103 protein-coding genes, 1 tRNA gene and 1 pseudogene (2 of these 105 only partly in view) are annotated in these 113,561 nt (G+C 72.5%); 36 read left to right on the plus strand and 69 right to left on the minus strand.

All coding sequences use genetic code 11. The features are described from left to right. Nucleotides 1–1,754: the start of an ATP-binding protein gene (locus DZA62_RS16490; RefSeq protein WP_116950002.1), read on the minus strand. Its footprint begins 3,829 nt before the window's first position; only the first 1,754 of its 5,583 coding nucleotides appear in the window; the start codon lies at nt 1,752–1,754; its stop codon lies beyond the left edge, outside the window. 165 nt (nt 1,755–1,919) lie between these two features. On the opposite strand from DZA62_RS16490, the gene DZA62_RS16495 reads away from it, so the two are divergent. Then, on the plus strand, nt 1,920–2,372 hold the full coding sequence (locus tag DZA62_RS16495; protein WP_116950003.1) for a YdeI/OmpD-associated family protein: 453 nt from the start codon (nt 1,920–1,922) through the stop codon (nt 2,370–2,372). A 153-nt stretch (nt 2,373–2,525) separates the two neighbouring features. Here DZA62_RS16495 and DZA62_RS16500 read toward each other — a convergent pair whose 3' ends face one another. From DZA62_RS16500 to DZA62_RS16510, 3 genes are read right to left on the minus strand one after another with little or no spacing between them, the layout of a single operon-like run. Then, nucleotides 2,526–3,956 (minus strand): dihydrolipoyl dehydrogenase family protein, encoded by a 1,431-nt coding sequence (locus DZA62_RS16500; protein ID WP_116950004.1) that lies wholly within the window; start codon nt 3,954–3,956, stop codon nt 2,526–2,528. Continuing rightward, nucleotides 3,953–4,549 (minus strand): hypothetical protein, encoded by a 597-nt coding sequence (locus DZA62_RS16505; RefSeq protein WP_116950005.1) that lies wholly within the window; start codon nt 4,547–4,549, stop codon nt 3,953–3,955. The genes DZA62_RS16500 and DZA62_RS16505 overlap by 4 nt, the downstream gene beginning before the upstream one ends. Nucleotides 4,550–4,557: 8 nt before the next feature. Further along, nucleotides 4,558–5,013 (minus strand): organic hydroperoxide resistance protein, encoded by a 456-nt coding sequence (locus DZA62_RS16510; protein WP_116950006.1) that lies wholly within the window; start codon nt 5,011–5,013, stop codon nt 4,558–4,560. Nucleotides 5,014–5,123: 110 nt separating this feature from the next. On the opposite strand from DZA62_RS16510, the gene DZA62_RS16515 reads away from it, so the two are divergent. After that, nucleotides 5,124–5,756 (plus strand): TetR/AcrR family transcriptional regulator, encoded by a 633-nt coding sequence (locus DZA62_RS16515; protein ID WP_116950007.1) that lies wholly within the window; start codon nt 5,124–5,126, stop codon nt 5,754–5,756. Between the two features lie 6 nt (nt 5,757–5,762). On the opposite strand, the gene DZA62_RS16520 is transcribed toward DZA62_RS16515, so the two are convergent. The 6 genes from DZA62_RS16520 to DZA62_RS16545 all read right to left on the minus strand — a co-directional run bounded on the left by DZA62_RS16520 (nt 5,763) and on the right by DZA62_RS16545 (nt 10,476). Continuing rightward, nucleotides 5,763–5,836, minus strand: a tRNA-Leu gene (locus DZA62_RS16520). A gap of 103 nt (nt 5,837–5,939) precedes the next feature. Next, a complete protein-coding gene (locus DZA62_RS16525) occupies nt 5,940–6,485 on the minus strand; it encodes a peptide deformylase (RefSeq protein ID WP_116950008.1) in 546 nt (181 codons plus the stop codon). Continuing rightward, the gene (locus DZA62_RS16530) at nt 6,482–7,003 is read right to left on the minus strand and encodes a glycine cleavage system protein R (protein ID WP_116950009.1); all 522 of its coding nucleotides are present in this window, start codon (nt 7,001–7,003) and stop codon (nt 6,482–6,484) included. The genes DZA62_RS16525 and DZA62_RS16530 overlap by 4 nt, the downstream gene beginning before the upstream one ends. Next, nucleotides 7,000–8,292, minus strand: a complete 1,293-nt coding sequence (locus DZA62_RS16535) for an SAM-dependent methyltransferase (RefSeq protein WP_116950010.1) — start codon at nt 8,290–8,292, stop codon at nt 7,000–7,002. Before DZA62_RS16535 ends, DZA62_RS16530 begins: the two co-directional genes overlap by 4 nt. Nucleotides 8,293–8,400: 108 nt before the next feature. Then, a complete protein-coding gene (locus DZA62_RS16540) occupies nt 8,401–9,816 on the minus strand; it encodes an NAD(P)/FAD-dependent oxidoreductase (protein ID WP_116950011.1) in 1,416 nt (471 codons plus the stop codon). 30 nt (nt 9,817–9,846) lie between these two features. Beyond that, nucleotides 9,847–10,476, minus strand: a complete 630-nt coding sequence (locus tag DZA62_RS16545; RefSeq protein ID WP_198663853.1) for a flavin reductase family protein — start codon at nt 10,474–10,476, stop codon at nt 9,847–9,849. A 58-nt stretch (nt 10,477–10,534) separates the two neighbouring features. Between DZA62_RS16545 and DZA62_RS16550 the strand changes: the two genes are divergently transcribed. Both DZA62_RS16550 and DZA62_RS16555 read left to right on the plus strand, forming a co-directional pair. Then, nucleotides 10,535–11,332, plus strand: a complete 798-nt coding sequence (locus DZA62_RS16550) for a winged helix-turn-helix domain-containing protein (protein WP_198663869.1) — start codon at nt 10,535–10,537, stop codon at nt 11,330–11,332. A gap of 283 nt (nt 11,333–11,615) precedes the next feature. Then, a complete protein-coding gene (locus DZA62_RS16555; RefSeq protein ID WP_116950013.1) occupies nt 11,616–11,942 on the plus strand; it encodes a YciI family protein in 327 nt (108 codons plus the stop codon). 2 nt (nt 11,943–11,944) lie between these two features. Here DZA62_RS16555 and DZA62_RS16560 read toward each other — a convergent pair whose 3' ends face one another. Continuing rightward, entirely contained in the window at nt 11,945–12,784 is an 840-nt protein-coding gene (locus tag DZA62_RS16560; RefSeq protein ID WP_116950014.1) for a uracil-DNA glycosylase, read from the minus strand. 31 nt (nt 12,785–12,815) lie between these two features. Continuing rightward, on the minus strand, nt 12,816–13,952 hold the full coding sequence (locus tag DZA62_RS16565; protein WP_116950015.1) for a hypothetical protein: 1,137 nt from the start codon (nt 13,950–13,952) through the stop codon (nt 12,816–12,818). A 125-nt stretch (nt 13,953–14,077) separates the two neighbouring features. Here DZA62_RS16565 and DZA62_RS16570 point away from each other — a divergent pair, with 125 nt between their 5' ends. After that, nucleotides 14,078–14,512: an SRPBCC family protein gene (locus DZA62_RS16570; RefSeq protein WP_116950016.1), complete on the plus strand. Its 435-nt coding sequence runs from the start codon at nt 14,078–14,080 to the stop codon at nt 14,510–14,512. On the opposite strand, the gene rpmF is transcribed toward DZA62_RS16570, so the two are convergent. The 5 genes from rpmF to eno form a co-directional block, all read right to left on the minus strand. After that, nucleotides 14,470–14,811 (minus strand): 50S ribosomal protein L32, encoded by a 342-nt coding sequence (gene rpmF, locus DZA62_RS37595; protein WP_116950133.1) that lies wholly within the window; start codon nt 14,809–14,811, stop codon nt 14,470–14,472. The two genes, DZA62_RS16570 and rpmF, sit on opposite strands and share 43 nt — an antisense overlap. A gap of 202 nt (nt 14,812–15,013) precedes the next feature. Further along, nucleotides 15,014–15,940, minus strand: a complete 927-nt coding sequence (locus DZA62_RS16580) for a Ppx/GppA phosphatase family protein (RefSeq protein WP_116950134.1) — start codon at nt 15,938–15,940, stop codon at nt 15,014–15,016. Further along, the gene (locus DZA62_RS16585; protein ID WP_116950017.1) at nt 15,937–16,440 is read right to left on the minus strand and encodes a DUF501 domain-containing protein; all 504 of its coding nucleotides are present in this window, start codon (nt 16,438–16,440) and stop codon (nt 15,937–15,939) included. Before DZA62_RS16585 ends, DZA62_RS16580 begins: the two co-directional genes overlap by 4 nt. Then, entirely contained in the window at nt 16,437–17,066 is a 630-nt protein-coding gene (locus tag DZA62_RS16590) for an FtsB family cell division protein (protein ID WP_116950018.1), read from the minus strand. Before DZA62_RS16590 ends, DZA62_RS16585 begins: the two co-directional genes overlap by 4 nt. A 9-nt stretch (nt 17,067–17,075) precedes the next feature. Then, on the minus strand, nt 17,076–18,356 hold the full coding sequence (gene eno, locus DZA62_RS16595) for a phosphopyruvate hydratase (RefSeq protein WP_116950019.1): 1,281 nt from the start codon (nt 18,354–18,356) through the stop codon (nt 17,076–17,078). Between the two features lie 259 nt (nt 18,357–18,615). On the opposite strand from eno, the gene DZA62_RS16600 reads away from it, so the two are divergent. Further along, nucleotides 18,616–18,972 carry a VOC family protein gene (locus DZA62_RS16600; RefSeq protein ID WP_116950020.1) on the plus strand — a complete coding sequence of 119 codons (357 nt, stop codon included), beginning with the start codon at nt 18,616–18,618 and terminating at the stop codon, nt 18,970–18,972. A 125-nt stretch (nt 18,973–19,097) separates the two neighbouring features. On the opposite strand, the gene DZA62_RS16605 is transcribed toward DZA62_RS16600, so the two are convergent. From DZA62_RS16605 to DZA62_RS16625, 5 genes are all read right to left on the minus strand, one after another. Continuing rightward, on the minus strand, nt 19,098–20,948 hold the full coding sequence (locus DZA62_RS16605) for a GH39 family glycosyl hydrolase (RefSeq protein ID WP_116950021.1): 1,851 nt from the start codon (nt 20,946–20,948) through the stop codon (nt 19,098–19,100). 21 nt (nt 20,949–20,969) lie between these two features. Next, entirely contained in the window at nt 20,970–21,731 is a 762-nt protein-coding gene (locus DZA62_RS16610) for a carbohydrate ABC transporter permease (protein WP_408618992.1), read from the minus strand. A 148-nt stretch (nt 21,732–21,879) separates the two neighbouring features. Then, nucleotides 21,880–22,830 (minus strand): carbohydrate ABC transporter permease, encoded by a 951-nt coding sequence (locus DZA62_RS16615; RefSeq protein ID WP_116950023.1) that lies wholly within the window; start codon nt 22,828–22,830, stop codon nt 21,880–21,882. A gap of 3 nt (nt 22,831–22,833) precedes the next feature. Beyond that, on the minus strand, nt 22,834–24,114 hold the full coding sequence (locus tag DZA62_RS16620; protein ID WP_116950024.1) for a sugar ABC transporter substrate-binding protein: 1,281 nt from the start codon (nt 24,112–24,114) through the stop codon (nt 22,834–22,836). Then, nucleotides 24,111–25,160, minus strand: coding sequence for a LacI family DNA-binding transcriptional regulator (locus DZA62_RS16625; protein ID WP_198663854.1), 1,050 nt, complete (start codon nt 25,158–25,160; stop codon nt 24,111–24,113). Before DZA62_RS16625 ends, DZA62_RS16620 begins: the two co-directional genes overlap by 4 nt. Nucleotides 25,161–25,222: 62 nt before the next feature. On the opposite strand from DZA62_RS16625, the pseudogene DZA62_RS37600 reads away from it, so the two are divergent. Further along, a pseudogene (locus DZA62_RS37600) lies at nt 25,223–25,789 on the plus strand (glycoside hydrolase family 15 protein); the annotation flags it as partial. Nucleotides 25,790–26,388: 599 nt separating this feature from the next. Here DZA62_RS37600 and DZA62_RS37605 read toward each other — a convergent pair. The 7 genes from DZA62_RS37605 to DZA62_RS16665 all read right to left on the minus strand — a co-directional run bounded on the left by DZA62_RS37605 (nt 26,389) and on the right by DZA62_RS16665 (nt 33,410). Beyond that, complete coding sequence (locus DZA62_RS37605; protein ID WP_116950026.1) at nt 26,389–27,027, minus strand: AAA family ATPase; 639 nt, start codon at nt 27,025–27,027, stop codon at nt 26,389–26,391. Between the two features lie 9 nt (nt 27,028–27,036). Then, nucleotides 27,037–27,423, minus strand: a complete 387-nt coding sequence (locus tag DZA62_RS16640) for a TFIIB-type zinc ribbon-containing protein (RefSeq protein WP_332871885.1) — start codon at nt 27,421–27,423, stop codon at nt 27,037–27,039. A 116-nt stretch (nt 27,424–27,539) separates the two neighbouring features. After that, on the minus strand, nt 27,540–29,393 hold the full coding sequence (locus DZA62_RS16645) for an efflux RND transporter periplasmic adaptor subunit (protein ID WP_198663856.1): 1,854 nt from the start codon (nt 29,391–29,393) through the stop codon (nt 27,540–27,542). Then, a complete protein-coding gene (locus DZA62_RS16650) occupies nt 29,386–30,249 on the minus strand; it encodes a hypothetical protein (RefSeq protein ID WP_116950029.1) in 864 nt (287 codons plus the stop codon). The genes DZA62_RS16645 and DZA62_RS16650 overlap by 8 nt, the downstream gene beginning before the upstream one ends. A gap of 25 nt (nt 30,250–30,274) precedes the next feature. Beyond that, the gene (locus tag DZA62_RS16655) at nt 30,275–31,501 is read right to left on the minus strand and encodes an ABC transporter permease (RefSeq protein WP_116950030.1); all 1,227 of its coding nucleotides are present in this window, start codon (nt 31,499–31,501) and stop codon (nt 30,275–30,277) included. Then, nucleotides 31,498–32,187, minus strand: a complete 690-nt coding sequence (locus tag DZA62_RS16660) for an ABC transporter ATP-binding protein (RefSeq protein WP_116950031.1) — start codon at nt 32,185–32,187, stop codon at nt 31,498–31,500. Before DZA62_RS16660 ends, DZA62_RS16655 begins: the two co-directional genes overlap by 4 nt. After that, a complete protein-coding gene (locus DZA62_RS16665; protein WP_116950032.1) occupies nt 32,184–33,410 on the minus strand; it encodes an efflux RND transporter periplasmic adaptor subunit in 1,227 nt (408 codons plus the stop codon). Before DZA62_RS16665 ends, DZA62_RS16660 begins: the two co-directional genes overlap by 4 nt. Before the next feature lie 177 nt (nt 33,411–33,587). Between DZA62_RS16665 and DZA62_RS16670 the strand changes: the two genes are divergently transcribed. Both DZA62_RS16670 and DZA62_RS16675 read left to right on the plus strand, forming a co-directional pair. Continuing rightward, nucleotides 33,588–34,301 carry a response regulator transcription factor gene (locus DZA62_RS16670; protein ID WP_116950033.1) on the plus strand — a complete coding sequence of 238 codons (714 nt, stop codon included), beginning with the start codon at nt 33,588–33,590 and terminating at the stop codon, nt 34,299–34,301. Then, nucleotides 34,298–35,830 (plus strand): sensor histidine kinase, encoded by a 1,533-nt coding sequence (locus DZA62_RS16675; RefSeq protein ID WP_116950034.1) that lies wholly within the window; start codon nt 34,298–34,300, stop codon nt 35,828–35,830. Before DZA62_RS16670 ends, DZA62_RS16675 begins: the two co-directional genes overlap by 4 nt. 4 nt (nt 35,831–35,834) lie before the next feature. Here the strand turns inward: DZA62_RS16675 and DZA62_RS16680 are convergent, their stop codons facing one another. Genes DZA62_RS16680 through mfd form a run of 3 tightly spaced genes read right to left on the minus strand, consistent with a single transcriptional unit; the run spans nt 35,835 to nt 41,012 of the window. Continuing rightward, nucleotides 35,835–36,737, minus strand: a complete 903-nt coding sequence (locus DZA62_RS16680) for a MazG family protein (RefSeq protein WP_116950035.1) — start codon at nt 36,735–36,737, stop codon at nt 35,835–35,837. Further along, complete coding sequence (locus DZA62_RS16685) at nt 36,734–37,312, minus strand: SurA N-terminal domain-containing protein (RefSeq protein WP_157987722.1); 579 nt, start codon at nt 37,310–37,312, stop codon at nt 36,734–36,736. The genes DZA62_RS16680 and DZA62_RS16685 overlap by 4 nt, the downstream gene beginning before the upstream one ends. A gap of 55 nt (nt 37,313–37,367) precedes the next feature. Then, on the minus strand, nt 37,368–41,012 hold the full coding sequence (mfd, locus tag DZA62_RS16690; RefSeq protein WP_116950037.1) for a transcription-repair coupling factor: 3,645 nt from the start codon (nt 41,010–41,012) through the stop codon (nt 37,368–37,370). A gap of 518 nt (nt 41,013–41,530) precedes the next feature. Between mfd and DZA62_RS16695 the strand changes: the two genes are divergently transcribed. Beyond that, nucleotides 41,531–42,013, plus strand: a complete 483-nt coding sequence (locus tag DZA62_RS16695; protein ID WP_157987723.1) for an NUDIX domain-containing protein — start codon at nt 41,531–41,533, stop codon at nt 42,011–42,013. A gap of 326 nt (nt 42,014–42,339) precedes the next feature. Here DZA62_RS16695 and DZA62_RS16700 read toward each other — a convergent pair whose 3' ends face one another. The 4 genes from DZA62_RS16700 to DZA62_RS16715 all read right to left on the minus strand — a co-directional run bounded on the left by DZA62_RS16700 (nt 42,340) and on the right by DZA62_RS16715 (nt 47,176). Then, the gene (locus DZA62_RS16700; RefSeq protein ID WP_456298828.1) at nt 42,340–44,493 is read right to left on the minus strand and encodes an MMPL family transporter; all 2,154 of its coding nucleotides are present in this window, start codon (nt 44,491–44,493) and stop codon (nt 42,340–42,342) included. 207 nt (nt 44,494–44,700) lie between these two features. Beyond that, nucleotides 44,701–45,816, minus strand: a complete 1,116-nt coding sequence (gene menC / locus DZA62_RS16705) for an o-succinylbenzoate synthase (RefSeq protein ID WP_116950040.1) — start codon at nt 45,814–45,816, stop codon at nt 44,701–44,703. A gap of 2 nt (nt 45,817–45,818) precedes the next feature. Continuing rightward, nucleotides 45,819–46,451 (minus strand): SIS domain-containing protein, encoded by a 633-nt coding sequence (locus tag DZA62_RS16710; RefSeq protein ID WP_116950041.1) that lies wholly within the window; start codon nt 46,449–46,451, stop codon nt 45,819–45,821. Then, nucleotides 46,448–47,176: a GNAT family N-acetyltransferase gene (locus DZA62_RS16715; RefSeq protein WP_116950042.1), complete on the minus strand. Its 729-nt coding sequence runs from the start codon at nt 47,174–47,176 to the stop codon at nt 46,448–46,450. Before DZA62_RS16715 ends, DZA62_RS16710 begins: the two co-directional genes overlap by 4 nt. A gap of 92 nt (nt 47,177–47,268) precedes the next feature. Between DZA62_RS16715 and DZA62_RS16720 the strand changes: the two genes are divergently transcribed. Further along, the gene (locus tag DZA62_RS16720) at nt 47,269–48,411 is read left to right on the plus strand and encodes a M20/M25/M40 family metallo-hydrolase (RefSeq protein ID WP_116950043.1); all 1,143 of its coding nucleotides are present in this window, start codon (nt 47,269–47,271) and stop codon (nt 48,409–48,411) included. Nucleotide 48,412: 1 nt separating this feature from the next. Here the strand turns inward: DZA62_RS16720 and DZA62_RS16725 are convergent, their stop codons facing one another. Further along, entirely contained in the window at nt 48,413–48,790 is a 378-nt protein-coding gene (locus DZA62_RS16725) for an iron chaperone (protein WP_116950136.1), read from the minus strand. 222 nt (nt 48,791–49,012) lie between these two features. On the opposite strand from DZA62_RS16725, the gene DZA62_RS16730 reads away from it, so the two are divergent. Next, nucleotides 49,013–51,208, plus strand: a complete 2,196-nt coding sequence (locus DZA62_RS16730) for an MMPL family transporter (protein WP_116950044.1) — start codon at nt 49,013–49,015, stop codon at nt 51,206–51,208. Here the strand turns inward: DZA62_RS16730 and DZA62_RS16735 are convergent. Further along, entirely contained in the window at nt 51,166–51,675 is a 510-nt protein-coding gene (locus tag DZA62_RS16735) for a pyridoxamine 5'-phosphate oxidase family protein (RefSeq protein WP_116950045.1), read from the minus strand. The two genes, DZA62_RS16730 and DZA62_RS16735, sit on opposite strands and share 43 nt — an antisense overlap. 85 nt (nt 51,676–51,760) lie before the next feature. Between DZA62_RS16735 and DZA62_RS16740 the strand changes: the two genes are divergently transcribed. Continuing rightward, on the plus strand, nt 51,761–52,216 hold the full coding sequence (locus tag DZA62_RS16740) for a winged helix-turn-helix transcriptional regulator (protein ID WP_116950046.1): 456 nt from the start codon (nt 51,761–51,763) through the stop codon (nt 52,214–52,216). Between the two features lie 725 nt (nt 52,217–52,941). Here the strand turns inward: DZA62_RS16740 and DZA62_RS16745 are convergent. Both DZA62_RS16745 and tdh read right to left on the minus strand, forming a co-directional pair. After that, nucleotides 52,942–54,123 (minus strand): glycine C-acetyltransferase, encoded by a 1,182-nt coding sequence (locus DZA62_RS16745; protein WP_116950047.1) that lies wholly within the window; start codon nt 54,121–54,123, stop codon nt 52,942–52,944. Between the two features lie 14 nt (nt 54,124–54,137). After that, complete coding sequence (gene tdh / locus DZA62_RS16750) at nt 54,138–55,169, minus strand: L-threonine 3-dehydrogenase (protein WP_116950048.1); 1,032 nt, start codon at nt 55,167–55,169, stop codon at nt 54,138–54,140. A gap of 275 nt (nt 55,170–55,444) precedes the next feature. Here tdh and DZA62_RS16755 point away from each other — a divergent pair, with 275 nt between their 5' ends. The 5 genes from DZA62_RS16755 to DZA62_RS16775 all read left to right on the plus strand — a co-directional run bounded on the left by DZA62_RS16755 (nt 55,445) and on the right by DZA62_RS16775 (nt 60,219). Continuing rightward, nucleotides 55,445–56,101: an NAD(P)H-binding protein gene (locus DZA62_RS16755; RefSeq protein ID WP_116950049.1), complete on the plus strand. Its 657-nt coding sequence runs from the start codon at nt 55,445–55,447 to the stop codon at nt 56,099–56,101. 44 nt (nt 56,102–56,145) lie between these two features. Beyond that, a complete protein-coding gene (gene cysC / locus DZA62_RS16760) occupies nt 56,146–57,438 on the plus strand; it encodes an adenylyl-sulfate kinase (RefSeq protein ID WP_232827515.1) in 1,293 nt (430 codons plus the stop codon). Between the two features lie 95 nt (nt 57,439–57,533). Then, a complete protein-coding gene (locus tag DZA62_RS16765; RefSeq protein WP_116950051.1) occupies nt 57,534–58,496 on the plus strand; it encodes a hypothetical protein in 963 nt (320 codons plus the stop codon). A gap of 219 nt (nt 58,497–58,715) precedes the next feature. After that, entirely contained in the window at nt 58,716–59,945 is a 1,230-nt protein-coding gene (fdhA, locus tag DZA62_RS16770; protein ID WP_116950052.1) for a formaldehyde dehydrogenase, glutathione-independent, read from the plus strand. 73 nt (nt 59,946–60,018) lie between these two features. Next, nucleotides 60,019–60,219 (plus strand): hypothetical protein, encoded by a 201-nt coding sequence (locus tag DZA62_RS16775; RefSeq protein WP_116950053.1) that lies wholly within the window; start codon nt 60,019–60,021, stop codon nt 60,217–60,219. Here DZA62_RS16775 and DZA62_RS16780 read toward each other — a convergent pair. Then, complete coding sequence (locus DZA62_RS16780; RefSeq protein WP_116950054.1) at nt 60,209–60,976, minus strand: TetR/AcrR family transcriptional regulator; 768 nt, start codon at nt 60,974–60,976, stop codon at nt 60,209–60,211. The two genes, DZA62_RS16775 and DZA62_RS16780, sit on opposite strands and share 11 nt — an antisense overlap. Before the next feature lie 86 nt (nt 60,977–61,062). Here DZA62_RS16780 and DZA62_RS16785 point away from each other — a divergent pair, with 86 nt between their 5' ends. The 6 genes from DZA62_RS16785 to DZA62_RS16810 all read left to right on the plus strand — a co-directional run bounded on the left by DZA62_RS16785 (nt 61,063) and on the right by DZA62_RS16810 (nt 67,884). After that, the gene (locus DZA62_RS16785) at nt 61,063–62,052 is read left to right on the plus strand and encodes an ATP-binding cassette domain-containing protein (RefSeq protein WP_116950055.1); all 990 of its coding nucleotides are present in this window, start codon (nt 61,063–61,065) and stop codon (nt 62,050–62,052) included. Further along, nucleotides 62,049–62,879: an ABC transporter permease gene (locus tag DZA62_RS16790; RefSeq protein ID WP_116950056.1), complete on the plus strand. Its 831-nt coding sequence runs from the start codon at nt 62,049–62,051 to the stop codon at nt 62,877–62,879. The genes DZA62_RS16785 and DZA62_RS16790 overlap by 4 nt, the downstream gene beginning before the upstream one ends. 103 nt (nt 62,880–62,982) lie before the next feature. Then, nucleotides 62,983–65,379, plus strand: coding sequence for a M14 family zinc carboxypeptidase (locus DZA62_RS16795; protein WP_116950057.1), 2,397 nt, complete (start codon nt 62,983–62,985; stop codon nt 65,377–65,379). A 167-nt stretch (nt 65,380–65,546) separates the two neighbouring features. Continuing rightward, nucleotides 65,547–66,077: an arsenate reductase/protein-tyrosine-phosphatase family protein gene (locus tag DZA62_RS16800; RefSeq protein ID WP_269813894.1), complete on the plus strand. Its 531-nt coding sequence runs from the start codon at nt 65,547–65,549 to the stop codon at nt 66,075–66,077. Nucleotides 66,078–66,119: 42 nt separating this feature from the next. After that, nucleotides 66,120–67,085, plus strand: coding sequence for a glycosyltransferase family 61 protein (locus tag DZA62_RS16805; RefSeq protein WP_116950059.1), 966 nt, complete (start codon nt 66,120–66,122; stop codon nt 67,083–67,085). Between the two features lie 469 nt (nt 67,086–67,554). Next, a complete protein-coding gene (locus DZA62_RS16810; protein ID WP_198663859.1) occupies nt 67,555–67,884 on the plus strand; it encodes a hypothetical protein in 330 nt (109 codons plus the stop codon). A 4-nt stretch (nt 67,885–67,888) separates the two neighbouring features. On the opposite strand, the gene DZA62_RS16815 is transcribed toward DZA62_RS16810, so the two are convergent. The 6 genes from DZA62_RS16815 to DZA62_RS16840 form a co-directional block, all read right to left on the minus strand. After that, nucleotides 67,889–68,884, minus strand: a complete 996-nt coding sequence (locus tag DZA62_RS16815) for a Gfo/Idh/MocA family protein (protein WP_116950060.1) — start codon at nt 68,882–68,884, stop codon at nt 67,889–67,891. Then, nucleotides 68,881–69,885: a Gfo/Idh/MocA family protein gene (locus DZA62_RS16820; RefSeq protein ID WP_116950061.1), complete on the minus strand. Its 1,005-nt coding sequence runs from the start codon at nt 69,883–69,885 to the stop codon at nt 68,881–68,883. Before DZA62_RS16820 ends, DZA62_RS16815 begins: the two co-directional genes overlap by 4 nt. Continuing rightward, nucleotides 69,882–70,766 (minus strand): carbohydrate ABC transporter permease, encoded by an 885-nt coding sequence (locus DZA62_RS16825; RefSeq protein ID WP_116950062.1) that lies wholly within the window; start codon nt 70,764–70,766, stop codon nt 69,882–69,884. The genes DZA62_RS16820 and DZA62_RS16825 overlap by 4 nt, the downstream gene beginning before the upstream one ends. 10 nt (nt 70,767–70,776) lie before the next feature. Then, entirely contained in the window at nt 70,777–71,748 is a 972-nt protein-coding gene (locus DZA62_RS16830; protein ID WP_116950063.1) for a carbohydrate ABC transporter permease, read from the minus strand. Nucleotides 71,749–71,812: 64 nt separating this feature from the next. Further along, complete coding sequence (locus tag DZA62_RS16835; RefSeq protein WP_116950064.1) at nt 71,813–73,129, minus strand: ABC transporter substrate-binding protein; 1,317 nt, start codon at nt 73,127–73,129, stop codon at nt 71,813–71,815. A gap of 94 nt (nt 73,130–73,223) precedes the next feature. Then, a complete protein-coding gene (locus tag DZA62_RS16840) occupies nt 73,224–77,762 on the minus strand; it encodes a family 16 glycoside hydrolase (protein ID WP_198663860.1) in 4,539 nt (1,512 codons plus the stop codon). A gap of 345 nt (nt 77,763–78,107) precedes the next feature. Between DZA62_RS16840 and DZA62_RS16845 the strand changes: the two genes are divergently transcribed. The 3 genes from DZA62_RS16845 (at nt 78,108) to trxA (ending at nt 80,030) form a co-directional block, all read left to right on the plus strand. Further along, nucleotides 78,108–79,271, plus strand: a complete 1,164-nt coding sequence (locus tag DZA62_RS16845; RefSeq protein ID WP_116950065.1) for an ROK family transcriptional regulator — start codon at nt 78,108–78,110, stop codon at nt 79,269–79,271. A 67-nt stretch (nt 79,272–79,338) separates the two neighbouring features. Beyond that, nucleotides 79,339–79,710 carry a MerR family transcriptional regulator gene (locus DZA62_RS16850; RefSeq protein ID WP_116950066.1) on the plus strand — a complete coding sequence of 124 codons (372 nt, stop codon included), beginning with the start codon at nt 79,339–79,341 and terminating at the stop codon, nt 79,708–79,710. Further along, complete coding sequence (gene trxA / locus DZA62_RS16855) at nt 79,707–80,030, plus strand: thioredoxin (protein ID WP_116950067.1); 324 nt, start codon at nt 79,707–79,709, stop codon at nt 80,028–80,030. Before DZA62_RS16850 ends, trxA begins: the two co-directional genes overlap by 4 nt. Here trxA and DZA62_RS16860 read toward each other — a convergent pair. Next, nucleotides 80,020–80,811 carry a class I SAM-dependent methyltransferase gene (locus DZA62_RS16860; RefSeq protein ID WP_116950068.1) on the minus strand — a complete coding sequence of 264 codons (792 nt, stop codon included), beginning with the start codon at nt 80,809–80,811 and terminating at the stop codon, nt 80,020–80,022. The two genes, trxA and DZA62_RS16860, sit on opposite strands and share 11 nt — an antisense overlap. A gap of 68 nt (nt 80,812–80,879) precedes the next feature. On the opposite strand from DZA62_RS16860, the gene DZA62_RS16865 reads away from it, so the two are divergent. Beyond that, nucleotides 80,880–81,569 carry a GH25 family lysozyme gene (locus DZA62_RS16865; RefSeq protein ID WP_116950069.1) on the plus strand — a complete coding sequence of 230 codons (690 nt, stop codon included), beginning with the start codon at nt 80,880–80,882 and terminating at the stop codon, nt 81,567–81,569. Nucleotides 81,570–81,904: 335 nt separating this feature from the next. Here the strand turns inward: DZA62_RS16865 and DZA62_RS16870 are convergent, their stop codons facing one another. Beyond that, a complete protein-coding gene (locus DZA62_RS16870; protein WP_116950070.1) occupies nt 81,905–82,438 on the minus strand; it encodes a pyridoxamine 5'-phosphate oxidase family protein in 534 nt (177 codons plus the stop codon). 144 nt (nt 82,439–82,582) lie between these two features. Between DZA62_RS16870 and DZA62_RS16875 the strand changes: the two genes are divergently transcribed. Next, nucleotides 82,583–82,990, plus strand: coding sequence for a hypothetical protein (locus tag DZA62_RS16875; RefSeq protein ID WP_116950071.1), 408 nt, complete (start codon nt 82,583–82,585; stop codon nt 82,988–82,990). Here the strand turns inward: DZA62_RS16875 and DZA62_RS16880 are convergent. Both DZA62_RS16880 and DZA62_RS16885 read right to left on the minus strand, forming a co-directional pair. Next, on the minus strand, nt 82,975–83,589 hold the full coding sequence (locus DZA62_RS16880; protein ID WP_116950072.1) for a hypothetical protein: 615 nt from the start codon (nt 83,587–83,589) through the stop codon (nt 82,975–82,977). The genes DZA62_RS16875 and DZA62_RS16880 overlap by 16 nt on opposite strands. Then, on the minus strand, nt 83,586–84,200 hold the full coding sequence (locus DZA62_RS16885; protein WP_116950073.1) for an acyltransferase: 615 nt from the start codon (nt 84,198–84,200) through the stop codon (nt 83,586–83,588). Before DZA62_RS16885 ends, DZA62_RS16880 begins: the two co-directional genes overlap by 4 nt. Before the next feature lie 188 nt (nt 84,201–84,388). Between DZA62_RS16885 and DZA62_RS16890 the strand changes: the two genes are divergently transcribed. The 5 genes from DZA62_RS16890 (at nt 84,389) to DZA62_RS16910 (ending at nt 90,060) form a co-directional block, all read left to right on the plus strand. Then, nucleotides 84,389–85,063, plus strand: a complete 675-nt coding sequence (locus DZA62_RS16890) for a hypothetical protein (protein ID WP_116950074.1) — start codon at nt 84,389–84,391, stop codon at nt 85,061–85,063. Between the two features lie 3 nt (nt 85,064–85,066). After that, complete coding sequence (locus tag DZA62_RS16895; protein ID WP_116950075.1) at nt 85,067–86,380, plus strand: MFS transporter; 1,314 nt, start codon at nt 85,067–85,069, stop codon at nt 86,378–86,380. Continuing rightward, complete coding sequence (locus tag DZA62_RS16900; protein ID WP_116950076.1) at nt 86,377–87,396, plus strand: TolB family protein; 1,020 nt, start codon at nt 86,377–86,379, stop codon at nt 87,394–87,396. Before DZA62_RS16895 ends, DZA62_RS16900 begins: the two co-directional genes overlap by 4 nt. Before the next feature lie 88 nt (nt 87,397–87,484). Further along, nucleotides 87,485–88,294 carry a hypothetical protein gene (locus DZA62_RS16905; RefSeq protein ID WP_116950077.1) on the plus strand — a complete coding sequence of 270 codons (810 nt, stop codon included), beginning with the start codon at nt 87,485–87,487 and terminating at the stop codon, nt 88,292–88,294. 233 nt (nt 88,295–88,527) lie between these two features. Beyond that, entirely contained in the window at nt 88,528–90,060 is a 1,533-nt protein-coding gene (locus DZA62_RS16910; RefSeq protein WP_157987724.1) for a DUF4082 domain-containing protein, read from the plus strand. Between the two features lie 159 nt (nt 90,061–90,219). Here DZA62_RS16910 and DZA62_RS16915 read toward each other — a convergent pair whose 3' ends face one another. From DZA62_RS16915 to DZA62_RS16925, 3 genes are read right to left on the minus strand one after another with little or no spacing between them, the layout of a single operon-like run. Beyond that, nucleotides 90,220–91,128: a glycosyltransferase family 2 protein gene (locus DZA62_RS16915; RefSeq protein WP_116950079.1), complete on the minus strand. Its 909-nt coding sequence runs from the start codon at nt 91,126–91,128 to the stop codon at nt 90,220–90,222. Further along, entirely contained in the window at nt 91,125–92,432 is a 1,308-nt protein-coding gene (locus DZA62_RS16920) for an O-antigen ligase family protein (protein ID WP_116950080.1), read from the minus strand. The genes DZA62_RS16915 and DZA62_RS16920 overlap by 4 nt, the downstream gene beginning before the upstream one ends. Further along, nucleotides 92,429–93,157, minus strand: coding sequence for a hypothetical protein (locus DZA62_RS16925; protein WP_116950081.1), 729 nt, complete (start codon nt 93,155–93,157; stop codon nt 92,429–92,431). The genes DZA62_RS16920 and DZA62_RS16925 overlap by 4 nt, the downstream gene beginning before the upstream one ends. Nucleotides 93,158–93,468: 311 nt before the next feature. Here DZA62_RS16925 and DZA62_RS16930 point away from each other — a divergent pair, with 311 nt between their 5' ends. After that, nucleotides 93,469–94,137 (plus strand): hypothetical protein, encoded by a 669-nt coding sequence (locus DZA62_RS16930; RefSeq protein WP_116950082.1) that lies wholly within the window; start codon nt 93,469–93,471, stop codon nt 94,135–94,137. On the opposite strand, the gene DZA62_RS16935 is transcribed toward DZA62_RS16930, so the two are convergent. Continuing rightward, nucleotides 94,121–94,774, minus strand: coding sequence for a polysaccharide deacetylase family protein (locus tag DZA62_RS16935; RefSeq protein ID WP_198663862.1), 654 nt, complete (start codon nt 94,772–94,774; stop codon nt 94,121–94,123). The two genes, DZA62_RS16930 and DZA62_RS16935, sit on opposite strands and share 17 nt — an antisense overlap. Then, nucleotides 94,771–95,640, minus strand: coding sequence for a glycosyltransferase (locus tag DZA62_RS16940; protein WP_116950083.1), 870 nt, complete (start codon nt 95,638–95,640; stop codon nt 94,771–94,773). The genes DZA62_RS16935 and DZA62_RS16940 overlap by 4 nt, the downstream gene beginning before the upstream one ends. 41 nt (nt 95,641–95,681) lie before the next feature. Between DZA62_RS16940 and DZA62_RS16945 the strand changes: the two genes are divergently transcribed. Beyond that, a complete protein-coding gene (locus DZA62_RS16945; protein WP_198663863.1) occupies nt 95,682–96,548 on the plus strand; it encodes a hypothetical protein in 867 nt (288 codons plus the stop codon). A 4-nt stretch (nt 96,549–96,552) separates the two neighbouring features. Here DZA62_RS16945 and DZA62_RS16950 read toward each other — a convergent pair whose 3' ends face one another. The 13 genes in view from DZA62_RS16950 to DZA62_RS17010 are tightly spaced (at most 33 nt apart) and all read right to left on the minus strand, a layout consistent with a single transcriptional unit that may run on beyond the window. Beyond that, on the minus strand, nt 96,553–96,810 hold the full coding sequence (locus tag DZA62_RS16950) for an acyl carrier protein (protein ID WP_116950084.1): 258 nt from the start codon (nt 96,808–96,810) through the stop codon (nt 96,553–96,555). Between the two features lie 32 nt (nt 96,811–96,842). Next, nucleotides 96,843–98,069 (minus strand): pyridoxal-dependent decarboxylase, exosortase A system-associated, encoded by a 1,227-nt coding sequence (locus tag DZA62_RS16955; protein ID WP_116950085.1) that lies wholly within the window; start codon nt 98,067–98,069, stop codon nt 96,843–96,845. Then, the gene (locus DZA62_RS16960; protein WP_116950086.1) at nt 98,066–99,625 is read right to left on the minus strand and encodes an acyl-CoA ligase (AMP-forming), exosortase A system-associated; all 1,560 of its coding nucleotides are present in this window, start codon (nt 99,623–99,625) and stop codon (nt 98,066–98,068) included. The genes DZA62_RS16955 and DZA62_RS16960 overlap by 4 nt, the downstream gene beginning before the upstream one ends. Nucleotides 99,626–99,627: 2 nt before the next feature. Further along, the gene (locus DZA62_RS16965; protein WP_116950087.1) at nt 99,628–100,953 is read right to left on the minus strand and encodes a glycosyltransferase family 4 protein; all 1,326 of its coding nucleotides are present in this window, start codon (nt 100,951–100,953) and stop codon (nt 99,628–99,630) included. Beyond that, nucleotides 100,950–102,524, minus strand: coding sequence for a lipopolysaccharide biosynthesis protein (locus DZA62_RS16970; protein ID WP_116950088.1), 1,575 nt, complete (start codon nt 102,522–102,524; stop codon nt 100,950–100,952). Before DZA62_RS16970 ends, DZA62_RS16965 begins: the two co-directional genes overlap by 4 nt. A gap of 33 nt (nt 102,525–102,557) precedes the next feature. Next, entirely contained in the window at nt 102,558–103,787 is a 1,230-nt protein-coding gene (locus tag DZA62_RS16975; protein WP_116950089.1) for a rhamnosyltransferase WsaF family glycosyltransferase, read from the minus strand. Beyond that, nucleotides 103,784–105,046, minus strand: coding sequence for a glycosyltransferase family protein (locus DZA62_RS16980; protein WP_116950090.1), 1,263 nt, complete (start codon nt 105,044–105,046; stop codon nt 103,784–103,786). Before DZA62_RS16980 ends, DZA62_RS16975 begins: the two co-directional genes overlap by 4 nt. Continuing rightward, nucleotides 105,043–106,155 carry a DegT/DnrJ/EryC1/StrS family aminotransferase gene (locus DZA62_RS16985; protein ID WP_116950091.1) on the minus strand — a complete coding sequence of 371 codons (1,113 nt, stop codon included), beginning with the start codon at nt 106,153–106,155 and terminating at the stop codon, nt 105,043–105,045. The genes DZA62_RS16980 and DZA62_RS16985 overlap by 4 nt, the downstream gene beginning before the upstream one ends. After that, entirely contained in the window at nt 106,152–106,808 is a 657-nt protein-coding gene (locus DZA62_RS16990) for an LbetaH domain-containing protein (RefSeq protein WP_116950092.1), read from the minus strand. Before DZA62_RS16990 ends, DZA62_RS16985 begins: the two co-directional genes overlap by 4 nt. Next, the gene (locus tag DZA62_RS16995) at nt 106,805–107,935 is read right to left on the minus strand and encodes a DegT/DnrJ/EryC1/StrS family aminotransferase (protein ID WP_116950093.1); all 1,131 of its coding nucleotides are present in this window, start codon (nt 107,933–107,935) and stop codon (nt 106,805–106,807) included. The genes DZA62_RS16990 and DZA62_RS16995 overlap by 4 nt, the downstream gene beginning before the upstream one ends. Beyond that, the gene (locus tag DZA62_RS17000; protein ID WP_116950094.1) at nt 107,932–108,930 is read right to left on the minus strand and encodes an NAD-dependent epimerase/dehydratase family protein; all 999 of its coding nucleotides are present in this window, start codon (nt 108,928–108,930) and stop codon (nt 107,932–107,934) included. The genes DZA62_RS16995 and DZA62_RS17000 overlap by 4 nt, the downstream gene beginning before the upstream one ends. Further along, nucleotides 108,927–110,003: a Gfo/Idh/MocA family protein gene (locus DZA62_RS17005; protein ID WP_116950095.1), complete on the minus strand. Its 1,077-nt coding sequence runs from the start codon at nt 110,001–110,003 to the stop codon at nt 108,927–108,929. Before DZA62_RS17005 ends, DZA62_RS17000 begins: the two co-directional genes overlap by 4 nt. Before the next feature lie 30 nt (nt 110,004–110,033). After that, a protein-coding gene (locus DZA62_RS17010) for a DUF4082 domain-containing protein (protein ID WP_198663865.1) crosses the window boundary here: on the minus strand, nt 110,034–113,561 show its 3' portion. Its footprint extends 936 nt past the window's final position; only the last 3,528 of its 4,464 coding nucleotides appear in the window; its start codon lies off the right edge, out of view; its stop codon occupies nt 110,034–110,036.

The following is a 113,561-nucleotide window of genomic DNA, read 5'->3' on the forward strand; positions in this document are numbered from 1 at the left end:
ACCAGCCGGAACGTGTGGTCACCGATGTGCAGCCGGCTGTGCACCTCGTCCAGCCGGTCCAGCCGCGCCTCGACCAGCTGCTCGACGCCGGCCGCGTCGACCAGCCCGACCTGGTAGGCGCCGGCCGCGCTCTGCCGCACCGTCATCGTCGACGTCACGCCGCGCAGTTCGAGCTCGATCACCTGGCCGGGCTCGTGCTGGGTCTGCGGCCGGCCGCCGCGGGCGGTCTCCAGGAAGCGCGCGACCTCGACCCGCTCGGACTCCTCGTAAGCCTCGATCGCGGCCGCGACCAGCGCCACCCCGGCGTGCCGCCGGGACACCAGCCGGCCCTCGGCCCGGACCCGGTCGATCCACCCGGTGTCCGCGCACAGCACGCCCTGAGTGCCCAGAACCCGGCCGTCCTCGTCGAACGGGCCGACGACCTCGGGCTGGTCCAGCAGCTCCAGCGCGAAGCTCTTGTTGGTGGCGCCGCCCTCGATCACCACGGTGGTCTCGGTCAGCGCGCGGCGCAGCCGGGCCAGCGCCTCGGCGCGGTCGGAGCCGTACGCGATGATCTTGGCGATCATCGAGTCGAAGTCGGCCGGGATCGTGTCGCCCTCGGTGACGCCGGTGTCGACGCGGATCCCGGGCCCGGTCGGGAACTCGAGCCGGCTGATGCGGCCCGGTGCGGGGGCGAAGTCCCGGTCGGGGTCCTCCGCGTTCAGCCGCGCCTCGACGGCGTGGCCGCGCTCGGCCGGGCGCTCACCCGTCAGCGGCATACCGGAGGCGATCCGGATCTGCAGCATCACGAGGTCCAGGCCGGCCACCGCCTCGGTGATCGGGTGCTCGACCTGCAGACGAGTGTTGACCTCCAGAAAGGCGAACGACCGCTCCCCCGGGTGGTACAGGAACTCGACGGTGCCCGCCCCGGCGTACCCGACGGCGATCGCCAGCCGCTCGGCGGCGGCCTTCACCTCGGCGACGCCGTCCGGCGGCAGCAGCGGCGACGCGGACTCCTCGATCACCTTCTGGTTGCGCCGCTGGATGGAGCAGTCGCGGACGCCGACCGCCCACGCCGTCCCCTGCCCGTCGGCGATGACCTGCACCTCGACGTGCCGGGCGCCGGTGACCAGCCGTTCCAGGAAGACGACACCGCTGCCGAAAGCGCGCTCGGCCTCGTCCCTGGTGCGCTGGTACGCGTCGGTGAGCTCGGCCGGCGACTCGATCTTGCGAATGCCGCGTCCGCCGCCGCCCGCGCTCGCCTTCAGCATCAGCGGGTAGCCGATGCGCTCGGCCGCCGCCAGCGCGACCTCGAGCGTGTCGACGCCGCCGCGGCTCCACGGCGCGACCGGGACCCCGACCTCCTCGGCGATCAGCTTGGAACCGATCTTGTCGCCGAGCCGGCGCATCGCCTCGGCGCTCGGCCCGATGAACGTGATGCCGAGCTTCTCGCACAGGTCGGCGAAGCTCGGATCCTCGGCGACGAACCCCCACCCGACCCAGACCGCGTCCGCGCGGACCTCCGTCAGCGCCCGCTCCAGCCTGGCCAGATCGAGGTACGGCCGCTGAGCGGCCGGGCCCAGCAGATACGCCTCGTCGGCCTCCCGGACGAACGCCGCCGTCGCGTCGACGTCCGTGTGCAGCGCGATCGTCCGGATCCTGCCGGCCCGGTCCCCGGGACCCGACCTGGCGTTGAGATCTCGGACGGCGTGGATGAGCCGCATGGCGGCCTCGCCCCGGTTGACGATCGCGATACGGGAGATGTCTGGCACCATTCGACCCTGTCAGGCGAATGCCGACACGTGCGTGGATCCTGGGGAACAAGGTCTGGGCCTGCGGCTTGTCCGATCCCCACAACCGGCGCTCCCCGGCCGGCACGACGCGGTGCTGTAGCGTCCGGTATCAGCCGAGGGCGCCGAGGAGTCGATCATGGTAGGACGATGAGATTCGCCGCCGAGCTGCGCCTCAACGCGACGACGGCGACGGGCGTTCCCGTCCCTGATCACATCGTCGACGGCTTGGGCGGAGGACGCCGGCCGCGGGTCGACGTCACGCTCAACGGCTACGCCTTTCAGACCAGCCTGGGCACCATGTCGGGCCAGGTCATGATCCCGGTCAGCGCCGCGGTCCGGAGCGCTGCGGGCGTCGCGGCCGGCGACCGCCTCGACGTCGAGATCGAGCTCGCGACCGAACCGGCGCCCGTCGCCGTGCCCGACGACCTGCGAGCGGCTCTTTCCGACGCGCCCGAAGCGCAGGCCTTCTTCGCCGGGCTCACGTCGAGCCAGCAGCGGGGTTACACCGAGTGGATCGAGCAGGCCAAGAAGAGCGAGACCCGGCAGCGCCGGCTGGAGCAGGCCGTCGAGGCGCTGGGTCAACGCCGCACGCGGCGTTGACCGGATACGTGCCCTCACGACACGTCCCCCTCGTGAGCGAACCGGATCCAGCGGCGCTGTTGTTGCTGCTCTGCCGATACGAACAGCGCCATGATCATGGTTCCGGGCCCGATTCGGCGTCGGCGACGCGCCCCTGGCGGCCACCGAACACGATCACCGACGCCGGGTCGGCCGGCCGTAGGTCTCGAGGAGCCGCAGCCAGATCTCGCTGACGGTGGGGTAGGCGGGGACGGCGTGCCAGAGCCGGTCGATCGGGACCTCGCCGACGATCGCGATGGTCGCCGAGTGCAGGAGCTCGGCGACGTCCTGGCCGACGAAGGTCGCACCGACGATCACGCTCCGGCCCTCGTCGACGACGAGCTTGGCACGGCCGGTGTAGCCGTCGGCGTGGAGCTTGGCCCCGGCGACCCGGCCGAGGTCGTACTCGACGGCCCGGACGTCGAGCCCCTGGGCGCGAGCCCTCGACTCGGTGAGCCCGACACTGGCGACTTCCGGGTCGGAGAAGACCACGCGGGGCACGGCCAGGTGATCGGCCGAGGCCGCGTGGTCGCCCCACAGCTCGTCGCTGACGGGCGATCCCTGTAGTCGCGCCGCGATCGCCTCGCCCGCCGCGCGTGCCTGGTACTTGCCCTGGTGGGTCAGCAGAGCGCGCCCGTTGACGTCTCCGACGGCATAGAGCCAGTCGGTGCCGTCGACGAGCATCGTCTCGTCCACCCGCAGTCCCGGCCTTGCGTCGAGCCCGATCGTCTCGAGGCCGAGGTGCTCGGTGTTCGGGCGACGCCCGGTGGCGACCAGGAGCTCCTCGGCCCGGAGCTCGGTGCCGTCCGCCAGGACGACGCTGACGATTCCGTCGTCCCCACGGTCGACTCGCGCAGGCGTGACGCCCAGCCGCAGGTCGACACCCTCGTCGGCCAGGGCGTCGGCGAGGTGCTCGCCGACGAAGGGCTCCTCGTGGCTCAACAGGCCGTCGCGGGACAGCAGGGTGACTCGCGAGCCGAGGGACGTGAACGCGACGGCGAGCTCCGTGCCGGCGACCCCGCCGCCGATGACGAGGAGCCGAGGGGGGACGCGGTCGGTGGCGGTCGCATCGCGTGTGGTCCAGGGCGAAGCGGCGGCGAGGCCGGGGATCTCGGGCAGGACCGGGACGGAGCCCGTCGCCAGGGCGACCGCCCCCGCTGAGTAGACACGATCATCGACCCGCACCTCGCCCGGCCCGGCGATGCGGCCGCGGCCGCGAATCAGGTCGATGCCCGCGGAGTCGAGCCAGGAGACCTGGCCGTCGTCCTTCCACTGATCGGTGAACGACGACCGCCGGGCCAGCACCGCGGAGGCGTCGATGACACCCTCGACCGCTTCGCGGGCTCCGGCGAGCCGTCGGGCCGCCCGGATCGCGTGTCCGCTGCGCAGGAGAGCCTTGGAGGGCATGCACGCCCAGTAGGAGCATTCGCCTCCGACGAGTTCGGCCTCGACGATCGCCACGCGCAGGCCGCGCTTGGTCGCGTAGTCGCCCACGTTCTCTCCGGCTGGGCCGGCGCCGACGACGATCAGGTCGTAGTCGGTTCGACGTCCCTCGGCGCCCGTCACGCTGCCCCCCGCGGCTGCGAGCCCAGGCGGATGGCGGAGATCAGGAAGAAGATCCCGCCGAGGACGGCGTAGCCGCCCACTCCGGAGATGCTGTCCGGGTCCTGGAACGACTGTGCCAGGAAGGCGAGCCCGGCCACGATCGAGATGGCACCGCTCAGGATCTGCGGCACCTGGCCACCGGCACTCCGGCGCAGCACCGCGGTGACGAGCTGGGCGATCCCGGAGGCCGTGGCCCACACGCCCCAGACCCCGAGGGCGGCGGCGATGGATCCGGTCGACACCCAGCCGAGCGCGATGGCGACGACGACGCTCACCACCACGTTGATCCTCTCCGCCACCCGCGGACCGGGCGCGCGGTGCTCGGATCGGAGCTGCCAGACGACGGCGGCCGCGTCGGCCAGCGGGTAGGCGACCAGGAGGACGGTCAGCAGCGGTCCGGTATCGGCCGAGGTCAGGAACAGGAGCAGTGCCCAGGCGACGGCGAAGGCGAAGCGGACCAGGTACAGGCGGCGAAGCGTCGCGCTGAACGGCGGCGGGGAATCCGGGAGCGCCGCGGTGAACGTGGACGGGGAGGTCGAGTCGGAGGTGGTCACGATGTTCCTCATTCGTGGGGGTGGGTGACGGGCTGGGCGACGGTGGTGGTGACGGTGACGGGCACGTTGCCGCGAGTGGCGACCGAGTAGGGGCACACCTCATGCGCCGCGGCGGCGAGGCTCTCGGCGACCTCCGGGGCGATCCCCGCGCCGACGTGCACGCGCAGCGCGGCGGTCAGCGCGTAGCCGCCGGCCGCGGCCGGGACGATCGAGACCTCGGCGACGACGGCGGAGTCCACCAACGACACCTTGCGCCGCGAAGCCACGAGCTTGAGGGCCGAGTGGAAGCACGACGACCAGCCCGCCGCGAACAGCTGCTCCGGGTTGGTCGCCCCGCCCGGGCCGCCCATGTCCTTCGGGACGGCGAGCGTCACGTCGAGCAGGCCGTCGTCGGTCACCGCGCGGCCTCCGGCCCGGCCGTCGCCCGTCGAGGTCGCGATGGCGGTGTACAGGGGTGCGGGCATCAGGTCCTCCTTGCTTGTCGGGATGTAGAGTTACTAGTACGTCTACATGGCCGACTCTAGACTGTTCACAGCGCCGGCGCAATCGGCCTCGGCCAGGAGGGGAGCACGACATGCACGCCGACACCACCGAACCGGCGATGCGCACCCCGTCGAGGTCTGCCACCAGAGGGCGCATCCTCACCGCCGCGAACGAGCTGTTCTACGCACACGGCATCCGCGCCACGAGCGCCGACCGCATCATCGAGCAGGTCGGCATCACGAAGGTCACCTTCTACCGCCACTTCCGCACCAAGAGCGAGCTCGTGGTCGCCTACCTGGAGGAGCAGGCGGCCGCCGAGCGGGCATGGATGCAGAGCGTGCGCCGCAAGGGCGACCCCGTGGGGTCGCTGCGCGCACTCGCCGCCGGCATCGGCTCCGCGAGCTGCCGGCCGGGATTCCGGGGCTGCGCGTTCATCAACGCGGCGGCGGAGTTCCCCGATCCCGACGACCCGGTCCGGGGCGCCGTCGACGCGCACCGCCGCTGGATGCTCGACGAGTTCGCCGGCATCGCCGCGGAGGCCGACGTGGCTGACGTCGACTCCACGGCGAGGCAGCTGATGATCCTCCGGGACGGCGCGATGGTGACCGGCTACCTCGACGAGCCGTCGTCGGTGGCCGACTCCCTCGGCGCCGCGTTCGCCTCGATCGTCACGACGGGCGCATCGGCCCTCCGCGAGACGACCGGCGACCCGAAGCGTCCGTGATACGCGTGCCCCCGGTCGGACTCGAACCGACACTGTTCAGCTTTTAAGGCTGATGCCTCTGCCGATTGGGCTACGGGGGCCGCCCTCAGTATCGCGCCCGGCAGGTCGCCTGTCTCCTGGCGAAACCTCCCATTCCGGACACGATCGGATCACGTATGACCGGGCGTGGGCGGCCGGCGCCGGCTACAGGTAGGTCTGCCGCGGGAAGACGGCGTGAGCGCCGGCCACGCGGTCGAGGAACAGGAAGCCCGCACAGTGGTCGATCTCGTGCTGCAGCGCCCTGGCCTCGAACGCGTCGGTCTCGACGACTAACTCCTCGCCGCTGCCGGGCAGCTGTCCGCGGACCGTCAGCCGGGTGGCGCGCTTGACGTCGCCGGTGAGGTCGGGGACGGACATGCAGCCCTCGCGGCCCTTCTCCTTGCGCGTCGCCTCGACCACCTCGGCGTTGCAGAGCACGAACGTGCCGTGGGCGGTGCGGGTCTTCGGGTGCTGGCTGACGTCGACGGCGAAGAGGTGGGCGGCGACGCCGACCTGACAGGCGGCCAGGCCGACGCAGCCGGGCGAGACGCGCATCGTCGCGACGAGGTCGGCGGCGAGCTGCACGATCGCGGGGTCGGCGGGGTCGGCCGGCGGCGACGGCGCGGCCAGGACCGGCTCGGGGGCGCGGACGACGGTCAGGACGCGGCCGGGCACCCCGAGGTCGGCCTCGGTCCAGTCGGCGATGCTCACAGGACGTCGGTCTCCTGCGGCCGCAGCGTGACGCCCACGCCCAGCTCGGCGCCGGCGTCGCGCAACGACATGCCGACGGCGTCGGCGTCGGCGTCGGCGGGCAGGTCGACCTCGGCGACGGCGACGTAGAGGGTGCCGGTGAGCCGGGTCGTGAGGTCGGTGATGTTGCCGCCGGCAGCGGCCAGCACGCCGGTGACGGCGGACACGATGCCGGGGCGGTCGCCGCCGTGCACCGTCAGCACGTACGGGCGCCGCGAGCGGTCGCCGGAGCCGTCCTCGTCGGGCACGGCGGCGGCGGACACCTTGAGCCGCCCGTCGGCGGTCAGCGGGGCCAGCGCCTCCTGGACGTCCGCCGGCGACCGGTCGCCGGAGCAGATCAGCATCATGGCGAAGTGACCACGCAGGAGGGTCATGGTGGAGTCTTCGAGGTTCAGGCCGAGGGCGGCGAGGCCGGCGGTGGCGTCGGCGATGATACCGGGGCGGTCGTGTCCGATGACGGTGACGGCGATGAGGCTCACAGGCTCCATCCAACCGGACGCACCATGGGCAGGTCACTTCGGCCGTCGCCATGTGGGCGAACGGCCAGCACCTGGTCGACCCCGATGCGGGCGGCGTAGAACGAGACGGCCGACGCCGCCATGTAGAGGCGCCAGACCCGGGCCCGCCCCTCACCGGCGAGGTCGACGGCGCGATGCCAGCCGCGTTCCAGGTTGACGACCCACGCGCGCAGCGTCCGCGCGTAGTGCTCGCGCAGCGCCTGCACGTCGCGCACCTCGAACCCGCCCGCCTCCAGCCCGTTCACGACGTCGCCGACCGGGATCAGCTCGCCGTCGGGAAACACGTAGGCGTCGATGAACGTGCGCCGCGGGCGGGCCAGCCCACCCGCGCGCGGCCGCCCGGACCGCACGATCTGGTGGTTGAGCAACCGGCCGCCGGGCCGCAGCAGGCCGTACAGGCGGGCGGCGTACTCCGGCCACCTGGCCGACCCCAGGTGCTCGGCCATGCCGACGCTGGCGACGGCGTCGTACGGGCCGTCGGCGACGTCGCGCCAGTCCTGCACGCGGATCTCGACGGCGTCGGCCAGCCCGGCGTCGGCCACCCGCTGCTTCGCGTACTCGGCCTGCGGCACGGACAGCGTCACGCCGACGGCCTCGACGCCGTGCTGCTCGGCGGCGTGCAGCGCGAGCGATCCCCAGCCGGAGCCGACGTCGAGCAGCCGCATGCCGGACCGCAACCCGAGCTTCTGGCAGATCAGCTCGTTCTTGGCCCGCTGGGCGTCCTCGAGCGTGGCGTCGTCGCCGGTCCAGTAGGCGCACGAATAGACCATGGACGGGCCGAGCACCAGCTCGTAGAAGTCGTTGCCGACGTCGTAGTGGTGGCTGATGGCGGCCTGGTCGCGGCCCTTGGAGTGGCGGTCGCCGGCGAGTACGACCTCCTCGGGCGGCGGCTTCAGCGGCGGGCCGACGGCGCCGAGCACGACGGCCAGCCGGATGACCTCGGCGCGGTCGGCGGCGGTGAACCGGCCGCGGTCGCCCAGCTCGCGCAGGGCGTCGTCAAGCCTGGTCAGGGCGTCGTCGAGGTCGCCCTCGACGTCGAGCTCACCGGCCACCCAGCCACGGGCGAGGCCGATCTCGTCGGGTTGCCACAGCAGCCGGCGCAGCGCGCGGCGGGACCGGATGACCAGCACGGGGCCGTCCGTCGGACCGGCGTGCGCGCCGTCCCAGGTGCGGATGCCCAGCGGCAGCGGCCGTCCGAGCAGCCGCTCGAGTAGTCCTGCGATGCGTCCCGCCGCTCCCCCAGTGGACATGGCGACCTCCCCGTCCGTACCCTCCCGCCACGCTAGCGAGACGAGAGAGTCGCTGCCACGCCTTTCGGCCGGGGCTGCCCACGGCGGGCGGGGCGTCCGCGCGGTGGCTCAGCCGCGCGGCAGCCGGCCGCCCGCCGTGGTGGCGGTCTCCGACGGACGCTCGCCGGCCGACGGCCCGGGCCTGGAGGCCCGCGGCTCGACCGGCTGCGCGGCACGGCGGAAGTCCTCGCGTGGCATCCGCATGCGGCCGAGCGTGACGACCTCGCGCTTGAACAGCAGCGCCAGGGTCCAGTCGACGACCACGCGGGCCTTACGGTTGAACGTCGGCATCTTGCTCATGTGGTAAGTGCGGTGCATGAACCAGGCCGCGAAGCCGCGCACCTTGATGCCGTAGGTGTGCGCGACACCCTTGTACAGGCCGAGGCTGGCGACCGAGCCGATGTACTTGTGCTTGTACGGCTTCGGCACCTGGCCCTCGAGCGTGGCGACGATGTTCTTCGCCAGCAACTTCGCCTGCCGCACCGCGTGCTGGGCGTTGGGCGCCGTGTAGATGCCCGGCTGCCCGGCGGTGAGGTCCGGGATGGCGGCGTTGTCGCCGGCCGCCCAGGCGTCCTCGATGCCGTCGACGCGCATCTCCGGCAGGCAGCGCAGCCGGCCCTTCTCGTCGAGGGGCAGGTCGGTGTTCGCGAGGACGGGGTTGGCCTTGACGCCCGCGGTCCACACGATGGTGTCGGCGTCGAACGGCCGGCCCTTGGACAGCACGACGTGGCCGTCGACGCACGACTCCAGCAGCGTCTCGAGACGGATCTCGATGTCGCGCTTGCTCAGCTCGACGACGGTGTACTCGCCCATCTCGGGACCGACCTCGGGCAGGATGCGCCCGGCCGCCTCGACCAGCACCCAGCGCATGTCACTGGGCTTCAGCTGCGGGTAGTAACGCAGCGCGTAGCGCGCCATGTCCTCCAGCTCGCCGAGCGCCTCGACGCCGGCGAACCCGCCGCCGACGAACACGAACGTCAGCGCTCGCTTGCGCAGCTCCGGATCGGTGGTGGACGCCGCGACGTCGAGGCGGTCGAGGACGTGGTTGCGCAGTGCGATGGCCTCTTCGATCTGCTTGAAGCCGATGCCCACCTCGGCGAGACCGGGGATCGGCAGCGTGCGCGAGATGGACCCGAGCGCGACGACGAGGATGTCGTAGCCCAGGTCGTACTCCTCGCCGATCTCCGGCTTCACGGTGACCGTCTTGGCGGCGTGGCTGATGGCGGTGACCTCGCCGGTGATGACGTTGCTGCGCTTCAGCACCCGCCGGAGGGGCACGACGACGTGCCGCGGCTCCAGGGACCCGGCCGCCGCCTCGGGCAGGAACGGCTGATAGGTCATGTACGAGCGCGGGTCGATGACGGTGATGCGCGCCTGGCTGCGCTTGAGAGAGCGCTGCAGACCGAGCGCGGTGTACATGCCGACGTACCCGCCGCCGACGATGAGGATGTGCGGGGTTCCGGTGCGTCCGACTCTCCCGTTCATGTCTCCAAGAGTAGGGGCTTGTGAATGCGTTCACAAGCCCTTTGACGGTGCGCTCGGCCACATCGTCGGCGTCTCGGACCGGAAGCTGTGTCCTCGCTCCTCGCCGAGGCCGAAATAATGCCGGAAGTTGTAGATCAACGGGCTCCACCGGGCCGGGTCGACGTGCTGCGTGCCCGGCACGACGATGTCCGGATCGGCATGCACGCGCAGCACCCGGGCCTCGACGATGACGAACTCCTCCGCCGCGTCGTGCCGGACCACCACGGCCCTCGCCTCCAGCTGCAACGGGCACTCGGCCACCACCGGCGGGCCGACGAGATCGGCCGGCGCGGGACTGAGGCCGGCGGCGGCGTACTTCTCCGGCTCGTACCGGAACCGCGGCTTGCTCGCGGGTACCGGATCGCGGCCGGTGAGCGGGGCCAGCCGCTCGACCGCGCGCCATTGGTCCGGCGCCGGGAAGTTGATCGTGAGGTCCGGCCGGGCGGCGAGGTTGGCCGCCGTCTGCCCCTCCGGGCCCAGCCCGAGCACCACGACCTGGCCGAGCGCCCAGGCCGACGACATCGGCGCCAGGTTGGCCGTGCCGTCCGGGTTCTCGGTCGCCAGCAGCGCCACCGGCGTGCCGACGTACAGGATGCTGGGGGCGATCGTCACGTGTTCCACGCCTGCCGACGCTAGGTGCGTGACGGTTCGGCGCCGGCCGAACCGTCCCGGGGCGATGATGGTGGGCATGACCGACACGGCAACGGCGGGAACGGCCCTGGCCGGCCTGGCCGGGCTCCTCGCCGACCGTACCCGCGCGACGTTCTGCCTGGCGCTGATGGACGGCCGGGCGTGGACCGCCGCCGAACTGGCCTCGACCGCCCGAGTGGCGCGGTCGACGGCCACCGAGCAGCTCAACCTGCTGGTGTCCGGCGGCCTGCTCGCCGAGGTGCGGCAGGGCCGGCACCGCTACCTGCGACTGTCCGACGACGCTGCCGAACTGGTCGAGCACTTGGCGGCGGCCGCCCCACCCGGTGCCGCCTCGCCCGGCGCAGCCTCGCCCGGCGCCGCCTCGCCGGTGCGCTCGCTGACGACCGCGCATCGTCAACGCGCGCTGGCCGTCGCCCGCACCTGCTACGACCACCTCGCCGGCACGCTCGGCGTCGCGGTGACGGACGCGATGACGGCGCGCGGCCTGCTCTCGTGGGAACGCGGCCTCACCCTCACCGACGACGGCGACCGCTGGCTGGCCGCCTTGGTCGAGGGCTGGCCACCGGCGGCGCGGCGTCCGCTGGTGCGGTCCTGCCTGGACTGGACCGAGCGCCGGCCGCACCTCGGCGGTGCCACAGGGGCGGCGCTCTGCTCCCACGCCGTCGATGCCGGCTGGGTGGTGCGGTCGCGGCGGTCCCGCGCGCTGCGACTCACCGACGTCGGCCGGGCGGCGCTGCGCGAACAGCTGGGACTGGAGCTGCCGGACGGCGTCCCGTCTGGCGCGGTGGACGTCGCGGCCCGGACGGCCGGCGCCGCCAGGGAGTGAGCGCAGCTGGGCGGCCGAAGCTGCCGGTGCTGTCGGCGCCCGCCCTTAGGGTGGGAGACCCTCCCAACCGGGCGGGGACTACCCACGGACCAGCGGCCCAGCCGACCTCCCATCAGGCGAGCCCAGCCCGGCGGCACAGCGGACCTCCCACCAGGCGAGCCCAGCCCAGCAGCACAGCCGACCTCCCGGCTGGGCGGCGGCCAGGAGATCTTTCACGGCATCTGTCGATTTCGCCGGCCGTCGTGTGACGGATCGGGTGACAGCACACGAGAAGGGACTCCTCATGTCGCACTATCTGATCCTGATCCACCCGCCCGTCCAGGCAGACGACGCCGCCGACCGCGCCGCGCACGACCAGCACGCCGACGAGCTGGCGGCGGACGGCACGATCGTCGCGGCGTACGCGCTGCAGCCCGGCGCGCGAACGGTGCGCGCCGGCGGCGTCACCGACGGCCCGTTCCTGGAGACGAAGGAGATCGTCGCGGGCATCTACGTCGTCCAGGCACCCGACTTCGACGCGGCCGTCGCGATCGCCGGGCGGAACCCGGTCGTACGAGAGGGCTGCGGCGTCGAGGTCCGTGAGATCGAGAGCGGCACCGTCCCGGGCTGACGTCAGCGCGCGGCCGCTGCCCGGCCGAACACGTCGTCGAGCATCGGCTCGGTGAGCCTGCCGGTGAAGGTGTTCTGCTGGCTCGGGTGGTAGCTGCCGATCAGCCGCACCGGCGTGGTCGCCGCCGACCCGTCCGACGGGTACAGCGTCACCTCGGCGCCGTGTCCGAACGCCGGCCGCGGCCGGGGCACCGTCAGCCCGGCCCGGCCGAGCGTCCGCAGTGCGGCGGCCCACGCGAACGACCCCAGCGCGACCGCCGCACGCACCGTCGGCAGCACCAGCTCGACCTCGCGGTCCAGCCACGGCGCGCAGGCGTCGCGCTCCCCCGGCGTCGGCTTGTTGTCCGGCGGCGCGCAGCGGACGGCGGCGACGATGCGCGCGCCGATCAGCTCCAGGCCGTCGCCCGAGTGCGTCGCCGTCGGCTGGTTGGCCAGCCCGGCACGGTGCAGGGCGGCGTAGAGCCAGTCGCCGCTGCGGTCGCCGGTGAACACCCGCCCGGTGCGGTTGCCGCCGTTGGCCGCCGGCGCCAGTCCGAACACCAGCACCCGCGGCCGCGGGTCGCCCCAGCCCGGCGTCGGCCGGCCCCAGTACGGCTGGTCCGCGAACGACTTGCGCTTCTCCCTGGCGACGTCCTCGCGCCAGGTCACGAGCCGCGGGCAGGCCCGGCACACCGAGGACCGCGCGACCACCTCGGTCAGCGACGCGCCGGCCGCCAGCCGGGCGACATCGTCGGCCGACGCCGCCACCGGGGTGTCAGCGGTGGCGACGTCGCCGGGCCACCCGGTCCCCGGCGGGACGGGGCTGGGGAACGGGTCGCCGGTGAGCGGGTGTGGGAGCAGCACCCGCCCATTCTGCCGGGCCCCGCCCCCATGATCACGGGGCGAGGGTGCCGGTGAGGCGGTCGTAGCGCAGCACCCGGGACTCGCTGTCGGCCGGATCGGCCAGGCCGGTGACCTCGATCGCGGTGACGCCGAGGCGGACCCGGTCGATCGTGGCGACCCGCAGCCACGGCGAGCCGTCGCGCAGCACCGTGACCTCGTCGAGCAGCGTGCCGTCGCGGCCGGCGGCGATGGCGTACGTCGGCCCGGTGGGCGCGGCGATGTCGATGCCGCCGTCCCCGCGCAGCGTCATCGTGCAGGTGAGGTTGCCGCGGCCGCCGTTCGCCGTCCCGATGAAGTCGTACAGCGGGGCCGGCTCACCGACGTAGTAGCGCAGCCGGCCCAGCCCGGTGACGTCCATGCCGTTGTAATAGTTGCGGCCCTCGCGGTCCAGCCACAGGTGCGGGTTGTGCGTCTTGGCGCTGAAGTCCGGGCCGGAGTTGTAGGAGATGTGCCAGTGCGGCGGGTTGTCGGCGTGCAGCGTGTTGTTGGTCTCGAAGCCCATCAGCACCCACCGGTGCCCCTTCGCCGCCGCTGTCGCGACCAGGCCCGACGCGTGGCAGATGTAGTTGGCGGCGACCAACTGGTGCACGACCGAGCGGACCTGGCCGGCCGGCCACGGCACCGTCGTCCACGGCCCGGCGACGCGGTCCGGGTCGTTGTGCTCGATCCGCCAGTTCATCCCGGGCACGTTCTCCGGGATGCTCCACACCTGCAGCGTCGGCTGGTTCGCGTCGGCGGACGTCAGCCGCACCGGGAGCGTGAACGTGAACCGGTCACTGTCGGCGGGGTCGGGGCGCACCGCCAGGCGGGTGTCCTGGTGCACGACGGCCGCGACGGCGACGCCCGGCCAGCGCACCGAGATCTCCACGCCGTCGTCGTCGCGGGGCCCGACGACGAACGTGTAGTACTCCGCCCGGCTGGCGACGGAGTAGCGCTCGCCGGCCAGGATCGCGTAGCCGGCCGGCAGCGTGATCTCCGGGACGCCGGGGGTGTCCGGGCGGGTGCGGACCAGGCGGAACGCGGCGTACGCGGTGGGCTCGGCGGCGGTGGCGGTGGGCGGGACGGTCAGGGCGAGACCCGCCGCGGAGGCACCCGCGATGAGTGTGCGCCGGCTCAGTGCTGCGGACATGTGAAGGCCTTTCTCTCGTGGAGTCGATGACCGTGTCACGTCCGAATCGTCAGGGTATGCCGTGAACCGGCACAGGGCGATGAGCTGAACGGCAGTTGAAGACCGGCGCTGCTACGGTTCACCGCATGACCGGTGCGCGGCATCACCTGTCCGGCGGCCTGCACGTCGCCCTGCCGCCGGCCGATGCGTTCGCGCTGTTCACGCCGCGCGGCGAGGTCGTCTGGGCGCCCGGCTGGGAGCCACGGTTCCCGGTCCCCACGGACGACGACGCCGCGCCCGGCATCGTCTTCGAGACCGAGGCGCGCGGCGCACGCACCAGCTGGATCGTGCTGCACCGCGACCCCGGCCGGAGCATCTCGTACGCCCGGGTGACGCCCGGATCGCGAGCGGGCACCGTGCGGGTCGAGCTGCGACCCGACGGCGCCGGCGGCAGCGACGTCACAGTCACCTACGAGCTGACGGCGCTGTCGGAGCCCGCGGAGGCGGAGCTGGACCGGTTCGCCGCCGGGTTCGCCGACTACCTGCGGTCGTGGGAGACGGCGATCGCCGCGCTGCCCTGAGGCCGCCCGCGGTACCGGCCGCAGGACGGGCAGGCCGTGTGCGCCGGCGTGAGCTCGCCGCAGGCCGGGTTCGGGCAGCTCACCAGCCGCGGCACGGCGATGGCCCTGCGCCACTGCGCCCGGTGGTGCCGGACGTTCGAGCGGGACTTCCTGCGGAACAAGGAACTGGACCTGGGTCTCCTCTGGGTCTGGTCTGAGCCGGTGGGTCGGATCCGCCGGACGGGGCGGGTCGCGACCGACCTCGGGCTCGACCCCAGGGCCCACGCCTTCGAGCGACGCGGGTGTGGGACGGCAGCCATGGGTGACGGCACGCACGGGGAGTCCTCGAGGTGGAACGAGCAGGACACGCTGAGGCAGCCCTGCACGGTGTTCACCGGCAGGGCTGGGGCGGGGTCGCTAGGACGCCCAGGGCGTGTCGGACTGCTCGCAGACCATGGGCAGACGGTGACAACGGCGGCGACGCGGGCCAACCGGTTTTCGCGGCGGCCGGCCGGGCTCGGCTCAGCCGGAGACGACGCTCCAGGCGATGCCGTCGAGGATGTCGTGCTCGCTGACCAGGACCTCGTCGACACCCGCACGGTCGACCACGCAACGCAGCACCAGCGCGCCGGCGCCGATGACGTCGGCCCGGCCGGGGTGCATCGGGCCGATGGCCAGCCGCTCGGCCTGGGTCAGCGTCAGCAGGTGGTCGCTGATCGCCCGGACCTGATCGGCCGGGATGCGGCTGTGGTGGATGGCAGCGGAGTCGTACTCGGCCAGTCCCAGGTGGATCGCGGCGACGGTGGTGACCGAACCGGCCAGCCCGATCAGGGTCCGCGCGTCGCCGATGGGCACGACGCCGGCCGCCTCGTCGAGCGCGGCCTCGATGTCGGCCCGGGCCGCGGCGACCTGATCGGGCGTGGGCGGGTCGGACGGGAACCGCCGCTCCGTCAACCTGACGCAGCCGACGTCGACGCTGCGGGCGGCGGTGACGCCGCCGGTGCCGAGCGCCAACTCCGTAGAGCCGCCACCGATGTCGACGACGAGGTACGGCGCGCCGCCGTCGGCGGGCAGCCCGCGCACGGCGCCGACGAACGAGAGCCCGGCCTCGGCCGCGCCGGACACGACCTCCGGCTCGACTCCGAGCACACTGACGACGCCGGCGACGAACTCGTCGCGGTTGGCGGCGTCGCGGGTGGCGCTGGTGGCGACCATGCGGACGTGGTCGGCGCCGAGCTCCTCGATGACGGCGGCGTACTCGCTCAGTGCCTCGAACGTGCGCGACAGCGCCTCGGTGGCGAGCACGCCGGTGCGGTCGACGTCCTTGCCGAGCCGGACGATGCGCAGCCGGCGGTCGAGGTCGTGCTGGGTGTCGCCCGCCGGGTCGAGGTCGGTGACGAGGAGCCGGATGGAGTTGGTGCCGCAGTCGATGGCGGCGACGCGGGTCATGCGGGGCTCCAGTCGCAGGTCGCCGGAGTCCACGTGTCCTTCATCGACTCCAGCGCGCGGTCGCCGAACGGGTTGACGCCCGGGCCGGCGGCGAGGCTGTGTGCGACGAGGACGTGCAGGCACTTGACGCGGTCGGGCATGCCGCCCGCCGTGACGCCGGCGATCTCGGCGACGTGGCCGATCCCCTCACGGCGAGCCAGGTACGACTCGTGCGCGGCGCGGTAGGCGGCGGTCAGCTCGGGGTCGCCGGCCAGCTCGTCGGTCCACTCGCGCATGAGGCCGACGGACTCCAGTGTCGACGTCGCGGCGACGGCTCGCGGGCAGGTCAGGTAGTAGAGCGTCGGGAACGGCGTGCCGTCGGGCAGCCGCGGCTCGGTCTCGACGACGGACGGGTGTCCGCCGGCGCACCGTGCGGCGACGGCCCGGACGCCGCGGACCGGGCGCCCCAGCTGCTGGGTGACGGTGTCGAGGTCGGTGGGGGCGGGCGGGGTGGCGGTCACTCGGCTGCGTCGTCCCCGTCGTCGGCCGGCTGCTCGGGCGGCGGGCTGTCGGCGAACGTCACCGACGCCCAGAGCCGTTCGTACCAGGCGCCCTGACCGGCCGGCGGCAGCCCGTCGGCCTGGGCGGCGGTGGTGTCGTCCTGCGCGCCGGGACCGGGCAGCACGATGTAGCTCTGCTCGCCGGGCAGCACGAACCCGAGCCGCTGGCGGGCCTGGGCGGCCACGTAGGCGGGGTCTTCCCACAGCCGCAGCTCCTGCTCCAGCTGCTCGACGGAGGCGCTGAGGTCGTCCTGCTCGCGCTGCAGCTCGACCCGTTCGCGGTGCTGGTCGAACCAGGCCCGCAGCGGGTAGGCGTACGACACCAGCAACACCGCCAGCACCAGCGCGAGCACGGCGGCCCGGCCGGTGACCGACGGACGGCCGCTGGGCTTGGCCTGCGGCCGGCGTGGTGGTGGCGAAGGCGGCGGACCGTCGCCGGCGTCGACCGCGGTGCGCGGCCGCGCCGCCGCGGTGCCGCCCTTGGGAGCGCGGGCCGACGGCCGGCCGGCCCGGCCCGCGCTGGGCCGTCGCGCCGTGCCAGCGCCCGCCGCGGGGCGGGCGCTGGGCGAACGGCGCGACGTGGGCACCTGCGGCTCCTACGCCTCGAACCGCGGGAAGGCCGACGCGCCGGCGTAGCGGGCGGCGTCGTCGAGCTCCTCCTCGATGCGCAGCAGCTGGTTGTACTTCGCGACCCGCTCGGACCGGGCCGGGGCGCCGGTCTTGATCTGGCCGGCGTTGGTGGCGACGGCGAGGTCGGCGATGGTGGTGTCCTCGGTCTCGCCGGACCGGTGGCTGATCATGCAGGTGAACCCGGACCGCTGGGCCAGCGAGACGGCGTCGAACGTCTCGGTCAGCGAGCCGATCTGGTTGACCTTGACCAGCAGTGAGTTGGCGGAGTGGTCCTTGATGCCGCGCTCGAGCCGCTCGGGGTTGGTGACGAACAGGTCGTCGCCGACGATCTGCAGCTTGCTGCCGAGCACGTCGGTGAGCGCCGCCCAGCCGGACCAGTCGTCCTCGGACAGCGGGTCCTCGATGGAGACCAGCGGGTACGCGGCGGCGAGCTCTTCGTAGTACTTCGTCAGCTCCGCGGCCGAGATGCTCTTGCCCTCGAAGGAGTACTTGCCGTCGTCGTAGAACTCCGTCGACGCGACATCGAGGGCCAGCGCCACCTGCGAGCCCGGCGTGAAGCCGGCCTTCTCGATGGCGGTGACGATGATGTCGAGCGCGTCGCGGTTGCTCGGCAGGTTCGGCGCGAAGCCGCCCTCGTCGCCCAGCCCCGTCGACAGGCCGCGCTCCTTCAGCACGCCCTTGAGCGTGTGGTAGACCTCGACGCCCCAGCGCAGGGCCTCGCGGTAGGTCTCGGCGCCGATCGGCGCGATCATGAACTCCTGGATGTCGACGTTGCTGTCGGCATGCGCGCCACCGTTGAGGATGTTCATCATCGGCACCGGCAGCAGGTGCGCGTTGGGCCCGCCCAGGTACTTGAACAATGGCAGCTCGGCGGACTCGGCGGCGGCCTTCGCGACCGCCAGCGACACCCCGAGGATGGCGTTGGCGCCGAGCTTGCCCTTGTTGGGGGTGCCGTCCAGGTCGATCAGCGCCTGGTCGATGAGTCGCTGGTCGCTGGCTTCGAAGCCGAGCAGTTCCGGTGCGATCTCGTCCATGATGGCCGTGACGGCCTTGTCGACGCCCTTGCCGAGGTAGCGGGCGGGGTCGCCGTCGCGCAGCTCGACCGCCTCGAACGCGCCGGTGGAGGCGCCGGACGGAACGGCGGCACGGGCGATGGTGCTGTCGTCGAGAGCCACCTCGACCTCGACCGTCGGGTTGCCCCGGGAGTCGAGGATCTCGCGTGCTCCGATTGCTTCGATCGTGGCCACGTATCGTCTCCTGCGGTGTGTCGCTGTCGTCTCGTACGTGGGCGCAGTGACGACGGCGGCGCTGCACGCTCGTACGACCGCAGCCTACCCGGACCAAGCACCCGAACCGGTCGCGACGGGCCGGACCAGCCTCCAGGAGCGCGGCGGGTGTCGCCGATGTCGTCCACCGTCTCTCAGCTCGGCTGTCGCGGCGCTCGGTTGTCGGAGCGCCGCGGAGTTCCGGACGTGGATCGTCCGGAACCGCTCCTACAGTGCCCCCATGGCTATCGCACGCTTCCCGAGTCTCGTGATCGACTGCCCCGACGCGGGCGCCCTCGCCACCTTCTACGGCACGCTGCTGGACTGGAAGGTCACCACGTCCCCCGACTGGGCCGAGATCCGCGCCGACTACGGCCAGTGCATCTGTTTCCAGCAGGTCGACGACTACACGCCGCCTCAGTGGCCGGGCCAGACCGTGCCTCAGCAGATGCACCTCGACGTGGTCGTCGACGACCTCGACGTCGCCGAGGCGGCGGTGCTCGAACTCGGCGCGACCAAGCACGAGCACCAGCCCGGCACGTCGTTCCGGGTGTTCCTCGACCCCGCGGGGCACCCGTTCTGCCTCTGCGTGGACTAGCGCCTCACCCGCCACGGATGCACCTCACCCGCCGGGGCGCCGGACCCGACGGCGATCCGGGGGCTTATCCGGCCCTGACGCGAGTGAGGTGCTCGCCGCGCGAGCGAAGAAGCACCCCGAGCCGGTCAGTGCTCGGACGGGACCAGCTCGACCAGCGACATCGCCGGGTTGGGGAGGTCGAACGCGACCTCCACCACTCCGCCCGTCGCGGTGACGGTGTGAGGCGGGTGGAGCTGGTCGAGCCGGTCCGCGGCACGCAGCTCGGCCCACTGCGCGTCGGTCGGCCAGGCCGCGCCGCCGCCGACGCGCCGCCACAGCGCGGGGACGCACGAGTGGTCGTCGTCGACGCGGTGGTGGCGCAGCTCGTAGTCGCCGTCGGGCAGGCCGGTGAACCGCAGCGCGACCCGGCGGCCCAGCTCGTCGGAGCCGGCCGCCTTGGACTGGTCCAGCGTCCCGTTCCACACCAGCGCGGCGGCCCGTCCGGTCGACGGGTCCGACGCGGCCAGCGACTCGACCAGCGAGTCGGCGCCGTCGCCCGACGCCGTCACCGCGAGCCGCCGCGATGGCAGCATGGACAGCAGCCGCAGCGCCCACCACCGTGGTTTGCGCAGCTCACCGACCGTGCGCAGCCCGAACCCGCCGTGGAGGAGCGCCGGCGGCCGGCCCAGCTCCTCGAAGTGGTCCGACACCACCCAGTACGCCAGCGCCTCCAGCCGGCCCATCGACGAGCGCATGCCGCGCAGCAGGAACACCGCCGCGAACACCGACTCGCTGACCTCGTTGAAGTGGGTCGGGGTGACACCCCACTCGGTCCACCAGATCGGCGTGCCGGCCCGGCCGTGCCGTGCCAGCACCGGCCGCAGGTCCAGCGGCGGCGAGCCGTAGGTGTGCGTCGAGACGAAGTCCAGCGGCTCCTTCGTGGCGGCGAGCAGCTGGTCGATCCAGCCGGCCGCCGCCGACGCGGGACCGCCGACGCGCAGGCCCTCGTCGACGTCCTTGACGGCGCGCGCGGCGACGTCGTGCAGCCGGAAGAACTCCTCGGGAGTGCCGGACCAGAACACCTCCAGGTTGGCCTCGTTCCACACCTCGAACGCCCACCGGTCCCGGACCTCCTCCAGCCCGTACCGGTCGACGAGGTGCGCGACGAACGCCCGGACCAGGTCGTACCAGCGGTCCCAGTCCTTCGGCGGCGAGATGATGGCCCCGTACTGGAACACGGTCGCCGACGGGTCGGAGGCGAGGTCGCGCGGCATGAACGAGATCTCGACGACCGGCCGCAGCCCCAGCTCGAGCACGAGGTCGTAGACGCGGTCGACGCCGGTGAAGTCGTACACCGGCACGCCGTCGACCTCGCGGTAGACGCCGAGGTCGTCGCAGAGGATGCCGTGCGCCCGCACGGTCTCGACGCCGAGTTCGTCGTGCGCCGCCTTCAACGCGGCCCGCAGCTCGGCGCCGATCTCGCGCCCGCCGGTGTGGTCGGTGGACAGCGCGTGCGACAGGTGCTCGCTGCCGATCATCGGCGTCCACGGCCGGTCCAGCTCGCCCGCGTCGGACGCGGCGTCGACGACGACGGCGACCGGCTCGCCGTCCGCCGTACCCGAGTCGCCGAGCGAGACCGCTGAGACCCGGGAGCTCAGCGGGCCGACGTGCTCGACGGACGCGACGGCGGCGACGGCGTACCAGCGCTCGACGCCCGGGGTGCCGGTGGTGTCGGCGTACGGGCCGTGCGGAACGGCGAGCACGTCGCGGCCCTGGTGGTCCAGCGGCTCGAAGGGACCGTCCGCCGACTCCGCCACGTGCACCAGGTACCCCGCCGCGCCGTCGACCGGCTCCCACGACAGCGTGACCTGCGCCCGCCCGGGTCTCGCCGTCAGGCCGCCGGGAGCCGGCAGCGACACACCGGCGCCGCCCGCCTCCCCGCTGGCCCGGCCGAGCCTGGTCTCGAAGTCGGTGCGGGCGTCGATCTCACTGCTCACGCGTCTTTCCTCCCACGTGGATCACTTGATACCGGTCATCGCGATGCCTTGGACGAAGTAGCGCTGGACCGCGAGGAACAACACGATCACCGGCACGACCACGACGACGGCGCCGGCCAGCAGCAGGCCGTACTGCGTGGCGTTCTGGCCGACGGAGTACAGCGCGAGCGCGACCGGCAGGGTGTACATGTCCTCCGTCTGGGCCACGACCAGCGGCCAGAGGAAGTTGTTCCACGAGCTGAGGAACGTCAGGATGCCCAGCGTCGCGAGCGCCGGCCCGGTCAGCGGCAGCATGACGCTCCAGAAGATGCGCAGCTCGCCGGCGCCGTCGACCCGCGCGGCCTGGATCAGCTCGTCCGGCAACCCGAGGAAGTACTGCCGCATGAGGAACACGCCCAGCGGGCCGACCAGGTACGGCAGGATCAGCCCGGGGAACGTGTTCGTCAGGCCCATGTTGCTGACCAGCACGAACAGCGGCACGAAGGTGACCATGCCGGGCACCATCAGCGTGCCGAGCACCAGTGCGAACACCACCCGCTTCCCGCGGAAGTCCAGCTTCGCCAGCGCGTAGCCGAGCATCGAGCCGAACACCAGGTTCCCGGCCGTCACCACGACCGCGACGATGGCGGAGTTGAGGAAGTAGGTCGGGAAGCGCAGCCGGTCGAACAGCTCGCGGTAGTTCTCCAGCGTGTACGTCTCCGGGAGCCAGGTCGGCGGGATCGACCGGACCTCGGCCTCCGGCTTCACCGACGACAGCACCATCCAGACGAACGGCAGCGCCATCGCCAGCAGGCCGACGCCCAGCACCACGTAGAGCCAGCGCGACGACGAGCGGCGCGTGCCGCCGTCCTGGCCCTGCTCCGTGGCGTCGGGCCGCACGTCGTCGTCGGCGGCGGCCGGCAGCGGGGTGTGCGTGGTCATCGTCGCCTCCTCACGCCTTCGGCCGCAGGACGCGGAACTGGATCGCCGTCAGCACCACGATGGCCAGGAACAGCACGTAACTGGCCGCCGCGGCGTACCCGTAGTTGCCGAAGCTGAACTGGTCGTAGATGTAGAACGACACCGACCGCGTCGCGTTGAGCGGGCCGCCGTTGGTCATCACGAACGGCTCCTCGAAGAACTGCAGGTAGCCGATGCCGGTGATGACGGCACCGAACAGCAGCGTCGGGCGCAGCAACGGCAGCGTCACGTGCCGGAACCGCTGCCAGCGGCCGGCGCCGTCGACCTCGGCCGCCTCCAGCAGCTCGCGCGGCACCGTCTGCAGCCCGGCCAGGAAGATCACCATCAGCGTGCCCAGGTTGCGCCACGCGGCCATCACGATGAGCGACGGCAGCGCCAGCGCCGGATCGCCCAGCCAGTCCGGCCCGCCGATGCCGACGGCGCCGAGCAGCTGGTTGACCGGCCCGGTGTCCGGCTGCAGCAGGAACCGCCACACGACGGACACGGCGACGATGCTGGTCACGACCGGCAGGTAGTAGCCGAGCCGGAAGAACGCCCGCAGCCGGGTGATGTTGTTCAGGCCGACCGCCGCCGCGAGCGCGAGCACCATCGTCAGCGGCACGCCGACCAGGACGAAGATCGCCGTGTTGACCGCGACCTTGCGGAACAGCGCGTCCTGGAACAGCGCCATGTAGTTGTCGAACGCGGCGAGGTCGACGGCGAACGGCGTGCGCACGTCGGTGCTGCGCATGTCGGTGAAGCTCATGAGCAGCGACGCGAACACCGGACCGGCGGTGAACGCCGCGAACAACAGCAGGAAGGGCAGCGCGAGCAGCCAGGCGGTGCGGGTCTGCCGCCGTTGCAGCAGGGTCCGGCGCCGGCCGCCCGGCGAGCCGCCCGCGGGGGTCGGTCGGCTCGCCGGAGCCGTGGTGGCGGTGGTCATGGGCTACTGCAGTCCGGTCCCGATGGACGAGGCCTGCGACTGCATGTCGGCGACGGCGTCGGCGGCGGGAATGGTGCCACGCACGGCCGCCTCGACGTTGCCGTCGATGACCGTGGCGACCTGCTCCCAGGTCGGGACCGCCGGCGGCGCCTCGGTCTGCTCGAGCTGCTCGCCGAAGACCGCGACCAGCGGGTCCTCCGTCAGCGGGCCGTCCTCCCAGGCGTCGGGGCGCGACGGCAGGCCGGTGGCGGTCTCGTACCAGCTCTGCTGCACCGCGGACTCGGTGAGGTACTCGATGAGCTTCCAGGCGCCGTCCTTGTTGTCGGAGTCGGTGAAGACGGCCAGGTTGCCGCCGCCGACGAACGACGTGCCGGGCGCCTCGTCCTTGCCGGGCAGCGGGACGACGTCGAAGGCGTCCGCCGCACCGGCGTCGCGGACCAGGCCGATGTGCCACGGCCCGGAGACGAACGCGCCGATACTGCCGTCGGCGAACAGCTGCTCCAGGGCGCCCGGCTGCAGGACGGTGTCCTGCGACAGGCCCTCGGAGAAGTAGGACATGTAGTACTCGAGCGCCTCGGTCATCTCCGGGCTGTCCAGCGTGTACGCGTCGCCGTCGGTGAGCGTGGCGCCGTTCTGCCAGGCGAACGGCATGAACGTCTGCCACGAGCCGCCCTGGCCGGGCTGCAGGTAGATGCCCTGCTGGGCGCCGGCCTGCTGCAGGCCCTGAGCGAACGCCTTGAGGTCGTCCCAGCTGGCCGGCGGCTCGAGGCCGGCCGCGTCGGCGAGGTCGGTGCGGTAGAACAGCGCCCGGGTCTCGACGTACCAGGGGACGCCGTAGGACGTGCCGTCGACGACGGTGGACGCCCACGGACCGGGGAAGAAGTCGTCCTCGGCGAACACGTCGGTCGGGGTCGCCTCGAGGCCGCCGGTGGCGGCGAACTCACCCATCCAGGTGGTGCCGATGAGGCTCACGTCGGGGGTCTCGCCGGCGGCGATGGCGGTGGCGATGCGGTCGTGCGCGCCCTCCCACGGCACCGGGGTCACCTCTACCGTCACGTCGGGGTTGGCGTCCTCGAAGTCGGCCAGGAAGTCACCGAGCAGCTCGCCCTCGGTGCCCATGGCCCAGACCTCGATGGTGCCGGTGGCCGGGCCGTCGGTGAGGTCGGCGGACGGCGCCGCGTTGCCGTCGCCGGACCCCGCGTCGTCGTCGCGGCCGCAGGCGCTGAGCGCCAGAGCGGTCGCCGCGGCCAGGGCGGTCGCGGTGATGATGGGTCGTCGACTCATCGATGAGCCTCCTTCGGGTGCGGCCCGCAACTGCGGCGGACCACGAGCTGGGTGGTCAGGACGTCGTGACGTGGTTCGGAACGGTCTCCGCTGATCCGGGCGTCCAGCAGCCGGGCCGCCCGGGCCCCCATCTCGCGCATCGGCTGACGGACCGTCGTCAGCCCGGCGTAGCGCGCCGCCATGACGTCGTCCCACCCTGTGACGGCGACATCCCCCGGTACCTGAATCCCCTGCTCGGCCAGCGCTACGGTGAGGCCGAGCGCCAGTTCGTCGTTGGCGCAGACGACCACGTCGGGCAGGCCGTCGGCGACGAGTCCGGCGGCGACGCGGGCGCCGTCGTCCTCCTTGAACCCGGCCCGGATGGTCCGCTCCGGGACCTCCGCGCCGGCCTGCGCAAGAGCGCCGCGGAACCCCGCCCAGCGCTCGGCGACGTCGGTGGAGTCGCTCGGATCGCCGAGGAAAGCCATGCGCCGGTGCCCGTGCGCGAGCAGGTGCTCGACCACGGACGTCGCGGCGTCGACGTTCTCGGTGCGGACGGAGTCGGCCCCCTGGATCTCGGTGCGCGCCATCAGCACCACCGGCACGCCGCGCTGGACGACCTCGGCGACGACGTCGTCGTGCACCGTCCGCCCGAACACCGCCAGCCCGTCGACCCGGCCGGCGAGGTCGAGCACCATCTCGTCGGCGGACTCGCGGTTCTGCGTACTGAGGATCAGCACCGAGCGGCCCAGCGTCGCGGCGACCTCCTCATAGCCCAGCACGACCTCGGCGTAGAACGGGCCGGAGAGGTCGGGGAAGACGATGCCGTTGGCGGCGTGGCGCCGTTCTGCCAGCGACCGGCCGAGCTGGCTGGGCGTGAACCGCAGTTCCTCGATGGCGGCGTCGACGCGCTCGCGGGTGGACGGGTGGACGAGGTCGCTGCCACGAAGCGCACGCGAGACCGTCGCCACGGACACGCCCGCGTGCCGCGCCACGTCGCGGATCGTCACGCTGGCGCGGCCGGACATGCGGCGTCGCTGAGGGCTCTTCGGCTCCGCGTCTTCCATCGTTCCGTCGCTCCTTTGGTACCGGTTACATAAACCGGTTACATCGGCTACATTCGGGCATCATGGCCGAGCCTGTCAACCCATTGTCTGTAGCCGACGACGCTGACCTGCGACGACTCGCTGAGGTCAGCGTCGCGCTGATCGCCACGGCCCAGGATCCGTCCGGCGCGTACCCGGCGGCGGTCGGCTTCGCGCCGTACGGCTTCTGCTGGTTCCGCGACGGAGCGTTCGTCGCGGAGGGGATGAGCCGGGCGGGGGTGGCCGAGCCGCGCGCCGTCGAGTCGGCGACCGCCTTCCACGAGTGGTGCGCGCGGGTACTGACGCGCGAGGCGCCGGCGGTGGCGTCCCTGGTGGCGCGGGTCGAGGCGGGCTCGCAACCGGCGGACTCCGAGCTGCTGCCGGCCCGGTACACGCTGGCCGGCGAACGGCACGACGACGACTGGTGGAACTACCAGGTCGACGGCTACGGGACGTGGCTGTGGGCGCTGCGGTCGCATCTGTCTCGCTGGGACCTGCCGCTCGCGCCGTACGCCGAGGCCGCCGAGACCGCGGCGCGCTACCTGGTCGCCGTCGGGGCACGGACCTGCCGTGACTGGTGGGAGGAGCACCGCGACCGGACGCACGGCTCGACGCTGGCATCGGTGTACGGCGGGCTGCGGGCGGCCGCCGCGCTCGGCGTGCTGCCGGAGCAGGCGTCGGCGGCGGCGGACGAGATCGCGACGCTGGTCGCACGGGAGGGCGTGCACGACGGCGCGCTGCGCAAGTGGCTCGGGTCGACGGCGGTCGACGCGAGCCTGGTGGTGGCCGGGGTGCCGTTCGGGCTGGTCGCGCCGGGCGGTCCGGTGGGCCGGGCGACCGTGGCGCGCGTGACGTCGGAGCTGTCGACGCCGGGCGGCGGCGTGCACCGCTACGTCGGCGACACCTTCTACGGCGGCGGGCAGTGGCCGATCCTGGCCGCGTTCCTCGGCTGGCACCACGCCGTCGCCGGGTCGAGGGAGCGGGCGGAGGAGCTGCTGCGCTGGATCGCCTCGACCGCCGACGACTCCGGGCGACTCCCGGAGCAGGTGCCGCCGCTCCTGGCGCCGGACCGGCTGGCCGAGTGGACCGGCCGGTGGGGGGCCCAGCGCCCGGCCGCTGCTGTGGTCGCACGGCATGTACCTGGTGCTGGCGTCGGAGCTGGGCCTCGTCGCCGCCCAGGCCTGACGTGCGCCCGCCACCGGTCACATGATCATGAAACCGGGAGGCCGGCGCTCCGTTCGTCCAGCCAGGCGCGGACGCCGCGCGCCGTCTCGTCGACCGGCACACCCGTGGTGTCGAGCAGCGTCATCGGCGGGTCCATGGTGGCCGCGTTGGCGTCGATCCAGGCGCCGAACTCGAGCGTCTCGGCGATGCGCGGCTCGTCCCACCCCCGCCACGTGGGCCGCTTGCGCAGCCGCGCCGCGAGCACATCGGCGTCGCAGGTGAGGCACAGGTAGTCGATGCGCTCGAACAGCGCCCGTTCGGGCAGCGACTCGAACTCCGGCGGCACCACCGTCCCGCACAGCACCACCGGCCGGCGGCTCTGGTGGATCATCGCCGCCATCCGCAGCCACGTCGACCGGAACGGCCGGTGCTCCGCGGCGTCGTCACGCAGCCCGGCGACCCACAGCACGTCCTGCTCGAGCACGACGAACCGGTCGGCCAGCTCGGTCGCGAGGAGGCGCTGGATCGTCGACTTGCCGGTGCCGCTGGGGCCCGTGACACAGAGCAGCGGGAGGCGGAGGAACGGCCACCGGTGGCCGCAGTGGGCGCACCGGATGACCGCCTCCGGCTCGACCTGCGGGCGGTCGGCGCGTTCGCCGCAGCGCTCGCAGATCAGCAGGTTCACGCGTGCGGGTCAGTCGAAGAGCTGGTCGAAGATGCTCCGCTTGCGCTTCTTGCCGTAGCCGTACGGGCCGGGCGAGTCGTCGTAGCCACGGCCGCGGCCGTACGGGGCCGGGCTGTCGCGGTACGGCTGCTGACGGGGCTGCTGGTACGGCTGCTGCTGCGGCGGCGGGGCCTGCCGGCCGCCGTAGTCCAGCGGTGGCGGCGGCGCGTTGAACTGCTCCTCGGCAGAGACGATCTGTTCCAGCTCGCCCTTGTCGAGGAAGATGCCCTTGCAGTTGTCGCACTGCTCGACGTGCACGCCCAAACGGTCATACGTCTTCATCTGACCGCTGCACTTCGGACAGGTCACGGGAGGTTCCCTTCGTCGTTGTCTGGTGACAACGCTACCGGTGGTCACCCGGGTTCCGGGCCGTCCGGCTGCATTGCGGCCAGGCAGCGGTTGCGTGCCCCGGGTGACGCAGCCCCCGGCGCCGCCGCCCGCCCGGGGTGCCGACCGTTCCGCCGTCGAAGCCCTCAGCCACCACCGGGACGCGTCCCTGCGCGAACACCTCGCCGAGGTGCGGCAGCCGTACGTGGCGGAGATCCACGCGCTGCTCGGTCTGCTGGCACCCCGCGGAAGGAGGGCGGACGAACGCCGCCGAAGCCGCCCCCACCGAAGCCGCCGCCGTCGAGGAAGGCGCCACCCCCACCGCCGAAGGGGGCGGAGTCCGAGCTGGGCAGATCCGCGCCGAGGTCGGCGAGGACGACCTGGTCGCCGGCGGTCAGGCCGTCGACGATCTCGGTCCGCTCGGAGCCGACGACGCCGATGGTGACGGGGGTGACCTCGACCTCGCCACCGGCCAGGACCCGGACCGTGCCGCCGTCGGCGGTCAGGGTGATCGCCGAGTTCGGCACGGTCAGCACCTCGGCCGCCTCGCCGAGCAGGAAGGAGACCTCGGCGGCGGAGCCCGTCGCCGCGGTGGCCGGTGGTTCCGCGACGCCGACGACGACGGGGTAGCGGGGGCTGCCCGACGAGCTGTCGGGGATCAGGCCGATCGACACCACCTCGCCGTCCACGGTCTCGGCGGCGCCGGCCGGGCGGACCTCGGCCGCGGTCCCGACCTGCAGTCGGCGCACGTCGGTCTCCGAGACGCCGGCCGTGACGGTGATCGCGCCGGGCGCGACCACGGTGATCGTGCCGGCGTCGGCCGTGGCCCCGGGGGTGAGGCCGACGGCCGCGACGGTGCCGGCGATCGGCGCGACGATCGTGGCGGCGGCCAGCGCCTGCTCGGCCTGCAGCACGCGCAGTTCGGCCTCCGTCACGGCCGCCTGATCGCCGGCCAGCTGGGCGGCATCGGACAGCTCGGTGCCGCCCGGCCCCTGCTGCTCGTCCGACGGCGACGGCGCCTGCTGCTCCCCTTCCGCCGGGGACGATGGCGGGGACGACGGCGTGCTCGGCTCCTCCGGTTCGGACGGCACGCCGGCGGTCGCGAGTAGGTCGGCCAACGCGGCGATCGCCTGCTGCAACGACTGCTGGTCCGCCGCGGCCCGCTGTTGCGCCTGCTGTGCGGCCTGCAGCGCCGCCAGGCAGGGCGCGAGATCGGGCGTCGGCGACGGCGTCTCCGTCGGCGACTCGGACGGCGACGGCGTCTCCGTCGGCGCGTCCGTCGGTGTCACCGAGGGCGGCGGGGTCTCCGACGGCGACGGGGTCGCGGTGAACGAGGCCGGCGCGGCCGGCGACATCGCCGTCGCGCAGGCCTGTTGCTGTGCCTCGAGCGCCGCGGCGGCCTGGGCGAGGCTCTGGCCGGCGGCCTGCTGCGCCGCCAGCACCGCCTGCTGTAATTCGGGCAACTGCTCGGCGGCTCCGCCAGAGCCGCCGGAGCCGGCCCCGGGCCCGTCCCCGGCCGGCCGCACGTACGCCGCCGCAACGGCGGTCGCCGCCGAAGACGACGGGGACGACGACGAAGACGCCGACACCGACTCGGCCTGCCCGTCGATCGTCGCTTCGAGGGCGGCCTCGGCCTGGGCCAGCTCGGCCTCGGCGTCGGCGAGGTCGGCGGCGAGGTCCGTGGTGTCGAGCGCGGCCAGCTGCTGTCCAACCGTCACCGGATCACCGGCGGCGACATCGACGGACGCGACGGTGCCCGACGCGCCGAAGCCGGCCGCGGCCGACGACGCCGCGGCGACCGTGCCGGTGCCGTCGAGCGTCTCGGCGACCGACGCGAGCCCGGCCGCCACGGTCCGGTAGGACGGCTCCTCACCGGCGACCGTCACCGCCCATACCCCGGCCGCCCCGCCCGCGACCAGCACCGTCAGCCCGGCCGCGACCAGCAGCCGCAGCTTCCGGCGTCGCCGCGGCCGCCGGCGCACCGCGAACGTCTCAGGCACCGGGGACACCGCCCGGCCCCTGGCAGGCGCCGTCGACCGCGGGCGAGACCGCGATCGACGCCGCGGTGACGGCTCCGGTCGTGTCGGCCTCGCCGGACGCGAACACGCAGCTGCCCTCGACCAGCGCCTCCGGCCCCGCGACCGCCTCGGTGGTCCACGTGGTGGCGGCCGATGTGGTCACGGTGACGAGGCCGGGCGACGGCTCGGCGGTCTCCGTGCCCCGCCCGGGTATCGTCACCTCCACCGTGAACATGTCGCCGGAGACCTCGGTGACCACGCCGGAGGTGCGCCCGCCGAACGCGAGGTCACCCTCACCACCGGGCGCGCGGGACGGACGGTCCGTGGGTGCGCCGTCCGGCGGCGCCGTCGGACGGCCGCCACCACCGCCCGGGAACCCGCCGCCGAACCCGCCGCCGAACGCGTCGCACGAGCCGTCCTCGGCCGGCTGGGTGACGGCGACGCTGGTCGCGGTCACCTCCGCGATCTCCGGGGCACCGCCCTCGGACTGCACGAGCACGCAGGCCCCGGCCACGAGGTCCGCCACCGACCCGGCCACCGTCGACGTGATCGCCGTCGCGTCGGTCCACGTCACGGCCACCTGGCCGGAAGTGCCCTGGACCTGCAGCGTCGTCCCGTCGTTGGCGGCCACGACGCCGAACGCGCCGGGAAGAGCGCCATCGGGCCCGCCCCGCTCGGGACCGCCGCCGAACTCGGCCGCCGACTCCTCGGACGTGGCCGCCGGTTCCTCGGACGTGGTCGCCGGGTCCTCGGCAGCTGAGCCGCACCCACCGGTCAGCACGGCGACGGCGGCGAGGGACAGCAGCGCCCAGCGGGGGCGCCGAACGGTCGTGGTCATGGTGTGGTCACTCCTGGGTCGGGGTTCATTCGCTGCGTAGCGCGTCGATGGGGGCGAGCCGGGCGGCCCGGCCGGCGGGATAGACGCCGAACCCGACGCCGACCGCCAGGGCCATCGCGACCGCGCCGGCAGTCGCGGGGATCGAGATCTCGACCGGCTGGTCGATGAATCGCGGCAGCAGCTCGGCGCCGAGCACGCCGAGGCCGGCGCCGAGCAGCCCGCCGGCCAGCCCAAGGACGGACGCCTCCAGCAGGAACTGCCGCCGGATCACGGTGGGGGTGGCGCCGAGCGCCTTGCGCAGGCCGATCTCGCGGATCCGCTCGGTGACGGAGACCAGCATGATGTTCATGACGCCGATGCCGCCCACGACCAGCGAGATCCCGGCGATGCCCGCCAGCAGGACGGTGAGCGTCCGATCGGTCTCGGTCGCGGTCTCCAGCAGTGACTCCTGCGTGGAGATGGTGTAGTCGGGCTCGTCGCCGGCGGTGAGTCCGTGCGCGGTGGCCAGCGCCGCGTCGACCTCCTGGTACGCCGCCGACAGCCGGTCGGACGACGACGCCTCCACGTAGATCGTCGAGACCGACGCGGACCCGCCGGACAGCCGCGACGACGCCGTCGACGCCGGCACGAGTGCCAGGTCGTCCTCGTCGGCCGATGAGGAGGAGCCGACGGAGTCCAGCACCCCCACCACCGTGAACGCAGCGCCGCCGGCCATGACGGTCTGCCCGACGGCGTCCAGCGGGCCGAACAGCTCGCTCGCGGTGTCCGGCCCGAGCACCATGACCGCGGCCTCGTTCTCCAGGTCCTGGTGGGTGAGGAACCGGCCCGAGCTCAGGCTCCGGTTCCGCACGTCCAGCCAGGACGGCGTGGTGCCGTTGACGGTGGCGGTCCAGTTGGTGCCGCCGGACGTCAGCGACTGCGGGCCGCCGCTCACCGGGGCGACGGCGGCGACGTCCGGCGCGACCACCTCCGACGCCAGCACCTCGGCGTCGTCCATGGTGAGAGTGGTGGCCGAGCCGCTGCCGCCGCGCAGACCGGACGCGTCGGTGGTGCTGCCCGGCGTGACGATGAGCAGGTTGCTGCCGAGCGCACTGATCTGCGCCCGGACCTCGGCCTGGGCGCCCTGCCCGAAGCCGATGGTGAGGATCACCGAGGCGATGCCGATGAGGATGCCGACGACGGTGAGCAGCGAGCGCAGCCGATGCGTGCGGACCGCCTCCCAGCCGGTGCGCAGCGTGTCGGTCCAGTTCATCGGCTCACCGCCGGCGTCCGCAGCTCGCCGTCGTGGATGCGCAGCACCCGCTGCGCCTCGGCGGCGACCTCCTCCTCGTGCGTGATCAGCACGATCGTGCGGCCCTGGTCGTGCAGCTCGTCGAAGAGCGCGAGCACGTCGCGGGTCGAGCGCGAGTCCAGGTTGCCGGTCGGCTCGTCGGCCAGGATCAGCGCGGGATCGGTGACCAGCGCGCGGGCGATCGCGACCCGCTGCTGCTGCCCGCCGGACAGCTCGCGCGGCCGGTGGTCCACCCGGTCGGCCAGGCCGACGCGGTCCAGCGCGGCCAGCGCCCGGCGTCGCCGTTGCTCACCCGGCACACCGGCGTAAGCGAGCGGCAGCTCGACGTTGCGCAGCGCGGTCAGGTGCGCCAGCAGGTTGAACTGCTGGAACACGAACCCGATGAGCCGGTTGCGAACCTGCGCGAGCTCGTCCTCGCTCAGCTCGCCGACGTCCACGCCGACCAGCCGGTAGCTGCCCGACGTCGGGGTGTCGAGGCAGCCGAGGATGTGCATCAGCGTCGACTTGCCGGAGCCGGACGGTCCCATGATCGCGACGTACTCACCCTCGTCGATGGCCAGGTCGATGCCGCGCAGTGCGTCGACGTGCAGCGTCCCGGTCTGGTAGGACTTGCCGACCTCGTCGAGCCGCAGGACCGCGCCCGTCACCCCTGTTCTCCACCCTGGAGGCCGCCACCGGGGAAGCCACCGCCGCCGGGGAAGCCACCACCGGGGAGCTCACCGCCCGGGAAGCGGCCGCCCGGCGGCTGCTCGCCGCCGTCACCGCCGCCGCCGTCGCCGCGGCCGGTCGCGAGCGGGACGACGACCTCGTCGCCGGCCTCGATGCCGCTGACGATCTCGGTCTGCATGCCGAAGCTGCTGCCGATCTCGACCGGCGTCTCGACGTGCGAGCCGTCGTCGGCCACGATGGTGACGGTGGTCGCGCCGTCGGCGGTGGTGACCGCGGCGCTCGGCACGGTGAGCACGTCGGCGCGCTGCTCCACGATGATCGACACGTCGGCGCTGCCACCGGCGTAGACCCCCTCGACCGGACCGGTCACCGCGATCTCCACCGGGAACGTCGCGGTGCCGGAGCCCGAGTCGGAGGCCACCAGCCCGATCGAGCCGACCGTGCCGTAGACGACCTCGCCGCCGTCGGACGGCGTCAGCTCAGCCTGCAGGCCCTGCTGCAGGCGGGCCAGATCGGCGCTGCCCACGCTGGTCTCGACGACGAACGCGTCGGTCGTGATCACGGTGATCTGCGCGCCCGTGCCGGCCGACGCCGACGCCGACGGGTCGGTGCCTCCGGTCATGCCGGCGTCGGCGGACGACCCCGACGACCCGCCACCGACCTCGTCGCCCACGACGAGCTCCACCGCTGCCACGGTGCCGGCGATCGTCGACCGCAGCGTCGCGTTGTCCAGCGCCTCCTCGGCCTGCGCCACCCGCGACTCCGCGGCCGCGACCGACGCCTCGTCGGCGGCCAGCTGGGTGTCCGTCGCGCCGGCGTCGGTGTCGGAGTCCAGCCGTTCCCGCGCCGCGTCCAGCGTCGCCTCGGCCGCCGCCAGCTCGGCCTCCAGGGTGGCGGTGCCGACGGTGGCCAGTGCCTGGCCGGCCGTGACGACGTCGCCCTCGGCCACGTCGACGGAGAGCACCTCGCCGCTCACGGCGAACGACAGTTCCGCGGTCTGGGCCGGCTGGAAGGTGCCGGTGCTGGTCACGGTCTCCTGGTAGGTGCCGACGGCCGCCTCCGCGGTGGTCGACGACGGCGTCGTGGCCGGATCGTCCTGTGTCACCGCCCAGGCCGCGCCGGCGACGGCGACCGCGGCCGCCGTCGTGCCCAGCAGAACGATCGCCCGTCGTGCTCGACGGGACTTCGGTAGCAGCCGCACCTGTCCGGCTTCCCCTCACGTGTCGGAGCGGCTCGCTGGCCGCGTGCCCGACCACGATCGGTGCTCTACCTGGCACGGTCCTGGGACGAACCTGGCAACGACCTGTGAACGGCATTCACAGGAAACTCCCAGCCGACTGCCAGCGATCTCTCAGGCGGGACCGGCAGCGTGCGGCCCATGGCCGCACGGGAACCGGACGGACGCCTCGTCGTCGTGGACGACGAGCCGAACATCGTCGAACTGCTCGCCGCCAGCCTGCGCTACGCCGGGTTCGAGGTGACGACGGCGCGCAGCGGACGGCAGGCGCTGGACCTGGTGCTCGCCGAACAGCCCGACCTCGTGGTACTCGACGTGCTGATGCCGGACCTCGACGGCTTCAGCGTGGTGCGGCAGCTGCGCAGCCACCGCGTCGACGTGCCGGTACTGTTCCTCACCGCGAAGGACGCCGGTGAGGACCGCGTCACGGGCCTCACGATCGGCGCGGACGACTACGTGACCAAGCCGTTCAGCCTCGAGGAGGTGGTGGCCCGCATCCGGGCCATCCTGCGCCGCTCCCGGGGCAGCGTCCTCGGCGAGGCCACGGCACGGCTGTCCTACGCCGACCTCGAGCTCGACGACGACCGGCACGAGGTGTGGAAGGCCGGCCGCTCCGTCGACCTGTCGCCGACGGAGTTCAAGCTGCTGCGCTACTTCCTGGCCAACCAGGGCCTGGTGCTCAGCAAGGCCCAGATCCTCGACCACGTCTGGTCCTACGACTTCGGCGGCGACGCGGCCGTCGTCGAGTCCTACATGTCTTACCTGCGCCGCAAGCTCGACCAGAGCACGCCCAAGCTGCTGCACACGGTGCGCGGCGTCGGCTACGTCCTGCGGCTGCCGCGAGACAGCCCATGAGCTCGCGGCTGGTCCGAGCCTGGCAGGCCCGGCGGGACCGCACCCCGCTGCGCGCCCAACTGCTGCTGGTGGTCGTGGCGCTGGCCGCCGTGACGGTGCTGGCCACCAGTGTCATCGCGGCGGGGGTGTTGCGCGGCTATCTGATGGACCGCACCGACGACCAGCTGCGGCAGGCCACCCGCCCGTTCACGGGGCAGCTCCGGCCCGGCCCGATCGAGCCGGACCCGCGCCCGATCCGGCCGCTCGCCGACTACAGCATCACGGCCTTCGCACCGGACGGCACCCCCGTCTGGAGCACCGACGACGACACCACGGAGCGACCCGGGCCGCAGCTGCCGACGCTGGACTCCGAGACGGCCCCCGACCTGGAGGGCACGCCGTTCACCGTCGACGCGGTCGAGGGCGACGGGACCTGGCGGGTCCTGGTGGTGGACCGCGACGACGGCGGCGGCTCGGTCGCGGTCGGCCAGCCGCTGAACGACGTCACCGCGACGGTCGACCGGCTACTGCTGATCGACGGGGTCGTCGCGGTGCTCGCGCTGGCGGCGCTGGCCGGGCTGGCGTGGTGGACGGTGCGCACCCGGCTGCGACCGCTGGAGGAGGTCGAGCACACCGCCGAGGCGATCGCCGCCGGCGACCTGAGCCGTCGCATCCCGCCGCGCGACCCCCGCACCGAGGTCGGCCGGCTGTCCGCCTCGCTCAACACGATGCTCGGGCAGATCGAGTCGGCGTTCCTCGCCCGCCGCGTCTCCGAGCGGGAGGCGCGCGAGTCCGAGCAGCGGATGCGCCGGTTCATCGCCGACGCCAGCCACGAGCTGCGTACCCCGCTCACCTCGATCCGCGGCTTCGCCGAGCTGTACCGGCAGGGCGTGGTGCGCGACGACGCCGAGGTGGGCCGGCTGCTGCGCCGGGTCGAGGACGAGGCGGCCCGGATGGGGCTGTTGGTCGACGACCTGCTGCTGCTCGCGCGGCTGGACCAGCAGCCGGTGATCGCCCGCGCGCCGGTCGACCTGATCGAGCTCGTCGTCGAGTCGGTGCTGCAGGCCCGTGTCGTGGCCCGCGACCACGACCTGCGGCTGCACGTCGACGCCCGCCCGGTGCCGCCGCTCATCGGCGACGTGCTGCGGCTGCGTCAGGTCGTGGACAACCTCGTCCGCAACGCCACCGTCCACACTCCGCCGGGAACCGTCGTCGACGTCCACGTCGGCGGCACCCCGCACGGCTGGGCGCTGCTGGAGGTGCGCGACGACGGGCCCGGCCTGGCCGACGCCGATGCCGCCCACGTGTTCGAGCGGTTCTACCGCGCCGACCCGTCGCGGTCGCGGTCCGACGGCACCCGGCACAGCGGCAGCGGGCTCGGCCTGTCCATCGTCGCCGCCCTGGTGACGGCGCACGGCGGCCGGGTCGAGCTGCGCTCCACGCCGGGCGAGGGCGCGACGTTCAGCGTGCTGCTCCCGCCGGCCGGCGGCGACGAGCACCACGACACCGCGCCGGCCCGGCTGGAACTGGAGGCCGCGCCGGACAGGTGACGGCTCAGCCGGCCGCTTCGGCGGCCTGGACGGCGGCGACGTAGCGGCGCGCGGCGTCGCGCAGCGCCTGCTCGGGATCGATGCCGCGGTCGCGGGCGGCCGCGGCCAGCGCGAACAACGCGTCGCCGACTTCCTCGGCCGACTCCGGCGAGCCTCCGGGCGACGACGGCGCCGGGACCGCGACGCCGGCCTTCTCGACCCGGTGGACGAGCTTGGCGGCCAGCGACAGAGCAGGCTGGGCGAGCGGCACGCCGTCGACGGCGGACGTGCGGTTCTTCTCCTCGCGCTTCAGCCGCTCCCACCGCTCACCGACGTCGGACGCCGTCGCCGCCTGGGCGTCGCCGAAGACGTGCGGATGCCGGCGGACCAGCTTGTCGGCGATGCCGGCCGCGACCTCGTCGATGCCCCACGGCCCCGACGGCCGCTCCTGCGCCAGCCGGGCGTGGAACACCACCTGCAGCAGCAGGTCGCCGAGCTCCTCGCGCAGATCGTCGTCGTCGCCGGACTCGATCGCCTCGAGCGTCTCGTAGGTCTCTTCCAGCAGATACGTGGCCAGGCTGCGGTGCGTCTGCTCGGCGTCCCAGGGGCAGCCGCCGGGCGAGCGGAGGCGGTCCATGACGGCGACGAGGTCGAGCAGCCGCGCGCCGGGCAGATCCTCGGATCCGACGACGACCAGGGCGTCCGGGAACGCCGCGCCGCCGTCGCCGGGCGGCAGCAGCCACACGACGGCACCGGCCGGTGGCGTGGGCGCCACGGCGACCTCGATGCCGGCCGCGCGCAGAGCCGCGACCTGCGGGTGCGCCTCGTCGGCGACGTACACCGGGCCGGAACGCAGCGCGTCCCACGCCGCGGCGGAGAGCAGCCCGGGCGCGACCCGCGGGCTGGTGGCGAGCAGGACCAGGCTCACGAAGCGGGTTCGGAGATCGAGCCCGTGTCGGCGCTGACGGCGAGGTCCTCGCCCCACGTGCCGTAGCGCGGGTTGACGTCGACGTTCAGCTGGTCGCCGAGGTCGACGAGGGCCTGGGTCAGCCCGGCGTTGTCGGCGCCGGTCTCGTCGGCGTAGGCCTGCGCGATCAGCTGGTCGGCGACGCCGGCCCGGAACGCCTGCTCGGTGTACCCGGCCTGCGCGAGCGCAGCGTCGATGTCGCCACCGGGCGCCTGCGCCGAGATCTCGTCGATGGCGTCGTCGATGTCGGCCTCGCTGACCTGGATGTCCTCGTCGGCGGCCAGCCGCAGGAAGATCTCGTGCTGGATGTGCCGGGTCAGGACGGTGCGCTGGAACGCGGGCATGCCGCCGGCCGCCTGGACGTCGAAGCCCTCGAGCCGCTCGGCGTGCTGGACCTCGTTCTGCAGGTCGTCGACGGTGAACCGGTCGCCGTCGATGACGACGGCCGCGCCGATCTGCTCGGAGTCACACGCGGTCAGCGCGACGGCGCTGGCCGCGGCGAGGGACGCGATGACGATACGGCGGATGGTCGACACGGTGATCCTCTTCGTAGTTCGGCCTGCGGCGGCGTGGACGATGCCCGCGCGCATCCTATCCAGCCCGGGTTCCGGCCACGTCGGGCTGGTGGGCGATGACGTCGTCGATGACGGTCTTCGCCCAGGCCAGCAGCTCGACGCCGCGCAGCTGGGGCGCGCCGATGGTCGTCGGCCGCGGCCGGGGCACCAGCATGGTGCCGACGGCGTCCTTGACCAGTGACTTCGGGTACAGGCGGCCCAGCCGGACCCGCTGCCAGTCGGCCAGCTCGACATGAGCGAACCGGATGTAGGTGCCCTGGACGGTGACCTCGGACAGCCCCGCGCGCCGTGCGTGCGCCCGGAACCGGGCCACCGCCAGCAGGTTCTCGACCGGCTCCGGAGGCGCACCGTAGCGGTCCTCCAGCTCCTCGAGCACGGCGTCGACGGCGGCGTCGTCGACCGCCTCGGACAGCCGCCGGTACGCCTCCAGCCGCAGCCGCTCGCTGGCGACGTAGTCGTGCGGGATGTGCGCGTCGACCGGCAGCTCGATGCGGACCTCGGGCATGGCCTCGGCGCCGTCGCCGCGGTAGTCGGCGACCGCCTCGCCGACCAGCCGCACGTAGAGGTCGAACCCCACGTCGGCGATGTGGCCGGACTGCTCGCCGCCCAGCAGGTTGCCGGCGCCGCGGATCTCGAGGTCTTTCATGGCGACCTGCATACCGGCGCCGAGGTCGGAGTGCTGCGCGATGGTGGCCAGCCGCTCGTGCGCCTCCTCGGTCAGCGGCGTCTCGCGCGGGTAGAAGAAGTACGCGTACGCCCGCTCGCGGCCGCGCCCGACCCGGCCGCGCAGCTGGTGCAGCTGCGACAGGCCGAGCCGCTCGGACCGGTCGACGACGAGGGTGTTGGCGTTGGAGATGTCGAGGCCGGTCTCGACGATGGTGGTGCACACCAGCACGTCGATCTCGCGCTGCCAGAACGCGTTGATGACCTGTTCGAGCGCGTGCTCGCCCATCTGGCCGTGTGCCGTGTCGATCCGCGCCTCCGGGACCAGCTCGCGCAGCCGGGCCGCCACCTTCTCGATCGTCTCGACCCGGTTGTGCACGAAGAACGCCTGGCCGTCGCGCATCAGCTCGCGCCGGATGGCCGCGCCGACCTGCTTCTCGTCGTACCCGCCCACATAGGTGAGGACGGGGTGCCGCTCCTCCGGCGGGGTGGTGATCACGGACATGTCGCGGATGCCGGTGATGGACATCTCGAGCGTCCGCGGGATCGGCGTCGCCGACATGGTCAGCACGTCGACGTTGGCCCGCAGGTGCTTGAGCTTCTCCTTGTGCTCGACGCCGAAGCGCTGCTCCTCGTCGACGATGAGCAGGCCGAGGTCCTTGAACCGGACGTCGCCGGTGATCAGCCGGTGGGTGCCGATGACGACGTCGACGGTGCCGTCGAGCAGTCCCTCGATGGTCTCGGCCGCCTCGGCGTCGGACTGGAACCGCGACAGCGCTCGAATGGTGACCGGGAACGGGGCGAACCGCTCCGAGAACGTGGCGAGGTGCTGGCCGACCAGCAGCGTCGTCGGGACCAGCACGCCGACCTGCTTGCCGTCCTGGACCGCCTTGAACGCGGCCCGCACCGCGATCTCGGTCTTGCCGTAGCCGACGTCGCCGGCGATGACGCGGTCCATCGGGATCTCGCGCTCCATGTCGGCCTTGACCTCGTCGATGGTGGACAGCTGGTCGGCGGTCTCGACGTACGGGAACGCGTCCTCCAGCTCGCGCTGCCATGGGGTGTCCTGGCCGAACGCGTGGCCGGGCGCGGCCTGGCGGGCGGCGTACAGCTTGATCAGCTCGGCGGCGATCTCCTTGACCGCCTTGCGGGCGCGGCCCTTGCGCTTGGCCCAGTCGCTGCCGCCGATGCGGTCGAGGCTGGGGGCGTCGCCGCCGACGTACTTGGTGACCTGGTCGAGCTGGTCGGTCGGGACGTACAGCCGGTCGGCCGGCTGCCCGCGCTTGGACGGGGCGTACTCGACGACGAGGTACTCGCGGGTGGCGCCCTGCACCGTCCGGCTGGTCATCTCGACGTAGCGGCCGACACCGTGCTGGTCGTGCACGACGTAGTCGCCCGGCTTGAGCTGAAGCGGGTCGACCTGGTTGCGGCGCCGGCTCGGCATGCGGGTGGTGCCCTTGGTGGACACCCGCTGCCCGGTGAGGTCGTCCTCGGTCAGCACCGCGAGGAGCGCCGTGTTCGCGATGAACCCGTGCTTCAGGCCGCCCGTCGCGACGAGGACGACGCCCGGCTCGGGCGCGGTGTCGACGTCGGCGACGTAGCGTGCCGGGACCTCGGACTCGCCCAGCACCTCGACGACCCGCTCGGCGGTGCCGTGACCGCCGGTGACGAGAACGGCGCGGCCCCCGCCGGCGAGCCAGCCGGAGAGGTCGGCGACGGCGCGCTTGGTGTCGCCGCGGTAGGTCTCGGCCGGGCGGACGTCCACCTCGCGGGTGTCGACGGCCCCGGCCGTCACGAGGTCCTCACCGAGGTCGACGGCGTAGAGGTCGGCGTCGAGCTCCTGCTTCTCCGGCCGCGCCGGAACATCGTCGGTGCCGCCGAGGCCGAAGGAGCTCAGGCTCCACCAGGGCAGTCCCTGCCGGATCGCCTGCGCCCGCACGTCGCCGAGCGTGTGGTAGGCCGCCGCGCCGAGGTCGATCGGCGCCGTGCCGCCGCCGGCCGCCGCGGCCCACGACGCGTCGAGGAACTCCTGGCTGGTGGCGACCATGTCGTGCGCCCGGGTACGGACCCGCTCGGGGTCGCAGACCAGCACGTGGGTGCCGGCGGGCAGCAGGTCGATCAGCATCTCCATGTCGTCGACCAGCACGGGTGCCAGCGACTCCATGCCCTCGACGGCGATGCCGGCGGAGATCTTCTCCAACATCTCGCCCAGCTCGGGATGCTCGTGCGCGAGCGCGGCCGCGCGCCGCCGGACGTCGTCGGTGAGCAGCAGCTCGCGGCACGGCGGCGCCCACAGCCCATGCTCGGCGACGTCGGTGGAGCGCTGGTCGGCGACGGTGAAGTAGCGGATCTCCTCGACGGTGTCGCCCCAGAAGTCGACCCGCAGCGGGTGCTCCTCGATCGGCGGGAACACGTCGACGATGCCGCCGCGGACGGCGAACTCGCCGCGTCGTTCCACGAGGTCGACACGGACGTACGCCGCCGCGGCCAGCTGCTCCACGACGGCGTCGAGGGTGACGTCGTCGCCGGGCCGCAGCGCGACCGGGCGCAGCTCGGCCAGCCCGGCGACCTGCGGCTGCAGCACGCTGCGCACCGGAGCGACGACGACCTTCACCGGTCCGCCGGACTCCTGCTCGGGGTGAACCAGCCGGCGCAGCACCGCCAGCCGCCGGCCGACGGTGTCGCTGCGCGGCGACAGGCGCTCGTGCGGCAGCGTCTCCCACGCCGGGTACTCGACGACGGACTCCGGCGGCAGCAGGCAGCGCAGCTCGGTGGCGAGGTCCTCGGCCTCGCGTCCGGTGGCGGTGACGGCGAGCACCGTCCGGCCCGCTCCGGCACCGTCGGCGGCGATGGCTCCCGCCACGAACGGGCGCAACGCCGGCGGCGCGGTGAGGTCGAGGGCGGTGACCGCACCCGTGCGCGCATCGGCGACGGCCGAGCGCAGGGTGGGGTCGCCGTCGTCGCCGAGCAGGGCGGACAGCAAACCGCTGAGAGTCATCGGTAGACCTTCCGGGCACGCAGACATGCCCCTACACCTGCTGGGGTGGGGGGGTTGGTACCTACGAGCTTACGACGTTCCGCCGACAACGTGAGTGCGCTTCGCGGCCGGGAGCACTCCGTCGGGCTTTACCTGTCCGGCCGGCCAGGACCTTTGCCTGGTGCCTCTCCTCCTGATACGAACGACGAGCAGGGCGCCTGACGGCACCGTGTCGTGCCGCGGACGGCGGAGTCCGGTGCCGTGTGGAGTCGTTGATGACGAGCCATGATGCCGGCCGGTGGTCTCCCCTTCCGGCCGACGTGGTCGGGCTGGGGCTGACTCTCTGCTGACGGCCCTGGGCTGGTCATAGCCGAATAATCAGCCCCAGGCGGTCAACGTCAGCGAAATCGCATCCTGAGCGACGAGCGGGACCCCGAGAGGTTGGTGGCGGCTATCCAGCGGCCGGCCTCGTGGTCCTTCTGCCCGAGGCCTCGAATCGCCCGATCGGGCACGTAGGGGCTCGCGCTAGCCTGTGCGCCATGTCCGAACGCGAAGATCGGTTCTTCGCTGCTGTTGCCGCGCGTCACCTCGTCCGCCCAAGTGTGCGGGCGATTGTTGTGCACGACAGCAGCGTTCTCGTGCAGCGCCCCGCCGACTCCGCCCCGGGTGGCAACTACGCGTTCATCGGCGGCGAGTATGAGGCCGGCGACACCTTCGAGAGTCGGCTGCGACAGGAGATCGAGGAGGAGACGACCGCTTGCCTGGTCTCCTGGCGTTACCTCTTCGTCGTTGAGAACCGCTTCGTTCATGCGGGCCGTCGAATCCACGCCTTGGAGCACTACGTGTGGGCGACCCTCGACACCATCGAGGTCAAGAGCCGCGAGGGGCACATCGTGCAGGAATGGCTTCCCCTCGACACACTGGGATCGGTCGATCTGCGGCCCTTCGCGGTGCGCGACGTCCTCGCCAATGGGCATCTTGAGCAGGTGCGGCATCTGGTCGTGGATGGCTGGTCGGAGTAGCCGGACCGGTAGTCGTCCCGCGACGCCATACGCCTGCTCATTCTGAGGTGAACGACGCCACCAGCTGCGTCTTCCCGGACTCCTACGACGTCGCACTGGCCGGGCCAGCGGCGCATGGCCCACGGTGTGCCGCCGCGAGTACGTCGTGGATGGTTGCGGGATCCGGGTCGCCATGGCTGCACCTGTCCCTCAGCCACACCGCCGTCAGGAGTTGCTCGCATGCGGCCTCCGGGGGCGGATCACGTTGAGCATGCGTGCTCCCGCTTCACCAGGCATGCATGCCTGGTGAAGGCGGGAGCACACCAACTCAACGTGATCAACTGGCGTCAGTGCTCCAGGGCCGGGAGCCGCCGCAGCGGCTTCGGGAGCCACCAGTTCCGCTCCCCCAGCAGCGCCATGATCGACGGCAGCAGCACGGCCCGGACGATGGTCGCGTCGATGAGGATCGCCGCGGCCAGGCCCACGCCCAGCTGCTTGAAGTCGATGGCGCCGAGCGTCGCGAAGATCGCGAAGACCGCCACCATGACCACCGCGGCGCTGGTGACGACCCCGGCGGAGCGGATGATCCCGGTGCGGACCGCCTCGCGGGTCGACATGCCGGCCTTGGCGCCCTCGCGGATCCGGCTGACGACGAACACGTGGTAGTCCATCGACAGGCCGAACAGGATCACGAACAGGAACAGCGGCAGCCAGGTGATGATCGCGCCGGTGGACTCGAAGCCGAGCAGCCCCTCGGCCCAGCTGTTCTGGAAGACCAGCGTCAGCAGCCCGTAGGAGGCGGCGACGGAGAGCAGGTTCAGGCCCGCGGCGGTCAGCGCCACCGCCAGCGACCGGAACGCCATGACCAGCACGACGATGGTCATCAGCAGGACGAACCCGATGACGATCGGCATCCGGTCGGCCAGCAGGCCGCGGAAGTCGACGTTGCCCGCGGTCATCCCGGTGACGCCGGTCTCGACGCCGGACACGTCGCCGAACGCGGCCGGGACGAGGTCGTCGCGCAGCGTCCGCAGCGAGTCCTCGGCGCGCTCGTCGTCGTGCTCGTACGGAACGGGCACGTCGATGCGGGCCACCGATCCGTCGACCGAGTACTCCGCGACCAGGCCCTCGCCGGCGGCGAACTCCGGGTCGGCGGCGACGGCGTCGTTCAGGCCGGCGACGGCGCGGCCGACGGCCGCGGTGTCCAGCGGCGAGCCGTCGGGCGTCCAGACGGCGACGTCGTGCGCCGCGCCCTCGGACGGGAACGCCGTCGTGATGGCGTCATACGTCTGCACCTCGGGCACGTCCTTGGACAGGTCGGAGATGCCGGGCTGCGACAGCTTCATGCCCAGCGCCGGAGCCGCCAGCGCGAGCAGCGCCAGCAGGCCCGCGACCAGCGCCGTCTTCGGGTGCCGCAGCACCGGGCCGAGCACCGCCCGCCACACCCGCGGCTCGCCGCCGTCGCGCCGGCGCAACCGCCACAGCAGCGGGACGCGCGGCCGGTCGATCCAGCGGCCGAAGATCGCCAGCAGCGCCGGGAGCGCCGTCACGGACCCGACGACGGCCACCGCGACGACCAGGATGGTGCCGACGGCCAGCGACTGGAAGGTCGCCTCACCGGCGAAGAACATGCCGGCCATCGCGATGATGACGGCGATGCCCGAGACCACGACGGCCCGGCCGGACGTGGCGGCGGCGACCGCGACGGCGTCCATCGTGCCGCGGCCCTTCTCGCGCTCCTCGCGCTCGCGGCGGACGTAGAACAGCGAGTAGTCGACGCCGACGGCCATGCCGACCAGCAGGACGACCGAGGCCAGGATGTCGGTCGACGGCACGATGTACGACGCGAACGCCGACAACCCCATGGCCGCGACCACGGACGACAGCGCCAGCAGCACCGGCACCGCGGCGGCGATCAGCGCGCCGAAGACCACCAGCATGATCAGCAGGCTGACCGGCAGCGACAGATACTCGGCGCGCTGCAGGTCGTCCTCGTAGACCTGGTCCAGTGCCTCGCCCAGCGAGGCGTCGCCGACCTGCCCGACCGTCAGCGACCCGTCGGCCCCGTCGACGACCCGGCCGATCTCGGCGGCCGCCGCGCTCGCGGCGTCCTCCTCCTCGGCGTCGGTGCCCGCGGGGATGTCGAGCGTCACCTCGTAGAGCGCGGCCGTGCCGTCCTCGGACACCTGCGGGTCGGACACTCCGGCCACGCCCCGCGCGGCGGCCAGGCCGGCGGTGAGCGTCGTGACGGCGTCCGAGCCGGTGTCGACGGCGCCGCCCTCGGCGGACCGGACCAGCACGGACTCGGTGAACGGGTCGTCGAAGTCGGCCTGGAGCAGCGCCTTGTCGGCCCCGGCGGAGGCGCCGACGCCCTGGTCGCCGTCCGCCACCTCCTTGGAGCCGACGGCGCCGCCGCCGACGATCGCGGCCGCGACGAACACGAGCCAGAGGACGATGGCGAGCCACTTGTGCGTCGCGCTCCAACGGGCGACGCGCACCACCAGGCCGTGGCGTGGCGGCGGTGGCTGCTGCGGAGTCGGTACTGGCGGTCGGTCGAGTGGGATGGTCGTGGTCATGGTGCGTCCCGTCGGCGTGAGTCCGGTGAAGTCGCTCCTCACTCTCGCCGCGCCGGGTCCGCCCGGTAACCCGGAATACCCCCGATTCGTCCTGGGGGTATCCCCCGGTTCCGGCCTGGGGAGGACCTGGGGTCAGGCCCTGAGTTCGACCGTGCGCACCTCGCTGGCCTGCACGAACGCCTCGTCCACGACGTGGCCGAGGCCGGGGCCGGTGGGCACCTCGACGACCCCGGCGGACGCGGTGATGGGCGGCGTGACGACGTCGCGCTCGTAGTACTTGTCCGAGGCGGACACGTCGGACGGGAGGGTGAAGCCGGGCAGGCTGGACAGCGCGACGTTGGCGGCCCGGCCGACGCCGAACTCGTGCATGCCGCCGCACCAGACCGGGATGTCGTGCTCGGCCGCGAGGTCGTGCGCGGCCACCGCCGGGCCGAGCCCGCCCAGCCGGGACACCTTGATGTTGAGCACCTTCAGCGCGCCCAGCACGACCGCCGTCCGCAGGTCGTCGAGCGTGTCGATGGACTCGTCGAGGCAGACCGGGGTCTCGATGTCGCGCTGCAGGGCGGCGTGCGCGAGCAGGTTCCGCGGCGCGAACGGCTGCTCGATCATCGACAGCCCGTACTCGTCCAGCGCGCGCAGCGCCCGCACCTCCTCCTCGGACTCGCCGTAGGCGCCGTTGGCGTCGACGTGCAGTTGCAGGTCCGGGAAGGACGACCGCGCCGCGCGCACCGGTTCGACATCCCAGCCGGGGGCGATCTTCAGTTTCACCCGCGGGTAGCCGGCGTCGACGTGCTTGCCGACCTGGGCCAGCAGGTCGTCGATCGTCGGCTCGATGCCCAGCGACACCCCGGCGACCACCGAGTCGCGAACGCCACCGAGCGCCGTCGCCAGCGACACCCCGCCCGACAGCGACCACAGCGTCCACGCCGCGATGTCGACCCCGGCCTTGGCGAACTGGTGGCCGCGCACCTTCGCCCACAGACCGGCCACCTCGGCGGGGTCCTCCCAGCGGGCGCCGACGACCGCCGGCAGCAGGTACCGCTCGGCGACCAGCCAGCAGGTGTCGACCGTCTCCGGCGAGTAGAACGGATCTGACGCCGAGGCGATCTCGCCCCAGCCGGCCGCGCCGGACTCGTCGGTGAGCCGGACGAGGATGTGGTCGAGGTGGTCCTTGGCGTGCGAGCTGGTGCGGAACCGGTGCACCAGCGGCAGCCGGACCAGGTGCAGGGACGCATGGGTGACGCGCACGGTCAGTCCTCCCAGTAGAGCTCGAGGTCGTGGGCGAGCCGGTCGCGCTCGGCCAGCCGGCGGCGGGCGCCCTTCGCGCTGGCGGTGGTGAGCGTGGCGAGCAGGTGGACGACGGCGGCGACGGCGGTGGGCGAGTCGGCGAACGAGGCACTCGCGGTCGGCACGACGATGGACTGCCCGGCGACGGTGGTGAGCGGCGAGTCCGCGGTGTCGGTGACGGCGACGACGGCGCCGCCCGCGGCCGCGAACCGCCGGGCCAGCGCGATGGTCTCGCGGCGATACCGGCGCAGCGAGACCGCCACCAGCACGTCGGACTCGCGGACGTCGGCCAGCACGTCGACGTGGCGGACCAGGGTGCCGTCGACCAGCGTGACGTTGGACAGCCCCGCGGACAGGTCGACGGCGAGCAGCGAGGCGTACGCGAACGACTTGCCGGTGCCCGCGACGAACCGGCGGCGGGCCGCGACCACCGTCGCCGCGGCGGCCGCCACCGTGCCGTCGGCCGTGACGCGCGCGAACGCCTCGGCCAGCGTCTTGGTCTCCTGCTCGATCACGCGAGTCTGCAGCGCCGCCGCCGACGACGGCCGCTGCAGCCGGGCGCCGAACCGCTGCGACGGACTGGTCAGCTCGGTCATGACGCACCCCGGACGAAACGATAGGCGCCGGTCTCGGGCGAGACCCGGACGCAGGACACCGCGGCCGAGCCCTCGACGATCAGCGAGCCGATGACGGCGCCCAGCTCGCGCCGCTGCTCCGGAGTGGAGGTCAGCGGCAGCGGCAGCCAGATGTCGGGGCCGGCCGGCCGGGGCCGCAGCCAGCCGGCCGGGTCGGCGAGGCCGGCGGGCGGCTCGGCCGGCGGCGGCGCCTCGCGGACCCGCCGGTCGTCGTCGAGGTCCCAGTCGACGATCAACCGGTCGGTGTCGGGCTGCCCGAAGAAGTTCGGCCGGAACCACCGCCCGGCCGCGCCCAGCACGTCGAGGTTGAAGTGCGCGTTGCGGACCACCGACGGGTCGAACGACCAGCGCATGCGGGTCTGCCCGCCGGCCAGGGCGACCTCGCGCTGGCCACGCTTGAGCGCCCGGCCGAGCCCGCGGCCCTGCTGCCCGGCCGCGACGACGGCGGCCTGGGAGTAGTGGTAGACCGCGCCGCCCTCCATGCCGACGAAGCCGTACGCGAACGCGATCAGCTCGCCGTCGTCGCCGCGGACGCCGACCACCGAGCCCCCGTTGGCCGCCAGCGAGGCGAGCAGCCGCGGGTTCACCGATTGCGCGGGGTCCTGGTAACCGAACACCTCGCGGTACAGCCGTGCGGCGGAGGCGAGGTCGGCGGCGGACCGGAGTCGCTCGACGCGCGGGGTCATAGCCCTCCTAGGTGCAGATACGGATCGCAAGTCGCGTACTACAACCCGTCAACCGACCACACTGACGATGATACGGAACGTATAGTCGCACTATGAACGGTACCGCACCAGACCTCGACGCGCTGCTCACCCGCCTGGAGGGCTACGTCCGGCACGAGACGCCCACCGGCGACGCCGCACGGCTGGACGCGCTCGGCGAGGTTCTGCTGGCGCGGCACCGCGAGCTGGGCGCGACGACGCGCCGGGTCGCCGCGCCCGGCGGCGACCACCTGGTCATGGACCACCCGGGCCGGGGCGCGAAGGCCGATGCCGCGCCGGTGCTGTTCCTCGGCCACCACGACACCGTATGGCCGGCCGGCCAGCTGGACGGGCCGATGCCGTGGCGGGTCGCCGACGGCGTCGCGCACGGACCCGGCGCCTACGACATGAAGAGCGGCCTGGTCGTCATGGAGACCGCGCTCGAGCTGGCCCGCGCCGCGCACGAGGCCGGCGGTGCCGGCCACCCGCCGGTGCGGGTCGTCGTGGTGGCCGACGAGGAGGTCGGCTCGCCGACCGCGAGCGCCCTGGTCGCCGAGGCCGCGCGCGACGCCGTCGCCGCGCTCGGGTTCGAGTCTCCGCACCCGGACGGCTCACTGAAGGCCGGGCGGCGCGGCAGCACCCGGCTGCGGCTGGCCGTCGACGGCGTCGAGGCACACGCCGCACTCGACCCGGACGCCGGCGCCTCCGCGGTCGACGAGCTGGTCGACCAGCTGATCCTGATCCGGTCGATCGTCCGGCACGCACCGGGCGACGTGCTGTGCAACGTCGGCACCGTCGCCGGCGGCGGCCGCACCAACGTCGTGCCGGCGGCCGCGCACGCCGACATCGGACTGCGCTTCGCCGACGCCGAGTCCGAGCGGGTCGTGCTGGACGGGCTGACGTCGCTGCGCCCGATCCGGGCCGGCGCGGCCGTGACCGCCGAGGTGCTGTCGCGGCGGCCGACCTGGGCGCCGGACGACACCACCTCCGGGCTGCTCGGCACCGTCCGGCGGGCCGCCGCGAGCGTGGGTCAGCGGATCGACGGCTCCCCCGCGGCGGGCGGCGCCGACACCAACACCACCGGGTCGCTCGGCGTCGCGACGCTCGACGGATTCGGCCCGCTCGGCGCCGGCGCACACGCCGTCCACGAGCAGGTGGTCATCGCGTCGCTGGCCGAGCGGGCCCGGCTGGTCGCCGCCGTGCTGGCGGAGCTCTAGGCTAGCCGGCGGCCTTCTTCACCAGCGAGACCAGCAGCTCCTCGTCGGCGGGCGTCAGTTCCCGCAGGCCGAACGCGGTCGGCCACATGGTGCCGTTGTCGAGCAGCGGCGCCTCGTTGAAGCCGAACGTCGCGTAGTCCGTGCCGAACTTCGCCGCGGCCTGGAAGAAGCAGAGGACCTTGCCGCCCTTGGCGTAGGCGGGCTGCCCGTACCACGTCCGCGGCGAGAGCTCGGGCACCTCGGCGCTGATGAGGGCGTGGATCCGCTCGGCGAGCACGCGGTCCTCGTCGGGCATCTCGGCGATCTTCTCCAGCAGGTCGACCTCCGGGTCGACCTTGCTCTTCCTGCCCTTCTTGAGCTCCTTGGCCCGCTCCTTCATCGCGGCGCGCTCCGCCTCGTCGAACCCTTCGTAGGTGCTGCCGGACTTCTGCGTGTTCACTCGATCTCCTCCCCCTGCGTGAGCCGTTCTGACTCGTCCAGGCTAGGGAGCGGACCGGGGTCGCCGCTTCTCGAAACCTGACCGGTCTTGTGCGGTGAACAATCTGACAGTTACTCTCAGAAAGCAGAGACGTTCTAAGTCAAGTGACTGTCGGAGGCTGTCGTGGCAACCCTGCTGTACCGGATCGGGCGGTTCTCGTATCGGAGCCGCCGCCTGGTCGGGGCCGTCTGGCTGGCGGTGATCGCACTCGCCGGAGTGGCCGCGGCGACGCTGTCCAGCCCGACGGCGGACTCGTTCGCGATCCCGGGCACCGAGTCGCAGGAGGCGTTCGACCTGCTGCAGGAGCGCTTCCCCGGCTCCTCGCCGGACGGAGCGGCGGCGCGGCTGGTGTTCGCGGCGCCCGACGGCGGCACCGTCACCGACCCGGCCCATCAGCAGGCCATCGCCGACGCCGTCGCGCAGATCGACGCCGGCCCGCAGGTCGCCGAGATCGTCGACCCGTTCGCCGCCGGCCTGGTGTCCGAGGACGGCCGGGTGGCGCTGGCCGAGGTCACGTACGTCGTCGACTTCTTCTCGCTGGAGGCGCAGACCCGCGAGACGCTCGACGACGCCGTCGAGACCGCCCGCGACTCCGGCCTGCGGGTCGAACTGGCCGGCACCGCGGCGGAGCCGGAACCGGAGCTGGGCAGCGAGCTGCTCGGCATCGCCGTCGCCGCGCTGGTGCTGGTCATCACGTTCGGATCGCTGCTCGCGGCCGGCATGCCGCTGCTCACCGGCGTCATCGGCGTGGGCGTCGGTGTCGCACTGGTCACCGCGGCCACGGCGTTCGTCGACCTCAGCACGATCACGCCGATCCTCGCGACCATGCTCGGCCTCGCCGTCGGCATCGACTACGCGTTGTTCATCGCCTCGCGGTACCGCCACGAACTGGCCACCGGCCTGCCCGGCGACGAGGCGGCCGGCCGGGCCATCGGCACCGCCGGCACGGCCGTCGTGTTCGCCGGGCTCACCGTCGTCATCGCGCTGGCCGGGCTGTCCGTCGTCGGCATCCCGATGCTGACGGAGATGGGCCTGGCCGCCGCCGTCACCGTCGCGATCGCCGTCGTCATCGCGCTGACCCTGCTGCCGGCGCTGTTCGGGTTCGCCGGACGGCGGATGCTGTCGCGCCTGCCGGGACTGCGTTCCCGGGCCGGCGACCCGGAGGACGACGACGTGCCGCGGGCGAGCCGCCGGTGGGCCGGCCTGATCACCCGCCACCCGGTCGTGGCGCTGACGGCGAGCGTCGCCGGCCTCGCCGTCCTCGCGCTGCCGGTGCTGGACGCCCGGTTCGGGCTGCCCGACGAGGGCACCTACCCGGCCGGCACCACGCAGCGGCAGGCCTACGACCTCACCGTCGAGGGGTTCGGGCCGGGCTTCAACGGGCCGCTGCTGGTGATCGTCGACGGTGAGGGCGCCGAGGCCGCGGCGGCGGACGTCGCGGCGGGGCTGCAGGACCTGGACGGCGTCGCGATGGTCACTCCGCCGGAGCCGGACGAGGCCGGCCGGACCGCCGTCATCACGGTCGTCCCGGCGAGCGGGCCGTCCAGCCCGGAGACCGAGCGGCTGGTCGAGACCATCCGCGCCGAGCTCGCCGGGCCGAACGCGCCCGCCGGATCCACCGTCCTCGTCACCGGGCTGACCGCGCTGTACATCGACTTCTCCGAGCGGATGTCACAGGCACTGCTGCCCTACCTGCTGGTCGTCGTCGGGCTGTCGTTCGTGCTGCTGATGCTGGCGTTCCGGTCGCTGGTCGTGCCGGTGAAGGCGACGCTCGGCTTCCTGCTGACGATGGCGGCGACGTTCGGCGCGATGGTCGCCGCGTTCCAGTGGGGCTGGCTGACCGGCCTGGGCGTCGACGAGGTCGGCATGATCAACAGCATGCTGCCGATCATCGTCGTCGGCATCGTGTTCGGCCTGGCCATGGACTACGAGGTGTTCCTGGTGACGCGGATGCGCGAGGCGTACGTGCACGGCGAGCCGGCGGTCGGCGCGGTCACGACGGGCTTCGGCCACGGCGCGCGGGTCGTCTCGGCGGCGGCCATCATCATGATCAGCGTCTTCGGCGGATTCGTGCTGAACGAGGCGGCCGACATCCGGCAGCTGGGCTTCGCGCTGGCCGTCGCGATCGCCGTCGACGCGTTCGTCGTGCGGATGACCATCGTGCCGGCGGTGCTCGCACTGGTCGGCGACCGCGCGTGGTGGCTGCCCGGCTGGCTGGACCGGCTGCTGCCGAACGTCGACATCGAGGGCGCCCGGCTCACCGGCGCACTGGAGGATCAGAACCGCCAACGGGTCGCCGTCAGCCCGTCGGAACCGTAGCCGAAGCCCTTCGCCGGGGCGATCTCGAAGAACGCGTACTCCGGCGAGCCCGGCAGGCTGTCGTCGTAGGCGCGGCCGTCGCGCAGGCCGAAGCGCCAGTCGTACTTCGCGACGAACGCGGCAGCGACGGCCGCCTGCCGTGCGGGGTCGGTGACGTGGCGGGCGGCGCCCTCGAGCACGAGGTCGCCGGCGTCCGTCGCCGCGGTGACGACACAGCCGCCGCCGCGGAGCAGATTGCGGCCCTTCACCGAGCCCGGCCGAGTGCTGACCGCGAACGCGTCGCCCAGCCAGACGCCGAGCACCGGCATGACGTGCGGCCGCCCGCTCGCCCGCCCCGTCGCCAGCCAGTACTTCGGGGCGGCGGCGAACCCCTCGGCGGCCACCGGCCAGGCCAAGAGGTCGGACTCGTCCGTACTCATCGGCGTAGCGTCCTCGGGCCGGAACAGGAACTCGGTGGTCGGGCTCATGGCGCCTCCTGAGCTGAGGTTAGTTTCTTGAGGAGACGGACGCTAGCGTAGTAAGTTCCTTCAAGCAACTGACTGGAGGTGCGGCATGCAGCGGACCGATTTCGGCGACATGACCTGCTCGATCGCCCGGACGCTCGACATCGCCGGCGAGCCGTGGTCGCCGCTGATCATCCGCGACGTGTGGGTCGGCATCCGCCGGTTCGACGAGCTGCAGCGCGACCTCGGCATCTCCCGCAAGGTGCTCACCGAACGGCTCACCTGGCTGGTCGGGCACGGCGTGCTGGAGCGCCGCCAGTACTCCGACCGGCCGCCACGGCACGAGTACGCCCTCACGGCGAAAGGGCTGGAACTGACCGAGGTGCTGATGGCGATCAGCGCCTGGGGCGATCGCTGGACGGCGGGCGCCGCCGGCCCGCCGACGCTGCTGCGACACCGCGCGTGCGGCGAGCACGTGCACGCCGAGGTGCGCTGCTCGCACTGCGGCGAGCCGCTGCACGGCGACGACGTCGAGGTTGATGAGGGCCCGGGCGCTCGCCGGTGAGCGAGGAAGTGGACTGAGGGTGTGCCGAGTCGGCCGGGGCCCGAGGTGGCCGGTCGCGGGTTGGCCGGGGTGCGGGGTTGGCTGGGGTGCGCCGAGTCGGCCGGGGTCGGCCGGGCTCGCCGAGTTGGCCGGGGCCCGAGGTGGCCGGTCGCGGGTTGGCTGGGGTGCGGGGTTGGCTGGGGTGCGCCGAGTCGGCCGGGGTTGGCCGGGCTCGCCGAGTTGGCCGGGGCCCGAGGTGGCCGGTCGCGGGTTGGCCGGGGTGCGGGGTTGGCTGGGGTGCGCCGAGTCGGCCGGGCTCGCCGAGTCGGCCGGGTCGCAGGGTCGTCAGTGGGCTGGATCGTCAGGTGGCTGGGGCTCCCCGTCCCCCTGCCGCCCATTCTCTTGCCGCGACCGTGCGCCTCAAGCGGACTGACGGGCGCTTCGCGCCGACGACGACCGCTCGACCCGCACGCCCGCGGCCAAGAACGGGCAGCTATCAGAGGGACGGGGAGGATCTGGGCACGCCTCACTCCCCGCCACACCCGCCACACACCCGCCTAGCTCCCGTTGTGCCCCGTATGCCGGAAAGTGGGCGACGATGATCATCAACGATCCGCTACCCCACCAGGCGTCATCCCGCACCACCAGGCATGCATGCCTCGCAGAGCGAACACAGTCCTAGGCATGGCTCCCGGATCGCCGGGAAGTCTCACCCCGTGGACACCACGCGGCGCCGCCCGGCGGACTCAGCCGAGGGCGTCGCGGGCCCGGACGAACGCCTGGGTGGCCGCGCGCAGGTCGTCGATGCTGTGCGCCGCCGACACCTGGGTGCGGATGCGGGCCGCGCCGTGCGGGACCACCGGGTAGCTGAAGCTGACCGCGTAGACCCCCTCGTCGAACAGCAGCTCCGACAACCGGGCCGCGCGGGTGGCGTCGCCGATCATGACCGGGACGATCGGGTGCGTGCCGGGCAGCACGTCGAACCCGAGCGCCGTCATCTCCGCGCGGAAGAACTCGGTGTTCTCGCGCAGCCGGGCACGCAGCTCGCCGCCGGAAGCCAGCCGGTCCAGGACCGCGGTCGCCGCGGTGACGATGGACGGCGCGACGGAGTTGGAGAACAGGTACGGCCGCGACCGCTGCCGCAAGTACTCCACGATCTCCGTGCGCCCGGACGTGTAGCCGCCGCTGGCGCCGCCCAGCGCCTTGCCCAGCGTGCCGGTGACGATGTCGACACGGTCGGCGACGCCGAAGTGGTCGGGCGTGCCGCCACCGTGCTCGCCGATGAACCCGACCGCGTGCGAGTCGTCGACCATGACCAGCGCGTCGTACCGCTCGGCGAGATCGCAGATGCGGTCCAGCGGCGCGAGGTAGCCGTCCATGGAGAACACGCCGTCGGTGGCGATCAGCCGGAACCGGGCGTCGCTCGCCTCCTTCAGCCGCGCCTCCAGCTCGGCCATGTCGGCGTTGGCGTAGCGCAGCCGGCGCGCCTTCGACAACCGGATGCCGTCGATGATGCTCGCGTGGTTGAGCGCGTCGGAGATGACGGCGTCGTCGGGGCCGAGCAGCGTCTCGAACAACCCGCCGTTGGCGTCGAAGCACGAGCCGTACAGGATCGTGTCGTCGGTGCCGAGGAAGTCGGAGATCTTCCGCTCCAGGTCGGTGTGGATGGTCTGCGTGCCGCAGATGAACCGCACCGACGCCATGCCGAAGCCCCACTCGTCGAGGCCGCGCTTGGCCGCCTCGATCAGGCCGGGGTCGTCGGCCAGCCCGAGGTAGTTGTTGGCACACATGTTCAGGACGCTGCGGCCGTCGGCCAGCGTGACCCGGGCGCTCTGCGGGCTGCCGATGACGTGCTCGGGCTTGTACAGCCCGGCCGCGCGGATCTCGTCGAGGTTCTTCCGCAGCTCGTCGCGCATCGCTCCGTACATGGCGTCCTCCTCCGTTACCGCTGCGCCCACTCGATGATGACCTTGCCACTGTGCCCGCTGGCCGCCGCCTCGAACGCCGCCTCGTGCTCAGTGCTGGGGAACCGGTGCGTCACGACACGGGAGATGTCGACGCCCGCGGCGACCAGGACGGAGGCCTGGTACCAGGTCTCGTACATCTCCCGGCCGTAGATGCCGCTGATGGTGAGCATGCGCAGCACGATGCGAGACCAGTCGACGTTGCTCTCCTTCGACGGCAGGCCGAGCATCGCGATGCGCCCGCCGTTGGCCATCGACTCGATCATGTCGTGCAACGCGATCGGGTCGCCCGACATCTCCATCCCGACGTCGAACCCCTCGGCCATGCCCAGCTGCTGGCGCACCTCCTCCAGCGTCGTCGCCCGGACGTCGACGGTCGTGCCGGCGCCCAGACGATCGGCCAGCTCGAGGCGGTACGGGTTGACGTCGGTAATGACGACGTTGCGCGCACCCGCGTGCCTGGCCACCAGAGCCGCCATGATGCCGATGGGGCCGGCACCGGCCACCAGCACGTCCTCACCATGCACCGGGAACTTCAACGCGGTGTGCACCGCGTTGCCGAACGGGTCGAAGATCGCCGCCGCGTCGAGATCGATGCCGTCCGGATGCCGCCACAGGTTCCCCGCCGGCATCACGATGTACTCCGCGAACGCGCCGTGACGGTGCACGCCGATGCCCTCGGTGTTCGGGCACAGGTGCCGCTGCCCCGCCCGGCAGTGCCGGCACCGCTCACACACGACGTGGCCCTCGCCGGAGACGAGATCGCCCACCTGGACGCCGCGGCTGCCCGGACCGACCTCCACCACCTCGCCGACGAACTCGTGCCCCACGACCAACGGCGGGCGGACGTTCGCCTGCGCCCACGGGTCCCAGTTCACGATGTGCAGATCGGTGCCACAGATGCCCGTACGCAGGACCCGGACCAGCGCCTCACCCGCGCCCGCCACCGGCATCGCGACGTCCGCCAACTCCAACCCGGCGCCGGGTCCGGCCTTGACCAGTGCTCTCACTCGCGCGAGCGTAACGCACCGTCGCGGACCCAACGGCGCTGGTCGAGCGGGGCTGCTGACGCTCGTTCGCGACGGGTTGTCGGTGCCCGCCCGTAGGGTGGGCCTCCCACCCGGCCGGGCGGGGTGCCGGCCCCGGCGAACGGGCGAGCTGTCGCGGCCGCGCCGGTCCGGCCCGCCCCGGCCCCTGGTCCTGCCGAGGCTTCGGTCCAGCAAGGCCCGGGTCCTGCCGGGGCTTCGGTCCACCCCGTGAGACGACGTCGGCTAACGTACGGCCAATGAAGGTGGTCATCGCTGGCGGGCACGGACAGATCGCACTTCGACTGGAGCGGCTGCTCACTCTGCGCGGCGACAGCGCGGTGGGCCTGATCCGCAATCCCGACCAGGCCGGCGACCTCGCCTCGGCCGGCGCCACGGCGGTCGTCATCGACCTGGAGCAGGCCGGTGCCGAGGAGCTGGCGGACGAGGTCCGCGGTGCCGATGCGGTGGTGTTCGCGGCCGGCGCCGGGCCGGGCAGCGGCGCGGCCCGCAAGGACACCGTCGACCGCGGCGCGGCGGCGTTGCTGGCCGACGCCGCGGAGCTGGCCGGGGTGCGGCGCTACGTGCTGGTGTCGTCGATGGGCGCCACGACCGAGCCGCCGGCCGACCCCGACGATGTCTTCCAGGTGTACCTGACCGCCAAGGGCGAGAGCGAAGCCGACCTGCGCCGTCGCGACCTCGACTGGACGGTGCTGCGGCCCGGCGGCCTGACCGACGACCCGGGGACCGGACGGGTGCGGCTGGCGTCGTCGGTCCCGCGCGGACGGGTCACGCGCGACGACGTCGCCGCGGTGCTGCTGGCCCTGCTGGACGAGCCGGGCACCGCGCGGCTGACGCTCGAGCTGATCGGCGGTGACGTCCCGGTCGGCGACGCCGTGGGTTCGCTGTCGGGCTGAGACGGGTTCCGGCGCGGCCGCCCGGCGGCCCTAAGCTGTGCGCCGTGGCCGCCGAACCGACCCCCGGTCCCGCTCTGACCCCCGATCCGATCACCCTCACCACCCTCGAGCTCGCGCTGCTGGGCATCGCGGTGCCCGGCGCCGCCGCGCCGCCGCCCGCGATCGCCGTCGAGCTCGACCCGCTGCCCGGCAAGAAGCCCGCGCCGGGCACCGAACTGACCGTCACCGACGCCGAGGGCGCGCCGGTCGCCGTCGTCACCGTCGAGTCAGCGACCACCCGCAAGCGCCGGCTGACCGTGAAGGGGACGGTGCGCCGCGCGGCCGCCGTCACCGACGACGAGCCGCGCGGGGCGTACGCGGATTTGCGGCGCGCGCCGGGTCGGGGGAAGCCGGCCGGCGGCGCGGCCGTCGTCACCCGCGATCCGGTCGATCTGCGCACGCTCGAGGCCGCGACGGCGAAGCCCGGGCAGCCGGTGCTGCTGATCGTGCTGGACGGGCCGCGCATCGTGCCCGGGCCGGACGCCGCCGACGTCATCTCGGCGACGCTGACGCTGCGCGACCGGCTGCGCCGCGACGGCCGCCGAGCCGAGCTGATCGTCGTCCCGGCACCGCAGTACGGCGACGATCGCGACGAGGAGCTGGCCGAGCGGATCGCCGTCGCCTACGGCGGCACCAGGGTCGTGCCGGCCGAGCCGCCATCGGCACAGGCGCTGCGCGACTGGCTCGACGGCACCGCCGCGGAGCCGGCCGACTGGCCGCCCGCGAGCCGGCACGCGTGGCGCCGGTGGCGGCGGCTGCCGCACGAGCGCGGGCTGGTGCTGTTGTTCACGGGGCTATCCGGATCGGGCAAGTCGACCATCGCGCGGGCGGTCACCGACCGCATCGCGGAGATCGGCACCCGCACCGTCACCCTCCTCGACGGCGACGTCGTCCGGCGCAACCTGTCCGCCGGGCTCGGGTTCTCCAAGGAGGACCGCGACCGCAACGTCGAACGCATCGGCTTCGTCGCCGCCGAGATCGCCAAGCACGGCGGCGTGGCGGTGTGCGCGCCGATCGCGCCCTTCGCCGCCACCCGGGCCCGGGTCCGCACGATGGCCCAGGCACACGGCGACTTCCTCCTCATCCACGTCGCCACCCCGCTGGCGGAGTGTGAGCGGCGCGACCGCAAGGGCCTCTACGCGCGGGCCAGGGCCGGCGAGATCCCGGAGTTCACCGGCATCTCCAGCCCTTACGAGGAACCCGCGGACGCCGACCTCGTCCTCGACACGACTGGCCTCTCGATCACCGCCGCCCGCGATGCCGTCATCACGCTGCTCGACCAGGGCGGACGCCTCTAACGCCGTCCGGGCAACCATTGCCCTGCTGGTCAAAGGTGTGAGGGCAAGCTTCCGGGCAAGTCTGCGGGCAAGGGTGCCCGCCCAGCCTGGAACGCATGAGCGTCACGATCACGGGAGCGCGACGGCAGACCGGGACCGGCGTGGCCGGCCGGCTGAACGACGAGTGGGACCGGCTCCGCGCCGACGGGCGTCCGGACGTGGTCGGCCGCTGGGCAGCCATCGAGACGGCGTTGGCCGGCTGCCGCGACCTCGCCGACGTCGAGGCCGCGGTGACCGCGGCGGCCGCGACAGCCGCCCGGGCGGCGCGCGGCGCCGTCCCCGCGCGGGGACGGGGCGTCACAGGTGCTGCGCCGTCGTCCGCGCGACCAGGCTCCGCCGCCGGGGACGCGGCGCCGGCGCGCTCCGGCCCGGCCCCCGCCACCACACGAGGCCCGGCCTCTCCCACGGCACGAGGCCCGGCCTCCCCCACCGCACAAGGCGCGGACGCCGTCCTGATCGCACTGCTGCGGCTGGCCCACGGCGGCGACCCGCTGGCCGGCCGGACCGTCCTGCAGCTGATGCTCGGCAAGGCGATCCGGATCGCCGCGGGGCACGCGGGCCGGGACAGCCGCGACAGCCTGGAGCACGCCGCGATCGCCGCGCTGTGGACCGTCATCGCCACCTACCCGACCGAGCGTCGGCCCACGAAGGTCGCGGCGAACCTCGCGATGGACACGCTCGGCGTGGTCAGCCGCGAGCTGGCGCACCGCCGCACCGAGACACCGGCCGAACCGGACGTGCTGGCGTCGGTCCTCGGCACCGATCCGGGCCGCGCCGCCGACGTCGACCTCGCCGAGCTGCTGGCCTGGGCGGTCGGCAGCGGCACGATCAGCGCCGCCGACGCGAGCCTGCTGATCGACATCTACGCGCCCGCACCCGGGTTGGACGGCGGCGCCGCGGCGGCGGAGCGGGCCGGCATCAGCTGGGCCGCCGCCCGGCAGCGGGCCAGCCGGGCGGTGCGCAAGATCGCCTGCGCCGTCCGCGCCGACACCCTCGGCGAGGCGCTCGACGCGGCCTGACCGCACCACCCCGCCCAGCTCGATTGACCGCCCCAGAGGGCGGGTCTACGTTGGAAATTCGGGCGAGCGAGCACCCATCGTCTTGCAAGGTGTCCCTCGTCCGTGCCGTCCGCCCAATTTCCTAGGGGCGCGGTGACGAGTTCGGACGGCCCCGCCACCGCGGCCGGGGAGGCAGCCGAATTTCCGTCATCTTCCATCCCGAGGAAGGGGAGCAGGGACGTGCCTGGAAACAGAGCAGTCATCTACCGGGGACCCGGCCACGTCGAGGTCGAGTCCATCGCCTATCCGACTTTCGAACTACAGGACGGCCCGGGGGTCAATCCGGCCAACGTGGGTCGACAGTTGAACCACGCGGCGATACTCAAGGTCGTCGCCACCAACATATGCGGCAGCGACCAGCACATGGTGCGCGGCCGCACCACCGCGCCCGAGGGCCTCGCACTGGGGCACGAGATCACCGGCGAGGTGGTCGAGGTAGGCCGTGACGTCGAGTTCATCAAGGTCGGCGACATGGTCTCGGTACCGTTCAACATCGCCTGCGGGCGGTGTCGCAACTGTAAGGAGGGCAAGACCGGGGTCTGCCTGAACGTCAACCCGGACCGGCCGGGGTCGGCCTACGGGTACGTCGACATGGGCGGCTGGGTCGGCGGCCAGGCCGAGTACGTGCTGACGCCGTACGCGGACTGGAACCTGCTGAAGTTCCCCGACCGCGACATGGCGATGTCGAAGATCCTCGACCTCGCGATGCTCGCCGACATCTTCCCGACAGGGTTCCACGGCTGCGTGACGGCCGGGGTGAAGCCGGGGACGTCGGTCTACATCGCCGGGGCGGGACCGGTCGGACTGGCCGCGGCGACGTCGGCCTTCCTGCTCGGCGCGTCCGTGGTCATGGTCGCGGACCTGCAGCAGGAGCGCCTGGCACAGGCCCGCTCGTTCGGCTGCGAGACCATCGACGTGTCGATGGGCGACCCGAAGGAGCAGATCGCTCAGGTGCTCGGCGGCGAGCCGGAGGTCGACTGTGCGGTCGACGCGGTCGGGTTCGAGGCGCGCGGGCACGGCGCCGACGCGCAGTCCGAGCGGCCGGCGACGGTGCTGAACGCCGTCATGGACGTCACCAGGGCCGGCGGCGCCGTCGGTATCCCGGGGCTGTACGTGACGGGCGACCCGGGGGCAGGCGACGAAGCGGCCAAGGTCGGCTCGCTGTCGATCCGGCTGGGTCTCGGGTGGGCGAAGTCGTTGTCGTTCACGACTGGTCAGTGCCCGGTGATGAGGTACAACCACTACCTCATGGAGGCGATACTGCACGACCGCGCACCCATCGCGCGGAACGTGAATGCCACGGTCATCCCGCTGGACCGGGCTCCGGAGGGCTACACGGAGTTCGACCGCGGCGCGGCCCGCAAGTACGTCATCGACCCGCACGGAATGCTGGGCTCGGCGACATCCTGACGGTCGTGTGATACTGGATCCGTCGCAACGGGGCGTCACACCATCCCCCACCCCCCATTGCGTGGTGATCCACATGACCATCGACGAAAGGCTCGACCTGGAGTTCGCGTACACCACCTACGCCGACTCCTGCCGAGATCTCTACACATTGACGTACCGGTGCCGGCGGCCGTACGGCCACGACGGCGTGCACGCCGCCGGCTTCGGTACGCACCGGGTCCGCTGGGAGCACCACGACGGCCACGGACCCGACGCGCCGCCGGTCAGCCGGTAGCACCGCCGGTCGCCACCACGACGGCGAGTCCGTCGAGCACCGCCTTCAGGCCGAACTCGAACAGGTCCTCGTAGCTGAACGTGAACGTGTCCTCGTGCAGCTTGGCCAGGGTGGGGTAGCGGCCCGACTCCATCATCCTGATGAGCACCGGTTCCTGCGCTGCCCAGAACTCCTCCTCCGAGATCCCGGTGCGCTGCTCGGCCTGCAGGGAGTTGACGTGGGCGCGAGCGACCGCGGTGACGAACCCGTCGACGACGGAGACCATGAGGACGAGCGGTTTGTCGCCGAGACCGGTCGGCTTGAGCCGGCTCAGCAGGCGGTCCATGCCGGCGATGTTGTTGGGCCCCATCAGGGGACGCACCTGGTCCACCTGCGGATACCAGGGATGGTCGAGGCACAGCTGCCAGACGCCGCGGGCCATCTCCTCCAGCGTCGCGCGCCAGCCGTCGGCGCCGGCGTCGCCGGGCGGATCGTCGTCGACCGGGCCGGCCACGTAGTCGAGCATGAGGTCGAGTAGCTCGGCCTTGCCCGGCACGTAACGGTAGAGCGACATGGTGCCGACGCCGAGGTGCGTGGCGACGCGACGCATCGAGAGCGCGGCGAGGCCGTCGGCGTCGGCCACCTCGATGGCGGCCGCGACGATGCGCTCCAGCGACAGCCCGGGCTTCGGGCCGCGCGTGGGTCGCTGCTGCATGCCCCACAGGAGCTCGAGGCTCTTGGAGACGTCGCCGCTGCCGCTGCTGTAGTCCGTTGTCATCAGGGAAAACACTAGCCCGGGAATGAACTGCGCATGCTGTACGCTTTAACGCGTACATTGTACTCGGTTCAGCGAAAGGGACTCCCTTGAGCACCTCCAGCCACGCGATTCACGCCGTTGGACTGCAGAAGCGGTACGGCGAGAAACGCGCCCTCGACGGCTTCGATCTCGCCGTCCCGCAGGGCACGGTCTACGGCCTGCTGGGCCCCAACGGCGCCGGCAAGACCACCGCCGTGCGCATCCTGGCCACGCTCGTCCGGCTCGACGGCGGCCGCGCGGAGGTCGCCGGCTTCGACGTCGTCCGCGACGCGCGCAGGGTCCGCCGGCGCATCGGCTTCACCGGCCAGTTCACTGCGGTGGACGAGATCCTCACCGGCCGGCAGAACCTGCGGATGTTCGGCCGGCTGTTCCACCTCGGCCCGGCCCGCGCGGCCGCCCGGGCCGACGAGCTGCTCGAGCAGTTCGACCTCACCGAAGCCGCCGACAAGGGCACCAAGGAGTACAGCGGCGGCATGCGGCGCCGGCTCGACCTCGCCGCCAGCATGATCCTCGTACCGAAGGTGCTCTTCCTCGACGAGCCGACGACCGGCCTCGACCCCCGCGGGCGCAACGAGGTGTGGACGGCGGTCCGGTCGCTGGTGTCCGGCGGTACCACCGTGCTGCTGACCACCCAGTACCTCGACGAGGCCGACCAATTGGCCGGGCGGGTCGCCGTCATCGACCACGGCAAGGTGATCGCCGACGACACCCCGGCCGCGCTCAAGCGCCGCGTCGGCGGCGATCAGCTGGAGGTCGTTCTCGAGGAGTCGGTCGACCTGCCGGTGGCACTGCAGGCGGTCGCGCGGGTCGCGGCCGGCGAGCCGGAGATCGACGAGGAGCACCGCCGGGTCACCGCGGCGGTCGAGCAGCGGGTCGCCGCGCTCACCGAGGTGGCGCGGCGGCTGCAGGACGAGGGCATCGGCGTCGAGGACATCGGGTTGCGCCGGCCCACCCTGGACGAGGTGTTCCTGCGGCTCACCGGCCACAAGCCCGAGGAGACCACCGACACGACCGAGCGGACGGAGGTCCCCGCATGAGCACGACCATCCTCGGCCACGAACCGGAGGCACCTGAGCGGCGCATGTACTGGGCGCTGGCCGACGGCTGGACGGTCGCCGGCCGGACCCTGACCCACCTGATCCGGCAGCCGGCCAACATCGCCTGGCAGCTCGGCTTCCCGATCGTCTCGGTGCTGCTGTTCGGCTACGTGTTCGGCAGCGCGATGAGCGTGCCCGGCGGTGGCGACTACCGCGAGTACCTGATGCCGGGCATGTTCGGCATGACCATGGCGATGGGGTTCATGAACACGGCCTACGCCGTCGTGCTCGACACCACGAAGGGCGTCACCGACCGGTTCCGCTCGATGCCGATGGCACCGTCGGCCCCGGTGACCGGCCGCGGCCTGGCCGACATCGTCAGCGCCATGCTGGACCTGTTGGTGCTGGCGGCGACGGCACTGGTGATCGGCTGGCGCTCGGACGGAGGGTTCTGGGCCACCCTGGCCGCGTTCGGGCTGCTGCTGTGGCTGCGGTTCGCACTGATCTGGATCGGCATCTGGATCGGCCTGGTGACGCCCAACGAGGAGGCGGCCGGCAACCTGTTCGCCGTCGCGTTCCCGTTCGCGATGATCTCCAGCGTGTTCGTGGCCCCGTCGCAGATGCCCGACTGGCTGGGCGCCGTCGCGGCGTGGAACCCGGTGTCCTCGACGGTGACGGCGGCGCGCGAGCTGTTCGGCAACCCCGTGGCGCTGGGCGACAGCTGGATCGAGCAGCACGCGATGCTCGGGGCGATCGTCTGGCCGCTGGTCATCACACTGGTCTTCGTACCGATGGCGGTCCGGCGGTTCCAGCGGCTGAGCCGGTGACGCTGCGTGAAATAAACCGGGGCAAAGGGTAGCGAAATGTGACACAGGGCTACCACGATATGGCGTGTCACGTCATATAGTCCTCTTCCTCCGGGAGTGGCCCATGGCACCGCAGACCCACCGTCCCCGCCGCCGGCTGGCCGCCTTGGCAGCCCTGCCCCTGCTACTCGCAGGGCTGCCACTGGCCACCGGCGCGGAACCCGATCCCGACGATGTCGCGTCGCCCGTCTCCGCCGCCGAGACCGCCGGCCAGGCCGGTGAGATCGTCGAAGTCACGGTCGCCGACCAGGACGCCGTCATCGGCCTCATCGAGGCCGGCGCCGACGTCACCGAGTACACCCGCCCGGTCGACGGCGGCCTGCTCGTCCACGTCGTCGCGACGCCGGCCGAGCAGGCGGTGCTGCGCGACCTCGGTTACGCCGTCGGCGACGTCGTCGTCAGTGCCGCCGAGACCGCGGCCGTCGTCGCCGGGCGCGACGCCGCCGTTCGCCGGGCCGACCAGACCTTCGCCCGCCTGGCGGAGTCGCTGACACCACTGCGAGCGGAGTGGTTCGAGAGCGTCGGCGGCCAGACCTACCTGGGCGTCGAGGTGAAGAGCTCGCTCGGCGCCGACAGCAGCACCGTCCTGACGGTGAGCTTCGGCGGCCAGAGCGTCACGATGGACCGCTTCGTCGACGCCGGCCAGTACATCTACCACACGTTCTTCGAGCCGGTCGCGGTCGACGACGTGCCGGCCGAGGTCACCGTCACCAGCAGCGGCGGCGCCTCGATCACCGTCCCCGTCGTCGAGTGGCTCGGCGACCCGCGACCGGAGCCCGGCCCGCACTACGCGACCGGCTTCGTCGACCACTACATGGACCCGACCGAGCTGTACGAGCGGATCGAGGCGCTGGCCGCCGAGTTCCCCGACCTCGCCGAGATCATCGAGCTGCCGTACCAGACCAACGGGTACCGCCGGAAGGCGCAGGCGATGATCGGCACCGGCGCCTCGGCGTTCTACGTGACGTCGCGCGCCTGGGGCCACGAGGGCGGCAACGACCTGCGGCTGGAGACGGTGAACCCGGGCACGGCGAGCAGCCCGCTCGGCGTCACCGTCGCCGGCGCCACCGTCCGGGTGTCGCTGGGCACCGACGCGGCCGGCGCCCCGAACAGCACCGCGGCGCAGGTCGTCGCGGCCGTCAACGCCTCGCCCGCGGCGTCGGCGCTGGTGACGGCGTCGACGTACCGCACGACCGGCGGCACCGGGCTCGCAGTGGCCGGCGGGCAGGACCTCACCGACGGGCTGGACGCACCCGCGGAGATCTCGCGCGACCCGTTCACCGTGCGGGCGATCCGTATCGGCAAGGTCCGCGACGGGTCGCGGACCGGCGTGTTCGCCTACAGCCAGGAGCACGCCCGCGAGTGGGTGACGCCGCTGGTCGCACTGGAGACGGCGGAGCGGCTGCTGCGCAACTACGCCAACGACGCCGACACGAAGAAGCTGGTCGACGACCTCGACATCTTCATCATCCCGTCGGTGAACCCCGACGGCAGCCACTTCTCCTTCTACGACCGCGCCGGGCAGCGGCGGAACATGACCAACCACTGCGGTCCGGAGAACTCCGACCCCGAGCGGGCCGCCACGAGCTGGGGCGTCGACCTGAACCGCAACTTCAGCGTCGGCTCCCGGTTCGACGGCTACAGCGGCGCGTCCGCGTCGTGCACCAGCGACACGTACTCCGGGCCGGCCGAACTGTCCGAGCCGGAGGCGCGCAACGAGGTGTGGCTCACCCAGGAGTACCCGAACATCGAGTTCGCGATGAACGTGCACTCCTACGGCGGCTATTTCATGTGGCCGCCCGGCGCGTACGTCTCGAACGGCCGCGTCCCGCTGCCCCGCCCGACCCTGGGTGAGGAGAACTACTTCTGGGCCGCGTCCAGCCACATCCTCTCCGCCGTGCAGGACTGGCGCGGCACGGCGGTGTGGCCCGGCCGCACCGGCCCGGTGAGCGACGTGCTCTACTCGGCGGCCGGCAACTCCGCCGACGAGCACTGGTACAACCGCGGCATCTTCGGCTGGGACTTCGAGGTCGGCGCGGACCTCTGGGACCCGGTCGAGCGGGAGTGGGACCCGCAGGGCTTCCAGCCGCCGTTCGCCGAGGGCTACGAGCAGGCCATGGAGTTCTCCAACGGCCTGATCGGGCTGCTCGAGGTGGCCCGCTCCTACGGCCGCGACAACCGGCCGCCGCGCACCACGCTCGAGCTCACCGACGAGGGCGTGACCTTCGAGTCGACCGAGCCGGTGACCATCCACTACACGCTGGACGGCAGCCGGCCGACGTACTCGTCGCCGCGGGTCGAGTCGGCCGGGCTGCGCGAACCCGCGGCGCCGATCCCGGTCGGTTCCGGGTCGACGCGGGTGCACTGGTTCTCCGTCGACGCCGCCGGCAACGTCGAGAACCGGTACGACCCGCTGCGTCCGAGCTCGAGCTACCGGAAGCAGACGGTGCGGGTCGACTGACCCGGCGGGAAGCGGTGGTCGCCGGACGCGGCGGCCACCGTCTTCTCGGCCCCGGCGTCCGGCACGGTCCACGGTGCGGGCACGGTGCGAACGGGGCGAAACGGCGGCCGTAGACTGCGTCCGTCGTCGTCGGACCGGGCACCGGGTGGGGGGTCAGCATCGACGTTCTGTTCGTCTGCACGGCCGGCCGCTGCCGTTCGCCCATCGCCGCCGCCATGCTCGACGCCTACGCGCCGCGGGCCGGGTCGCCGCTGGCCGGCCGGTCCGGCGCGCTGGTCGGCGCACACGGCTCGGTCCCGCCGGTCGGCATCACGGTCATGCGCGAGCGCGGACTGGAGCTGGGCGGGCACCGCAGCCTCCCCGTCACCGCCGCCTCGGTCGGGTCGGCGGCTCTGGTGCTCGGCATGGAGCGCGAGCACGTCCGCGCCGTCGTCGACGCCCATCCGGACGCCTGGGTGAAGACGTTCACCGTCAAGGACTTCGTCCGCCGCGTCGAGAAGTCCGCAGTCCGCGGCCGGCACCAGCGCTTCGCCGACTGGCTCCGGCATGTCGGTGAGGGCCGCACCCGCGACGACATCGCCGGCGAGAGCCCCGAGGACGACATCGTCGACCCCTACGGCCAACGCGCCTCCGTCTGGCGCGAGGTGGTCGACGAACTCGACGACCTCGTCCGGCGGATGATCCCGAACGTGAGCTGATCCGCCCTTCTCCCCAGCATTGCGACAAGCTAGTCTGCCACAATGCAGTGGGACTATGCGGTGCCACCCGACTCCCCGCCGCCGCCCGCCGCCGTGCGGACGGTCCGCGGCGCGCTGCTCAGCGGCTGGAGCAGCGTCCACATCGGCACCGGCCCGACACGCCGCTCGCGCGGCGCGGTGTACGACGGCGGGCGACTGGTGCCGGAGTCGCTGCGCGCGGGAGGGTACGACGGCGACCACGTCGTCGCCGACGACCCGGCGTACTGCGCCGATCCGGCCGTCGACCGCCTCGCCGGCCGCTGGCTCTACGGCGGACACTGGATGAGCCGGTTCGGGCATTTCGTCACCGAGACGCTGACCAGCCTGTGGCCGGTCGGCCGCGAGGTCGACGGGCTGGTGTTCCACCGGTTCGTCCTGCCCGGCACGCCGCTGGACTATCAGACCGAGCTGGTGCGACGCAGCGGCTGGGACGTCCCGCTCCGGGTCGTGACGCGGCCGACCGAGGTCGAGGAGCTGGTGGTGCCGGACCGCCCGTACCATCCCGGCCGGCGCACCAGCGCCGAGGCCGTCGACGTCTGGGACCGCGCCGCCGTCGCCGCACGGCCGGGCCCGCCGGTCTTCCTCTCCCGGACCAGGCTGCCGAACGACCGGCGGCGCAGCGACGGCGACGAACTCGTCGACGCACTCATGGAGCGACTCGGCTTCCGCGTGCTGCACCCGCAGGAGCTGCCGATCGCCGCGCAGCTCAGCGCCGTGGCCTCGGCACCGGTCATCGCCGGCGTCTCCGGGCCGGCACTGCATCTGTCGGCGTTCGCGCCACAGGCGACCCGGGTCCTCGAGATCGGCGACATCCGTACACGCACCCGCCCGCCGGGCGACCAACGGGTCATCGACGCCGCTCGCGGCCGGCTGACCGCCTTCGTCCCCCACCTCGGCCGCAGCAACGTCCGCGACGTCGGCGCCACCATGGCGGCCGTCACCACCTTGCTGGCCCGCCAGCATCCATGACGGCACGTCACAGTCGGGAGCCCGATGTCACGGGATCGGTCATCGGGCTGACGGAGCGGCTGCGAAACCGATAGACATATGCGCGCGCCGGTTCGGGCCCCGACCCACTCCACCGCCCATCGGCGCAGACCAGGGCCAGTTTCGATCAGTGAACCGCCGCCTTCGGGAACCCTGCGGCGCGACCCCGGACCCTTGCGCGCAACCGCCGCAGATGTCATGAAATGTCCTTTTCGCCGCGCGTCTTGTGGCTGCCGATGTTTCAACGTGTCACACGTCACGCGGTGACGCTGCACGATCGTGTGGGGAGTGTCACTCTGGTGACATCTCCTAGAGAGTGCGGAGGGACGGACATGGCGATCGGGGTGCGCCGAGCGACCGTCGACCGCACACCACAGGCCGGCGTGGCGGCCGGTCGGACCAGCCAGGTCCCGGCCGCCACGCCTGATCAACGAAACGGGGAACGAGTCACGTGAGCCAGCCCGCTCAACTTCCGCGCCGCTTCGCCCTGCACCGTCGCTACGACATCACCGGCGTCTCCGGCACGGGCATCGTCGCCTACGGCACGCAGTACCCCACCGGCCGCACGACGCTGGCCTGGTGCTGTTCCGACGTCCAGTCGGTCGCCGTCTACGACGACATCGAGCACGTCGAGACCATCCACGGCCACGGCGGCCTCACCGAGATCCGCTGGATCGACCCGCCGCCGGCCCCGGAGCCCACCGCGAGCGCGCACCCGACGGGGTTCACCGTCCTCGCCGGCAAGGCCCGCTGCGCCACCGCCGCGCAGCAGACCGCGTAGTCCGTTACCCGGCGAGCAGCGCTACCGGCTCGCCGCTGGCGGCCGACCGGTACGCGGCCAGCGCCACGCGGGTGGCCGCCAGCCCGTCCTCGCCGGTGACGGAGGGCCGGCGCCGATGACGGGCCGCGTCGAGGAACTCCTCGATCATGCCCTGATTGGCATCGGACCCCCACATCGGCCAGTCCAGCTGCCCAGGCGACGCGCCGTGCACGGTGAGGTGCTGGCTGAAGGCGTCGACGGCGATGGTGCCGTGCTCGCCGACCAGCTCGAGGGTGAGCCCGCCCCAGGTGGGATAGCCCTCCGGGCGGCTCCAGCTGGAGTCGATGGTGGCGAACACGCCGTCGGGATAGCCGAGCATGACCAGCCCGCCGGTCTCGACGGTGACGGTGTCGCGGTGCAGGACGCGGTTGGTCGCCGCGTACACGTCGACGGGATCGTGACCCAGGTACCAGCGCAGGACGTCGGCGAGATGCACCACATGGTCCATGAGCGCGCCGCCGCCGGCCAGCACGGGATCGGCGAACCAGGCACCGTGCCGGGTCGGCAGCACGCTCTGGTTCGTGCCGGTGCAGGCGTAGACCTGGCCGAGTGCGCCGTCGGCGAGCAGCGCCGCGGACTCGCGCAGCGGCGGGCTGAACCGCATGGGGAACGCCGTCATCAGCGGTACGCCGGCGCCGGCGCACACGTCGACGATCGCCCGCGCGTCGTCCTCGTTCGTGGCGAGCGGCTTCTCACAGAGCACGGCGACACCGGCCGCCGCCGCCAGCTCGACCAGACGACGGTGGTGCACCGTCTCCGAACCGACGACGACCGCGTCGACCCCCGCGTCCAGCAGCCGCTGCGGCGAGGGGAACCACGCGACGGAGTGAGCGGCCGCCCAGCGCATGCCCCGCTCGGCGTCGTCGTCGCTGACGCCGACCACCTCGGCGCCGGCGGCACGGATGTTGCCGACATAGGCGTCGACGTGCACGTGAGCGGTGGACAGGAAGCCGACCCTCATGCGGCCACCTCCACGTCGACGGGCCGGCCGGTGGCGATCGACCGCCCGACCGCGGTCGCGATCCGCACCGCGGCGAGGGCGTCCTCGGCGGTCACGACCGGCACCGCCGCGCCACGGACGACGTCGAGGAAATGCCGCAGCTGGACGGCATAGGGCGTCTCGGCGAGCGGGCTGGACGGCAGCGGCATCTCCCCCGCCCGGACACCCGCCCGCAGGGCCGGGCGCACCGGCGCGGTGCGGTCGGAGTCGATGTCGAGCACGCCACCGGTGCCCGAGATCTCGGCCCGGGTGCGAAACGTCGGCGGAGGATGAGCCCACGATCCTTCGACATGGCTGATCGCGCCGGACTCGTGCCGCAGGATGGCGAGGACGTGGTCGGCGCGGACGTCGGGGCGCACGGCGCGGACACTGCGCGCATGCACGCTCACGACCTCGCCGGCGACCCATCGGGCGTAGTCGAGATCGTGGATCATCAGGTCGACGTGGAGTCCGCCCGAGCGCGTCTCGTCGAAGTACCAGTCGTCCGCGGGTTTCGCCGGCGGGAACGTCGCCCGGGTCAGCCGGACCACCGCCGGTGCGCCGATCGCGCCGGCGTCGACCGCCGCCTTCGCCGCCGCGTACTCGGGGAAGAACCGCACGACGTGGGCCGGCAGCAGCGGCACGCCGGCGTCCCGGCACACCGCGATCACGTCCGCCGCCTCGTCGGGCGTTCGGGCCAGCGGCTTCTCGCAGACGACGGCGCACCCGGCGCGAGCCGCGCGGACGGTGATCTCGTGGTGCAGGTCGGTGGGAACGCAGACGTCCACGAGATCGACCCGGCCGAGGAGGTCGTCCAGGTCGGCGCAGGCCTGCATGCCGTACTCGCGGGCGAGCCGGGCGGGCGGACCACCCGACCCGGCCACGACCGCGGTCAGCCGGGCGTCCGGACAGGTCGCCCACGCCGCCGCGTGCACCGCACCCATGAAGCCCGCCCCGACGATGCCGATGCGCGTCCGGCTCATTTGACCGCTCCCGACGTCAGGCCGCGGACGAACTGCCGCGAGAAGATGATGAACAGCGCCAGCATCGGCAGCGCCGCCAGCGTCAGCACGGCGAGCACGGCGTTCCAGTCGCTGACGAACTGCCCGAGGAACAGCTGGGTGCCCAGGGTGACCGTGCGGACGCTCTCGCCGGGCGTGAGGATCAGCGGGAACCACAGGTCGTTCCAGATCGGCAGCATCGTGTAGACGCCGATGGCGGCCAGCCCCGGCCGCACGAGCGGCAGCACCAGGAAGTACACCCGGTACTCGCTCGCGCCGTCGATGCGCGCCGCGTCCTTGAGGTCGCCGGGCACCTGTTTGAAGAACGCGGTCAGGACGAACACCGCCAGTGGCAGCCCCATGGCGGTGTACACCAGCACCAGGCCGGCCAGCGAGTTCACCAAGCCCAGGCGGACCATGAGGTCGAGGATCCCGACAGTGCCGAGCCGGATCGGGATCATGATGCCCACGGCCAGGTACAGCGACACGAACGTGATGCCCACGAAGCGGTACTCGGCCAGGGCGAACGCGGCCATCGACCCGAGCAGCAGCACCAGGGCCACCGTGCCGACGGTGACGACGAAGCTGTTGAGGAAGTACAGCTCGAACCGGGCCCGGGTGAAGACCGTCTCGAAGCCGCCCAGATCCAGCGTCGACGGCGTCGGAAAGGCGAACGGCTCCTCGAAGATCGCCTGGCGGGACTTGAACGCGTTCATGACGATCAGCGCGATCGGACCGCATGCCACGACGACGTAGGCGAGCAGGATGACGTGCGGAACCGCCGCGCCGGCGCGCGTCCGCCACGACCGGCTCGCCCGCGTCGGCCGCGCGACACCGCGGGCCGGGGTGCTCACAGCGCTCACTCTGGGCTCCTCACAGTTCGTAGCTCTCGACGCGCCGCTGCCAGCCGTAGAAGTAGAGCAGCACGCCGGCCAGGATGAGCAGGAACATCATGGTGGCGACCGTGGCGCCCATCGTGCTGGAGCCCTGCTGGAGCTGGAAGCCGAAGAACGTGCGGAAGAACAACGTCCCCATGATGTCCGAGGCGAAGTCCGGTCCGGCCAGGGCGCCCTTCACGGTGTAGATCAGGTCGAACGCGTTCATGTTGGCGACGTACGTGACGACGGAGACGATGCCGACGGTGGGCAGGATCAGTGGGAACTTGACCCGCCAGAACGTCGTCCAGCCGCCGGCGCCGTCGACCGTCGCCGCCTCGGTCAGCTCGTCGGGGATGCTGATCAGCACGGCGTAGAAGAGGATCATCGGGATGCCGATGTACTGCCACACCGACATCAGCGCGAGCGTCACCAGCGCCGTGCTCGACTGGCCGAGCAGTGGCGTGTCGACGAACCCCCACACCGGGCTGATGATGAGCTGCCAGATGAAGCCGACGATGACCACGCTCAGCGTCGTCGGGATGAACAGCAGCGTGCGGTAGGTCCCGCGTCCCTTCAGCGTGGGGGCGGCCAGCAGCGCCGCGAGCAGCAGCCCGATCGGGTTCTGGACGAAGAAGTGCACGGCGAAGAACACCAGGTTGTTCCACACCGCGTTCCAGAACGCCTCGGACAGCAGGTCGTCGGAGAGCAGGTGGACGAAGTTGTCCAGCCCGACGAACGTGTGCACGCCGTCCCGCGGCGCGTACAGGCTCAGCCGCAGTGAGTCGAGCAGCGGGTAGACCATGAAGATCGTGTAGATCGCCGCCGCCGGCGCGATGAAGACGACCACATGGGTGCGGAACCGGCGACGCGGACGGGCGGCGGGTCCCGCCGCCACGGCCGGGCCGCTCGCCGTCGTGGCCTCGGTGTCGATCCCCTCGGGAAGCGCCGAGGTCCGCGGTCGGGTCATGCGTTCTCCTTCGCGGAAGTGGGGTGTGGCGCGGCGGCCGCCGCGCCACACCCGCGCCGTCGGCCTACTGCTGCGGTTCGTACCAGCGCTCCAGGCCCGACTGGGCCTGGGCGGCGGCGTCGGCCGGCTGCACCGTGCCGTTGACCACCTGCGCGCTGAGGTCCCACAGCTGGTTCTCCAGGTTGGGCTCGCCGCGCGAGAGGATCTGGTACGAGTTGCGGATCGTCGACTCGCAGCGGTCCCGCCAGCTGAGGAACTCCTGCGCCAGCGGATCGTCGACCTCGACGTCGTGGTCCGACATCGGGAAGAACCCCGGCAGCGCGTTGGCGTACAGGTCGGCGAACTCGGCCGTGGTCGTCCATTCCAGGAACGCCCTGGCCTCGTCCGGGTGCTCGGTGGCGGCGTTCATGCCGACGCCGATGTCGGTGTGGTCGCTGATGTAGCAGGTGTCCTGGCCCTCCGGCAGTGGCGGGGCGAACGCGCCCATCTCGAAGTCGGCCTGCTCGTTGAAGAGCGCGATCTCCCAGGAGCCGGCCGGGAACACCACACCGCGGCCGAGCGTGAACATGTTCTGCGCGTCCGGGTAGGTGAGCGACTCGTAGCCGCTGGGCAGGAACTCCGCCCAGGACGCGAGCTCGGTGAACGCCGCGACGTAGGGCTCGTCGTCGAACCGCTCGGCGCCCTCGATCAGCGCCTGCCGGCCCTCCTCGCCGTTCCAGTAGTTCGGCCCGATGTTCTGCAGGCCCATCGTCGCCGCCTCCCACTGGTCGGCGGTGCCCATCACCAGCGGGGCGTACGAGCCGTCGGCGGCGATCTGCCCGAGCAGGTCGTGGAACTGCTCCTCCGTCTCCGGAGCCGCCAGGCCGAGCTCGTCGAACGCCTCGGTGTTGTAGAGGAAGCCGTGGATCACCGACGCCATCGGGACGCAGAACGCCTCCGCCCCGTCGTCGGTCGACCACGCGGCCCGGGCGACGTCGCCGAACGCGTCCATCCCCTCCAGGTCGGTCAGCGGCGCCAGCCGGCCCTGCTCGTAGAGGCGCAACGACACGTCGAACGGGCGACACGTGATGAGGTCGCCCGCCGTGCCCCCGGACAGCTTGGCGTCCAGCGCCGCGTCGTACTCGTCCGGCGCCGTCGGCTGGAAGGTCACCCGGATGTTCGGGTGCTGCTCGTGGAAGGCCGGCAGGATGACGTCCTCCCAGATGGCGAGGTCGTCGTTGCGCCAGCTCTCCATGACCAGCGTGACCTGGTCACCGCTGCCGCCGCCGTCATCGCCGCCGGCGGCGTCGGTCTCCTCCCGCGGATCGGCGCTCTCGCCGCAGGCGGCGAGCACCAGCAGCGCACCCACAGCCGGTGCCAGCCGGCCGAGTCGGTTCGACATGAGTTCTCCCATGGTGATCGAGGGCTGAACGTCCTCCGTCCGGCGCCGGTCCGCAGGTCGCGGACCGGCGCCGGACGTCGGTTGTCAGCGGGTGTCAGGACATGAACCACGACGTCCGGCTCGCTGCCGGGTGTCCGACGTCACCGCGTGCGGCGGTGCGGACGATGGCGGCGCGTTCCTTGGCGCGGAGCACGCCGTCGGCCACCAGCTGGCTGGTCACCTCCCCGACGTGCCGCACGAAGGCCCCGTGGGTGGCCCAGTCGTCCTCGTCGCGGATGAGGTCGTTGACCGTGCATCCGCTGTCGAGCACGTAGCTGGGCACGCCGCTGTCGAGCCCGCCGATCACGACGGTCTCGCGCGGATCCGGCTCCGGGCAGGCGCCCGGGTCGCCGTCGCCGATGGTGAACTCGGCCGTCTGCCAGTCCTCGGTGTGACCGGCCACGTCCACCGACCGGAACTCGACGACGTGGTCGCCGGGCTCGGTGACGGTGATCGGCTCGGTGTAGGCCACCGGCTCCTCCGCGCCGGCCATCCGGTACTGCGTCCCGGCGACCCCGGACGTGGCGTCCTGCCCGTTCAGGGTCACCGTCACCGGGCCGGTGTAGACGTCGCCGGCCTGGTCGCCGGCCAGCGACGCCGTGGTGGTGGGCGCCGTCTGGTCGATGAGGAACTCGATCTCCTCGATCCCGGTCTCGACCGGGGGCTGACCGGTGGACGGCGTCACCTCGAATGTCGCGACCATGCCGGCCCACGTCGTGGGGTCGCCCGGGTTCGGCCGGTTCGAGTGCGGCGTGCAGTAGACGTAGTACGTGCCCACCTCTGCCGCGTCGAAGAAGAACGGGTCGTCCTCCCAGTCGTCTCCGAGCGGACGGGATGCGAGCACGACGCCGTTCTCGTCGGTGACCACGACGTCGTGTGCGTACCCGGGGACGTACTGGAACTTGACGGTGTCGCCCTGCGCCACGCTGAAGTCGGTCTCGCTGAAACCGAACCCGCCCGAGCCGACCAGGATCTCCTTCTCGGCCGGCTCACCGCGGTCGCCGGGGACGACCGCCTTGTAGTCGATGTTGTAGACGCCGTCGGCGTCGAACAGCACCGGCTCGGTCCACGTGCGCCATTCCGTCTCGTCCGTCCGCGGCCGCCAGAACAGCTCCGCGTCCGCGTTGTTGGACTCGAGGCCGAGCGTGACCGGCGAGACGTACCAGCCGTTGGCGCCGTCGGGCTCGGGCGGCGTCAGCGAGGCGCTGACCGTCAGCTCGTCCTCGACCTCTTTGATCCAGACGTTGCGGAACTCGACGCTCTCGCCGGCCGCCTGGCCCGACGAGTGGTTCTGCAGGCCGACGAAACCCTCCAGAGGACGGGTGCCGTCGCCGGTGAACGTGGTGACCTCGACGCCGTTGAGCGTGACGCGGTACTCCTGGCCGATCACCTCCATCTCCATCGTGTTCCACTCGCCGATGGGGTTGGTGGCCAGCGGCTCGGCCGGTGCGAAGTTGTAGATCGCGCCGGTCCGGGTCATCGGGTTGTCGGTGGCGTCGTAGATCTGCACCTCGTGGCCCTCGTTCACCGGACGTCCCGCGTCACCCTGCGGGTCGGGGAAGCGGAGGAACACGCCGGAGTTGTCCGTCGGCGCCTGGACCCGGAAGTCGACCCGCATCACGTAGTCGGAGAACGTCTGCCGGTCGTACCAGAGCAGGCCCATGCCGCCGTACGGTTCGAGCAGCCCGCACTCGTCGATCTCGAAGCCGCCCGGACCGGCCATGGTCCAGCCGTCCAGCGATTCGCCGTCGTACAGCGGCACGAAGCCCGCCGGCGGCGTCTGCGGCTCGGGGCACTGGGTGTCACCGAGCTCCTTGATCCAGATGTCGCGGAAGAACACGTTGTCCGACACGCGGTTGTTCTGGATGCCGACGAAGCCGGAGGCCAGGTCCCGTCCGGAGCCCTCGGGATTCTCGTACTCGTTGACCAGCACGTCGTTGATCCAGACCCGGACCATCGGGTCCTCGACCTCGATCTCCATCTCGTTCCACTCACCGGCGACGGTCGGGAACGACGTCGGCGCCTGGAAGGTGTAGATCGAGCCGGTCTTCGAACGGTCCGCGGCACCGGGCGAGCCGCCGGTGTCGTCGATCTGGATCTCGTAGCCCTGGCGCACGGCGACGTACGGGTCGTCACCGGGGTCGGGGAACCCGAAGAACACGCCCGAGTTGTCGTCCACGGCCACGGCCTTGAAGTCGAGGTGCAGCCGGTAGGACTCGAACTCCTCCTCGTGCCACAGCATCCCCAGGCCGGCCGGGTCGCCGACCGACTCCAGGGCGCACGATCCCGCCCGCTCGCCGTCCGGGACGATCGCGAACCCACCCGGACCGGACTGGTTCCAGCCGGTCAGCGTGGCGCCGTCCCACAGCGGCCGGTACCCGGCGTCCACCGCCGGCGCAGCGCACGCGGGCTCCTCCGGGACGCACAGCGAGAAGTCGGAGAACGTCGCGGTCAGCGGGTTCTCGATGGCGGCCGGTCCGTGCGCGGCGAAGAAGCCGAACGTCGGCGACTCGTACTGCGAGATCGGCGCCGGACGGCCGACGTTGACCCAGGTCACGCCGTCGCGTGAATAGGCGGCCCGCACGTTCTCGCCGTCGCCGGTGAGCCGCAGCTGCAGCGTCAGCGGCGCGGCGGCGATGGTCGCGTTGTCGACCCCGTTCTGGTACCGGATCTCACCGTTCTGGTGGAACAGGTACTCGAACCTGCCGTCGACGGCGCTGCCGTAGGGCGGGAAGTAGGCCGCCTTGGTGAAGTTCTGATCGTCGCCGTAGATGATGAACCCGGCCTGGTCGTGGCTGGTCACACCGGCCGGCAACTGCACGGTGGCCTCGGCCACCCAGTTCCCGTCCGGCACCGGGCTCGTGATCAGGTTCTGCGCGGTGGTGTTGATGTTGCCGCTCAGGTGGTTGCTGATCATGTCGCCCTGCAGCATGTCGATCTCGAGGGCGCCGTCGGTCTGCCGGTAGCCGTCGGTGTTCTCGCGCACGATCGTCGACCAGCGCTCGCGGTCCAGCTCGGTCCCGGCGAAGTCATCGGTCACGCACTGCCCGGGACCGGTGCCGCTCACGTGGTCGACCCGGTAGAGCCCCGCGTTCGGGCTGTTCCCGAACGCGCCGCCCTCCAGCACGTACAGCGAACCGTCCGGGCCGAACTCGCCGTCCATCAGGCCGGACCAGGTCTGGCCGGGCATGAAGTCGTCGATCGCCTCGACCTGCTCGTTCTCGTCCAGGTCGACCGTCTTCACGTGGCCACGGTGGAAGTCGAGCAGGAACCAGCGTCCGTCGTAGTGCTCGGGGAACTTGGTGTCGGACTGCAGCGCCGCGTCGTAGCGGTAGACCGGGCCGGACATCGGGCCCCCCGCGCCGGAGCCCATGTTGAGGAACGGCTCCGGGATCGGGTTGATCTCCTGTGCCGGCCAGCCGACCCACGACTCGGGCCAGCCCGCCCAGCTGCGCGGGTAGTAGATCGTCGCCGGCGTCACCGGCGGGAGCTGGTCCAGCCCGGTGTTGTTCGGCGAGTCGTTGACCGGGCCGTTCGCGCAGTCGTAGAAGTCGCCGAGCGGCTGGTTGGTCGCGTAGTCCCACGGCCGGTACGGGTAGTTGTTCCCGATGCAGAACGGGTACCCGAAGTTGGCCGCCTCGGACGTGGCCATGTACTGGTCGAAGCCCCAGGGGCCGCGCTCGGTCCACTCGCCCAGCCGGTCCGGGCCGTAGTTGCCGATATGCAGCCGGTCGGTCGCGGGGTCGAGGGAGATGCGGAACGGGTTGCGGAACCCCATCGCGAAGATCTCCGGCCGGGTCTTCCCGCCGCCCTCCTCCTCGCCGGTGAACAGGTTGCCGTCCGGGATCGAGTAGGTGCCGTCCGGCTGCGGGGTGATCCGCAGGACCTTTCCACGCAGGTCGTTCGTGTTGCCGGAGGTCCGGCGGTCGTCGTTGTACCAGTGCGTCGGGCGGCTGTCGAGCGGCGAGTACTGCTGGTTCAGGTCCGGCGGCGACTCGTCGCCGGTGCTCAGGTACAGGTTGCCGGCGGAGTCGAAGTCGACGTCACCGGCGACGTGGCAGCAGTTCGTCTTGTTGTACGGAACCTTCAGCATGACGATCTCGGACGCGACGTCGAGCTGATCGCCCTCGACGACGAACCGGGACAGGTAGTGCGCGTTCTCGGCGCGGGTGGTGTAGTACACGTACACCCAGCCGTTCGTCGCGAAGTCCGGGTCCAGGGCCAGGCCCAGCAGGCCGCCCTCCTGGTTCTTCGACCCTTCGAAGTCGGGGTTCTGCGGCAGCGGGTGGTCGTCGAACACGTCCAGCTCCGCCACCACGCCCACGTGCCCCATGCCGGGGTGATACACGCGGATGACGCCGTCGCGGCTGGTCATGAAGACGCGGCCGTCGTCGGCGATGTCCATGGACATCGGCTGGGAGATGCCGGGTGCCACCAGCGTCTTCACGAACTCGTCGGCCGCGGACAGCTCCGCGAACGTGCCGTCCGGTTCGGCCGGGGCCTCGGTCGTCTGTGCGGTGGCCGGCGCGCTGACCAGGACCGACAACAGCAGCGCCAGGAATAACAGTAACGATGCGGATCGCTTGCCCAACATGGCTTCCTCCGGGGGGAGACCGGTAGTGACCTGAACGAACGCCGTGTTGATCTACTGCGTTTGAACGTCGTGGGTAGCGCCCTGCAGGTGCCGGCAAGCAGAGCCTGGCTTCGGAGGGACGGAGCCGCCGCGATCGCGGTGCTCGCACGATCCAGGGCCGGGACGCCCGGTCGTCGAGGACACACGCGGCAGCCTCTGACAGCGGTCGTGGACCACCACCTAGACTTAGTAAGGAAGCTTCCCTAACTATGTGTGAATGATCACTATCTTGGTACGAGTCGTCGGTGTCAAGGGGTGGAAGTGACTCAAACCGGACATGGCAGCGGGCCCCAGGTACTGCGGCTCATGAACTGCGCGGCGGTGCTCAGCGCCATCCGCGCCGCGGGCACGGCACGCGTGACAGACCTCATCCGAGCGACCGGCCTGTCCCGTCCCACGGTCAGTGCCGCGGTGTCGACACTCATGGCCGACGGATGGGTCGAGGAGACCGAGGCACCCGAACCCGACCTGCCTCGCATGGGCCGGCCGGCCCGCGTTCTGCGATTCCGCGCCGACGCGCGGTACGTGCTCGGGATCGACGTCGGACCGCACAAGATCTACTGCGCCGTCGCGGATCTGAGCGGAACCGTCGTCTCTCGCGTTCGGCGTGACGTCGACGAGGCGAGCAGCCATGCCCAGTTGCTGGAGCAGGTCGAGGCCACGATGGGCCAGGCGCTCGCCGCGGTCCCCGTCGCGTCGTCCACGCTCGCCGCGGTGGGCATCGGAACGCCGGGGATCGTGGACGAGCAACGCGGCGCCGTCGTACAGGCGCCGTCGATTCCCGGCTGGAGCTCGCTGGAGCTGGGCGGCCTGTTCCGGCGCAACGTCGAGTGCTCCGTCCGCGTCGAGAACGACGTCAACCTCGCCGTCATGGCCGAGCGCTGGAACGGTGTCGGCGGCGACGCCGAGAACCTGATCCTCGTGCAGTGGGGCGCCCGGGTGGGTGCGGCCGTGCTGGTGCACGGGGAGCTGCACCGTGGTGCCCACGGAGCGGCGGGCGAGCTCGGCTTCCTCGAGCTCGAGGAAGAACCGGAGGGCGTTCAGCCCGACGGGCTCGGCCCGCTCGAGTCCGCGGCCGGAACCGCATGGATCCTGCGCCGTGCACGCAGCCTCGGTTTCGACGGCGCCGATGCGGCCGCCGTCCTCGCAGCGGCGGCCGCCGGCGACGCTCGGGCGGTGCAGGCGGTGGACGAGGCCTGCGCCCGGCTGTCACGGGGCCTCGCCTCCTTCGTGTCCGCGATCGACCCGGAACTGGTCATCATCGGAGGCAGCGTCGCCCTCGCCGGCGACGCGATGCTGGCCGGCCTGCGGCGGCATCTGAGCCGGCGTGCGCTGGTGACACCCCGGCTGGAGCTCTCCCAGCTCGGTGACGACGCCGTCGCGCTCGGCGCCGTGCGGCTCGCTCTCTCCGACGCCGAGCGGCGCCTCCTGGACGTCTACACGGCGGCACCCCCGGCCGACCAGCCGTAGAGCGGGCTGCCGGGCGAGGCGGTGTCGTCCTTGCCTTGACGCTCGCGTCAAGGATTACCGTCGAGGCATGCGAATCGGCGACCTCGCGCAACGTGCCGGCACCACCACGCGCGCACTGCGGTTCTACGAGTCCCAGGGCCTGCTGATGGCGCAGCGCGCCCCGAACGGCTATCGCGAGTACGACGAGGACGACCTGCGGCTGGTCACCGAGATCCAGACCCTGCAGAACATCGGCTTCAGCCTCGACGACACCCGGCCGTTCGTGGAGTGCCTGCGCTCGGGCCACGAGTCCGGCGACTCCTGCGCCGACTCGATCGAGACCTACCGGCGCAAGCTCGCCGAGGTCGACGGCTACCTCGACCGGCTGACGGCGATCCGCGCCGGCATCCAGACCAAACTCGACGACGCCCAGGCGCGACAGCAGGGAGCCCGGCCATGACCCTCACCGTCACCGACGAGACGTTCGACCGCGAGGTGCTGCGGAGCGACATCCCGGTCCTGGTCGACTTCTGGGCGCAATGGTGCCCGCCGTGCCACATGATCGCGCCGATGCTGGACCAGCTGGCCGGCGAGCTCGAGGGCACCATCGCGATCCGCAAGATCAACAACGACGAGAACCCCGAGGTGGGCGCGCGCTACCGCGTGATGTCGCTGCCCACGCTCATGCTGTTCGTCGACGGCGAGCCGGTGCAGGCGCTGGTCGGGGCGCGGCCGAAGGCCCGGCTGCTCAAGGAGCTGGACGACGCGCTCAGCCGCTGAGCCACAGGCCACGGATCGCCCAGGCCCGGGCGGTGAGCGCGATCGAGCCGTCCGCCGCGACCGGGAGCCGTAGTCGCACCGCCGCGCGGATCGCCTCCTGCCTCGCCGTCGGCAGCGTCGCCAGGTACCCGGGCGCGGCGCCCTGGCCGCCGAGAAACGGACGCCAGTAGTCGTCGAACGTCGCGAAGTCCGTGGGGATGTCGATGGACCGGACCGTGACGTCGGCCAGCCCGGCCGCCCGCCACAGCCGGGTCAGCGGCTCCGGCCGGCACAGCGGGAAGCGAGCACCCTCGTCCAGGTCGGCACCGGCCGGGTCGACGTCGGCGGCGGCCGCCCAGAAGTGCCGCATCAGCTGCATGCCCTCGGCGTAGTCCCACACGTAGGCGGCCACGACGGCGCCGGGCGCGGCCACCCGGACGAACTCCGCCGCGGCGGCCAGAGCGTCGGGCGCGAAGTTCAGCACCAGCCCGCTGACGACGGCATCGGCGGCGCCGGCCGCGACCGGCAGCGCCGCCGCCGAGCCGAGCGCGAACGTCGCGTCCGGGACCCGCGCGCGGGCGGTGGCCAGGAACCCGTCCGACGGATCGACGCCGACGACGGAGTCGGGCGCGGCCAGCGTCAGCACGGCCTCGGTGAGCGCGCCCGTGCCGCAGCCGACGTCGACCCACCGCGCGCCACCGGGCACGTCCAGCCAGGGCACGAACGCGGCGGCGACCCGGCGGCTCCACCGGCCGACGTACGCCTCGTAGGCGTCGCCCTCAGCCCAGACGTCCGGCGCCATGAGCCGACGATACGTCCCTTCCGCCGGTTAGGGTGGCGGACGAAGGGGACGGATCGGGGGGACGAGACATGCGGCGCCGCATCATCATCACCATGTCCGTGGTGGTGGTGGCAGCGCTCGGACTGGGCGCGCTGCTCTGGTTCGTCGTCGTCCCGCACTGGCGGCCGGCGCTGGAGAACGGCGAGCGCTACGGCATCGACGTCTCGGCGCACCAGGACGAGATCGACTGGGATGCCGTCGCCGGCGACGGCATCCAGTTCGCCTACATCAAGGCCACCGAGGGCCAGGGCTGGGTCGACGACTGGTTCGACGAGAACTGGGCCGGCGCCGCCCGGGTCGGGCTCGACCGCGGCGCCTACCACTTCTTCACCCTCTGCGCGCCGGGCGAGGCACAGGCCGAGAACTTCCTCTCCGTCGCGCCGCCCGACGACGACGCATTGCCGCCGGTCATCGACCTGGAGCTGACCGGCAACTGCAGCGAGCGGCCGCCCGCCGACCAGGTGGCCGCCGAGGTCGACGCGTTCGTGCAGCTGGTCGAGCAGGCGTGGGGCCGCGACCTGCTGTTCTACGTCCGCCCCGACTGGGACGACGTCTACCCGGTTCGCGACGGTCTGGACCGGCGGCTCTGGGACTACCGCTTCTTCCGCCGGCCCACCGACGAGCGCTGGCACGTCTGGCAGGTCAACACCTTCGCCCGGGTCGACGGCATCGACGGCCCGGTCGACCTCGACATCATGCGCAACGGCGACACGCCGTAGGGATCCCCCGAGTGTCAGAACGTGAACCGCGTCGCGCCGTAGGGGTCCTCGGCGCCCAGCGCGCTGGTCTTCGTCCTTGGCAAGGTCCACAGTCGCCGGACTGTCCGTCTCGTCCCGGTTTGCGGGGCGGTGAGCCTTGCCAAGGTGACCGGTCCGGATGAGGCCTGCACCCAGGGGGCGAGGCCATGAGGCGTTCTGGCGCATCACGAGGTATGCATGCCTGGTGGAGCGGGAGAACGCCTGGTGTTGTCCGCGATCGTTGATGATCATCGTTGTCCACAAGCACTCACCGCGGCCCGCCCGCCCCACCGGAATCGGACTCGCGCGACCAGGCGTCAGAACGTGAACCGCGTCGCGCCGAAAGGGTCCTCGGTACCCAGCGCGAACGCCGTCGACGGGACCAGGCGGTACACGTACCACGGCGGCGGGCCGGCGCTCGGAGCGCTGTACTCGGCGGTGAACGCCTCGCCCTCGACCGTCGGCTCCCAGCCCTCGGCCGCGAACGCGTCGCGCACCCGTCGCAGCGTCGCATCGTCGGTCACGCGCTCCGCCGCCCCCTCGAGGACCACGTCGAACGGGTCCAGCGCGACGGTGATCGCGCACCGCGGGTCGGCGGCCAGGTTGCGCGACTTGCGGGTGCCCGGCCCGGAGGTGAAGTAGAAGGCGCCGTCGATCCACAGCGCGCCGAGCGGCATCACGTGCGGCCGGCCGTCCGGCCAGGTCGTCGCCAGCCAGCAGGTGTGCCGGTTCGGACCACCGTCGCCGGGTGCCTGGGGCACGCCCGCGTCCAGACGCGCACGCACCTTCGCCCACGGGATCAGCGGCGCGCCGTAGCCGTCGAGGTTCCGGTCACTGGTCGGTGTGGTCATCGTCGCCCTCCTTCGACGTCCTCTCTGACGAGTAGACCAGGAACCGCGCCGGAACGACTCGTGTGAGACGTCCGGGTTTGCCCCGATGTGGGCGCGGGAAGAGATGTCTACTGACCCGACGTCTGCCCCCCGAAGGGACCCGGCATGATCGTGCTCGGACTGATCCTCCTCGTCGCTGCCGCCGCAGCGGTCGTCATCGCCGTCATCGCCGGTGGCGACACCGTCACGCTCAGCGCCTTCGACGTCGACCTCGACTCGCCGGTCTGGGGCGTCTTCGCCGCCGGCGTCGCTGCGGGCCTGCTGCTGTTCCTCGGGATCCTGGCGATCGTCGCCGGGGTGAACCGCTCGCGTTCCCGGCGCGAGGAGATCGAGTACCTGCGCGAGCAGGTCGCCCGGCACGAGCGGACGGCCGGCCGCGACGCCGAGGAGCCCGTGGTGAGCGACTGGCTCGGCCAGGCGCACACCCATACCCGTACCGACACCACGACGGCAGAGCCGGCGGTCCGATCCGGCGCCACCTCCGGCGCGGCCCCGCTCTACCGGCAGGGCTGACGTCTCCGGGCGCCACCCGTCACGACGTCGGCCAGCAGCACCCAGGCGAGGAAGACCAGCACCGGGGCGACGGCCTCGCCCACGGTGTGCCAGCCGCTGACGACCACCTCCGCCAGGGTCGCGACGACGGCAAGGACCGCCAGGGCGCTCACCCACCGGCGTGCCGCGGCCGGCGCCGCCAGCACGGCCAGCAGCGCCGCGGACAGCACCAGCGGCACGTGGCCGCTGAGCAGGGCCTCACCCGACGAGCGCGCACTCGGCGGGAACGGCAGCCGGCCCGCCTTGAACGCCTGCACCGTGAGGTTGGCGCCGGCGGCGACGACGGCGCCGAACAGCGCCGCCCGCGGATCGCGCCGGTAGGTCACGACGATCAGCACGGCCATCAACACCAGCACGAACGGCGGCACGATGCGGCCGAAGCCGCCGCGCAGCAGGCGCCAGACTCCGTCGCGCCAGCCGGACACGGCGTCGGCGGCCGAGCTCTCGATCCCGGTCCCCCACGACGTGCCGCCCAGCACGTACGCGACCGCGACCGCGGCGCCGAGCGACGCCGCGGCGGCGAGCAGGGTGAGCAGACGCCGGGTGGTCCGGCCGGTCATCCCGCCTCGGCCGCGGCCACCGGCTCGACGGCCTGCCCGCCGTCGGTCTCGGCGAACCGGTCGCCGGTGACGGGGCACCGCCACCGCCCGTCGCCGTCCGCCTCCAGCGGTACGCCGGCCCGCCCCACCCACCGCAACCGGCGCGCCGGGACGCCGGCCACGAGCGCGTAGTCGGGCACGTCGCCGGCCACCACCGCGCCGGCCGCGACCGTGGCCCAGCGCCCGACCACCACCGGCGCGATCAGCACGGCACGTGCGCCGATGGATGCGCCTTCACGCACCGTCACGCCCACCGGCGTCCAGTCGTCGGCGGACTTCAGGGTGCCGTCGGGATTGACCGCACGCGGATACAGGTCGTTGGTCAGCACGGCCGCCGGGCCGACGAACACACCGGCCTCGAGCACCGCCGGTTCGTAGACCAGCGCGTAGTTCTGGATCTTGCACGCCGCGCCGACCCGGACACCTGGTCCGATGTAGGCGCCGCGTCCGATGACGCAGTCCGCGCCGACCTCGGCGTCCTCACGGATCTGCGCGAGATGCCACACCGTCGTGCCGTCGCCGACGGCCGCGCGCGCGTCGACGTCGGCCGACGCGTCGATCCTTGCGTCCACTCGAGCCCCCTCGTCGAGTCATGCTGCCGGAGCCCACCCGCTCCCGGCGCCCGCCGCGTCTTGCATAGCGGAGATGCGCGGGATGAGGCTACAGTGAGTATTCGCCTGTGACGAGCCGCGGGGAGGGCAGTTCGTCGTTCTGCAGGTGTTCACACGGGTGGGGGGCCGCCGTGAAACACACACCAGCCATGGTCGCTGCCGTGGTGCTCGCATGCGCCGTGGCCGGCTGCTCCGGCGACGACGAGTCGCCCAGTGCCGCGGACCAGCCGCGGGACGCCACCCAGTCGGCTGCCGCGCCGGACCCGTCGGGCATGGCGCCCGGCGCGCAGCCCACCGACCAACCCACCGATCAGGGCAGCCCGGGCGACGCCGGAGCCACGCCCGGCAGCACGGCCACCGGCAGCGGCGGTGCGACCGAGGGCGACGGCAGCGAAGTGATCCCGCAGCCGCAGGGCACCGAGCCGCCCCGGCTGGACGAGCTCTACGCCGACGCGCCCGCGGCCGAGTCGTTGGCGCAGGTTCCGCCGGACGGCAGCGCGAGCGGCGAGCTGGTCGACGGCTTCCCGGTCGGCGTCATCGACCTCGTGCCGGACGCCACGGTCACCGCGAGCGCGGTGTCGGCCGAGGGCGAGCGGGTCCAGGTCATGCTGGAGGGCACGGCACCGGGGTCGCCCGACGAGGTGGTCGGGCACTACCGCGCCCTCTTCGTCGGAGGCGGGTTCGCCGAGGACGTCGTGCCGACGGTGGCCGGCACCACGGCGGCGGCGTTCTCCCGGTCCGGCGACTCCCTGGTGGTGAGCTCGCGGACGGCCGACGAGGAGACGGTGTTCAGCGTGACCGGCGTGCTGGTCGCCCAGGGCTGACGGATGTACATCACCCTGCGCGACCGCCCGAAGGCCGGCCAGCAGTCTCCGCCGCGAACGAAGGGCAAGGTCTCGTCGGTCGTCGTGACGCTGGGCGTCGTGAGCCTGATGACCGACATCTCGTCCGAGGCGGTGGCGGCGATCCTGCCGCTCTACGTCACGGCGGCGCTGGGCCTCACGACCATCGCCTACGGCTTCATCGACGGCCTGATGCAGGGGGCCAGCGCGCTGGTCCGCATCGCCGGCGGCTGGGCGGCCGACCGCGGCGACCACCCGAAGTGGGTCGCCGTCGTCGGGTACGGACTGTCGATGGTCACCCGGGCCGGGCTGCTGATCGCCTCCGGCTTCGCCGCCATCACGGCGCTGGTGGCGATCGACCGGGTCGGCAAGGGCATCCGGACGGCACCCCGCGACGCGATGATCACCGCGGCGTCCGACCCCGCGCACCTGGGCCGCTCGTTCGGGGTGCACCGCACCCTCGACACCATCGGCGCCGCGCTCGGCCCGCTGCTCGCCTTCGTCATCCTGTGGGCCATCCCGGACGGCTACACCACCGTCTTCGTCCTGTCACTGGGCTGCGCGGTCATCGGGTTCGCGCTGCTGGCCCTGCTGGTGCCCGACGTCCGGCCGCGCCGGCGCGCCGCCGCCGAGCCGGCCGAACCCGGCGAACCGGCCGAACCCGGCGAGCCGGCCGAGAAGCCCGCCGGCCGCCCGTTCAGCTGGCGCTCGGTGGCCGAGCCGCGGCTGCGCCGGCTGCTGATCGTCTCGGGCGTCCTGGGACTGCTCACCATCGGCGACGGCTTCATCTATCTCGCGCTGCAGTCGCGCGACGGGTTCGCCACCCAGTGGTTTCCGCTCCTGTACGTCGGGACCAACGTGGCCTACCTCGCGCTGGCCATCCCGGTGGGCCGGCTCGCCGACCGCGTCGGCCGCGCCCGCGTGCTCGTCCTGGGGCATCTGGCGCTGCTCGCCGCCTACCTGTGCGCCGGGTCGGCCACCGGCATGGCCGGGCTGACCGTCGCGACGCTCGTGCTGCTCGGGGTGTTCTACGCCGCCACCGATGGCGTCCTGGCCGCGCTCGCCGGCCAACTGGCCGACACCTCGGTCCGGGCCGCCGCCATCGGGACCGCGCAGACGGTCGTGGCCGTCACCCGGATGATCGCGGCGGCGGCGTTCGGCGTCCTCTGGTACGGACTGGGCCGCAGCCCGGCGATGCTGCTGGTGGCGGCGCTCCTCGCGGTCGCGGTCCCGGTGTGCTTCCTGGCGTTGCGTGGCCTCGACTCCGCGCGGCCCGTCCCTGGCGGCGTTCCGGCATGACGGCGCGCAACCGGCGGGTCATCGGCTTCGCCCTCGTCGTCCTCGTGGTCGTCGTGGCGGCCGGCGGTTACGGCTGGTCGGAGTACGTCCGCAGCCGTGATGCCCAGACGACCGCCAGCGACGTCGACCTCGTCCCGGCGGACGTGACGGTGACCGGCAACCGGATCGTGTTCCGCAGCACGGCGCCCGGCGATCTGTACGGCCGGGTCGCCGCCGTCGCCGCCGACGACCCCGGCGGCCCGCGCGAGGTGGCGCCGATCGCCTGCGACCGCGTCGACACCACCGGCGACCGCACGGTGTGCCTGCGCACCGACCGCGGCATCGTCACCACCTTCGAGGCCTCAGTGCTCGACGCGAACTGGCAGCCGACGCAATCATGGCCGTTGCCGGGAATTCCGAGTCGCACCCGGCTGTCGCCCGACGGCTCTCTCGTGGCCACGACGTCATTCGTCACCGGCCATTCCTACATGTCGACGGGATTCTCCACCGAGACGATGATCCACGAGATCGGCGGCCGCGACTACGGGAACATCGAAGAATTCGATCTCCTCGTCGACGGCGAAAAGATCGCTCCGGTCGACCGGAATATGTGGGGCGTCACGTTCGCCGACGACTCCACCTTCTATGCGACCGCCCAATCCCGGGCGCTCGGTCACACGTGGCTGGTTCGCGGCGATCTCGAGACGCGGACGCTGAGCGTCGTCCGCGACGGCGTCGAGTGCCCGTCGCTGTCCCCCGACGGCAGCCGCATCGCCTTCAAGAAGGACGTCGACGACGGGCCCGGCGTGCACTGGTCGATCGCGGTCCTGGACGTCGCCAGCGGTGACGAGACCGTGCTCGACGAGCAACGCAACGTCGACGACCAGGTCGAATGGCTCGACGACGACACTCTTCTCTACGGCCTTCCGCGCGACGGCGAGGCCGGCGTCAGCGACGTGTGGGCGGTCCCGGCCACGGGCGGAGAACCGCGGGTGCTGATCCCGCAGGCGTGGTCACCAGCGGTGGTGCGATCATGACGATCAACGCTCCGACGCGCCGTCCAGAACCACTGGCCTGTGAGACACTGCAGGTCAGGCACCTATCGATGGGCGAGGTCGACGACTCGTGATCCTCAGTGACCTCCTGAACGCACTGCTGCGGCGCTGGTACGTGGTGCTGGTGGGGCTGGTCGCCACAGGGCTGCTGTGCTTCCTGGTGACCACGCGGCTCGCGCCCACGTACGAGTCCACCGCCACGGCGACGCTCGTGCCCGGAGAATCCACCATCGCCCAGCGCGGCAACCCGCTCATGTACCTCGAGGGACTCATCCTCGCCCGAGACGTCCTCGTCCGCTCGCTGAGCTCCGACGACGTGCGCGAACCGATCCTCGCCGAGTTCCCGGGGGCCGACTTCACCATCGACGCCGACCCCAATACGAACGGCCCGATGATCGTCATCGAGTCGACCGCCCCCGAACCCGAGACGGCCGGCGCCATCATCACCCGGGTCCTCGACGAGCTGCCCACGCGGCTGGGGGTGCTCCAGGACGAGGTGCAGTCGCCCGATGCCGACCGCATCTCCGTGCTGCGACTGGCCGGGCCGGCGGAGCCCGAGACCGTGCGCACCGCGACGGTCCGAGCCGTCGGCGCCCTGGCCGGCGTCGGCATCGTCGTCACGCTGCTGGTCACCGGACTGGTCGACGGCCTCATCGGCGGGCGTCGCCAGCGGCGGTCGAACCGTGGCCGTGAGCAGACCAGCCCGAAGGCGAAGGCCGCGGCTCCGCACCCACCGGTGCACCCCGTCGAGGCGCCCGATCCACCCGAGGCGGCCACGCCCGAGACGGCCGAATCATCGGGCAAGAATGCGACGTCCAATCGGGCCGGCCCGAAAGAATCCGATCATCTCCACGCCGCAAGAAATGCACCAGAGGTCTAGGAATACCACGACAGGTCTATGAGAGCTGTACCGAAATCAGACGAATGTTTTTTGTTTTCGGTGCATGAGTTCGCCGATTGATGGGGAGACTGTGCTGTGGTTCTGCCCCCGATATTTGGACCGTTATGACTCACACCCCGCTCCGCAGCCGTGCCAGCAGACGAATTCGTCGCCTCCGCCGTCGTCGCATCAGGATCCGCCTCTCCACCGCGATCGTCTCCCTCATCGCGATCGTGAGTGGCGTCACCGTCGCCTGGGCCCTCAATGACGACTCCTCGTCGTCCACGGACGGCATCTTCTCCGACGACCTGAAGCCCCGCGTTGCCACCGATCCGGACCGCCGCGCGGTGGAGTTGGGCGTACGTTTCTCTCCTCAGCAGGACGGCAGCGTGACCGCGCTGCAGTACTACCAGGGGGCGCAGACCCGCGACGTCACCACCGCCACGCTCTGGTCGGCTGACGGCGAGGTCCTCGCCCGCACCGAGTTCGCGCCCAGCCGGACCGTCGGGTGGCGGACCGTGCCGCTGAAGACCCCGGTGCGTCTGAGCGCCGGCGAGACCTATGTCGCCTCGTACCACGCGCCCCGCGGTGGCTACGCGGTGACCGAGCGCGACCTCGACCGCAGGCAGCTCCGCAACGGCTTCGTCCTGACGAACGGCGCCGGCGTCTACCACTACGGCCGTCGCAGCGCCTTCCCCGACGACACCTACCGCGGCTCGAACTACATGGTCGACATCGTCTACGACAGGTCCGCCACCGAGCTCCCGCCGGTGCCCCCGGTGCCGTCGGAGACGCCGACCACGACGCCGAAGCCCACCCCTACGGAGACGCCGAAGCCGACGCCCACGCCTACGCAGACGCCGAAGCCGACACCGACTCCTACGCAGACGCCGAAGCCGACGCCCACTCCCACGCAGACGCCGAAGCCGACGCCCACTCCCACGCCGACCCGCCCGGTCGAGCCACCGGAGTCCGGCCAGTTCCCGACCCGGGAGTCCGCCGGTCTGCCGGACGGCTGGTCGCCGGTGCGTCAGGTGAACGGCGATCTACGCGTCACCGAGGCCGGCGCCGTCATCGAGGACGTGCGGGTCACCAACGGCACCATCCAGGTCGACGCGCCGAACGTGACGCTGCGACGCATCGACGCCGTCGGCACGTACGTCAACGTGTCCCGGAACGCCTGCCGCACCGGCATCACGATCGAGGACTCGAACTTCAGTGCTCGATCCCGCACCTCGCCTCAGGACCCGCCGGTCATCGGCCCGGGCGGCTACACGGCCCGCAACATCATGATCGACGGTGCGCCGGAGGGCCTGCGCGTCGGTGGCGACGACAACGGCTGTGGCCCGGTCACGGTCGAGGACTCCTTCGTGCGCGTCTCGCCGCCGACCACGTGCGGTGACTGGCACGGCGACGGCATCCAGGGCTACTACGGCGGGCACCTGAAGGTCCGCAACAGCACCGTCATCCTCGAGGAGAAGAACGGCTGCTACGGCACCGCCGCCTTCTTCTACCCGCACAGCCAGGGCAACACCTCGCTCGACATCGACGGGCTCCTGGTCGCCGGCGGTGGCTACCCGTTCCGCAACGGCATGCCCGGCACGGTCCGCAACCTCAACGTCGTCGAAGGCAGCTGGGGCTACGGGCCGATCAACGTGAAGTGCTCGGTGCTCGATGCATGGCAGGCGCAGGTGGTCCGGCTCGACAGTGCCGGACAGCCGAACCCGGTCAAGTCGATCAGCTGCTCGATGGAGGAGGGAAGCTGACCGGCCCCTGACGCCGATCCGGCGCTGCCACATTGGGTGGCGCGTGCGGTAGTCACGCACGACGGCGCCCATCCGCAGTCTCAGCTCGCGGTTCTCGACGAGCTTGCGGATGGGCGCCGTCGTGTGCGTTCTTCCGACGACGATGACGCGGTCGTGTGCTCAGCGCGGCAGGAACGCGTCGCCGGCGCCCAGCATCGGCGGCCGCCTCGACGGCTGCAGTAGCGCCCGCAGTGTCGTCCAGGAGTCCCGGTGGCCCAGGACACCGCGCCGGAACTCGACGAGAAGCGTCAACGCGAAGTACGCCCACGCCCGGCGGTCATCGGTGCGGCGCCGATAGAGCCGGATGCGGTTGATCATCTGCATGGTGTGCGTGGTCGCGTTCTCGCCCGACCCGCCGCCGACGTGCATGGCGCCGGCCATCGGTGTGTACACCGTCGCCCAGCCCTGGTCGCGGGCGCGCAGGCAGAAGTCGGTCTCCTCGGAGTAGAGGAAGTACGACTCGTCCAGCCCGCCGAGCGCGTCGTAGCACTCGCGGTCGACCAGGAGGATCGCACCGACCGCCCAGTCGACCTCGTGCTCGGCCTCGTACGCGCCCGGATCGTCGATGCGCTCGGCGAAGACGGCGAGCCCGGTGAAGCTCAGCCCGCCCACTCGTCCGAGGGTCGGAGCGCGCCGCAGCGTCGGTGACAGCCGGCCGTCGGCCTCCCGAGTCCGCGGCGCGACGATGCCGACGTCGGGCTTGCGCAGCACGTCGAGCATGAGCGGCACGGCGTCGGGGTCGAGGGTGGCGTCGGGGTTGAGGACCAGAACGCTCGGTGCGGGCGGCGACGAGCGCACCGCCCGGTTGATGCCCGCGGCGTAGCCGTCGTTGGACGACCGGACGACGACGCAGTCTGTCCGCGCGTCGAGCAGGTCCAGCGTGCCGTCGGCCGAGCCGTTGTCGACCACCACGACGCCGTAGCGGAGTTCGCCCAGCGCCGCGGGCAGGCTGTCGAGTAGGTCGGCGATGTGGCCTTCGCTGTTGTACGTCACGACGACGACGGCGACGTCGGCCGCCGCGCCGGTCATGTTCCCCCCACGAGCATGTTGCCCCCCAGATCTTCAATTTTGCGTAGTGCACCCGCTGTTCCCAGCAGCAGGAAGAGCGTACCCATGGTCATCGGAAACGCGAACGCATCGAACATCACCAGGCACACGAATCCGACGACGATCGCGGCGACCAGCGCCACGGCCAGATCGCGCGTGGACTCGTCCGGCACGACGCGCCGCACCCGCAGCAGCACCCCGACGGCCACCGCACAGAGGGCGACGAACAGCACGGTCCCGACCACGCCGATGGTCACCAGCAAGGCCAGGTACTGGTTGTCGAAGATCCGGTACTTCGGCAGGAAGGTGCCCAGACCGCGGCCGAACCACGGGTTCTCGGCGATGAACGAGCCCGCGAGCGCGAAACTGTCGGTGCGCGACGCGATGCTCGGGTCCTCGGACGCGCCGGTGAACAGCCCGACGATGGAGTTGAGCAGGTGCGGGGCCACGAAGGTCATCGCGACCACACCTGCCACACCGACCGCCGCGACCAGCCGCCGGCGCATGGAGGGCCAGCCGATGGCGCAGATGGCCACCCCGATGACCGCCCCGATGTAGGCCGACCGCGAGGACGTCACCGGGATGACGGCGGCCAGCGCGGCCGCCGGGAACCATCGGACAAGGGGCCGCCGCCAGGTGTGCTGGAACGCCACGTGCAGCGCGAGCGGCAGCAGCATCGTGATCACGACGCCGTATTCGATGGGGTGGATGGCCGTGCCGGGCGGCCGGAGGAAGCCGCCACGCAACTCGGCACCGGTGACGTCTGACGCCGTCAGGCCGGGGATCGAGATGCGGTCGACCCAGACCTCATGGGTGAGCACCTGCGCGATGCCGAGCACCGCGATGACGCCGCCGCAGACCGCGATGCGCCAGACCAGGGTGTCCAGGCGGCCGCGGTCGCGGACACCGTCGTGCGCGATGAGCAGGGTGCCGGCCCACGACGCCAGCGCGAGCAGCGCGACGTCGGCGGGGCTGATCTCGTCGGAGTTGATCGGGCCGGACATCGCCAGCGCGTACGTCACGCCGACGCTGAACAGGAAGGCGCAGAGCGCGATCCGGATCGGCTGGACGCGCACCCGGACCGGTTTCGTCGCCCCGACGTAGAAGAACATCCAGAGCAGCAGGCTGCCCAGGCCGAACACCATGGAGGGCGCGCCGGCGCTGCCGAGCGGGCCGACGATCAGCTTGGACGGGATGAAGAAGAGCAGGCCGACGTAGACGGTGAGCCAGGCGACCGCGTCGATCCGCGTCCGCGTCCGCGGGACGGCGCCGGCCCGCGAAGTCACCGTGCCCGCCTCCGGGCGCCCCCGGCGGGCCGGGGCAGGATCTGCGTGTCGTCGTCGGGCCCGGGGCCGGAGGGCCGTTCTGGGACCGCCGGCTCGGTGTCGGTGCGCGAGCGAGGCATCGCCCGCCTGCGTGACGCGGAGCGCAGCACCAAGCGGTCGGTCAGGACGACGGCCGCCACGGTCAGCACCAACCCGGCGCCGACGGCGACCACCACGGCCCGGACCGTGCCACCGATGTTCTCGCCGGCCTCGGTGCTCATGGTCAGCGGCATGGACGTGACCGACGACGCGGCGGGAACGTCGAGTTCCTGCTGGAGCCGCGCCAGCGTGGCGGGCACGGCGTCGGCGATGTCCTGCAGCGTGGTCAGGGCGCCGTCGGGGGTGGAGTCGGAGACCTCGATGGCGATGACGGGGCCACGGGTGGCCTCCTCCATGGAGACGTCGTAGTGGGCGGTCGGCACCGCGTCCTCGACGCCCGCACGGGCGGACGGGCTGTCGAGGTAGGACACGATGATCCGGGCGGGCATGTCGAGCGCCCCCAGCGCCAGGAACGGATTGCCGCCGACGCCGACGGACTCGGCCGGCGGCAGCAGCAGCACGAGCCCGCGCGCGGAGTACGTGGGTGGGGACAGGGCTGCCGCGCCGACGCCGAGGCCCGCTGTGAGCAGCAGCCCGAGCAGCAGGATGTACCACCGGCGACCCGCGGCGGCGAGGAACTCAGTCATGACCGGCTCCCCGCCGTCACCGCGGCCGGCTGGGATGGTCGTGCGACCGGCTGTGCACCAGGCGACCGGCGCTCAGTCGTGCCGGCGTGCCACCGGCACGCGTGACCACGCCGCACCCACCACCATCGACCCCCCACAGACTCGTTGGTGACCCGGCGACCGAATTCCGCTCCCCGCGCTCAGCAGGGGGAACGCTCCCCTGGCCTCGGCCGCAGGCCGAGCCGCGGTCGCCGCGATCCGTGCTGGCTACTATAGCCTGGACGGGGATCCGGGGGCGGTCGCCGCATGACGGGGGCACGGGGGGTGCACCGATGACGCCGTGGGAACTGATTCTCACCATGCTCCGCCGGTGGCCGGTCGTGCTGGCCGGTCTGCTGTGCACCGGGGCGCTCGCGTTCGTCCTGACCTCCGGCGACGACGTCTACTGGTCCCGCACCGAGGTGGTCTTTCTCGCCCCCACCAGCCGGGTGAACCCGAATTCGCTCAGCGCGCCGTCCGAGGACCTCATCATCACCGCGGGAGCCGTCGCGAAGATGGTCACCGGGCCTGACGCCACTCTCAAGTACGCGTCGCCGGACGCCAACCTGGTGGGCATCGGCGTCCGAGACGGCTGGTCGGTGCGGCTGCCGGACTACGGCGGTCAGTGGGCACCGCATTTCAACCGCCAGGTGCTGGTCGTCGAGGTGGTGGCGCCCGACCGCGAGAGCGCTGTGGCGCGGCAGCAGGAGCTCGTCGACCGCATCGCCCAGGAGCTGGACGCCCTGCAACGCAACGCCGGCGTCGCGCCCGTCAACGACATCACCGTGACGGTGAACCCCGAGACGTCCACGGTCTACGAGGTCGGCGGCAGCAAGGTCCGGACGCTGGCGATGACGGCTGTGCTCGGCGGCGGCGCCACGCTGGCGGTGATCGTGCTGCTCGAGTACCGGGCGCGGCGGCGCGGCACCCCCATCCCGCGGGAGTTCAGCGCCATCGCTTGATGGTGCTCACCGCGGCGTTGCGGGCGTCGCGCAGACCCGGCCGGTGGGTGATGACCGAGCGGACGGTCTCGACGGTGTCCGACGCGGTGACGCTGTAGCGCGCCTGCAGCCACGACGCGGACCGGGCAGGGAACTTGTCGCTGGTGTAGACGACGGTGTAGCCCGCGCGACGCAGCCGGCCGAGCAGCCGGCGGTCGTAACGGCCCAGTGGCAGCGCCGCCTCCGAGATCGGCCCGTCGCTGGCCGCGGTGAGCGCCGCACGCGCCTCCACCAGCTCGCGCCCGGCCTCGGCGGCGGACAACCCGCGCCAGGGCACGTGGGCCCAGCCATGGGTGCCGATCGCCATGCCGGCGCCACGCAGTTCCACGAGGTCGGCGGCGCTCAGGCTCACGGGGTCCTCCAGACGCCCGGCGAGGGCGAAGAAGGTGGCCTGTAGGCCGCGTTCCTTCAACGACGGCAGCGCGACCTCGACGTCGGAGGCGTTGCCGTCGTCGAAGCTGAGCCGCACGTGCGAGTGCTTCGTGACCTCGTCGAGCACCCGCTGGAACATCGGCTCGGCCATCCAGTACCGCGCCTCGCCGGGTTCGCGCTCGCGCTCGCAGCTCCCGATGCCGTGGAAGCACAGGTTGATGATCACGTCGGAGTCCCTTCCGAGGACGACGGGGTGCGGGTGCTGTCGTCGCGGCCCCAGCCGCCGTCGGCCGGTGCCGGACGACGGGCCAGCAGCGCGGCCGCGACGGTGATGACGACGTACGGGATGGCCGCCGGCGCCCGGCGCGGCTCTCGCAGCACGACGTCGCGCAGCCAGGCCCAGCGGTCCGGCGAGCGCACCGGCAGGTCCAGCTCCCCCGCGGCGGCCGCGGCGCGCAGCTGGGCGTTGCCGCGCCGCACCCGGACCAGCCGGCGCAGCAGGTCGCGGGTCGTGCGCGGCGCCTCGACGACCACCTCCACCTCGCTCAGCTCGGCCTTCTCGGCGGCGGAGAACCGCGAGTCGAGGAAGAGGTCGTCGGCGATCTGCGAGGGGAAGGTGCCGAAGCGCGCACGGCCCTCCTCGGACAGCATGATCATCCCGCGGCCGAACAGCCCGGACCGGAAGGCGGGGTGCCGTTCGTTGACGGAGAAGTAGGCCCGCACCGGCCACGGCCGGCCGTTCGTGTCGACCCGCCGCCGTGGCACCACGGCCAGCGGCCGCGGCAGCGCGTCGAACCGGGCCTCCAGCACGGCGAGACCGTGCGGCGGCACGACGATGTCGGCGTCCAGGTAGACCCGCGGGAAGCCCGTCGCGACTTGCTCGCCGGCGTCGAGCGCGGCGGGCTTGCCGGGCTCCGGCCGGTCGATCACGGTGACACCCGGGCGGGCGGCCGCCGCGGCGGTGCCGTCGGTGCAGCCGTTGGCGCTCACGACGATCTCGAGCGGGCCCGGGGGCCGCTGGGCGAGCAGCGCGTCCAGGCACCGTCCGATGACGTTGGCCTCGTTGTGCGCGGCGATCACGACGCTGGTCATCGGCACTCCTCACGGGGTTTGCGCTGCGCTATGGTGACCGGATGGGAGCGCCCGCCGTCGACGTGCGGCCCATCTCGCCGTCCGACGCGATGGCCGTCGGGCAGTTCCTGCACCAGCACCTCAACCAGCGGGTGTCCGCCGCCGCGTGGACGGTGCTCGTGGCACCACCGTGGAAGAGCGACGCGCCCAACCACGGCTTCCTGCTGCTGAACGGTGACGCCATCGTCGGCGTGTACGCGGCCGTCTACTCCGACCGCGACCTCGACGGCGTCAGGGTCGCGTTCTGCAACCTGGCCGCGTTCTGCGTGTTGGAGGAGTACCGCACCCACACGCTGCGGCTGGTGCGCGCGCTGCTGGGCCAGAAGGGGTTCGTCTTCACCGACCTGTCGCCGAGCGGGAACGTCATCGCGCTGAACGAGCGGCTGGGTTTCACCCGCCTCGACACCGCGACCCGGCTCGTCGCCAACCTGCCGCGGACACCTCGCCGTGGCACCCGCGTGACCGCCCGGCCCGAGGCGCTCGACCGCACGCTCACCGGCCGCGACGCCGAGATCTACCGCGACCACCGGCAGGCGCCGGCGGCGCGGCACCTGCTGGTCGAGCACGGCGGCGCGCACGGCTACCTCGTGTTCCGGCGCGACCGCCGCAAGCGGCTGCCGCTGTTCGCCACGCCGCTGTATGCCGGCGGCGACCCCGGCTGCCTCGAGGCGGCCTGGCCCGCCGTGGGCGCGCACCTGCTGCGGCTGGGCATCCCGCTGACGCTGGCGGAGCGGCGCGTCCTGGGGTTCTCGCCCGGCGGCCCGGGCCGCGCGCTGGCACACCCGCGGCCGAAGATGTTCCGGGCCGCGGACATCGGTCCCGAGTCGATCGATCATCTCTACAGCGAGCTGACGCTGGTCCGCTGGTAGCCGGTCAGACCGCGGCCAGCTTGGACTCGACGAACTCCGTCAGCGTCCCCAGCGTCTCGAAGAGATCGGCGTCGAACTCGTCGTCGGCGATGGTGATGCCGAACCGGTCCTCGATGGCCGTCACCAGCTGCAGGACGCCCAGCGAGTCCAGCTCCGGCAGCGAGCCGAAGAGGGCGGTGTCCGTGTGGAGGTCCTCGGGGCGCTGGGCGAGGTCCAGCGACTCGATCAGCACCGTGCGGACGGTGTCCTGGGTCTGGGTCATGTGCGCTCCTTGTGCGATGGTTCCGGGTCGGGTCAGACGAGGACTTCGAGCGGGGCCGGGTGTCCGAGGAAGGCCGTCGGGCTGGCGGTGAGGCCGTACGCGCCGGCCTGGAAGATCACGACGAGGTCGCCGATGTCGGCCGCGGGCAGCTCGACGTCGTCGCCGAGCAGGTCCAGCGGGGTGCAGAGACAGCCGACCACGGTGGCGGTCTCGGCGCCGGACTTCTCCGCGCGGTTGCCGACCACGAGCGGGTAGTTGCGGCGGATGACCTGCCCGAAGTTGCCCGACGCCGCGAGTTGGTGGTGCATGCCGCCGTCGACGACGAGGTAGGTCTTGCCGCGCGACACCTTGCGGTCGAGGACGCGGGTGACGTAGACGCCGCACTCACCGACGATGTACCGGCCCAGCTCGATGACGGGCACCGCGTCGGGCAGCCGCCGCGCCAGTGCGCCGCCGACGAGCTCGTGCAGGTGGCCGGCGACGACGTCGAGGTCGAGCGGCCGGTCCTTCTCGACGTACGGGATGCCGAACCCGCCGCCGAGGTTGAGATAGCGCACCGGCGCGGGCAGGTGGTCGGCGAGGCCCGCCACCAGGTCGACGGTGCGCCGCTGCGCCTCGGCGATGATCTCGGCGTTGAGGTTCTGCGAGCCGGCGAAGACGTGGAAGCCGAGCCAGTTCACGCCGGCCGCGGCGAACTCGCGCAGCACGGCGGGCACCTGCTCGGCGTCGATGCCGAACTGCTGCGGGCCGCCGCCCATGCGCATGCCGGAGCCCTTGACCGCGAAGTCGGGGTTGACGCGGACGGCGACGTTCGGCGTAAGGCCGAGGTCGTCGCCGGCCGACACGACCCGGGCCAGCTCCGTGGGCGACTCGACCTCGACGATGATGCCCGCCGCCACCGCCTGCCGGACCTCTGCCGGTGTCTTGCCGGGGCCGGCGAAGCTGACCCGGCCGGGCGCGATGACGGTGTCGAGGGCGGCGTGCATCTCCAGGCCCGAGGCGACGTCGATGCGGTCGACCCGGTGCGCCAGATGCTGCACGACGGCCGGCATCGGGTTGGCCTTCATGGCGTAGCTGAGCTGCACCGACGTCGGCAGCGACGAACGCAGCCGGTCGATGCGGGCGTCCAGCAGCCCGCGGTCGTAGGCGAAGAACGGTGTCGAGCCGACGCGGTCGGCGAGCCGGCTCAGCGCCAGCCCGCCGACCCGCAGCTCGCCGTCGGCCGTACCGAACGCGGCGATGTGCTCCTGCGGCTTCACCGGACCCCCTCCGCCCTGATCAGCCCGCGGTCGAACTTGCCGTTGGGCGAGCGTGGCAGTTCCGTGCGGACCTCGACCTCGGCCGGGACCATGTAGAGCGGCAGCACCTGGCGCAGCGCGGTCAGCAGCGCCGCGACGTCCAGCTCCGCCTCGGCGGGCGTGGCGACGAGGACGATCCGCTGCCCCAGTGCCGTGTCGTCGACCCCGACGGCGACGGCGTCGCGCACCAGCCCGGTGCCGTACGCGGCCTCCTCGACCTCCGTCGGGCTGACCCGGTAGCCGGAGGTCTTGATCATGTCGTCCTTGCGGCCCACGAAGTAGAGGAAACCCTCGTCGTCGGCGACGACGGTGTCGCCGGACCACACCGCGAGCTCCGGCGTGCGCCACTGTTCGCCCGGCCGTGGCAGCGGCTTGTACCGCTGGGCCGTCCGGACCGGGTCGTTCCAGTAGCCCAGCGCCACCAACGCCCCCCGATGCACCAGCTCCCCCTCCTCACCCGGCTCGCACGGCGTCCCGTCCGGTCGCACCACCAGGATCTCCGCGTTCGGGATCGCCTTGCCGATGGAGTCCGGCCGCCGGTCGACCTCGGCGGGGTCGAGGTAGGTGGAGCGGAACGCCTCGGTGAGCCCGTACATCAGGAACGGACGGGCCTCGGTGAAGATGCCGCGCAGCCGGTCCAGCGTCACCCGTGGCATCCGGCCGCCGGTGTTGGCCCAGTAGCGCAGCTTGCGGGCCGCCGCCTCCGGCCAGGGCACGTCGGCCAGTTGCAGCCAGAGCGGCGGGACACAGGTCAGGCCGGTGACGCCGTAGCGCTCGCACAGCTTCGGCACCTCGCGCGGCAGCAGGTAGTTCATCAGCACGCAGTGCGCGCCGACCGAGAAGGCCGTGGTCACCTGGCTCAGCCCGGCGTCGAAGCTGAGCGGCAGCACGCTGAGGATGACGTCGTGCGCGCTGTTGCCCAGATAGCCGCTCACGCTCTCGGCGCCGACGATGAGGTTGCGGTGGCTCAGCACCACGCCCTTGGGCCTTCCGGTGCTGCCCGACGTGTAGAGGATCGCCGCCGGGTCGACGTCGATGGCCGGCGACGGATCCGGCTCGCCACCCGCCTCCTGACCCGCGTCCCAGCCGTGCACGCGGTGACCGGCGGCCGGCGCCGCGCCATCGCCCACGACGACGACGTCGGTGACCGCGGTCGTCGGCAGCACCGAGCCCAGCTGGCCGAGCCGGTCGGCGGACGTGACGAGCACCGTCGCCCCGCTGTCGGCCAGGATGTGCCCGACCTGGGCGGCCTTGAGCACGTGGTTCACCGGCACGAACACCCCGCCGGCGGCCGACACGGCGACGAATGCCGCCACCGTCTCGATCCGCTTCTCCAGGTAGATCGCCACCCGGTCGCCGCGGCGGAGGCCGAGGCCGGCCAGTTGCGCCGCGGCGGCCTGCGCCGTCCGCCAGACGTCGGCGTAGCTCACCGTCTGGTTCCGGTAGGTCAGCGCCGGCGCGTCGGGCCGGGCGGCGGCGGCCTGGCCGAGCAGATCGTGGAAGCCGGTCCTGATCATGGTCACGGCGCCCTCCTCTCCCTGAGGTAGCGGTCGAACTCGGAGGTGTCGTCGAGATCGACGTAGCGGCGGCCCTGCGGGTCGGTGTCCTGGCCGGGCTCGCCCGCGGGAACGGCGGGGCCCGGGCGGGAGAACCCGGTCAGCTCGTCGTACACCGACACGTACGCCTCGGCCTGTGCGCGCCAGTCGAGCTCCGCGGCGACCCGGGCGCGGGCCTTCCGGCCCAGCTCCGCGCGCCGTCCGGGGTCGTCGATCAGCTTCTCGACGGCGTCGGCGAAGGCCGGGATGTCGCCGGACGGCACGTACAGCACGCTGTCCGCCCCGGACACCCGGGTCTCGGCCAGGTCGAACGCGACGGACGGCAGCCCGTAGGCCATGTACTCCATCGTCTTGTTCATCGTCGACACGTCGTTGAGCGGCGTCCCGAGATCCGGGCCGACGCCGATGTCCGCGCGGCTCAGGTACTCGGCGATCTGCCCGCGGTCGACCCGGCCGGTGAAGGTGACGTGGTCGTCCAGCCCGAGCGACCCGGACTGCGCCTTCAGGTCCTCGAGGCAGTCACCGAACCCGAGCAGGGTCGCGGTCACCTCCGTCCGGCCGCGCCGGTGCACCAACTCGTCGACGACGAGCAGCACCTGGTCGACGCCGTCCTGCGGGCCCATGATGCCGAGGTAGACGAGGACGACGCGGCCGGCCGGCCGCGGCCGCTCCGGGTAGACGGGCCGCATCGCCTGCGTGTCGGGCCCGCTGCGGACCACGGTGACGTGCTCCGGCCGTCGGTCGCCGCGGCGGATCGCGATCGCCCGGTAGGACTCGTTGGTCGAGATGACCCGGTGCGCGGCCCTAAACGTGCGGCGTTCCAGCCAGACCAGGGCGCGGTACTGCGCCTTCTGGCCACGGCCCTGTGGCTCACCGAACCGCGACAGGAACAGCTCGGGGTTGAGGTCGTGGTGGTCGAAGACGAACCGCACCCCGAACGGGCGCCACAGCAGCGCCAGCAACCAGTACGTGTCCGGCGGGTTGCACGCCTGGATGACGTGGAACCGGCCGGCCCGCCGGACCCGCAGCGACAGCCAGGCCGTCCGCAGCCAGCAGTAGGCGAACTCCCAGGCGAACCCGAGCAGTCCCTTCGCCTCGGGCGCGGGCCGGTACTTGTAGAGGTCGACGCCGTCGACGACCTCGTGGTCCGGGTCGCCCGGGCCCTTGGGGCAGATCACGCTGACGCGGTAGCCGCGCGCGAGCAGCGCCTGGCACTCCAGCCACACGCGCCGGTCCAGCGGGACCGGGAGGTTCTGCACGATGATGAGGATGTGCGGGTGACTGGTCATGTGTGCTCCATCGAGTTGACCAGGATGCCGACCCGGCCGGCCCGGGTGTGGCGGGGCAGATAGCCGGTCCGGCTGTGCCGCGGCAGGTAGTCGGGCCGGTCCCGGCCCGGCAGGTAACCGGCGATGTCGGTGATGACGGACGGCGCCAGCACGGCGGTCGCGCCCGCATAGGCCACCAGGATCGCGAGGCCGGTCAGGGCGACGCCGACGATCGGCGGCAGCCAGGCCGTCGCCGTCATGACGATCCAGCCCACGGCGGCGCCGACCGGAACCGCGGCGGCGAGGAAGCCGAACGGCCCGGCCAGCGTCCAGGGCCGGGTCCGCAGCAGCCGCGCGACCAGGAACCAGCGCGACGCCGTCGCGACTGCGGCCACCACGAGGAAGCCGGTCGCGACGCCGACGAGTCCCCACCGCACGGTGAGCGCCGTCGTCGCGACCGTGAGGATGTCGATGGCCAGCGCGTACCCGAACCAGCGGCCGGGGCGGCCGAGGCCGTAGAAGAGCCCGTGGTCGAGGGTGGCCCCGACCACCATGATCCCGGCGAGTGCGAGGATCTGGGCCACCGGGACGCTCTCCTCCCAGCCGTCGCCGAAGACCAGCGGCAGGATCAGCGGCGCGCCCACCGCGAGCAGGGTCAACGGCGGTGCCAGGACGGCGTAGGTCATCCGCAGCGCGCGCAGGTAGGCCTCGCGCAACCGGTCGGCGGAGTCGCGGATCTTCGCGAACGCGACCATCGTCACCGGGAGCAGCGCCGCGCCGGTGAGCTCCTGCACGATCTGCACCAGCCGCTGCGCGATGTTGAGGTAGCCGAGCGCGGCCATGCCGAGGCCGACGGAGACGATCGCGGTCTCGGCCCACTGGCGGCAGACGGCGACACACTCGACGCCGAGGACCTGGCCGCCGAACCGGGCCATGACGGCGAACTGGCGGCGCGAGAAGGTGAACGACGGCCACCAGCGCGCGGCCGTCCAGGCCAGCAGCGCCGTCAGCCCCTGGACCGTCAGCACCTGGCCGACCAGCGCCCAGACGCCCGAACCGGCGAGCACCATCGCGACGGCGACGACCTGCGCGACGACGGACGCGACGGTGCCCTGGATAGCCAGTGTCCGGAACCGCATCGCGCGCCGCAGGATCGCCGTCGGCACCGACCCCAGCGCGGTCGCCAGCACGGCCAGCGCCAGCACCTGCAGCACCGGTACGACCTCGCCGGAGTCGAAGGCCAGCCCGAACAGCGGCGCGGCCGCGACCACGGCGACGCCGAGCACCACCCCGGCGAGCGCGGAGAACCAGAAGGCCGTGCTCAGCAGCCGCCGACCGGCGTGGTCGACCTGGACGATGTAGGCGGCGAAGCCCAGGTCGGCCAGGAGGTAGAAGAACGGCAGCACCGTCGAGGCCGCGGCGACGACGCCGAAGTCCTCCGGGCTGAGGAAGCGGGTGAGCACGGCGATGGTCACCAGGCCGGAGAGCCGGACCGCCCACTTCTGGACGGTCAGCCAGAGCACCCCCGCGGCGGCCTGCCGGCCGACGGACGTGTCTGGCTCCTCGCTCGTCTTCAGCTGGTCGTCAATCATCGTCGACACCAGATCAGTGACCGGTCCGCGGCGTCACGATCCGTACACCTCGTGCTCGAGAAGGCGCAGCACATCGGACTGGGCCTTGGTCCAGCCGAACTGCCGCACCGACTCCGCGGCGGCCTTCGCGGCCACGTCGCGGTCCGCACGGGTGACGACGGCGCTCAGCGCGGCGGCGATGCCGTGCGGCGTCGGCGGCGCCCACGCGACGTGCTCGTTGACCAGGTCGGCCCGCGAGTGCACGGAGTCGTTGACGACGGGGACGGTGCCGGCCGCGAGCATCTCCTCGGCGACCAGCGAGATGTTGGTGAAGGACATCGCGAGGCCCGCGATGCTGGAGTTGTAGAGCTCGTTCAGCTCCGCAGGGGTGAGCCGCCCGTGCTGGACCGCCGGGAACGGCAGGTTCTTCACCACGGTCCCGTAGAAGTGGATGGGGACCTGCGGGTGCTGCTCGTGGAAGCGCTGCAGCGCCAGCCGGGCCAGCCAGTAGCCGCGCCGCGGCACCGTCGGCCGGGCGTACAGCACGACGCCGGTGCGCTCGCGGCCGTCGAGCAGCCGGTAGACCGACGTGTCGCAGCCGAACTCCGTCACGTCCGGGGCCAGCCCGAGCTCCGAGCGCAGCGCCTGCGCGACCATCTCGCCCAGCGCGATGTTGCGGAACCCGAACCGGTAGGTGTCCTCGGCCAGCGAGTACAGCGAGCCGCGCGGGTAGAAGTACGGCTCGAAGTCCTGGATGAAGTACAGCCGCCGCATGGGCGTCGACCCGCGGCGGGCCAGCACGTGCGCGGTGTCCCAGGACGACGCGACGCAGGCGTCGACGCCGGCGATGCCCGCCGACGCGTCGCGGACCTCGGCGCGGATGTGCGGCCACCAGTCGCGGATGACCCGTTCCTGCTCACGCAGGTCGCCCCCGTAGCGGTCATAGAGGAACAGCACGCACCGGTGGCCGGCCTTCTCGACCGCCTCGACCATGCGGAACAGGGTCGTGTGGCCACCGGAGCCGGCCCGCGGCGGCACGGTCACCCAGCCGACGGTCATGGGCTGCGACCGCGGCGGCCGCCACTGGGGCACGGCGAGGTCCAGCTGCGTGGAGTCGGCGATGTCGTCGTAGAGCAACGGTTCGTCCAGGCTCGCCGCGTCCAGCCGGTCATAGGCGACGCGGGTGAGCCGCTGCGCCAGGGCTCGCGGGCCGTCCTGACGCAGGATGCCGGCGGCCTTGGCGAGCTTCGCGCCCAGGTGGCGGGTCGCGTCGGCGGCGCTCATCGGCCTACCCCCTCAACCGGCTGGCTCACGACGTCGGTGTCGCGCTGCTTCCACTCCAGTGCGCCGGACGGCCGCCGGCCGGACAGCCGGCCCAGCTTGGCGGCCATGATCCGGCCCTCCATGCCGAGATCGCGCACCCACTGATGGCTCGACGCGGTCCGCAGCGCCTGTTCGTACACGTCGGCCAGCCGTCCGGCCATCGCGGCGAGGCCGAAGTTCCGCTCCGCGAACACGCGTGCCTCGGCCCCGAGCCGCTCGCGTTCCCCGGCGTCGGCGACCAGCGGCCGGAGGTTCCCGGTGAGCAGGCCGGCGCCGTCCGTGACCTCGTACGGCGACCAGAAGCTGTTACGGAAGATCGCCGCGACGCCGGGCTCGCGGAAGACCGCGCTCCAGCCGCGTTCGCCGAGGACCACCAGCGGCTTGCCGAACGCCAGCCCCCGCGCGGCCGAACTGCCCATGCCCAGCACGATGTCGGCGGCGTCGTAGGCGGGCCGCGGGTCGGCCAGCGGGCCGGCGAAGACGACCGCCGTCCGGCCCAGCCGGACGTTGACGACGTCGGCGAGCACCCGCAGCCGCGCCGCCGCGTCGCCCGTGCCGACGACGATCAGACACACCCGCGGGTCGCCGAGCCGTTCGACGGCGTGGATGGCGTCCTCGATGCCGTGCGCCTTCATCTCCTCCGAGATGCGGCTGACGATCACGAGCACGACGGCATCGGCGGCCAGCCCGAGGTCACGGCGGAAGGCGGCGCGGTCGGTGACGCCAGGTGCGTCGCGCGCCATGTCGACCGGCGGGCTGACCAACGTCACCCCACCGCGTCTGCCGGCCAGTTCATCGCGCAGGTACCCGGTGCCGATCACCAGCGGGATCGACGGATGGGTCCGCGGGTCGAACGACATCTCGTAGATCGTGCGGACCAGGGCCCGCCGGCCCAGGAACCCCGCGCCCCAGTAGGCGGCTCGCTCCGACGTGCTGAACGCGTGCACGAGCGACGCCCCGTAACCACGCGCCATCCGCGACAGCACCCGCCCGTGCGCGAACAACGGCGCGGGCCGCTCGTAGGCCCGCGCCGTCACCCCGTAGTCGGCACTCACGTCGAGCACCGAGGGGCCCGCCGGCAGGGTGTCCCTCGGACCGACGAGCAGGCTGTCGTACCCGTGCTCGGCCACCGCCGCGGACAACTGCACGGCGTTGATCTGCGCCCCGCCGAGCTCGAGGTTGTCGAGCTGGACGAGGACCCGGGGCCGTCGCGTGGTCATGGCCCGCCGAGCACCTTCACCAGGGCGGTGGCCACCTGCTCCTGCTGGTCGCCGGTGAGATGCGGGTAGAGCGGCAGCGACAGGATCTCGCCGGCCGCCTCCTCGGCCACGGGGCAACTGCCCGGCGGATACCCGTGCCCGGCGTACGCGGGCGTGAGGTGCCACGGGTCGGGGTAGTGCAGCGCGGCGCCCACCCCGGCGGCGTTGAGCTCGGCCAGCACCCGGTCGCGGTCCTCGACCCGCACCACGTACAGGTGCCAGACGTCGCTGTTGCCCGGCATCGGCCGCGGGAGCCGCAGGCCCCGGACACCGTCCAGCAGCGTCGCGTACCGGCCGGCGGCCTGCCGCCGCCGCTCGTTCCAGTCCTCCAGCCGGGCCAGCTTGGCCGCCAGCGTCACCGCGTGGATCGCGTCCAGCCGGGAGTTCATCCCGATCGCCTCGTGGCGGTACTTGACCGCGGAACCGTGGTTGGCCAGCAACCGGACCCTGGCGGCGAGGTCGGCGTCGTTCGTGGTGACCGCGCCGCCGTCGCCCGAGGCGCCCAGGTTCTTGCCCGGGTAGAACGACGTCGCGGCGATCGCGCCCAGCCCGCCCGCGGCCCGGCCGTGCCGGCGGGCGCCCTGGGACTGGGCGGCGTCCTCGACGATCGGGACGCCGGCCGCCGCGGCGATCGGCGTCAGGGCCTCGACCGGCGCCACCTGGCCGTACAGGTGGACGGGGACGATCGCGCGGGTCTTCTCGGTGATCGCCGCGGCGACGGCGTCCGGCGAGATCAGCAGGTGGTCCGGGTCGACGTCGACCGGCACCGGCCGCGCGCCGATGCGCGAGGCCGCCTCGGCGGTCGCGATGAACGTGTTCGCCGGCATGATCACCTCGTCGCCGGCGCCGACGCCGACCACCCGCAGCGCGAGCTCGATCGCGTCGGTCCCGTTGGCCACGCCCACGCAGTGCCCGACACCGACGTACTCGGCGTACGCGGCCTCGAAGGCCGCCACGTGCGGCCCGCCGACGAACCCGGCGCCGCGGAGCACGTCGAGGATCAGCGGCTCCACCTCGGCCGCGATCTCGGCCTGCTGAGCCCGCAGGTCCACCAGCGGAATGTTCGTCACTTCGGCTCCTCCCGCCGCGTCAGCGGCCGGGCCGGAACGCCGGCCCAGGTCGTCCTCGCCGGCTGGTCCTCGACCAGCGCGGCCCCCATCCCGAGGACGGCGTCGTCCCCCACCCGGCACCGCTCGCGCACCGAGGAGCGCATCCCCAGGTACGCGGCCGAGCCGACGATCACGCCGCCGCCGAGGGCGACCCCGGCGGCCAGCGTGGCGAAGTCCTCCACCACGTCGTCGTGGGTGAGGGTGACGTGCGGCATGCAGACCACGTGCCGGCCCACCGTGACGGCGGTCGTCAGCACGACGCCGGCCAGCAGGACGCTGCCGACGCCCACCACGCAGCCGGCCGGCACCGGCGTGGCCGGGTGGACGACGGTGGCGTACCGGTCGTCGCCGACGCCGAGCTTGGCCAGCCGGGCGGCGAGGTCGCGGCGGGCCGCGCCGCGACCCGCGCAGATCACCAGGTCGGCGTCGGGGTGCTCGGCGACGTCGTCCGGCGTGCCCAGCACGGGCACGCCGTCGACGGTGGTCCCCGCCTTGCCGAGGTCGTCGTCGAGAAGACCGGCGACCTCGTGACCGGGCGCGGCACCGGCGCGGACCGCCGAGAGCACCTCCCGAGCCAGGCCGCCGGCCGCGACGAGCACCAGTGCCTTGCTCACACAGGCCCTCGCAATGCGGCGATGACGCGTTCCTGGTCGCTCTCGGTGAGCTCGTGGAACAGCGGCAGGATCAGCGTGTGGTCGGTGAGCCGGTCGGTGATCGGCAGGCCGGACGTCGGTGTGAGCTCCTGGTAGGGCGCCTGACGGTGCGCGGCCATGATGCCGCGGCGCGCGGAGATGCCGGCGTCGGCCAGGTGGGCGAGCAGCGCCTCACGGCTCAGCGGGTACTCCGGCTCCACCTCGACCCAGTACGACTGGAAGTTGCCGGTCCCCCAGGCGGGGTCGGTGACCGGCCGCAGGCCGGGGATGTCGGCGAGCTGCTTGGCGTAGACGTCGGCCAGCGCGCGGCGGCGGGCCACGATCTCCGGCAGCCGGCCGAGCTGGACCAGGCCCATGGCGCCCTGCAGGTCGGTCATCCGGTAGTTGAAGCCGACCTCGCCGTACTCCTCGGCCGGTGCGAGGACGCTGGCATGCCGGTCCGCCGCCGAGACGCTCATCGCGTGCTCGCGCAGCCGCCGCGCCCGCGTCGCCCACTCCTCCCGGCCGGTGGTGATCATGCCGCCCTCGCCGGTCGTGATGATCTTGCGGGGGTGGAACGACCACGCCGAGATCGGCGCCGTCGCCCCGACCGGGCGCCCCTTGTACGTGGAGCCCGCGCCGCATGCGGCGTCCTCGACCACGACGATGCCCTTGGCGTCGCACAGCTCGCGGATCGGGTCCAGGTCCACCGGGACGCCGCCCTGGTCGACCACGACCACCGCGCGGGTCGACGGCGTCAGCGCGGCCTCGACGGTGTCGCGCGTGACGTTGCCCGTGGCGGGATCGACGTCGGCGAACACCGGCCGGGCGCCGACGTACACGGCCGCGTTGGCCGTCGCGATGAACGAGAAGGACGGCACGACGACGTCGTCGCCGGCGCCCACCCCGCCCACGGCGAGCGCCAGGTGCAGCGCGGTCGTGCACGACGACGTCGCCACCGCGTACGGCGCCTGCATGGCCGCCTCGAACGCCCGCTCGAACGCGGCGACGCGCGGCCCCTGCGCGACCCAGCCGGACCGGATCGCCTCGGCGACCGCGGTCACCTCCTCGTCGCCCAGCCACGGGCGCATCACGTTGACGCGGGTCATCGCGCTCCTGCCAGGGACCGGCCGGCGGCGATCTCGTCGCGCAGCGGCCGCCACCACCGCACCAGCTGCCGCAGCCCGTCCTCCAACCCGATGGTGGCCTCGAAGCCGAGATCGCGGCGGGCCGCCGACGTGTCGGCGAGCCGGCGCGTCACGCCGTTGACCGCGCGCTCCGGGCCGTGCTCGACCCCCAGGTCGGAGTCCATCGCCGTCAGCAGCGCGGTGGCGAGGTCCAGCAGCGAGGTCTCCGTGCCGCTGGCGATGTTGTAGACGCCCTCGGTGATGTCGCTCGCGGCGGCCAGGACGTTCGCGCGTGCGATGTCGGGCACGCAGACGAAGTCCATCGTCTGCGCACCGTCGCCGAAGATCAGCGGCGGCCTGCCGTCGGCGATCCGCTCCATCCAGCGCACCAGCACCTCGGTGTACAGGCCGTGCACGTCCATGCGCGGGCCGTAGACGTTGAAGTAGCGCAGGATGACGTGGTCGAGGCCGTACATCGCCCGGAAGCTGCGCAGCATGCCCTCGTTGAACGACTTCGCCGCGCCGTAGAAGGTGTCGTTGTTGTGGTGGTGGTGCCGCTCGCCGGTCGGGAACTCCTCGGCCAGCCCGTACACCGACGCGCTGGACGCCGCGACCACCTTGTCGACGCCGTGCTCGGCGGCCGCCTCCAGGACGGTGAAGGTGCCGTCGACCAGCACCTCCAGCGCCAGCCGCGGCTCCTCGGCGCACTGGGTGATCCGGATGGCCGCCTGGTGGAAGACCACGTCCTTGCCGCGGGTGAGGTCATGGACGACGTCGCGGTCGCGCAGGTCGCCCTCGACCAGCGTCGCGCGGCCGCTCGCCAGGGCCCCGGTGAGGTTCTCGCGCCGCCCCCGGACCAGGTTGTCCAGCACGTCCACGTGCGCGACACCGGCGTCGAGCAGCTGGTCGACCAGCGTGGAGCCGATCGTGCCGGCACCCCCGGTGACGAGAACGCGGGCGCCTTCGAGCTGGGTCATGCGAGAACCTCCGTGTGGGTACCGGCCGCTGCCGTGCTGGTGAACATGCCGCCGGCGGCCAGGCTCGCCGACGCCGCCTCGAGCACGTCCAGCACGCGCAGCCCCGCGGCGCCGTCGGTGCGCGGCGCCCGGCCCGCCCGGATGCTGGCGGCGAACTCGCCGACCATGAGGCCGAGCGCCTCCGTCTCGGGCAGAGCCGGCGACCACGTGTCGCCGAGGCGGTAGGAGATGGTCGCGGCGGCACGGTCCAGGCCGGTGGCCCGGGTCTGGCCGAGGTCGACACCGCGGTCGTAGACGCTGAGCCGCTGCTGCGGGTTGAGGTCGTCCCAGACCAGCGTGCGCCGGCTGCCGCCGATGACCATCTGCCGGATCTTGGTCGGGCTCAGCCAGTTCACGTGCACGTGCGCCATGCCGCCGTTCGCCAGCGGCATCGACAGGTACGCCAGGCAGGCCTTGCCGGCGCCGAGCGGGTCGGCACCGTGCGCGGACACCCCGACCGGCCGCAGCCCGCCGGGCAGGACCGCGTCGAGGATGGACAGGTCGTGCGGTGCGAGGTCCCACAACACGTCGACGTCGGGCTGCACGAGCCCGAGGTTGATCCGGATCGAGTCGACGAACAGGACCTCGCCCAGCGCACCCTCGGCCACCAGCTCGGCGATCTTCAGCACGGCCGGCGTATAGCAATAGGTGTGGTCGGTCATGAGCACGCGGCCGGTGCGCGCCGCCAGCTCGACCATCTCGCCGGCCCGCTCGCCGGTGTCGGCCAGCGGCTTCTCGACCACGACGTGCTTGCCCGCCCGCAGCGCCGCCATGGCGATCGGGTGGTGGGTCCGGGCCGGCGTGGCGACGGCGACCGCGTCGACGTCGTCGCGGGCCAGCAGCCGGTCGAGCGACGTCTCGACGTCGGCGCTGCCCGAGGCGCGCGCCACCTTCGCCGCACGCGCCTCGTCCAGGTCGCACACCGCCACCAGATTCCAGTCCGGCGCCGTCGCGAAGTTGCGGGCCAGATTCGGCCCCCAGTAGCCGGCCCCGATCACCGCGGCGTTCAGCGGCGCGCTGACGTCATCACTCATCTCGAGCGTTCCCCCCTGAAGTGCTGTCTCTCACGAACCCGATCGGTAGATCACGTCGACCCAGTAGTTGTGCGCCGCCGTCCCCGACGGGAAGCCCGTGCCGTAGACGTAGGCGCCGCCGTTCGCCGGCACCGTCAGTGGCCCCCGGGTGATCGAGGTGGCCAGGCCGCTCGAGCTCACGGCGTACCGTCCGACCGACGTGTAGTACGACGCCGTGTAGGTCTGGCCGGCGGTCACCGGGACCGGGGTGGCGAACTGCACCGTCTGCCAGCCGGACGCCGTCTCGCCCGTGAACGTCGCCTCGCCCAGCTTCTGACCGGAGGACGACCACAGGTACCCGGTGTGCGTGCCGGTGTTCTGCGGGCCCTTGTAGAACCGGATCCCGGTGATGACGCCGTTGGCCGCCGGAGTCACCCGGACGCCGACCTGGACGGCATCGGGGTCGTTCCAGTTCGCACTGGCCGGTGTGTCCGTGGCGCTCCAGATGCTGCACGGGCAGCCGTCCGCCCCCGGCGGGGCCGCAGCCGTGGTGAACTTCCACGTACCGTCGCGGACGGCGGTGCCGCCGACGGAGATCACCGCCGTCAGTTCGGTCTGGTACGGCAGCGCCGCGCTCGGCGTGAAGGTCACCGTGCGGGTTCCGGACGCGTAGGAGCTCTGGCCGGCGATCGCGCCGCCGGGGCCGCTGAGCGCCATGGTGGGCGACCCGGTGATGGACGCGTCCAGCACGCCGCGCACCGTCGTCGTCACCGCAACGGCCGTAGCGCCGTCCGCCGGGGTCTTGCCGGTCACCATCATGGCCGACGGCATGAACACGACGTCGACGTAGTAGTTCGTGCGGTCGTAGGAGAACTGCGGGAAGCCGCCGTCGTAGCGGTACCGGCCGTTGTCGGTGGCCGGGGCAGTCAGCGGCCCCTGCGTGCGCGGGTTGACGAAGAACCCGCCATCGGCGGCGTACCGTCCTCGCGGCGCGAAGTACGACACGATGTACGTGGTGCCCGCCTGCACGTTCACCGGCTGGGCGAACGTCGCCGTCTGCCAGCCGACCGCGGTCTCGTTCGTGAAGGTCACCTGGGCGATCCGCTCGCCGGCGGAGTTCCAGAGCGATCCGGTGTGCGTTCCGGTGTTGCCCTGACCCTTGTAGAACCTGACCGCGGTCACCTGACCGTCACGCGACGGCGTGAACGCCGTGCCCAGCTCGACCGGCGCGCTGTCCGGCGCGCTGGGTGTGGTGGGCACCGCGCTGCCGAACAGGGTGCACGGGCAACTGCCGTCCGCGGCCGCGGTCGTGAACGTCCACGTCGCGGCCGGGACGGTGGCGCCCTCGACGGTGCGCGCCCCGCTGTGCCGCGCGGTGTAGGTCGTCCCCGCCACCAGGGCCGACGTCGGATCGAAGGTCACCGTGAGCCCGTCGGCCGAGCGCGTGGTGGTGCCGGCGACGGCGCTCCCGCCGGCGGGAGTGACCGTCAGCGTGCCCGTGGTGTCCAGCGGCGCGGTATACGTCACCCCGACATTGGTGTCCGTCGGCACGCCCACCGAGGCGTTGGCCGGCACCTGTTGCGTCACCGTCGGCACCGTCGGCACCGCTTCGAACACGACGTCGACCATGTAGTTGCTGGTCCACGACTCCTTCGGGAAGCCGGTGGTGTAGGTGTAGGCGCCCGCTCTCACGGGTGCCGACAGCGGCGGGCGGTTCACCCCCTGCGACGTGAAGGCGTTGAGCGTGGCGGAGTAGCGGCCGTTCGGCGCGCGATAGGCCACGGTGTACTGGGCGTCCTTGACGATCGGGATCGGCTGGGCGAACGTCGCCTCCTGCCACCCGCTGCCCGACTCGTTCGTGAACGTCACCGAGCCGAGCTGCGCGCCGTCCGGGCCCCAGAGTGAACCGACGTGCGTCCCGGTGTTGTTCGGGCCCTTGTAGAACCGCACCCCGGTGACGACACCGTCGCGGGTCGACGAGAACCGCACCCCCAGTGTCACGGGGTCGGGGTCGTTGATCTCGAGGACTCCGGGCACGTCGACCTCGTCGAACAGCGTGCACGGGCAGGCGCCCGGCGCAGACGGCGGCCGCGCCGTGCGGAACGACCAGGTGCCGCCCTCGGCCACCGCCTCGTTCGCCGTCACCGTCACCGTGTAGTTGACGAAGCCCTGAAGGTCCGCCGTCGGGTCGAAGCTGACCGTCCGGGTGGCCGCGTTGTAGGACGTGCTGCCCGCGACGCGGTTGCCCAGGGAGTCCTCGACCCGGACCGCCACCGAGGACGCGGTGACGTTCTTCGAGAACGCCGCCGTGATGGTGGCGTTCTGCGGCACGCTGTTGGCACCGGCCAGCGGCGACTGGTTGAACACCGTCAGCGGCGAGTTGTCGACCAGCGCGAACTCGACGTCGACGAAGTAGTTCGTGTTGTTCCAGCTCTCCTGCGGGAACGTGCCCGGCACACCGAAGACGCCTCCGGGAGCGGCGCCGAAGCCACCGGCGACCCGCAGCGGGGCGGCCTCCAGGCTCCGCGACGAGAACGCGTACGGCGCGCTCGCGTAGCGACCGGCCGGCGCGAGGTACGACACGACGTACGTCTGGCCTGCGGTCACCGCCACCGGCCGGGGGAACCGCGCGATCTGCCACCCACTGGCGCTCTCGTTGGTGAACGTCACGCTGCCCATGGACGCTCCGGTCGAGCTCCACAGCGTGCCGACGTGCGTGCCGGTGTTGCCCTGGCCCTTGTAGAACCGCACGCCGGTGACGTAACCGTCGGTGGTCGGTGTGAACCGCAGCCCCAGTTCCACCGCCGAGCCGTCGTCGGTGCTCGGGATGGGCGGTGTCGTCGTGCCGAAGATCGAGCACGGGCAACCGACCTGGACGGCGCGGGTCGTGGCGGCACCGATGTTGGCGCTGTCGTCGATGGCGCGCGCCCGTAGGTCGCCCGCGCCGGCACCGTGCTGCAGGTAGCTGTACGACCAACTCGTCGTTCCGTTGGCCGGGTGCCACGTCGCGCCGCCGTCGGTCGACACCTCGACGCCGGCCACGACACCGCCGACGTCGGCCGCCGTGCCGCTGACCGTCACCGTGCTGCCGTTGCCCAGCTGGGCGCCGGCCGCGGGCGCGGTGATGGTGGCGGTCGGTGCCGTGGTGTCGGTGGACTTGGTGGCCGCGGTCAGCGTCGGGTCGAGCGTGACCGGCTGGGCGTTCATGTCGGCCAGCAGGTTCACCGTCGCCTGCCGCATCCGCCGGTCCGCCGGCGGGCCGTTGCCGTCGTGGACGGCGTCCAGGCCCCAGGTCCACTGCACCGAGCCGGCCGAGAACACCAGCGCACCGCTGGACGCCTTGTACAGCGTGATGTGGTGCGTGGTGGTGCCGGGGGCGACGCGGTTGCCGAAGTCCTGCAGGTACTCCGTGACAGGCCCGACGGTGGTCGACATGCGGATGAGGCCGGGCGGCCGGAACCCGTTGTCGAGGTCCTCGTTCGACTCGTAGCCGACCGTGCTGGGCGCCAGCTCCGCCTTGGATCCCGATGGGAGCGTGTTGAGCCCGGTGTTGCGCCACATGCGCAACTTGCCCTCGGC

Origin of the sequence: Jiangella endophytica (assembly GCF_003427025.1) — a bacterium.
GTDB lineage: Bacteria > Actinomycetota > Actinomycetes > Jiangellales > Jiangellaceae > Jiangella > Jiangella endophytica.

Excerpts from the sequence above, each read along its gene's own strand:
- DZA62_RS16495 (WP_116950003.1), top strand. The coding sequence starts at position 1,920 with ATGAGATTCGCCGCCGAGCTGCGCCTCAACGCGACGACGGCGACGGGC.
- DZA62_RS16510 (WP_116950006.1), bottom strand. The coding sequence starts at position 5,013 with ATGCCCGCACCCCTGTACACCGCCATCGCGACCTCGACGGGCGACGGC.
- DZA62_RS16515 (WP_116950007.1), top strand. The coding sequence starts at position 5,124 with ATGCACGCCGACACCACCGAACCGGCGATGCGCACCCCGTCGAGGTCT.
- DZA62_RS16535 (WP_116950010.1), bottom strand. The coding sequence starts at position 8,292 with ATGTCCACTGGGGGAGCGGCGGGACGCATCGCAGGACTACTCGAGCGG.
- DZA62_RS16540 (WP_116950011.1), bottom strand. The coding sequence starts at position 9,816 with ATGAACGGGAGAGTCGGACGCACCGGAACCCCGCACATCCTCATCGTC.
- DZA62_RS16550 (WP_198663869.1), top strand. The coding sequence starts at position 10,535 with ATGGTGGGCATGACCGACACGGCAACGGCGGGAACGGCCCTGGCCGGC.
- DZA62_RS16555 (WP_116950013.1), top strand. The coding sequence starts at position 11,616 with ATGTCGCACTATCTGATCCTGATCCACCCGCCCGTCCAGGCAGACGAC.
- DZA62_RS16565 (WP_116950015.1), bottom strand. The coding sequence starts at position 13,952 with ATGTCCGCAGCACTGAGCCGGCGCACACTCATCGCGGGTGCCTCCGCG.
- DZA62_RS16570 (WP_116950016.1), top strand. The coding sequence starts at position 14,078 with ATGACCGGTGCGCGGCATCACCTGTCCGGCGGCCTGCACGTCGCCCTG.
- rpmF (WP_116950133.1), bottom strand. The coding sequence starts at position 14,811 with ATGGCTGCCGTCCCACACCCGCGTCGCTCGAAGGCGTGGGCCCTGGGG.
- DZA62_RS16580 (WP_116950134.1), bottom strand. The coding sequence starts at position 15,940 with ATGACCCGCGTCGCCGCCATCGACTGCGGCACCAACTCCATCCGGCTC.
- DZA62_RS16600 (WP_116950020.1), top strand. The coding sequence starts at position 18,616 with ATGGCTATCGCACGCTTCCCGAGTCTCGTGATCGACTGCCCCGACGCG.
- DZA62_RS16610 (WP_408618992.1), bottom strand. The coding sequence starts at position 21,731 with ATGGCGCTGCCGTTCGTCTGGATGGTGCTGTCGTCGGTGAAGCCGGAG.
- DZA62_RS16615 (WP_116950023.1), bottom strand. The coding sequence starts at position 22,830 with ATGACCACCGCCACCACGGCTCCGGCGAGCCGACCGACCCCCGCGGGC.
- DZA62_RS16620 (WP_116950024.1), bottom strand. The coding sequence starts at position 24,114 with ATGAGTCGACGACCCATCATCACCGCGACCGCCCTGGCCGCGGCGACC.
- DZA62_RS16625 (WP_198663854.1), bottom strand. The coding sequence starts at position 25,160 with ATGGAAGACGCGGAGCCGAAGAGCCCTCAGCGACGCCGCATGTCCGGC.
- DZA62_RS16650 (WP_116950029.1), bottom strand. The coding sequence starts at position 30,249 with ATGACCACGACCGTTCGGCGCCCCCGCTGGGCGCTGCTGTCCCTCGCC.
- DZA62_RS16655 (WP_116950030.1), bottom strand. The coding sequence starts at position 31,501 with ATGAACTGGACCGACACGCTGCGCACCGGCTGGGAGGCGGTCCGCACG.
- DZA62_RS16670 (WP_116950033.1), top strand. The coding sequence starts at position 33,588 with ATGGCCGCACGGGAACCGGACGGACGCCTCGTCGTCGTGGACGACGAG.
- DZA62_RS16675 (WP_116950034.1), top strand. The coding sequence starts at position 34,298 with ATGAGCTCGCGGCTGGTCCGAGCCTGGCAGGCCCGGCGGGACCGCACC.
- mfd (WP_116950037.1), bottom strand. The coding sequence starts at position 41,012 with ATGACTCTCAGCGGTTTGCTGTCCGCCCTGCTCGGCGACGACGGCGAC.
- DZA62_RS16695 (WP_157987723.1), top strand. The coding sequence starts at position 41,531 with ATGTCCGAACGCGAAGATCGGTTCTTCGCTGCTGTTGCCGCGCGTCAC.
- DZA62_RS16710 (WP_116950041.1), bottom strand. The coding sequence starts at position 46,451 with ATGACCGAGCTGACCAGTCCGTCGCAGCGGTTCGGCGCCCGGCTGCAG.
- DZA62_RS16715 (WP_116950042.1), bottom strand. The coding sequence starts at position 47,176 with ATGACCCCGCGCGTCGAGCGACTCCGGTCCGCCGCCGACCTCGCCTCC.
- DZA62_RS16720 (WP_116950043.1), top strand. The coding sequence starts at position 47,269 with ATGAACGGTACCGCACCAGACCTCGACGCGCTGCTCACCCGCCTGGAG.
- DZA62_RS16725 (WP_116950136.1), bottom strand. The coding sequence starts at position 48,790 with ATGAAGGAGCGGGCCAAGGAGCTCAAGAAGGGCAGGAAGAGCAAGGTC.
- DZA62_RS16735 (WP_116950045.1), bottom strand. The coding sequence starts at position 51,675 with ATGAGCCCGACCACCGAGTTCCTGTTCCGGCCCGAGGACGCTACGCCG.
- DZA62_RS16740 (WP_116950046.1), top strand. The coding sequence starts at position 51,761 with ATGCAGCGGACCGATTTCGGCGACATGACCTGCTCGATCGCCCGGACG.
- DZA62_RS16745 (WP_116950047.1), bottom strand. The coding sequence starts at position 54,123 with ATGTACGGAGCGATGCGCGACGAGCTGCGGAAGAACCTCGACGAGATC.
- DZA62_RS16755 (WP_116950049.1), top strand. The coding sequence starts at position 55,445 with ATGAAGGTGGTCATCGCTGGCGGGCACGGACAGATCGCACTTCGACTG.
- DZA62_RS16765 (WP_116950051.1), top strand. The coding sequence starts at position 57,534 with ATGAGCGTCACGATCACGGGAGCGCGACGGCAGACCGGGACCGGCGTG.
- DZA62_RS16775 (WP_116950053.1), top strand. The coding sequence starts at position 60,019 with ATGACCATCGACGAAAGGCTCGACCTGGAGTTCGCGTACACCACCTAC.
- DZA62_RS16780 (WP_116950054.1), bottom strand. The coding sequence starts at position 60,976 with ATGACAACGGACTACAGCAGCGGCAGCGGCGACGTCTCCAAGAGCCTC.
- DZA62_RS16790 (WP_116950056.1), top strand. The coding sequence starts at position 62,049 with ATGAGCACGACCATCCTCGGCCACGAACCGGAGGCACCTGAGCGGCGC.
- DZA62_RS16795 (WP_116950057.1), top strand. The coding sequence starts at position 62,983 with ATGGCACCGCAGACCCACCGTCCCCGCCGCCGGCTGGCCGCCTTGGCA.
- DZA62_RS16805 (WP_116950059.1), top strand. The coding sequence starts at position 66,120 with ATGCAGTGGGACTATGCGGTGCCACCCGACTCCCCGCCGCCGCCCGCC.
- DZA62_RS16815 (WP_116950060.1), bottom strand. The coding sequence starts at position 68,884 with ATGAGGGTCGGCTTCCTGTCCACCGCTCACGTGCACGTCGACGCCTAT.
- DZA62_RS16820 (WP_116950061.1), bottom strand. The coding sequence starts at position 69,885 with ATGAGCCGGACGCGCATCGGCATCGTCGGGGCGGGCTTCATGGGTGCG.
- DZA62_RS16830 (WP_116950063.1), bottom strand. The coding sequence starts at position 71,748 with ATGACCCGACCGCGGACCTCGGCGCTTCCCGAGGGGATCGACACCGAG.
- DZA62_RS16835 (WP_116950064.1), bottom strand. The coding sequence starts at position 73,129 with ATGTCGAACCGACTCGGCCGGCTGGCACCGGCTGTGGGTGCGCTGCTG.
- DZA62_RS16840 (WP_198663860.1), bottom strand. The coding sequence starts at position 77,762 with ATGTTGGGCAAGCGATCCGCATCGTTACTGTTATTCCTGGCGCTGCTG.
- DZA62_RS16845 (WP_116950065.1), top strand. The coding sequence starts at position 78,108 with ATGAACTGCGCGGCGGTGCTCAGCGCCATCCGCGCCGCGGGCACGGCA.
- DZA62_RS16850 (WP_116950066.1), top strand. The coding sequence starts at position 79,339 with ATGCGAATCGGCGACCTCGCGCAACGTGCCGGCACCACCACGCGCGCA.
- trxA (WP_116950067.1), top strand. The coding sequence starts at position 79,707 with ATGACCCTCACCGTCACCGACGAGACGTTCGACCGCGAGGTGCTGCGG.
- DZA62_RS16860 (WP_116950068.1), bottom strand. The coding sequence starts at position 80,811 with ATGGCGCCGGACGTCTGGGCTGAGGGCGACGCCTACGAGGCGTACGTC.
- DZA62_RS16865 (WP_116950069.1), top strand. The coding sequence starts at position 80,880 with ATGCGGCGCCGCATCATCATCACCATGTCCGTGGTGGTGGTGGCAGCG.
- DZA62_RS16870 (WP_116950070.1), bottom strand. The coding sequence starts at position 82,438 with ATGACCACACCGACCAGTGACCGGAACCTCGACGGCTACGGCGCGCCG.
- DZA62_RS16875 (WP_116950071.1), top strand. The coding sequence starts at position 82,583 with ATGATCGTGCTCGGACTGATCCTCCTCGTCGCTGCCGCCGCAGCGGTC.
- DZA62_RS16880 (WP_116950072.1), bottom strand. The coding sequence starts at position 83,589 with ATGACCGGCCGGACCACCCGGCGTCTGCTCACCCTGCTCGCCGCCGCG.
- DZA62_RS16890 (WP_116950074.1), top strand. The coding sequence starts at position 84,389 with ATGGTCGCTGCCGTGGTGCTCGCATGCGCCGTGGCCGGCTGCTCCGGC.
- DZA62_RS16895 (WP_116950075.1), top strand. The coding sequence starts at position 85,067 with ATGTACATCACCCTGCGCGACCGCCCGAAGGCCGGCCAGCAGTCTCCG.
- DZA62_RS16900 (WP_116950076.1), top strand. The coding sequence starts at position 86,377 with ATGACGGCGCGCAACCGGCGGGTCATCGGCTTCGCCCTCGTCGTCCTC.
- DZA62_RS16915 (WP_116950079.1), bottom strand. The coding sequence starts at position 91,128 with ATGACCGGCGCGGCGGCCGACGTCGCCGTCGTCGTCGTGACGTACAAC.
- DZA62_RS16925 (WP_116950081.1), bottom strand. The coding sequence starts at position 93,157 with ATGACTGAGTTCCTCGCCGCCGCGGGTCGCCGGTGGTACATCCTGCTG.
- DZA62_RS16930 (WP_116950082.1), top strand. The coding sequence starts at position 93,469 with ATGACGCCGTGGGAACTGATTCTCACCATGCTCCGCCGGTGGCCGGTC.
- DZA62_RS16940 (WP_116950083.1), bottom strand. The coding sequence starts at position 95,640 with ATGACCAGCGTCGTGATCGCCGCGCACAACGAGGCCAACGTCATCGGA.
- DZA62_RS16945 (WP_198663863.1), top strand. The coding sequence starts at position 95,682 with ATGGGAGCGCCCGCCGTCGACGTGCGGCCCATCTCGCCGTCCGACGCG.
- DZA62_RS16950 (WP_116950084.1), bottom strand. The coding sequence starts at position 96,810 with ATGACCCAGACCCAGGACACCGTCCGCACGGTGCTGATCGAGTCGCTG.
- DZA62_RS16960 (WP_116950086.1), bottom strand. The coding sequence starts at position 99,625 with ATGATCAGGACCGGCTTCCACGATCTGCTCGGCCAGGCCGCCGCCGCC.
- DZA62_RS16965 (WP_116950087.1), bottom strand. The coding sequence starts at position 100,953 with ATGACCAGTCACCCGCACATCCTCATCATCGTGCAGAACCTCCCGGTC.
- DZA62_RS16970 (WP_116950088.1), bottom strand. The coding sequence starts at position 102,524 with ATGATTGACGACCAGCTGAAGACGAGCGAGGAGCCAGACACGTCCGTC.
- DZA62_RS16975 (WP_116950089.1), bottom strand. The coding sequence starts at position 103,787 with ATGAGCGCCGCCGACGCGACCCGCCACCTGGGCGCGAAGCTCGCCAAG.
- DZA62_RS16980 (WP_116950090.1), bottom strand. The coding sequence starts at position 105,046 with ATGACCACGCGACGGCCCCGGGTCCTCGTCCAGCTCGACAACCTCGAG.
- DZA62_RS16995 (WP_116950093.1), bottom strand. The coding sequence starts at position 107,935 with ATGACCCGCGTCAACGTGATGCGCCCGTGGCTGGGCGACGAGGAGGTG.
- DZA62_RS17000 (WP_116950094.1), bottom strand. The coding sequence starts at position 108,930 with ATGACCCAGCTCGAAGGCGCCCGCGTTCTCGTCACCGGGGGTGCCGGC.
- DZA62_RS17005 (WP_116950095.1), bottom strand. The coding sequence starts at position 110,003 with ATGAGTGATGACGTCAGCGCGCCGCTGAACGCCGCGGTGATCGGGGCC.